The organism is Candidatus Accumulibacter contiguus (assembly GCF_036625285.1).
GTDB lineage: Bacteria > Pseudomonadota > Gammaproteobacteria > Burkholderiales > Rhodocyclaceae > Accumulibacter > Accumulibacter contiguus.
Genome location: NZ_JAZKUC010000001.1, coordinates 2,735,093 through 2,850,435 on the forward strand (window position 1 = coordinate 2,735,093; position 115,343 = coordinate 2,850,435).

95 protein-coding genes and 1 pseudogene (2 of these 96 running past the window's edge) are annotated in these 115,343 nt (G+C 61.5%); 50 read left to right on the plus strand and 46 right to left on the minus strand.

All coding sequences use genetic code 11. The features are described from left to right. Together V5B59_RS13355 and V5B59_RS13360 are read right to left on the minus strand one after the other, a co-directional pair. Nucleotides 1-1,109, minus strand: the 5' portion of a protein-coding gene (locus tag V5B59_RS13355; protein WP_034916193.1) for an SAM-dependent methyltransferase. The gene continues 73 nt to the left of window position 1, outside the view; the window shows 1,109 of its 1,182 coding nt (coding positions 1-1,109); it begins with the start codon at nucleotides 1,107-1,109; the stop codon falls past the left edge of the window. Continuing rightward, on the minus strand, nucleotides 1,106-1,867 hold the full coding sequence (locus V5B59_RS13360; RefSeq protein WP_034916195.1) for a DUF1365 domain-containing protein: 762 nt from the start codon (nucleotides 1,865-1,867) through the stop codon (nucleotides 1,106-1,108). The genes V5B59_RS13355 and V5B59_RS13360 overlap by 4 nt, the downstream gene beginning before the upstream one ends. 319 nt (nucleotides 1,868-2,186) lie before the next feature. On the opposite strand from V5B59_RS13360, the gene V5B59_RS13365 reads away from it, so the two are divergent. Further along, the gene (locus V5B59_RS13365; RefSeq protein WP_034916197.1) at nucleotides 2,187-3,092 is read left to right on the plus strand and encodes a MerR family transcriptional regulator; all 906 of its coding nucleotides are present in this window, start codon (nucleotides 2,187-2,189) and stop codon (nucleotides 3,090-3,092) included. A 25-nt stretch (nucleotides 3,093-3,117) separates the two neighbouring features. On the opposite strand, the gene V5B59_RS13370 is transcribed toward V5B59_RS13365, so the two are convergent. Then, on the minus strand, nucleotides 3,118-4,167 hold the full coding sequence (locus V5B59_RS13370) for an MBL fold metallo-hydrolase (RefSeq protein ID WP_034916199.1): 1,050 nt from the start codon (nucleotides 4,165-4,167) through the stop codon (nucleotides 3,118-3,120). Nucleotides 4,168-4,336: 169 nt separating this feature from the next. On the opposite strand from V5B59_RS13370, the gene V5B59_RS13375 reads away from it, so the two are divergent. The 13 genes from V5B59_RS13375 (at nucleotide 4,337) to pdxH (ending at nucleotide 21,409) form a co-directional block, all read left to right on the plus strand. Further along, nucleotides 4,337-4,786: a PaaI family thioesterase gene (locus tag V5B59_RS13375; protein ID WP_034916201.1), complete on the plus strand. Its 450-nt coding sequence runs from the start codon at nucleotides 4,337-4,339 to the stop codon at nucleotides 4,784-4,786. 16 nt (nucleotides 4,787-4,802) lie between these two features. After that, entirely contained in the window at nucleotides 4,803-5,966 is a 1,164-nt protein-coding gene (locus V5B59_RS13380) for an isovaleryl-CoA dehydrogenase (RefSeq protein WP_169069158.1), read from the plus strand. Between the two features lie 25 nt (nucleotides 5,967-5,991). Further along, a complete protein-coding gene (gene can, locus V5B59_RS13385) occupies nucleotides 5,992-7,134 on the plus strand; it encodes a carbonate dehydratase (RefSeq protein WP_169069159.1) in 1,143 nt (380 codons plus the stop codon). A 115-nt stretch (nucleotides 7,135-7,249) separates the two neighbouring features. Further along, nucleotides 7,250-8,206, plus strand: coding sequence for a DMT family transporter (locus V5B59_RS13390; protein ID WP_169069160.1), 957 nt, complete (start codon nucleotides 7,250-7,252; stop codon nucleotides 8,204-8,206). Between the two features lie 105 nt (nucleotides 8,207-8,311). Then, nucleotides 8,312-9,448, plus strand: a complete 1,137-nt coding sequence (locus tag V5B59_RS13395) for an acyl-CoA dehydrogenase (protein ID WP_169069161.1) — start codon at nucleotides 8,312-8,314, stop codon at nucleotides 9,446-9,448. A gap of 341 nt (nucleotides 9,449-9,789) precedes the next feature. Then, on the plus strand, nucleotides 9,790-10,695 hold the full coding sequence (locus tag V5B59_RS13400) for a glutamate/aspartate ABC transporter substrate-binding protein (RefSeq protein WP_034918517.1): 906 nt from the start codon (nucleotides 9,790-9,792) through the stop codon (nucleotides 10,693-10,695). A gap of 95 nt (nucleotides 10,696-10,790) precedes the next feature. Next, on the plus strand, nucleotides 10,791-11,825 hold the full coding sequence (locus V5B59_RS13405) for an asparaginase (protein ID WP_248594654.1): 1,035 nt from the start codon (nucleotides 10,791-10,793) through the stop codon (nucleotides 11,823-11,825). Nucleotides 11,826-11,895: 70 nt separating this feature from the next. Continuing rightward, a complete protein-coding gene (locus V5B59_RS13410; RefSeq protein WP_034918512.1) occupies nucleotides 11,896-12,633 on the plus strand; it encodes an amino acid ABC transporter permease in 738 nt (245 codons plus the stop codon). Between the two features lies 1 nt (nucleotide 12,634). After that, nucleotides 12,635-13,315 (plus strand): glutamate/aspartate ABC transporter permease GltK, encoded by a 681-nt coding sequence (gene gltK, locus V5B59_RS13415; RefSeq protein ID WP_169069162.1) that lies wholly within the window; start codon nucleotides 12,635-12,637, stop codon nucleotides 13,313-13,315. Nucleotides 13,316-13,357: 42 nt separating this feature from the next. Continuing rightward, nucleotides 13,358-14,077 carry an amino acid ABC transporter ATP-binding protein gene (locus V5B59_RS13420; protein WP_211203286.1) on the plus strand — a complete coding sequence of 240 codons (720 nt, stop codon included), beginning with the start codon at nucleotides 13,358-13,360 and terminating at the stop codon, nucleotides 14,075-14,077. A gap of 90 nt (nucleotides 14,078-14,167) precedes the next feature. Continuing rightward, nucleotides 14,168-18,841: an NAD-glutamate dehydrogenase gene (locus V5B59_RS13425; RefSeq protein WP_248594638.1), complete on the plus strand. Its 4,674-nt coding sequence runs from the start codon at nucleotides 14,168-14,170 to the stop codon at nucleotides 18,839-18,841. 82 nt (nucleotides 18,842-18,923) lie between these two features. Then, nucleotides 18,924-20,699, plus strand: a complete 1,776-nt coding sequence (locus V5B59_RS13430) for a M61 family metallopeptidase (protein WP_169069163.1) — start codon at nucleotides 18,924-18,926, stop codon at nucleotides 20,697-20,699. Nucleotides 20,700-20,770: 71 nt separating this feature from the next. Beyond that, the gene (gene pdxH, locus V5B59_RS13435; RefSeq protein WP_169069164.1) at nucleotides 20,771-21,409 is read left to right on the plus strand and encodes a pyridoxamine 5'-phosphate oxidase; all 639 of its coding nucleotides are present in this window, start codon (nucleotides 20,771-20,773) and stop codon (nucleotides 21,407-21,409) included. 114 nt (nucleotides 21,410-21,523) lie between these two features. On the opposite strand, the gene tsaA is transcribed toward pdxH, so the two are convergent. From tsaA to V5B59_RS13470, 7 genes are all read right to left on the minus strand, one after another. Next, nucleotides 21,524-22,228: a tRNA (N6-threonylcarbamoyladenosine(37)-N6)-methyltransferase TrmO gene (gene tsaA / locus V5B59_RS13440; protein WP_169069165.1), complete on the minus strand. Its 705-nt coding sequence runs from the start codon at nucleotides 22,226-22,228 to the stop codon at nucleotides 21,524-21,526. Nucleotides 22,229-22,285: 57 nt separating this feature from the next. Then, on the minus strand, nucleotides 22,286-22,660 hold the full coding sequence (locus V5B59_RS13445; RefSeq protein WP_034910907.1) for a sirohydrochlorin chelatase: 375 nt from the start codon (nucleotides 22,658-22,660) through the stop codon (nucleotides 22,286-22,288). Between the two features lie 38 nt (nucleotides 22,661-22,698). Next, nucleotides 22,699-23,355, minus strand: a complete 657-nt coding sequence (locus V5B59_RS13450) for an HAD-IA family hydrolase (protein WP_034910909.1) — start codon at nucleotides 23,353-23,355, stop codon at nucleotides 22,699-22,701. Continuing rightward, nucleotides 23,348-24,046 (minus strand): bifunctional 2-polyprenyl-6-hydroxyphenol methylase/3-demethylubiquinol 3-O-methyltransferase UbiG, encoded by a 699-nt coding sequence (ubiG, locus tag V5B59_RS13455; protein ID WP_034910910.1) that lies wholly within the window; start codon nucleotides 24,044-24,046, stop codon nucleotides 23,348-23,350. The genes V5B59_RS13450 and ubiG overlap by 8 nt, the downstream gene beginning before the upstream one ends. A 65-nt stretch (nucleotides 24,047-24,111) precedes the next feature. Then, nucleotides 24,112-24,798 (minus strand): OmpA family protein, encoded by a 687-nt coding sequence (locus tag V5B59_RS13460; RefSeq protein ID WP_169069166.1) that lies wholly within the window; start codon nucleotides 24,796-24,798, stop codon nucleotides 24,112-24,114. A 76-nt stretch (nucleotides 24,799-24,874) separates the two neighbouring features. Continuing rightward, nucleotides 24,875-26,200, minus strand: a complete 1,326-nt coding sequence (locus V5B59_RS13465; protein WP_248594639.1) for a TRZ/ATZ family hydrolase — start codon at nucleotides 26,198-26,200, stop codon at nucleotides 24,875-24,877. Between the two features lie 69 nt (nucleotides 26,201-26,269). After that, a complete protein-coding gene (locus tag V5B59_RS13470; protein WP_169069167.1) occupies nucleotides 26,270-26,938 on the minus strand; it encodes an OmpA family protein in 669 nt (222 codons plus the stop codon). A gap of 240 nt (nucleotides 26,939-27,178) precedes the next feature. On the opposite strand from V5B59_RS13470, the gene V5B59_RS13475 reads away from it, so the two are divergent. The 3 genes from V5B59_RS13475 (at nucleotide 27,179) to V5B59_RS13485 (ending at nucleotide 32,615) form a co-directional block, all read left to right on the plus strand. Further along, nucleotides 27,179-27,928, plus strand: coding sequence for an SIR2 family NAD-dependent protein deacylase (locus tag V5B59_RS13475; protein WP_034918224.1), 750 nt, complete (start codon nucleotides 27,179-27,181; stop codon nucleotides 27,926-27,928). A 140-nt stretch (nucleotides 27,929-28,068) separates the two neighbouring features. Continuing rightward, nucleotides 28,069-31,545 carry a transcription-repair coupling factor gene (gene mfd / locus V5B59_RS13480; protein ID WP_211203281.1) on the plus strand — a complete coding sequence of 1,159 codons (3,477 nt, stop codon included), beginning with the start codon at nucleotides 28,069-28,071 and terminating at the stop codon, nucleotides 31,543-31,545. Then, nucleotides 31,542-32,615: a 3-deoxy-7-phosphoheptulonate synthase gene (locus V5B59_RS13485; RefSeq protein WP_034917042.1), complete on the plus strand. Its 1,074-nt coding sequence runs from the start codon at nucleotides 31,542-31,544 to the stop codon at nucleotides 32,613-32,615. Before mfd ends, V5B59_RS13485 begins: the two co-directional genes overlap by 4 nt. Before the next feature lie 73 nt (nucleotides 32,616-32,688). Here the strand turns inward: V5B59_RS13485 and V5B59_RS13490 are convergent, their stop codons facing one another. The 3 genes from V5B59_RS13490 to V5B59_RS13500 form a co-directional block, all read right to left on the minus strand. Continuing rightward, nucleotides 32,689-34,416: a SulP family inorganic anion transporter gene (locus tag V5B59_RS13490; RefSeq protein ID WP_034917049.1), complete on the minus strand. Its 1,728-nt coding sequence runs from the start codon at nucleotides 34,414-34,416 to the stop codon at nucleotides 32,689-32,691. Nucleotides 34,417-34,657: 241 nt separating this feature from the next. After that, entirely contained in the window at nucleotides 34,658-36,133 is a 1,476-nt protein-coding gene (locus tag V5B59_RS13495; protein ID WP_169069168.1) for a CYTH and CHAD domain-containing protein, read from the minus strand. 24 nt (nucleotides 36,134-36,157) lie between these two features. Beyond that, nucleotides 36,158-37,204, minus strand: coding sequence for a potassium channel family protein (locus V5B59_RS13500; protein ID WP_169069314.1), 1,047 nt, complete (start codon nucleotides 37,202-37,204; stop codon nucleotides 36,158-36,160). A 266-nt stretch (nucleotides 37,205-37,470) separates the two neighbouring features. Here V5B59_RS13500 and V5B59_RS13505 point away from each other — a divergent pair, with 266 nt between their 5' ends. The 3 genes from V5B59_RS13505 to V5B59_RS13515 all read left to right on the plus strand — a co-directional run bounded on the left by V5B59_RS13505 (nucleotide 37,471) and on the right by V5B59_RS13515 (nucleotide 40,434). Next, entirely contained in the window at nucleotides 37,471-38,142 is a 672-nt protein-coding gene (locus tag V5B59_RS13505; protein ID WP_169069169.1) for a class I SAM-dependent methyltransferase, read from the plus strand. Between the two features lie 75 nt (nucleotides 38,143-38,217). Next, nucleotides 38,218-38,874 (plus strand): EcsC family protein, encoded by a 657-nt coding sequence (locus V5B59_RS13510; RefSeq protein ID WP_169069170.1) that lies wholly within the window; start codon nucleotides 38,218-38,220, stop codon nucleotides 38,872-38,874. Nucleotides 38,875-38,925: 51 nt separating this feature from the next. Next, on the plus strand, nucleotides 38,926-40,434 hold the full coding sequence (locus V5B59_RS13515) for a sensor domain-containing diguanylate cyclase (RefSeq protein WP_169069171.1): 1,509 nt from the start codon (nucleotides 38,926-38,928) through the stop codon (nucleotides 40,432-40,434). Between the two features lie 49 nt (nucleotides 40,435-40,483). Here the strand turns inward: V5B59_RS13515 and V5B59_RS13520 are convergent, their stop codons facing one another. The 7 genes from V5B59_RS13520 to V5B59_RS13550 form a co-directional block, all read right to left on the minus strand. Further along, nucleotides 40,484-41,284: an enoyl-CoA hydratase gene (locus tag V5B59_RS13520; RefSeq protein WP_034917044.1), complete on the minus strand. Its 801-nt coding sequence runs from the start codon at nucleotides 41,282-41,284 to the stop codon at nucleotides 40,484-40,486. A 79-nt stretch (nucleotides 41,285-41,363) separates the two neighbouring features. Continuing rightward, the gene (locus V5B59_RS13525) at nucleotides 41,364-43,001 is read right to left on the minus strand and encodes an acyl-CoA synthetase (RefSeq protein WP_169069172.1); all 1,638 of its coding nucleotides are present in this window, start codon (nucleotides 42,999-43,001) and stop codon (nucleotides 41,364-41,366) included. 23 nt (nucleotides 43,002-43,024) lie between these two features. Further along, nucleotides 43,025-43,651, minus strand: a complete 627-nt coding sequence (locus V5B59_RS13530; RefSeq protein WP_034920322.1) for an ABC-type transport auxiliary lipoprotein family protein — start codon at nucleotides 43,649-43,651, stop codon at nucleotides 43,025-43,027. Next, entirely contained in the window at nucleotides 43,648-44,583 is a 936-nt protein-coding gene (locus V5B59_RS13535; RefSeq protein ID WP_034920319.1) for an MlaD family protein, read from the minus strand. Before V5B59_RS13535 ends, V5B59_RS13530 begins: the two co-directional genes overlap by 4 nt. A gap of 3 nt (nucleotides 44,584-44,586) precedes the next feature. Continuing rightward, nucleotides 44,587-45,396: an ABC transporter ATP-binding protein gene (locus V5B59_RS13540; protein WP_288131617.1), complete on the minus strand. Its 810-nt coding sequence runs from the start codon at nucleotides 45,394-45,396 to the stop codon at nucleotides 44,587-44,589. Continuing rightward, a complete protein-coding gene (locus V5B59_RS13545) occupies nucleotides 45,396-46,508 on the minus strand; it encodes an MlaE family ABC transporter permease (RefSeq protein ID WP_169069173.1) in 1,113 nt (370 codons plus the stop codon). Before V5B59_RS13545 ends, V5B59_RS13540 begins: the two co-directional genes overlap by 1 nt. Nucleotides 46,509-46,525: 17 nt before the next feature. After that, the gene (locus V5B59_RS13550) at nucleotides 46,526-48,049 is read right to left on the minus strand and encodes a Ppx/GppA phosphatase family protein (protein WP_169069174.1); all 1,524 of its coding nucleotides are present in this window, start codon (nucleotides 48,047-48,049) and stop codon (nucleotides 46,526-46,528) included. A gap of 194 nt (nucleotides 48,050-48,243) precedes the next feature. On the opposite strand from V5B59_RS13550, the gene ppk1 reads away from it, so the two are divergent. Next, nucleotides 48,244-50,364: a polyphosphate kinase 1 gene (gene ppk1, locus V5B59_RS13555; RefSeq protein WP_169069175.1), complete on the plus strand. Its 2,121-nt coding sequence runs from the start codon at nucleotides 48,244-48,246 to the stop codon at nucleotides 50,362-50,364. A gap of 41 nt (nucleotides 50,365-50,405) precedes the next feature. On the opposite strand, the gene V5B59_RS13560 is transcribed toward ppk1, so the two are convergent. Continuing rightward, nucleotides 50,406-52,628, minus strand: a complete 2,223-nt coding sequence (locus V5B59_RS13560) for a RelA/SpoT family protein (protein WP_169069315.1) — start codon at nucleotides 52,626-52,628, stop codon at nucleotides 50,406-50,408. 77 nt (nucleotides 52,629-52,705) lie between these two features. Here V5B59_RS13560 and V5B59_RS13565 point away from each other — a divergent pair, with 77 nt between their 5' ends. Both V5B59_RS13565 and V5B59_RS13570 read left to right on the plus strand, forming a co-directional pair. Further along, the gene (locus tag V5B59_RS13565; RefSeq protein WP_034920314.1) at nucleotides 52,706-53,611 is read left to right on the plus strand and encodes a DMT family transporter; all 906 of its coding nucleotides are present in this window, start codon (nucleotides 52,706-52,708) and stop codon (nucleotides 53,609-53,611) included. Further along, the gene (locus tag V5B59_RS13570) at nucleotides 53,608-54,396 is read left to right on the plus strand and encodes a zinc-dependent peptidase (protein ID WP_034920313.1); all 789 of its coding nucleotides are present in this window, start codon (nucleotides 53,608-53,610) and stop codon (nucleotides 54,394-54,396) included. The genes V5B59_RS13565 and V5B59_RS13570 overlap by 4 nt, the downstream gene beginning before the upstream one ends. A gap of 30 nt (nucleotides 54,397-54,426) precedes the next feature. On the opposite strand, the gene V5B59_RS13575 is transcribed toward V5B59_RS13570, so the two are convergent. The 6 genes from V5B59_RS13575 to nirJ all read right to left on the minus strand — a co-directional run bounded on the left by V5B59_RS13575 (nucleotide 54,427) and on the right by nirJ (nucleotide 59,715). After that, nucleotides 54,427-55,200, minus strand: coding sequence for an alpha/beta fold hydrolase (locus V5B59_RS13575; protein WP_169069176.1), 774 nt, complete (start codon nucleotides 55,198-55,200; stop codon nucleotides 54,427-54,429). Between the two features lie 210 nt (nucleotides 55,201-55,410). Further along, the gene (locus tag V5B59_RS13580; protein WP_169069177.1) at nucleotides 55,411-55,989 is read right to left on the minus strand and encodes a chorismate--pyruvate lyase family protein; all 579 of its coding nucleotides are present in this window, start codon (nucleotides 55,987-55,989) and stop codon (nucleotides 55,411-55,413) included. 24 nt (nucleotides 55,990-56,013) lie between these two features. Continuing rightward, nucleotides 56,014-56,457 (minus strand): DUF192 domain-containing protein, encoded by a 444-nt coding sequence (locus tag V5B59_RS13585; protein WP_034920310.1) that lies wholly within the window; start codon nucleotides 56,455-56,457, stop codon nucleotides 56,014-56,016. Nucleotides 56,458-56,539: 82 nt separating this feature from the next. Beyond that, a complete protein-coding gene (locus tag V5B59_RS13590; RefSeq protein ID WP_169069178.1) occupies nucleotides 56,540-56,932 on the minus strand; it encodes a hypothetical protein in 393 nt (130 codons plus the stop codon). Then, nucleotides 56,933-58,522 carry a nitrite reductase gene (locus tag V5B59_RS13595; protein WP_169069316.1) on the minus strand — a complete coding sequence of 530 codons (1,590 nt, stop codon included), beginning with the start codon at nucleotides 58,520-58,522 and terminating at the stop codon, nucleotides 56,933-56,935. Then, entirely contained in the window at nucleotides 58,522-59,715 is a 1,194-nt protein-coding gene (nirJ, locus tag V5B59_RS13600) for a heme d1 biosynthesis radical SAM protein NirJ (RefSeq protein WP_169069179.1), read from the minus strand. The genes V5B59_RS13595 and nirJ overlap by 1 nt, the downstream gene beginning before the upstream one ends. A gap of 297 nt (nucleotides 59,716-60,012) precedes the next feature. On the opposite strand from nirJ, the gene V5B59_RS13605 reads away from it, so the two are divergent. Both V5B59_RS13605 and clsB read left to right on the plus strand, forming a co-directional pair. Beyond that, nucleotides 60,013-60,834 (plus strand): mechanosensitive ion channel family protein, encoded by an 822-nt coding sequence (locus tag V5B59_RS13605; RefSeq protein WP_169069180.1) that lies wholly within the window; start codon nucleotides 60,013-60,015, stop codon nucleotides 60,832-60,834. A 152-nt stretch (nucleotides 60,835-60,986) separates the two neighbouring features. Next, nucleotides 60,987-62,147, plus strand: a complete 1,161-nt coding sequence (gene clsB / locus V5B59_RS13610; protein WP_034912405.1) for a cardiolipin synthase ClsB — start codon at nucleotides 60,987-60,989, stop codon at nucleotides 62,145-62,147. 17 nt (nucleotides 62,148-62,164) lie between these two features. On the opposite strand, the gene gluQRS is transcribed toward clsB, so the two are convergent. Then, nucleotides 62,165-63,097, minus strand: a complete 933-nt coding sequence (gluQRS, locus tag V5B59_RS13615) for a tRNA glutamyl-Q(34) synthetase GluQRS (RefSeq protein ID WP_169069181.1) — start codon at nucleotides 63,095-63,097, stop codon at nucleotides 62,165-62,167. 159 nt (nucleotides 63,098-63,256) lie between these two features. Between gluQRS and argB the strand changes: the two genes are divergently transcribed. From argB to V5B59_RS13635, 4 genes are all read left to right on the plus strand, one after another. Next, on the plus strand, nucleotides 63,257-64,144 hold the full coding sequence (gene argB, locus V5B59_RS13620) for an acetylglutamate kinase (protein WP_034912408.1): 888 nt from the start codon (nucleotides 63,257-63,259) through the stop codon (nucleotides 64,142-64,144). Nucleotides 64,145-64,151: 7 nt separating this feature from the next. Then, nucleotides 64,152-64,820 (plus strand): pyrimidine 5'-nucleotidase, encoded by a 669-nt coding sequence (locus tag V5B59_RS13625; RefSeq protein WP_169069182.1) that lies wholly within the window; start codon nucleotides 64,152-64,154, stop codon nucleotides 64,818-64,820. 80 nt (nucleotides 64,821-64,900) lie between these two features. Continuing rightward, nucleotides 64,901-68,509, plus strand: a complete 3,609-nt coding sequence (locus V5B59_RS13630) for a bifunctional diguanylate cyclase/phosphodiesterase (RefSeq protein ID WP_169069183.1) — start codon at nucleotides 64,901-64,903, stop codon at nucleotides 68,507-68,509. Next, a complete protein-coding gene (locus tag V5B59_RS13635; RefSeq protein ID WP_169069184.1) occupies nucleotides 68,502-69,599 on the plus strand; it encodes an acyltransferase family protein in 1,098 nt (365 codons plus the stop codon). The genes V5B59_RS13630 and V5B59_RS13635 overlap by 8 nt, the downstream gene beginning before the upstream one ends. Here V5B59_RS13635 and hemB read toward each other — a convergent pair. Together hemB and yihA are read right to left on the minus strand one after the other, a co-directional pair. After that, entirely contained in the window at nucleotides 69,583-70,599 is a 1,017-nt protein-coding gene (hemB, locus tag V5B59_RS13640; protein WP_034912414.1) for a porphobilinogen synthase, read from the minus strand. The two genes, V5B59_RS13635 and hemB, sit on opposite strands and share 17 nt — an antisense overlap. 194 nt (nucleotides 70,600-70,793) lie before the next feature. Then, entirely contained in the window at nucleotides 70,794-71,495 is a 702-nt protein-coding gene (yihA, locus tag V5B59_RS13645) for a ribosome biogenesis GTP-binding protein YihA/YsxC (RefSeq protein WP_034912432.1), read from the minus strand. Nucleotides 71,496-71,626: 131 nt separating this feature from the next. On the opposite strand from yihA, the gene V5B59_RS13650 reads away from it, so the two are divergent. The 3 genes from V5B59_RS13650 (at nucleotide 71,627) to V5B59_RS13660 (ending at nucleotide 73,251) form a co-directional block, all read left to right on the plus strand. Next, nucleotides 71,627-72,262, plus strand: coding sequence for a c-type cytochrome (locus V5B59_RS13650; protein WP_034909874.1), 636 nt, complete (start codon nucleotides 71,627-71,629; stop codon nucleotides 72,260-72,262). 103 nt (nucleotides 72,263-72,365) lie between these two features. After that, entirely contained in the window at nucleotides 72,366-72,797 is a 432-nt protein-coding gene (locus V5B59_RS13655) for a CBS domain-containing protein (protein WP_034909872.1), read from the plus strand. Nucleotides 72,798-72,873: 76 nt separating this feature from the next. Continuing rightward, nucleotides 72,874-73,251 carry a COG4315 family predicted lipoprotein gene (locus tag V5B59_RS13660; protein WP_034909870.1) on the plus strand — a complete coding sequence of 126 codons (378 nt, stop codon included), beginning with the start codon at nucleotides 72,874-72,876 and terminating at the stop codon, nucleotides 73,249-73,251. A gap of 23 nt (nucleotides 73,252-73,274) precedes the next feature. Here the strand turns inward: V5B59_RS13660 and V5B59_RS13665 are convergent, their stop codons facing one another. Together V5B59_RS13665 and icmF are read right to left on the minus strand one after the other, a co-directional pair. Next, the gene (locus tag V5B59_RS13665) at nucleotides 73,275-73,925 is read right to left on the minus strand and encodes a histidine phosphatase family protein (protein WP_308240035.1); all 651 of its coding nucleotides are present in this window, start codon (nucleotides 73,923-73,925) and stop codon (nucleotides 73,275-73,277) included. 10 nt (nucleotides 73,926-73,935) lie between these two features. Further along, nucleotides 73,936-77,202, minus strand: coding sequence for a fused isobutyryl-CoA mutase/GTPase IcmF (icmF, locus tag V5B59_RS13670; protein ID WP_332351965.1), 3,267 nt, complete (start codon nucleotides 77,200-77,202; stop codon nucleotides 73,936-73,938). 168 nt (nucleotides 77,203-77,370) lie between these two features. Between icmF and V5B59_RS13675 the strand changes: the two genes are divergently transcribed. After that, a complete protein-coding gene (locus tag V5B59_RS13675; protein ID WP_169069186.1) occupies nucleotides 77,371-78,501 on the plus strand; it encodes an AraC family transcriptional regulator in 1,131 nt (376 codons plus the stop codon). Here V5B59_RS13675 and V5B59_RS13680 read toward each other — a convergent pair. After that, nucleotides 78,485-79,795: an N-acyl amino acid synthase FeeM domain-containing protein gene (locus V5B59_RS13680; RefSeq protein WP_034915397.1), complete on the minus strand. Its 1,311-nt coding sequence runs from the start codon at nucleotides 79,793-79,795 to the stop codon at nucleotides 78,485-78,487. The genes V5B59_RS13675 and V5B59_RS13680 overlap by 17 nt on opposite strands. Nucleotides 79,796-80,078: 283 nt before the next feature. Here V5B59_RS13680 and V5B59_RS13685 point away from each other — a divergent pair, with 283 nt between their 5' ends. After that, nucleotides 80,079-82,256: a bacteriohemerythrin gene (locus V5B59_RS13685; protein ID WP_169069187.1), complete on the plus strand. Its 2,178-nt coding sequence runs from the start codon at nucleotides 80,079-80,081 to the stop codon at nucleotides 82,254-82,256. Between the two features lie 61 nt (nucleotides 82,257-82,317). Next, nucleotides 82,318-83,613 carry an MFS transporter gene (locus tag V5B59_RS13690; RefSeq protein WP_169069188.1) on the plus strand — a complete coding sequence of 432 codons (1,296 nt, stop codon included), beginning with the start codon at nucleotides 82,318-82,320 and terminating at the stop codon, nucleotides 83,611-83,613. 52 nt (nucleotides 83,614-83,665) lie between these two features. Here V5B59_RS13690 and V5B59_RS13695 read toward each other — a convergent pair whose 3' ends face one another. Then, the gene (locus tag V5B59_RS13695) at nucleotides 83,666-84,196 is read right to left on the minus strand and encodes an OmpA family protein (protein ID WP_308240036.1); all 531 of its coding nucleotides are present in this window, start codon (nucleotides 84,194-84,196) and stop codon (nucleotides 83,666-83,668) included. 74 nt (nucleotides 84,197-84,270) lie between these two features. Between V5B59_RS13695 and V5B59_RS13700 the strand changes: the two genes are divergently transcribed. Both V5B59_RS13700 and gstA read left to right on the plus strand, forming a co-directional pair. Continuing rightward, complete coding sequence (locus V5B59_RS13700; RefSeq protein WP_169069190.1) at nucleotides 84,271-84,918, plus strand: LysE family translocator; 648 nt, start codon at nucleotides 84,271-84,273, stop codon at nucleotides 84,916-84,918. Nucleotides 84,919-85,087: 169 nt separating this feature from the next. Continuing rightward, nucleotides 85,088-87,337 (plus strand): glutathione transferase GstA, encoded by a 2,250-nt coding sequence (gene gstA, locus V5B59_RS13705; RefSeq protein ID WP_169069191.1) that lies wholly within the window; start codon nucleotides 85,088-85,090, stop codon nucleotides 87,335-87,337. Between the two features lie 104 nt (nucleotides 87,338-87,441). Here gstA and tkt read toward each other — a convergent pair whose 3' ends face one another. The 3 genes from tkt to V5B59_RS13720 form a co-directional block, all read right to left on the minus strand. After that, on the minus strand, nucleotides 87,442-89,475 hold the full coding sequence (gene tkt / locus V5B59_RS13710) for a transketolase (RefSeq protein ID WP_034915390.1): 2,034 nt from the start codon (nucleotides 89,473-89,475) through the stop codon (nucleotides 87,442-87,444). A gap of 174 nt (nucleotides 89,476-89,649) precedes the next feature. Further along, nucleotides 89,650-90,525: a phosphoribulokinase gene (locus V5B59_RS13715; RefSeq protein ID WP_169069192.1), complete on the minus strand. Its 876-nt coding sequence runs from the start codon at nucleotides 90,523-90,525 to the stop codon at nucleotides 89,650-89,652. A gap of 50 nt (nucleotides 90,526-90,575) precedes the next feature. Further along, on the minus strand, nucleotides 90,576-91,658 hold the full coding sequence (locus V5B59_RS13720) for a class 1 fructose-bisphosphatase (protein WP_332351966.1): 1,083 nt from the start codon (nucleotides 91,656-91,658) through the stop codon (nucleotides 90,576-90,578). Nucleotides 91,659-91,772: 114 nt separating this feature from the next. Between V5B59_RS13720 and V5B59_RS13725 the strand changes: the two genes are divergently transcribed. Beyond that, nucleotides 91,773-92,684, plus strand: coding sequence for a LysR family transcriptional regulator (locus tag V5B59_RS13725; RefSeq protein ID WP_169069193.1), 912 nt, complete (start codon nucleotides 91,773-91,775; stop codon nucleotides 92,682-92,684). 226 nt (nucleotides 92,685-92,910) lie between these two features. Here the strand turns inward: V5B59_RS13725 and V5B59_RS13730 are convergent, their stop codons facing one another. After that, complete coding sequence (locus V5B59_RS13730; protein ID WP_169069194.1) at nucleotides 92,911-93,279, minus strand: NusG domain II-containing protein; 369 nt, start codon at nucleotides 93,277-93,279, stop codon at nucleotides 92,911-92,913. After that, nucleotides 93,279-94,157: an RNase adapter RapZ gene (gene rapZ, locus V5B59_RS13735; protein WP_034914081.1), complete on the minus strand. Its 879-nt coding sequence runs from the start codon at nucleotides 94,155-94,157 to the stop codon at nucleotides 93,279-93,281. Before rapZ ends, V5B59_RS13730 begins: the two co-directional genes overlap by 1 nt. Nucleotides 94,158-94,804: 647 nt before the next feature. Between rapZ and V5B59_RS13740 the strand changes: the two genes are divergently transcribed. The 4 genes from V5B59_RS13740 (at nucleotide 94,805) to V5B59_RS13755 (ending at nucleotide 99,153) form a co-directional block, all read left to right on the plus strand. Beyond that, entirely contained in the window at nucleotides 94,805-95,968 is a 1,164-nt protein-coding gene (locus V5B59_RS13740) for a M20 aminoacylase family protein (protein ID WP_169069195.1), read from the plus strand. Nucleotides 95,969-96,320: 352 nt separating this feature from the next. After that, on the plus strand, nucleotides 96,321-97,001 hold the full coding sequence (locus tag V5B59_RS13745) for a response regulator transcription factor (RefSeq protein ID WP_169069196.1): 681 nt from the start codon (nucleotides 96,321-96,323) through the stop codon (nucleotides 96,999-97,001). Further along, nucleotides 96,970-98,460, plus strand: a complete 1,491-nt coding sequence (locus tag V5B59_RS13750; RefSeq protein WP_248594641.1) for a sensor histidine kinase — start codon at nucleotides 96,970-96,972, stop codon at nucleotides 98,458-98,460. Before V5B59_RS13745 ends, V5B59_RS13750 begins: the two co-directional genes overlap by 32 nt. A gap of 159 nt (nucleotides 98,461-98,619) precedes the next feature. After that, nucleotides 98,620-99,153 (plus strand): hypothetical protein, encoded by a 534-nt coding sequence (locus V5B59_RS13755; protein ID WP_169069197.1) that lies wholly within the window; start codon nucleotides 98,620-98,622, stop codon nucleotides 99,151-99,153. 79 nt (nucleotides 99,154-99,232) lie between these two features. Here V5B59_RS13755 and V5B59_RS13760 read toward each other — a convergent pair whose 3' ends face one another. From V5B59_RS13760 to V5B59_RS13770, 3 genes are all read right to left on the minus strand, one after another. Then, nucleotides 99,233-99,748: a hypothetical protein gene (locus tag V5B59_RS13760; RefSeq protein WP_169069198.1), complete on the minus strand. Its 516-nt coding sequence runs from the start codon at nucleotides 99,746-99,748 to the stop codon at nucleotides 99,233-99,235. After that, complete coding sequence (locus V5B59_RS13765) at nucleotides 99,748-99,975, minus strand: hypothetical protein (RefSeq protein WP_169069199.1); 228 nt, start codon at nucleotides 99,973-99,975, stop codon at nucleotides 99,748-99,750. The genes V5B59_RS13760 and V5B59_RS13765 overlap by 1 nt, the downstream gene beginning before the upstream one ends. Nucleotides 99,976-100,317: 342 nt before the next feature. Then, on the minus strand, nucleotides 100,318-100,995 hold the full coding sequence (locus V5B59_RS13770; RefSeq protein WP_248594642.1) for an Rpn family recombination-promoting nuclease/putative transposase: 678 nt from the start codon (nucleotides 100,993-100,995) through the stop codon (nucleotides 100,318-100,320). 295 nt (nucleotides 100,996-101,290) lie between these two features. Between V5B59_RS13770 and V5B59_RS13775 the strand changes: the two genes are divergently transcribed. The 3 genes from V5B59_RS13775 (at nucleotide 101,291) to V5B59_RS13785 (ending at nucleotide 107,258) form a co-directional block, all read left to right on the plus strand. Next, nucleotides 101,291-101,854: a hypothetical protein gene (locus V5B59_RS13775; RefSeq protein WP_169069200.1), complete on the plus strand. Its 564-nt coding sequence runs from the start codon at nucleotides 101,291-101,293 to the stop codon at nucleotides 101,852-101,854. Nucleotides 101,855-101,978: 124 nt separating this feature from the next. Then, nucleotides 101,979-106,151, plus strand: a complete 4,173-nt coding sequence (locus tag V5B59_RS13780) for an Ig-like domain-containing protein (protein ID WP_332351967.1) — start codon at nucleotides 101,979-101,981, stop codon at nucleotides 106,149-106,151. Further along, nucleotides 106,152-107,258, plus strand: coding sequence for a vanadium-dependent haloperoxidase (locus V5B59_RS13785; RefSeq protein ID WP_169069203.1), 1,107 nt, complete (start codon nucleotides 106,152-106,154; stop codon nucleotides 107,256-107,258). A gap of 13 nt (nucleotides 107,259-107,271) precedes the next feature. Here the strand turns inward: V5B59_RS13785 and V5B59_RS13790 are convergent, their stop codons facing one another. After that, entirely contained in the window at nucleotides 107,272-107,529 is a 258-nt protein-coding gene (locus V5B59_RS13790; protein WP_332351968.1) for a hypothetical protein, read from the minus strand. A gap of 37 nt (nucleotides 107,530-107,566) precedes the next feature. Here V5B59_RS13790 and V5B59_RS13795 point away from each other — a divergent pair, with 37 nt between their 5' ends. From V5B59_RS13795 to V5B59_RS13805, 3 genes are all read left to right on the plus strand, one after another. Then, complete coding sequence (locus V5B59_RS13795) at nucleotides 107,567-108,802, plus strand: hypothetical protein (protein WP_332351969.1); 1,236 nt, start codon at nucleotides 107,567-107,569, stop codon at nucleotides 108,800-108,802. 421 nt (nucleotides 108,803-109,223) lie between these two features. Beyond that, entirely contained in the window at nucleotides 109,224-109,490 is a 267-nt protein-coding gene (locus V5B59_RS13800) for a hypothetical protein (RefSeq protein WP_169069206.1), read from the plus strand. Between the two features lie 409 nt (nucleotides 109,491-109,899). Beyond that, nucleotides 109,900-111,237, plus strand: a complete 1,338-nt coding sequence (locus tag V5B59_RS13805; protein WP_332351919.1) for a transposase — start codon at nucleotides 109,900-109,902, stop codon at nucleotides 111,235-111,237. Between the two features lie 60 nt (nucleotides 111,238-111,297). On the opposite strand, the gene V5B59_RS26250 is transcribed toward V5B59_RS13805, so the two are convergent. From V5B59_RS26250 to V5B59_RS13815, 3 genes are read right to left on the minus strand one after another with little or no spacing between them, the layout of a single operon-like run. Beyond that, nucleotides 111,298-111,480 (minus strand): helix-turn-helix domain-containing protein, encoded by a 183-nt coding sequence (locus tag V5B59_RS26250; protein WP_408612952.1) that lies wholly within the window; start codon nucleotides 111,478-111,480, stop codon nucleotides 111,298-111,300. Beyond that, nucleotides 111,458-112,099, minus strand: coding sequence for an AraC family transcriptional regulator ligand-binding domain-containing protein (locus tag V5B59_RS13810; protein ID WP_332352196.1), 642 nt, complete (start codon nucleotides 112,097-112,099; stop codon nucleotides 111,458-111,460). Before V5B59_RS13810 ends, V5B59_RS26250 begins: the two co-directional genes overlap by 23 nt. Next, the gene (locus V5B59_RS13815; protein WP_332351970.1) at nucleotides 112,032-112,286 is read right to left on the minus strand and encodes a hypothetical protein; all 255 of its coding nucleotides are present in this window, start codon (nucleotides 112,284-112,286) and stop codon (nucleotides 112,032-112,034) included. The genes V5B59_RS13810 and V5B59_RS13815 overlap by 68 nt, the downstream gene beginning before the upstream one ends. A 190-nt stretch (nucleotides 112,287-112,476) precedes the next feature. On the opposite strand from V5B59_RS13815, the pseudogene V5B59_RS13820 reads away from it, so the two are divergent. Further along, nucleotides 112,477-114,977, plus strand: a pseudogene (locus V5B59_RS13820) (arylsulfatase). A gap of 63 nt (nucleotides 114,978-115,040) precedes the next feature. Continuing rightward, nucleotides 115,041-115,343, plus strand: the 5' portion of a protein-coding gene (locus V5B59_RS13825) for a hypothetical protein (protein WP_169071780.1). It continues 24 nt past the right edge of the window; 303 of the gene's 327 nt are visible here — the first part of the coding sequence; it begins with the start codon at nucleotides 115,041-115,043; its stop codon lies off the right edge, out of view.

A 115,343-nucleotide genomic window follows, 5' to 3' on the forward strand; every position in this document is an offset into this window, starting at 1 on the left:
TACAGGCGCCAGAGGCGGCGGAATGGTTCGTCGAAACCCAGCGCCGCAATCCGCGGCCAGTTCCGGTCAAAGGCTTGCCGCCATTCCGCCAGCGTCCGCGCGTAGTCTTCACCGAAGGCATGTTCGCCCTGCACCGCCAGCCCCTGCCGCGCGGCAGCGGCGCGGAAAGCCGACGGCGACGGCAGCATGCCGCCGGGGAAGATGTACTGCTGGATGAAGTCGGTACCCTTGCGGTAGTCGGCAAACAGCTCGTCACCGATGGTGATGCTCTGGATCACCGCGCGGCCGCCCGGTTTCAGCGCCTTGGCGAGGGTCCGGAAATAAGTCGGCCACCAGCGCTCGCCGACGGCTTCGAACATCTCGATCGAAACGATGTGGTCATACTTCTCACGGGTGTCACGATAGTCCTGCAACCGCAGGTCGGCCTCCGGCACGCGCTTGCGAGCCCATTCGAGCTGCGCCGGCGAGAGCGTCAGGCCGGTCACCTGCAGGCCCTGCCGCACGGCCATTTCCGCCAGACCGCCCCAGCCGCAGCCGATTTCCAGAACGCTTTGTCCGGGTTGTGCCTGCAATCGGCTCAGGATGCGACGATACTTGGCGATCTGCGCGGTTTCGAGATCGACCGCGTCCACACCGCCATAGAGCGCGCTGGAGTAACTCATGCCGGAGTCCAGCCAAAGTCTGTAGAACTCGTTACCGAGATCGTAATGGGCCATGATGTTGCGCTTGCTGCCGGCGCGGCTGTTGCCGTTGAGCAGGTGGCGGATACGTGCGGCGAGCAGGTGACGCCAGCGCCCATAGACCGCCAAGCGTAGCGCAGAGCGGTTTTTTGCAAGCAGGGTCAGCAGACCGGTGACATCCGGCGAATTCCAGGCGCCGTCGAGATAGGCGGCGGCCAGGCCGATATCGCCACGGGCAAGCACCTGAGCGAACATCGCCTCGTCGTGCACCTGCAGAGTGACGCCGTGCTCGCCGTCGCCGAACAGGCGGCTTGAACCGTCCGGCAGACGCACTTCGAGAAGACCCCCTTGCAATCGTTCCAGCAAGTCGAAGACCAGACGGGCATCGCGTGCCAGGGGCACTGCCTGGCGCAGGGTCAGGGTATTCATTTGCTCGGTTCCTGTAATGGGAAATCGGTTTTTCTGCCATGAAAAGGCACGCCCTTGAGCCACAATCTGAGCGCCTGCCAGTGAATGCGGGCCATGATTCCCAAAGTCAGTATGGGCATGCGCAGAAGGGCGGAGGCCAAGGCCCGGGTCGACCACGCCTGCGGCTTGCCCGAAATCGCAGTCAACAAGAGTTCGCCCTGGGTATCGTCGTAATCGATGCGCATGCGCGGGCAATGGCGTTGCAGATCGAAGCGGAAGCGATAGCCTCCCTCGACCTCGCAGAACGGCGAGACATGAAACACCTTGCTCGCCTGCAGCACCTCACCGTCCAGCAGGGGCGCGGCGTCTGGGTGATGCAGCAGGTAGCCGTGATGGCCGCCGAAAGTGTTGTTGACTTCGGCAAGCACGGCGATCAGTTCGCCGGCACGGTTGTGACAGAACCAGAAGCTGACCGGGTTGAAGACGTAGCCGAGAACCCGAGGAAAGCATTGCAGGATGATTTCGCCATCGTCGGGCAGACCACGCTCGCGCAGCAGGCTCTGCATCCAGGGCAACAGCGGACTGCCGTCGCGCGGGCCATGGTCCTTCTGGTGAAAACTCAGCAGCTTGCCGCGGTCGACCGCAAAAAGCGGACCACAGGCTGCGGCCAGGTCGGCCAACGGCAGTTGCACGAAGAATACCGGGTAGACGAAGGTATGCACCGCCGGTCGCAGGCGCCGGTGCATCACGTGGCCGATCAGAAGGCGTGGGGCAGTCATCGCGACCTCAGACGCTCGTCAGTTCGCTGGCGACCGGCTTCGACTCGCTCTGCCAAGGTGCCCGCATTCCGATCAGAGCGATTGTGGCCTGCCGTCGAGCAGGCCTGGAAAGCTGTCGTCGAGCAACGCGGGGCAGGCAGCGCCGGGAGCCATGGCAAAGCAAGGAGCAGCAGCCCTGCCAATCCGCTGCAGCGCCAGAGATTCTCAATCATGTCCACCCTTCCGAAATTTTGTCCTAGACAAATTATCCATTTTTAGCTATCCTATCTCTCGGTTTGAAACTTGTCAACGATTTGTCTAATTTTTGTTCAGGACAAAAATGAATATTCCCGATTTTGGCATAGCTGCCGTCGAACGTGACACGGGCCTATCGAAGGACGTTCTGCGCGTCTGGGAACGCCGTTATGGTTTCCCGGCGCCATGCCGCGACGCCAATGGCGAACGCAGCTACCCGGCCGAGCAGGTCGAGCGCTTGCGCCTGATCAAACGCCTGATGGATCAGGGCCACCGGCCGGGGAAACTGATCGCGACAGCCACGGAAGAACTGAGCGGGCTTGCCGGGCGTTCTCTGGTGCCGCGTGCTGCGGGGGAGAATGGGGAAGTCGAGCAACTCGGGGCTTTGCTCGCGCTGATCAAACAGCGCGATGGTGCCGCTTATCAGCAGGCCATGCAGCAGCGCCTTGCCCGACAGGGCCTGCAACGTTTTGTCCAGGACTCGGTGGCGCCGCTGACCCGGCGCGTCGGCGAAGCCTGGGAGGACGGCAGCTTCGAGATATTCGATGAACATCTGTTTACCGAACTCACCAAGCGCCTGTTGCGCCAGGCCATCGCCACGCTTCCCGTCGGCCGGAGCAGGCCGCGCATCCTGCTTACCAGCGTACCGGACGAACAGCACGTGCTCGGCCTGCTGATGGCCGAGGCGCTATTCGCGCTCGAAGGCGCCGATTGCATTCCTCTCGGCGCACAGATGCCCTTGCTCGAAATCGGCCGCGCTGCCAGCGCGCACCGCACCGACATCGTTGCCCTCTCTTTCTCGGTCGCTTTTCCGCAACGCCAGATTGCCGTCCTGCTGCAACAGTTGCGGATGGTTCTGCCACCGGAGGCAGCCCTCTGGGCCGGCGGCGCCGGCATTCAACGGCTGGTAAAACTGGACGGCGTCGATCTCTTGCCGACCTTCGACATGGCACTCGCAGCGCTGGCTGACTGGCGCGCCGCGCACCCCTGAAACATGCTCCTCGGATGTTTCCGGGTCAGGCGGGCGATACCGCTGCTTGTCTCCGGACAAAACGGACCAGCCCATGCGCGTCCTCGACGCGCAGCAGACGTCCGGCATGTTCGAGTCGATTCAGGTGCGCTATCGCTTCGCCCATGGCGAACATCGTCTGATGCGTATCGAGATCCCGCGAGAACAAGGTCATCAATAGCTCGGCAGCGCTGCGTGGAGTGGTGCAGTGCTCTTCAAGAACCTGCAAGCGCTCCTGGTGGTGCGCGTGCAGCGCATTGACCCGGTTCTCGATGCCGTGGAAGGGCAGTCCGTGCGAGGGAAGGACCAGGGTTTCGGCAGGCAGTTCGCGATAGTGATCGATCGACTGCAAGTAGTCGCCGAGCGAGTCAGCCAGGGGCGTGACGGCAAAAACACTGACATTGGTCGAAATCTTTGGCAAGAGCATGTCGCCGGAGATCAACACGCCGAGTTCCGCGCAGTAGAGTGCCGCATGTTCCGGCGAATGGCCGAAACCGATGCGGACTTGCCAGCGATGTCCGCCAATGGCCACCTGGTCGCCACCGAACAGGCGCTGGTAATGCGTCGGCAGGCTCGGTACGCCGCGGTTGTAGCCACCGCTGCGACGTTCCAGTGCCGCGCAGCGGTCGGCATCGAGGCCGTGCGCACGAAACTGCTGCAACATCGGCTGATTGCCGTGGCCGCCCACCTCGTGCCAGACCGCATGCGCTGTCAGATACTCGCCCACCGTCATGCACACCGGCGCACCGGTGCGCTCCTGCAACCAGGCGGCAAGGCCAAGGTGATCGGGGTGGAAATGCGTGACGATGATGCGCACGATTTTCCCGCCGCGTGCCGTCGACACCAGGCGGGACAGGATTTGCTGCCAGCATTCCTTGACCGTATCGAGGGCGAAACCCGTATCGACGATGGTCCACCCGGCATGGTCTTCGAGCAGCCAGAGGTTGATGTGGTTGAGGGCGAAGGGCAGCGGCATCCGCAGCCAGTGGATACCCGGAGAAACCTCGAAGGTCTCGCCAGCGGCGGGTGGGGTGGCAAAGGGATAATCTGGCAGCATCTCGGGGCGGATTGTAAAAAACGCTGAAATCTATACACTGGGCGCGCTCAGAGGCTGACTACCGGCAGCGTCGAGCCTGCACCATTCTACACGTGATTCAGTTCCGTGCCGTCCTGCGCCAAAGCAACTCGGCACAAGCTTCGAGATTACAACCTTACAATTTGCAGCCATGCACAAAGCCCAGGATCCCCACTTTGCCGAACGCGTCCACGCCAGCTTTGCGCGGCAACAGGCCATGAACCTGATCGGTGCCCGCATGGCGGTGGTCGAGGCGGGTTACACCGAGATTCATCTACCGTACAAACCCGAAGTCACGCAGCAGCATGGCTACATTCACGGCGGCATCGTCGGTATGATTGCCGATTCTGCTGCGGGTTACGCCGCCAATACCTTGACGGCGGCCGACACCGGGGTATTGACCGTCGAGTACAAGCTCAACCTGCTGGCCCCGGCCGAAGGACAACTGTTGATTGCCGAGGGATCAGTGGTCCGCTACGGGCGAACGCTGATCATTACCCGCGCCGAAGTGTTTGCCGTAAACCATGGCAGGAAGAACCTGTGCGCGCTGATGCAGCAAACGATCATGGCCGTGCATGCCAAACAACCCGCCAAAACCTGATCAAGGAGCGACAGACATGCAATACCCGAGCCTCAATTTTGCCCATGGCGAGACCATCGACATGCTGCGGGCGACTGTTCAGGCTTTTGCCACTGCCGAAATCAGGCCGCGCGCCGAAGCCATCGATCGTGACAATGTCTTTCCCGCCGATCTTTGGCGGAAGCTGGGCAGCATGGGCCTGCTCGGCATCACCGCCGAGGAGGAGTACGGCGGCAGCGGCCTCGGCTATCTCGCACACATCATCGCCATGGAAGAAATCTCCCGGGCTTCGGCGAGTGTTGCCCTCTCCTACGGCGCGCACTCGAATCTCTGCGTCAATCAGATTCGCCGCAATGGCAATGCCGCGCAGAAAGACCGCTATCTTCCCAGACTGATTTCCGGAGAACACGTCGGGGCGCTCGCCATGTCGGAAGCCAACGCCGGCTCGGACGTGGTCAGCATGAAATTGCGCGCCGAGCGCAAGAGCGACCGCTTCATCCTCAATGGCGGCAAGATGTGGATCACCAACGGCGGGGACGCCGACACGCTGGTGGTCTACGCCAAGACCGACCTCGAAGCCGGATCGAAAGGCATCACCGCTTTCCTTGTGGAAAAGGGAATGCCGGGTTTCTCTTGTGGCGCCAAGCTCGACAAGCTCGGCATGCGCGGATCGAACACCTATCCACTGTTTTTCGATGACTGCGAAGTGCCCGAAGAAAATGTCCTTGGCCAACTGAACGGCGGCGTGCGCGTGCTGATGAGCGGCCTCGACTACGAACGCGCCGTGCTCGCCGGCGGTCCGCTGGGAATCATGGCCGCCGTCATGGATCTGGCCCTGCCCTATATCCATGACCGCCAACAGTTCGGCCAATCGATCGGTGAATTCCAGTTGATGCAGGGCAAGATCGCCGACCTGTACACCACCTTCAACGTCTGCCGTGCTTACGTCTATGCCGTGGGCGCGGCCTGCGATCGTGGCGAAACGACGCGCAAGGACGCCGCCGGGGCCATTCTGTACGCTGCCGAAAAGGCGACCTGGATGGCCGGCGAGGCGATCCAGATCCTCGGCGGCAATGGCTACATCAATGAGTACCCGGCGGGTCGCCTGTGGCGCGATGCCAAGCTCTACGAAATCGGTGCCGGCACCTCGGAAATCCGCCGCATGCTGATCGGCCGGGAGCTTTTTGCCGAAACGCTGTAAAACCCTATAGACTGCCAGGAATATCATGACCTGCACGCTGCGCGCCCTCAGCGCTAACGACACCACCGCCATCGAGCATGTTCGCCAGTTTTTCCGCAATTATGCCGCGTGGCTCGGCGTCGACCTGTGTTTCCAGAATTTCGAAGCGGAAATGGCATCGCTACCTGGCGCCTACGCCCAGCCTGACGGCCGCCTGTTCTATGCCGAACGCGATGGCCGGCCGGCCGGCTGTGTCGGCATCCGACCCTTCTCCGCGGGCCTTTGCGAACTGAAGCGGTTGTATGTCGAGCCCAGCCAGCGCAGTTTCGGCATCGGCCGCGTGCTGACGATGGCGGCGATCAAGGCGGCCAAGGAAATCGGCTACCGCAAGTTGCTGCTCGACACCCTGCCAGCGATGCGCGTCGCGGTCAAGCTCTATCGCGAACTGGGTTTCAAGGAAACGCCGGCCTATTACCAGACGCCACTCGAAGGCACGATGTTTCTCGCCCTCGATCTCGAAAACTGGTCGGAGGAAGAAGTCGTCAACGAGAACCTCTTTCACCTGTTCGACTTCAACCGCGCCTGGTCGAGTCGCATGCAGGAGATCGATCCGGGGTACTTCCTCAAACTGTCGCACTTGCAGACACCGCAATACCTGTGGATCGGCTGCTCGGATTCGCGTGTGCCGGCCAACGAAATCGTCGGTCTGCTGCCGGGCGAGCTTTTCGTCCACCGCAACGTCGCCAACGTCGTCGTACACACCGATCTCAACTGCCTGTCGGTGATCCAGTTTGCCGTCGATGTCCTCAAGGTCAGGCACGTCATGGTCGTCGGCCACTACGGTTGCGGCGGCGTCAAGGCGGCACTCAATCGGGATCGTGCCGGGCTGGTCGACATCTGGCTGCGTCATGTCCGCGACGTGCACGACAAACATCTGGCACTGGTCGATGCACTGCCGCAGGAGCGACAACATGATCGGCTTTGCGAACTCAATGTCCTCGAACAGGTGGCGAACGTCTGCCAGACCTTCGTCATCCAGGACGCCTGGCAGCGCGGTCAGCCGCTCACCGTGCACGGCTGGATCTACGGCCTGCGCGATGGATTGATGCGTGACCTCGGGTTCACGGTGCACCGCCGCGAAGACCTGCTGCCGAACTATGTCGCGGCACTCGCAGGGCTGCAGGTCTGAATCGCAGACGCGACGCGCACATGCAAGAGCCTGCCATGCACCATTCACGGCTACTCCCCTGCACCTGCCGATTCTCCCACCGCCCCGGCAGAGCAGCCGCGACTGCGGAAACTCTTTGAACGCGGCTGCCGAGCGGGCGCTGGCGTCCCCCACGACCTACCTCAAGCTGCTCGCCACCGCCCTGGTCTGGGGGGCAACCTGGATTGCCGGCCGGGTGGCGGTCAGCGAGGCCTCACCGCTGGCAGTGGCCAGTTGGCGCTTTCTGCTCGCGGCGCTGCTCCTCGGCACGCTGGTGGTGATCCATGAAGGCTGGCCGCGCTGGTCGTTCAAGGAGTGGCTGACGCTCGCGGCCCTGGGCGCCAGCGGCATCTTTCTCTACAACCTGTGTTTTCTCTACGGCTTGAAAATGATCGAGGCCGGCCGCGGCGCGCTGGTGGTGGCACTGACGCCGGCGGTGGTCGCGGCCGGTGACTGGCTCCTGTTCAGGGCGCCGATGTCGCCGACGAAAGCTGCCGGCATCGCGCTGGCGATGTTTGGCTGCCTGCTCGTGGTCACCAACGGCGACCCCCGTCTGCTGCTGACTGGCGAGGTCGGTCTCGGCGAATGGCTGATCATCGGCTGCAGCGTGCTGTGGGCGGTTTATACTTTCGTCGGCCGGCGCGGCACGCGCTCGCTGTCGCCGCTGGCGATGACCTTCGGTGCCAGTCTCACCGGCTGGGGGATGCTGACCGTCGCGGCGCTGCTGCAGGGTTCGCTGTTCGTGCTGACGGAAGTCACCTGGCGTGGCTTGAGCGCGATCGTTTTCCTCGGGTTCTTCGGTACGGCCCTCGCTTTCACCTGGTATGCCGAAGCCGTGCAACGCATCGGTGCGACGCGCTCGGCGGCGTTCATCAATCTGGTCCCGGTCAGCGCCGTCATCCTTGGCGCCGTGCTGCTCGACGAGCGGCTCGGGGTCGTGGTTTTGTTCGGTGGCACGCTGGTCATCGCCGGGGTCATCATCACCAATCACGCCGGCGCGCGCCTTGCGGCCGGAGTCGACGGTCATGACTTGGCAAAACAAAGGAAATCATGAAAGTCATGACCGTCTCCCTCTCCCCCGACCCCTCCCCCGCGAAGGGGAGGGGAGATTCGTGAGTCGCTGACGCGACTTTCACATTAACTGCAAGGAGAAAACTGCATGATCCTGACACAGGAACAGGAAATGATCCGCGATTCGCTGCGCGATTTCGCACAGGAGCGCCTGGCACCCTTCGCCGCCGAGTGGGACCGCCATCACACCTTCCCGGCCGATGCGCTGCGCGAACTCGGCGAACTCGGTGCGCTGGGCATGGTCGTTCCCGAGCAATGGGGCGGCGCCGGCATGGACTACCTGTCGCTGGTGCTGGTGATCGAAGAGATCGCCGCCGGCGACGGCGCGACCTCGACGATCGTCAGCGTGCAAAATTCGCTGGCCTGCGGCATCACCATGAAGTACGGCAGCGACGAACAGAAGGAAAACTGGCTCAAACCACTGGCACGCGGCCAGATGCTCGGCTGCTTCTGTCTGACCGAACCGCATACCGGTTCCGATGCAGCGGCGATCACCACCCGCGCCGACCGCGATGGCGATCATTTCGTCCTCAACGGCGTCAAACAGTTCATTACCACCGGCAAGTACGCGCAGGTGGCGATCGTCTTTGCCGTCACCGACAAGGCCGCCGGCAAAAAGGGCATCTCGTGCTTCCTGGTGCCGACCGCGACACCCGGTTACATCGTCGCCCGCATCGAGGAAAAGATGGGCCAGCGCGCTTCGGATACCGCGCAGATCCTCTTCGAGAACTGCCGGGTTCCGGCTTCCTGCCTGCTCGGCAAGGAAGGCGACGGCTACCGGATTGCCCTGTCGAACCTCGAAGCCGGCCGCATCGGCATCGCTGCCCAGTCGGTCGGCATGGCGCGTGCCGCTTTCGAAGCGGCGGTGCAATACGCCAAGGAACGCGAAACCTTCGGCAAGCCGATCATCGAGCATCAGGCGGTGAGCTTCCGCCTCGCCGACATGGCAACGCAGATCGATGCCGCCCGTTTGCTGGTCTGGCGAGCCGCGACTTTCAAGGATGCCGGCAAGCCCTGCCTCAAGGAAGCGTCGATGGCCAAGATGTTTGCCTCTGAAATGGCCGAAAAAGTCTGCTCGGACGCCATCCAGATTCTCGGCGGCTATGGCTACGTCAGCGACTTCCCGGTCGAGCGGATCTATCGTGACGTCCGTGTCTGCCAGATCTACGAAGGTGCCAACGACATCCAGCGCCTGGTGATCGGCCGCGCTGTCGCTGGTGATTAGCAACGCTCGTCAATCAACATTGGGGAAAATGGAGATCATGACCACTTGGCAGCGTCGCCACCGGAATGGTCATGACTCTTCCAGGCACCCCGCTCATCAAAGCCATCAGCGACGGGCCCGGGCGGCGGCCATGCCTCGGTTCTACCCCCTTCATCTGGAGATCCTATGGCAACATCAGTGTCCCGGTTTACGTGGGTAGCCTTCATGACTGAATCATGATGTAATTGGCGCTTGGATCCCTGCGCAAGTCATGCCAGAATCGAAGCATCCGGGAATCGGGGATGGCCTGGTTTCCCTGGATTTCACCCATCAATTACCCGAGAACACATGGAGGAGACACAATGAGCCAACATTGCAGAGGTCTTATGCTGGCAGCAATGCTGTCGGCGAGCCTGCTGTCGGCACCGGTTCTGGCCCAGGAACTGAGCGGCACGCTGAAGAAGATCAAGGAAACCGGAGTCATCACGCTCGGGCATCGCGAGTCGTCGATCCCCTTCTCGTATTATGACGACAAGCAGCAGGTGATCGGTTACTCGCATGAATTGATGCTCAAGGCGGTGGAGGCGATCAAGGCCGAATTGAAGCTCGCCAAGCTCGATGTCAAGCTGATGCCGGTCACCTCGGCGAACCGCATCACGCTGGTCCAGAACGGCTCGGTCGACCTCGAATGTGGGTCGACGACCAACAACACCGAGCGCCAGAAGCAGGTCAGTTTCTCGACCACCATCTTCATCATCGGCACCCGCCTGATGACCAAGACGAATTCCGGGATCAACGATTTTCCGGATCTGGCGGGCAAGAATGTCGTGACCACTGCCGGCACCACCTCCGAGCGTCTGCTGCGCAAGATGAACGAAGAAAAGCAGATGAAGATGAACGTCATCAGCGCGAAGGACCATGGGGAGTCTTTCCTGACCCTGGAAACCGGCCGGGCGGTCGCTTTCATGATGGATGACGCCCTGCTCTACGGCGAAATGGCCAAGGCCAAGAAAGCCAGCGACTGGGTGGTGGTTGGTACGCCGCAGTCGTTTGAAGCCTACGGCTGCATGTTGCGCAAGGATGACCCGGCCTTCAAGAAGGTCGTCGACGGTGCACTGGCCAAGGCCATGACCTCGGGCGAAGCCGAAAAAATCTATGCCAAGTGGTTTCTGCAGCCGATCCCGCCGAAAGGCCTGAACCTCAATTTCCCGCTCTCGGAAGCCGTCAAGAAGCTGTACAAGAATCCCAACGACAAGGCTTTCGAGTAGGTCCCGCGCCAGGGGCCGGGCGGCTCCTGGGCAATGCATCACCCGCAAAGGAGGAAGCCATGTTTAAAAAGGACTTGCGTCGTTGGCTGCTGGCCATGCTCTCGATGCTCGTGGTCGGCAGTGCTGTCGTGGCTGCCGAAAAGCCGAACGTCGTCATCCTCGCGACCGGTGGCACCATCGCCGGCGCCGGTGCCGATGCGACCAACAGCGCCACCTATCAGGCAGCCAAGGTGCCGGTCGACAAGCTCATTGCCGGCATTCCGCAATTGAAGACGATTGCCGAGGTGCGTGGTGAGCAGGTTTTCCAGATTGCCTCGGAGAGCTTCACCAACGATAACCTGGTGACCCTCGGCAAGCGCGTTGCGGCGCTCGTCAAGCAGGGCGACGTGGATGGCGTGGTGATTACGCATGGCACCGATACGCTCGAAGAGACAGCCTACTTCCTCAATCTGGTGGTGCGCACCGACAAACCCATCGTCCTCGTTGGCTCGATGCGGCCGGGAACCGCGATGTCGGCCGACGGCATGCTGAACCTGTACAACGCGGTCAGCGTCGCAGCCAGCAAGGACGCACGCGGCAAGGGCGTGCTGGTGACGATGAACGACGAGATCAACAGCGGTCGCGACGTCTCCAAGATGGTGAACCTGCGGACCGAGGCCTTCAAGAGCCCGTGGGGAGCGCTCGGAATGGTCGTCGAAGGAAAGAACTACTGGTTCCGCCTGCCGGCGAAGCGGCACACGAACAACTCCGAGTTCGACATCGAAAAGATCGACACCCTACCGTCGGTCGAGATTGCCTATGGATCCGGCAATGCCTCGGATACCGCCTATCGCGCCTTCGCGGCGAAAGGCGCAAAGGCGATCATCCATGCCGGTACCGGCAACGGTTCGGTGAGCAGCGCCGTCGTGCCCAGTCTGCAGGAACTGCGCGGTAAAGGGATTCAGATCATCCGTTCATCGCACGTCAATGCCGGCGGCTTTGTCCTGCGCAACGCCGAACAGCCTGACGACAAATACGACTGGGTAGTGGCGCACGACCTCAATCCGCAGAAGGCGCGCATTCTCGCCGCCGTCGCCCTGAGCAAGACCCAGGACAGCAAGGAACTGCAGCGGATTTTCTGGGAATACTGATTCCCCGTTCGTAGACGGAGGCAGGGCGCCTTGACGGGCGGTCGCTGCCTTGCTCCAAGGAGAAGCGCAGATGGGCTACAACTGGAACTGGGGGATTTTTCTGCAGCCGACGGCGACCGGCGATGGCACCTACCTGGGCTGGATGTTCTATGGCTTCAAGGTCACCATCGCCCTGTCGTTGTCGGCCTGGTTCATCGCGCTCGTCCTCGGCGCCGTCGTCGGTATTCTGAGGACGGTTCCGAACAAGTGGCTGTCCGGCTTCGCGACCGCCTACGTCGAAGTCTTTCGCAACATTCCTCTGCTCGTGCAACTGTTTCTCTGGTACTTCGTGATGCCCGAGTTGCTGCCCGAGAACCTGGGCAACGCCTTCAAGCAGAGCAACCCGATCGTCCAGCAGTTTCTCTCTTCGATGGTCTGCCTGGCACTGTTCACCAGCGCACGCGTTGCCGAGCAGGTGCGTTCGGGGATCAACTCGCTGCCGCCCGGGCAGAAGAACGCCGGCCTGGCGATGGGCTTCACCTTGTCGCAGACCTATCGCTATGTGCTGCTGCCGATGGCCGTGCGCCTGATCGTGCCACCGCTGACCTCGGAGTTTCTCAACATCTTCAAGAACTCGGCCGTCTGTTCCACGATCGGCCTGCTGGAACTGGCCGCCCAGGGCCGGCAACTGGTCGATTACACTGCGCAGCCCTACGAGTCGTTCATCGCCGTGACGCTCGCCTATCTGCTGATCAACGTCGTCGTCATGTTCGGCATGCGCTGGGTTGAAGAGCAGGTGCGCGTTCCCGGCTATATCGGAGGCAAGTGAGATGCATGAATTCGACTGGTCTTCGATCCCCAATGCCTTGCCCTTCCTCTGGGACGGGATGAAGATTTCCCTCGAGATCACACTCAGCGCGGTGGTTTTCGGGATCGTCTGGGGAACGCTGCTGGCGCTCATGCGCCTCTCCTCGGTGACGCCCCTGTCATGGTTTGCAGCCGCTTACGTGAACCTCTTCCGGGCCATTCCGCTGGTCATGGTGCTGCTGTGGTTCTTCCTGATCGTGCCGCATCTGCTGGAAAGCCTCTTTGGCTTCCCGCGCGGTTCGGACATGCGCCTTTCCTCGGCGATTGCCGGCTTTGCCCTGTTCGAGGCGGCCTACTACTCGGAGATCATCCGTGCCGGCATCCAGTCGGTTCCGAAAGGGCAGATGGGTGCCGCCAGCGCGCTCGGCATGACCTACGGCCAGGCGATGCGCCTGGTGGTGCTGCCGCAGGCTTTTCGCAACATGGTTCCCTTGCTGCTGACGCAGGGGATCATCCTCTTCCAGGACACCTCGCTGGTCTATGTTTCGGCCCTGGCCGACTTCTTCGGCGCCGCCTACAAGGTGGGTGACCGTGACGGGCGCCTGGTCGAGTTGCTGCTCTTTGCCGGTGCCGTTTATTTCGTGATCTGCTTCACTGCGTCGCGAATCGTTCGCCACTACCAGAACAAGCTCAAGACGGCCTGATGCCACTTGCAGCAATGAATCGAGGAGACTTTCGTGATTACGATGAACAAGGTGAGCAAGCATTACGGTTCCTTCCAGGTCCTCACCGACTGCACGACGCAGGTGCACAAGGGCGAAGTAATCGTCGTCTGTGGCCCGTCTGGTTCGGGAAAGTCGACGCTGATCAAGTGTGTCAATGGCCTCGAACCCTTTCAGAGTGGCGAAATCATCGTCAATGGCGTTTCCGTCGGCGATCCGAAAACCAATCTTTCCAAGCTGCGCTCGACGGTCGGCATGGTCTTCCAGAATTTCGAACTCTTTCCGCACATGAGCATCATCGACAACCTGGCCATCGCCCAGACCAAGGTGCTCGCGCGGACCCAGGAGCAGGCGCGCGAGAAGGGTTTCAAGTTGCTCGATCGGGTCGGCCTGCGCGCGCAGGCAGAGAAATATCCGGGCCAGCTTTCCGGTGGGCAGCAGCAGCGTGTGGCAATTGCCAGGGCGCTGGCCATGGACCCGATCTGCATGCTCTTCGACGAACCGACTTCGGCGCTCGACCCGGAAATGGTCAACGAAGTGCTCGACGTGATGACCGAACTGGCACAGGAGGGGATGACCATGATGTGCGTCACGCACGAGATGGGCTTCGCCAAACGCGTCGCCAGCCGGGTGATCTTCATGGACCAGGGTCGTATCGTCGAGGACGACAGCAAGGAAGCCTTTTTCGATCACGCTCGTTCGGAGCGAGCGCAACAGTTCCTGGCCAAGATTCTGCACCATTGAGTACCGTCTGACTCCGGGCTTGCCTGGAGTGGCGCAGGCGTCTGTGGCCAGAGAGGCAGTACCCGATCGATTCGAGAGAAGGAGAACGGCATGGCACTGGTCAGCGAGTCCACACACAACCTGCGCCGCAACCTGCGCGAAATCGCCGAGCAGCAGCATCTTTCGGCGCGCATCGGCGAATTCCTCGATGGCTACTTCGTCGATGTAGAATTGGGCGGCGCCACGGACGCGAGTCCCGAAGAGCTTCTCGGGGCGGCCGTCCAGCATTTTCGGCTGGGCGAGGTGCGCGCGCCGAAACAAGCCGCAGCCGCTCTCTACACCCCGGATTTTGACCGGCATGGCTGGCACTCTCCGCACACCGTGATCGATGTCGTCACCGACGACATGCCGTTTCTGGTCGATTCGATCACCATGCTGGTGTACCACCATGGACTGGTGATCCATCGTTTGCTGCATCCGCTGCTGGGCGCCGAGCGAAAGGACGATGGCACGCTGCAGGCCACGCGGCCGCGTGGCGCTGCCGGCAGTCAGCCGGAGTCCTGGATCCACCTCGAGATCGATCGCATTGGCGAGGCCGGACTGATCGACACCCTGCATCAGGAAATCCTGGGCGTGCTCGCTGACGTGCGTGCGGCCGTCGAAGATGGCCCGACGATGCACGAGCGCATGCGCGCAGCACACACCGAGATGGCCGCTTCGACGCTTGCCGAGGCCGACGAAGCCGCAGCGTATCTGGCCTGGATCGCTGCCAACAATTTTGTCTTTCTCGGTTATGCGGATTACCAGGCGGCCGTCGGCGACAGCAAGCTCGCGCGCGTTGCCGGCAGCGGACTCGGCATTCTCCGAAACGCCGACCATCCCCGCTTTGGCCGTTGCCTGGCGGGAATCCCCGGCGTCGTCGCGGAACTGGCCAGAGATTCCCTGCCCGTGATTCTGGTCAAGGCAGACGCGCGCTCGACGGTTCATCGCTCGGCCTACCTCGATTTCATTGCAGCCAAGCGTTATGACGCCGATGGCAATTTCGTCGGATTACGTGCTTTCGTCGGCCTCTACACGGCGCATGTCTACCATGTGGCGGCAACCGATGTGCCGCTGCTGCGACGCAAGATTGCCGCCGTACGGCAGGATCTTGGCTTCCTGCCGCGTAGCCATCGCGACAAGACCCTGCTCAACGTACTCGAAACCTATCCGCGTGACGAGTTGATCGAAATCGCTCACCAGGATCTGGTCCGTATCGCCAGCGGCATCGTCTCACTGCATGAGCGCGAGCAGGTACGCATCTTCCTGCGCGACGACGCCTGGGGGCGTTATGTTTCGGCGATCGTCTATATGCCGCGCGACCGTTTCGACACCACCATCCGCGAGCGCATCTCGGCGCTCCTTCATGAAAGCCTCGCCGCCGAGCGCGTCGACTATTTTGTCATGCTCGGCGAGTCGCGGCTGGCGCGTCTGCATTTCATCGCCCGTACGCCGGTCGGTACCGACTACCGCTACGATGCCGACGCGATCGAAAGGCAGGTGGCGCGCATCGTGCGCGGCTGGGCCGAAGAACTGAAACAGAATCTCGTCGGGCACTATGGCGAGGAGCGCGGCAACAGCCTGTTGCGTCGCTATTCGCTGGAACTGCCGCTGTCGTATCAGGAGCGGGTCACACCGGCTTCCGCGGTGTCCGACCTCGAGCGCCTGGAAGCCGCCGAGCAGAGCGGCCGTGTCGAAGTTAAGCTGAGCGCAGCCCAGGGCGACGATGGCTCACACCAGCACCTGAAGCTGTTCCGTCGCGGCAGGCCGCGACCGTTGTCGGCGATTCTGCCGATACTCGAGAACATGGGACTGACGGTACTCTCCGAACAGCCGTTCAGCCTGCCCAGAAGTGACCTGCACATTGCCGACTTCGCAGTGCGCTTGCCGCAGGCTGCGGCACTGGATGACGAGACGACCCGGCGATCCTTCATCGACCTGCTCGAGAACCTGTTCCGCGAGCAGGCCGAGAACGACGGTTTCAACCGCCTGATCCTGCTGGCGGGTCTCGACGGGCGGCAGATCAGCATCCTGCGCGCCTACAGCCGTTACCTGCGGCAGGCCGGTCTGCCGTTCAGCCAGGCCTATGTGCAGCGCTGTCTGGCGACGCATTTCCGGATTACGCGGGCACTGGTCGACCTGTTCGAAGCGCTCTTTTCTCCGGCAGCAGACGAGGCACGCGCCAGGGCGTTTTCCGATGAAGTCAGCACGGCCTTGTTGCAGGTCAGCAATCCCGATGATGATCGCATTCTTTCTGCGCTGCAGACGGTCATTGAGGCAACGCTGCGAACGAACGCCTATCAATCGGGCAGTGACGGCCAGGCCAAGAGTTACCTGTCCTTCAAGTTCTCGTCAAGGGACATCCCCTTCCTGCCCGCGCCGGCGCCGCTCTACGAAATCTTCGTCTATAACGAGCGGGTCGAAGGCGTGCACCTGCGCGGTGCGCGGGTGGCGCGCGGTGGCCTGCGCTGGTCCGACCGCATGGAAGACTTCCGCACCGAGGTGCTCGGTCTGGTCAAGGCGCAGATGGTGAAGAATGCAGTGATCGTTCCGCTGGGGTCGAAAGGGGGCTTCGTCTGCAAACGCCTGCCGGCGGCTGGTGAGCGTGAAGCCTTGCAGGCCGAGGGAATTGCCTGTTATTCGACCTTCATCCGTGGCCTGCTCGACCTCACCGACAACCGAGTCGACGGCCAGGTCGTGCCGCCAAATGGCGTGCGCCGTCGCGACGGCGACGACCCCTATCTGGTCGTCGCTGCCGACAAGGGGACGGCGACCTTCTCGGACATCGCCAACGGCATCGCCATCGAGTATGGCTTCTGGCTCGGCGATGCCTTCGCTTCGGGCGGCTCGGTCGGTTACGACCACAAGAAAATGGCCATCACCGCCAGAGGCGCATGGGAGGCGATCAAGCGGCACTTCCGGGAAATCGGTCTGGATACGCAGACGCAGCCGTTCACCGTCGTCGGGATCGGCGACATGTCCGGCGACGTTTTCGGTAATGGCATGTTGCTCTCTTCCGAAATCCGGCTGCTGGCCGCCTTCGATCACCGGCATATCTTCCTCGACCCGAACCCGGACCCGGCGCGCAGCTTTGCCGAGCGGCAACGCCTCTTTGCGCTGCCGCGGTCTTCGTGGGCGGACTACGATCCGGCGCTGATTTCCGCGGGCGGCGGCGTGTGGTCGCGAACGGCCAAGTCGATCCCGCTGTCACCCGAGCTGCGCGCGTGGCTGGGCAGCACTGCCAGCCAGATGACGCCCCCCGAACTGATCAAGACCCTGCTGCAGGCGCCGGTGGACCTGCTCTACAACGGTGGCATCGGAACCTACGTCAAGGCCAGCTCCCAGAGTCATCAGGAAGCCAATGACCGCGGCAACGACATTCTGCGGGTCGATGCCAGCCAGCTCAAGGCGCGGGTGATCGGCGAAGGTGGCAACCTCGGCTTGACGCAGAAGGGGCGCATCGAGTTCGCTCTCAATGGCGGCCGGATATTCACCGACGCAATCGACAACTCGGCCGGCGTCGATTGCTCCGACCACGAGGTCAACATCAAGATCCTGCTGGCCGGGCTGATCCGGCGTGGCGACATGACCGGCAAGCAGCGTGACGTGCTGCTCGCCTCGATGACCGACGCGGTCGCGTCGCTGGTGCTTGCCGACAACTATCAGCAGACGCAGGCGATTGCCCTCGAAGCGGCAGCCGGAGCGGGCCTGATCGAGGTGCATGGCCGTCTGATTCGCCACCTGGAGGCCCGCGGCGCCCTGCACCGCAGCATCGAATTCCTGCCCGACGACAAGGGCCTCGCCGAACGCGCGCAGCAGAAGCGCGGCCTGACTGCACCGGAGATCGCGGTGCTCCTGGCCTATGCCAAGATCGCGCTCAAGGAAACCCTCCTGGCGTCGAGCCTGCCCGACAGCGAAGATGTACATCAACTGCTGGTGGCCTACTTCCCGGCGCCCCTGCTCGCGCATTGCCGCGAACTGCTGCCGGCGCATCCTTTGAGGCGCGACATCATTGCCACGCAGCTCGTCAATCGTCTGGTGAACCGCATGGGAACGACCTTTGTCATGCAGCTCGGTGATGAAACGGGCGCCTCGGCGGCGCAAGTGGCCGGCGCGTGGTATGCCGCCAGCAGCGTGCTCGACGCCGAAGCGCTGTGGCAGGAAATCGAGTCGCTGGACCTGGTCATCGATGCCACCCGGCAACTGGCGTTGATGACCGGGCTGCGGGCGATGCTGGCGGCGGCGACACCGCTGGTGCTGACGCAGCATCTGCGGGGCACTCGTATTGCTCAGTTGATGACCGAATACGGCAGTGCCGTCGTCGCAACCATCGGCCGCATTCGTCAGGGCAGGAGCGGCGCAGTCGCCATCACCGCGTTGATCGACGAGCGTGCGGCGATCGTGGCAGCGTTCGAGCGGGTGAATCTCGCGCGCGCCTGCGGCTGCCCATTGAACGACGTGACAGAAGCACTCGCCATTCTCGAAGGGCGGATCGATCTGGACTGGTTGGCCGCTGCCGTCTCCCGCCTGCCGGCCGGCAACCGCTGGCAGGCAAGGGCCCGTGCGCAGCTCGGCAGCGAACTTGCCGGTCTGCGGCAGCACCTCCTGCGGCAGGTTCTCGGCGGCAGCCTGCCGGCCACCGCAGAAGCCAGCGTGGTGCTCGATGAACTGAAGGGCAATGAGCCACAGGATCTGGCGATGCTCTCGGCGGGTCTGGCGGAGATCAGGCGGCTGCTCGTTCTCTGAAGCGGCTGACGATTGCGCATGGCAGTGCACGCAAGCCGTACCATTCCGGCAAACACCCTGACCAGACCCACAGAGGCAAGCGATGAGGCCTGCGCATATCTGCTACAGCATCCGTCCGAGCAAGCCTGCAGCGCATCTGCTTGAAGTGCGCTGCACGCTTCCCGCACCCGACCCGGCTGGGCAGCGTTTCGCGCTGCCGGCGTGGATTCCCGGCAGTTACCTGATTCGTGACTTCGCGCGCCACATCGTCGCGATTCGTGCCGAGACTGCTGGCAAAGTGGTACCGCTCAGCAAGATCGACAAACACAGCTGGCAGGCTGCACCGGTCGGCAAGGATATGGCGCTCACCGTCATCTGCGAGGTTTACGCCTGGGATCTCTCGGTACGCGCTGCGCATGTCGACCAGACACACGCTTTTTTCAATGGCAGCAGCGTATTCCTGCGCGCCCTCGGTCACGAACATTCGCCGTGTCTGGTCGATATCCAGCGGCCGATCGGCAGGCACTTCGAAGCGTGGCGTGTCGCCACCGCGCTCACTCCGGCATGCGACCAGACTGCCCGGCAACACACTTTCGGCCTCTACCGAGCCGCCAACTATGACGAACTGATCGATCACCCGGTCGAAATGGGCACCTTTACGCTGGCCACATTCACGGCCTGCGGTGTTCCGCACGAGATCGCCATCAGCGGGCGCCATGACTGCGACCTGGCGCGCCTGACCGCCGACCTGCAGCGCATCTGTGAATGGCAAATCCGCTTCTTCGGCGAACCGGCACCGATGCCGCACTACGTTTTCCTGGTCACTGCCGTCGACGATGCGTATGGCGGACTAGAGCACCGTGCCTCGACGGCGCTGCTCTGCGCCCGCGACGATCTGCCCTACTCTGGCATGCGCGGCACACCGGAGCGCTACCGCAGCTTTCTCGGCCTGTGCAGCCACGAGTATTTCCACGCATGGAACGTCAAGCGCATCCAGCCTGCGGCATTCTCGTCCTACAATCTCGATGCCGAGAACTACACCACCCTGCTCTGGGCCTTCGAGGGTTTCACCTCGTACTACGACGACCTGGCGCTGCTACGCTGCGGATTGATCCAGTTGAAGGACTGGCTGGCGCTGGTCGCCAGGACGATCGACAAGGTCCACAACAACCCCGGTCGGCAGCGGCAGACGCTTGCCGAATCGAGTTTCGACGCCTGGACGAAATACTACCGGCCGGACGAGAACACTCCGAATGCGGTGGTCAGCTACTACACCAAGGGATCGCTGGTGGCGCTGGCACTCGACCTGAAGCTGCGCGCCGAGACGAGCAACCGGATTTCACTGGATGACGTGATGCGCGCGCTCTGGCAACGCCATGGCCAGGGTGAGCAGCGCTGCGGCATTGGCGACGAGGACATCCGGATGCTCGCCGAAGAACTGTCCGGCCTCGACCTCGAGCACTTTTTTGCCGAAGCCGTACATGGCACGACCGATGTGGACCTGGCGCGGCTGCTGCAACCCTTTGGCATCCGGCTGAAGCGTTCGGCAAACTCCACCACCCCGTCGCTCGGCGTGAAAACTGGCAGCGACGGCAGCGAGGTCCGGTTGACGACGGTATACGAAGGCAGCCCGGCGCAGGTCGCCGGATTGTCGGCAGGCGACCTGCTGCTGGCGATCGATGGCTTGCGAGTCACGCCATCGACCCTCGATCGCCTGTTGAGCCGCCGTCAAGCCGGCGAAACGGTCCACATGCACGCCTTTCGACGCGACGAACTGATGGAATTCGCGGTTCAACTCGGCGCGCCGGCCAAGGATCGCCACCAGCTGCAGTTGCAGCGAAAACGCAACTCCCTGCGCAAGGACTGGCTGCAGGGGTAGCGCATCGACGATAATCAGGCACTGCATGTTCCAGCCCTGCCGGCTCCACCTCTTTCATCCTCGTACACAAGATGACCAAGCTCGCCGACCTCCGCAAAAGCTACGAACGCGCCGAACTCAGCGAGGACGCTTCACACGCCGACCCCCTCAGGCAGTTCGAGAAATGGATCAGCGAGGCGATCAGCGCACAAGTCCCCGAACCCAACGCCATGACCCTGGCGACGGTAGACAGCAGCCTGCGCCCGTCCACACGCGTGGTGCTGATCAAGGGCTACGACGAAAATGGCATCACCTGGTTCACCAACTACGACAGTCGCAAGGGTCGCGAACTCGCTGCCAACCCCTGGGCAGCACTGCAGTTTCATTGGGTCGACCTGGAACGGGTCGTGCGCATCGAGGGCTGCGTCGAAAAAGTGAGTGCCGCCGAAAGCGATGCCTACTTCGCCAGCCGACCACTCGATTCCCGCATCGGCGCCTGGGCGAGTCCGCAGAGCCAGGTCATTGCCGGCCGCAGCGTACTCGTCGGCAACGCTGCCCGCTATGGCGCGAAGTTCCTGCTGCAGCCGCCGCGTCCACCTCATTGGGGCGGCTACCGGCTGCGTCCCGATACCTGGGAGTTCTGGCAGGGCAGAAAAAGCCGTCTGCACGACCGTCTGCGCTACCGGCTGAACAGCGATCAGCAATGGATTCGCGAACGCCTGGCGCCGTGACCTGCGTGTTACCGCAACACCAAGGACCTCGACCGCAGTCGTCCCCTGGACGAAAATCGCCCGCCCGCAGGCCTGGTCGTTGACCGGGGCTAGCTTCTCCCACGGGCTTAGCAATCAATCGACAACAGCCGGCACAATTTCTTCAACGACAGCCCTCATCCCCGTGCAACGCCATTTGACTTCCAGATCGTAAAGACGAAAGCCATAACGTCGCAGCGGATCGTTCGCATAGGCGGGACGCGGATCCTGCGCCAGCACCTCGCGAAGCAGTGCAGCAAGGTCTGGCCAGCGAGGCGCATGCAGGCACAGCTGCAGCGCTGCCTGTGCACTGAAATCGACCGCCAGTTGCAACGGAGGACCATCGATAAAACCGCCGCGTGCCGCCGGTTCGCTCTCGACAAAGGGAAGGTACGGCTTGATGTCGAGGACCGGGGTACCGTCAAGCAGGTCTACGCCACCAAAAGTCAGTACGACACCGGCACGCGTATCGATGGACAGCAGTTCGACCAGCGACAGTCCCAGAGGGTTCGGGCGAAAAGGACTGCGGCTGGCGAATACGCCAACGCGTCGATTGCCGCCCAGTCGCGGCGGTCGAACCGTCGGATGCCATGCCCCTTTGCTGTGGTGGAAGACAAAACTGAGCCAGACATGCGAAAAGTCCTCCAGGCCGCGCACCGCTTCCTCCCGATCATAGGGACGCAGCAGGCGCAGCTGACCGCGCGCATGCGGTGCCAGACGTGGCTGACGAGGAATGCCGAAGCGGTCCCGAAACGGTGTCGCCAGATAACCGATCGGCGACAAGCTGATGTCAGGAGGCATCGGCCTCGTCCGAAAATCCGCAAGCTCGTTTGCGCATCACGGCAACGCGCGATCGAGCTAGTCGCTGACGAGCGTCAGTGCATGCCTGGCCATCGCCTGTACGATGGGCTCGGCCTCGCCAATCGCCGCCGCAAGTTCAAAGCATGTTTGCGGATGACGCTGCCGCAGTTCTTCGAGCAGCAGCGGCACATCGCGCTTCAGATGCCCGCCGCGAGCGATAAACATCGGCACGACCAGGATACGTTCGCAGCATTCGGCGATGAGGGATTCGGCACAGCTGCGCAAATCGGGTGGGATGAACTCGAGGAAGGCCAGCTCAACCTGCAGTTCGGGCGCCTGTTCGCGCACCGCCGCACAGACGCGGCGCATCGGTTCGGCCCATTCCGGGTCTCGTGCGCCATGGGCGAAAAGGATCAAGGCTGTTCGTGGCATACGTACACTGTAACGCATCACGACCGCGGCGACACGGATCAGTGGATGCCGGCCAGCGCGGCGATCTCCCGAGCATCATCGACGAGATGATCGGCACCCCAGGCTTCGATCGGGTCGCCATCGCCAAGATAGCCATAGCGCACCGCCACGGTGGCCATGCCGACGGCTCGACCGGCCTGAATGTCCCGCAAGTCATCGCCGACGTAGAGGCAGTGCGCGGGATCCCTGGCAATCAGCGCGCAAGCCAGCTGCATCGGCTGGGCTGCGGGCTTGGCACGCCGCGCAGAGTCGCCACTGACCACGCAGGCTGCACGTTTGGCGTAACCCAATTGGTCCAGCAGCGGCAGGGTGAAGCGTTGTGCCTTGTTGGTGATGATTCCCCACGGCGAGCCGCGGCGCTCAAAGCAGCCAAGCAGTTCGTCAATACCGGGGAAAAGCGTCGTCTCGACGCAGATATCCTGGCTGTAATAGCGCAGGAAGCGATCATGGAACTCCGCATAGATCGGATCACCCGGTTGCATGCCCAGCCCCGCCTTCAGCATGCCCCGGACCCCCTGCGAAGTGAAGGGACGCAATTGGCCCGCCGGAACCGGCGCCAGGTCGAGATCGGAACGCAAGCGGTTGAGTGCTGCTGCCAGATCCGGAGCCGTATCGGCAAAGGTCCCGTCCAGGTCGAACAGGACCGCTTCAAACATTCTTCACGGTGTGCAGCAGGTAATTGACGTCGCTGTCGCGTCCAAGAGCATACCTCCCCGTCAAGGGATTGTAGGTCATCCCGCGAAGGTCAAGCGCATCGAGGCCGACACTTCTGGCCCAGCGCAGGAGTTCCGAGGGTTTGATGAACCTGGCGTAATCGTGAGTACCCCTGGGTAGCATGCGAAGCAGATATTCGGCGCCGATGACCGCCAACAGATAGGCCTTCGGATTGCGGTTGATGGTCGAAAAGAACACGTGTCCACCAGGCTTGGCCAGCGCAGCACAGGCGGCAATCGTACTGGCCGGATCGGGAACGTGTTCGAGCATCTCCATGCAGGTGACGACATCGTAGCGGCCGCCCTCCTGAGCAGCCAGTTCTTCGGCCGCGACCTTGCGATAGTCAACCACCTGCCCGCTTTCGAGCAGGTGCAGGCGGGCCACGCTCAGCGCCCTCTCCGAGAGATCGATGCCGGTCACCTTTGCGCCTCTTTCGCACATCCCTTCGGAAAGCAAGCCACCGCCACAACCGACGTCGAGAACACTCTTGCCGGCGAGTTGGCACTGGTCGTCGATCCAGTTCAGGCGCAGCGGATTGATGTCGTGCAGCGGCTTGAAATCGCTGCCCGGATCCCACCAGCGATGTGCAAGCTGGCTGAATTTCTCGAGTTCGCTCTGGTCGGCGTTGATCATGGTGTCTCGGATATCCATAACGTAAAAGCCCTGCCGAAGCAGGGCTTGCGGTAAACACGAGCAGATTACTTGGTACCGATGAGTTCGATATCTACACGACGGTCAGGCTGCAGGCAGGCGATGGTCTTCTTGCTCTTGGCGCCAGGGCACTGATCAGGCTTGGTGACCGGATTCTTCTTGCCCTTGCCCTCGGTGTAGACACGGTTGGCTTCGATTCCCTTGCTGACCAGATAGGTCTTGACCGCAGCAGCGCGCTTCTCGGACAATTTCTGGTTGTAGGCGTCGGAACCAAAGCGGTCGGTATGGCCGACGGCAATGATCACTTCGAGCTTGATGGCCTTGGACTTGGCGACCACTTCGTCCAGTTTGGCCTTGCCTTCGGGACGCAGCGTCGCCTTGTCGAAGTCGAACAGCGCGTCGGCAGCAACGGTGATCTTGTCGCCTGACGGCTTGGCCACCGCCGCCGCTGCTGCACCAGGTGCGGCCACCGCCACCTTGGGCTCGCAGACTTCCTTCGGCAGCAGATCCTTGTCGCACTTGCAACCGGCCGGATCGTTGGCTGCCGCAGCCGGGGTCCAGAATCCGGTGCGCCAGCATAGGCCGGCGCCACTCATCACGACTTCACCGCGTTGATCGATCACGTACACCCGGTCCAGAGGAATCGAAGTCTGTGCTTGAGCGAGAGAGGCGCCGAAGCCGACAGTGGCAGCGGCAAGCAAGGCCATCATGGAGTGTTTTGCAGTTCTGTTCATCTAGGTATCCCTCGTTAGTTGAGCCTGCGGGATTGGTCCGCATGGCCTGTTTATGCCTCGTTGTTGACGGAACTCATCACGGACGAATTTTATTTTGCCACAAGAGGGCCAGTTTTATCAATTCGGTTTCGTTGTTTTCAATTAGTTGCCCGTTTTCAACACGCATTCGACCGCCCACCCAGACATCGGAAACATGCTCACGGCCTACCGCGTAACTGAGGTGTGAAACCGGATCGTAACAGGGAACCAGGGCGATATCGTCGAGCCGGACGGCACACAAGTCGGCCGCCTTGCCGCGGCTGATCGAGCCAATACACGCGTCGAGACCGAGCGCGCGAGCGCCGCCAAGGGTCGCCATATACAGGACCCGATGGGCATTGATGGCGTCGGCGCGCCCGCCTTGTTCCTTGGCGAGCAGGGCTGCCAGGCGCATCTCCTGAAAGAGGTCGAGGCGGTTGTTGCTCGCCGCACCATCCGTACCCAGACCAATGTTGACGCCTTTGGCAGACAGCTCCGTGATCGGAGCAATGCCGCTGGCAAGCTTCAGATTGGAACTGGGACAGTGCGCTACGGAACACCCGTGCTGCGCCAGTAGTTCGATCTCGTGAGTGTCCAGGTGCACTGCGTGCACGGCGATCAGGGCCGGACTCAGCAGACCGAGGCGGCAGAGACGTTCGATCGGGCGCATCCCGAAGCGTTGCAGACTTCCGTCTATTTCCTGGACAGTTTCATGCAAATGGAGATGGATTGGCAGTTCGATCTGTTCGGCCAGCGTCAGCACCCTGGCAAAGCTCCGTTCGCCGACGGTATAGGGCGCATGCGGGGCAAGGCAGAAAGACAGCAGCGGCTCCCCCAGCAACTGGTCCCGGACGGCCAGCCCTTTGGCAAGATAGTCATCCGCATCCGCTGCATAGTTGCTCGGAAAGTCGACGGTGATCAGGCCGATCGCAGCGCGCATTCCCGAAGCGATCGCCGCCTCGGCAGCAGCCCTCGGGAAAAAATACATATCGTTGAAACAGGTGATGCCGCCACGCAACATCTCGGCACAGGCAAGCAGGGTACCGTCATGGACAAACTGTGCCGAAACATGCTGCGCCTCGGCTGGCCAGACGTGATTCTGCAGCCACTGCATCAGCGGCAGATCGTCGGCGAGACCGCGCAGCAAGCTCATTGCGGCATGGGTATGCAAATTGACGAGTCCCGGAATCAGCACGTGCTGATCCAGGCGCTTGCGCTCGCGTGGCGAAAAGCGCTCCGCCACCTCGATCTGCGGGAGGAGGTCGATGATGCGGCCGTGATTGACGACCACTGCGTGATTTTCGAGAACCAGATCGGCCGGATCAACGGGAACGATCCAGCGCGCCTCGATGGCCAGGTCGACTGGCGGCAAGGGCATGGTCATTGAGCAGGCATTCGCGAAACCTAAAAAAAACCCCGCCAAGGCGGGGTTTTCGGAGGCATTTCGCCTGGATTACTTGTTGCCGATGACTTCGATATCGACACGACGGTCAGGCTGCAGGCAGGCGATGGTCTTCTTGCTCTTCGGACCCGGGCACTGATCGGGCTTGGTGACCGGATTCGTCTTGCCCTTGCCTGCGGTGATCACGAGGTTGGCTGCGATCCCCTTGCTGACCAGGTAGGCCTTGACCGCGGCAGCGCGCTTCTCGGAGAGTTTCTGGTTGTAGGCATCGGAACCGAAGCGGTCGGTATGACCGGTGGCAGTGATCAGCTCCAGCTTGATCGCCTTGGACTTGGCAACCACTTCGTCCAGTTTGGCCTTGCCTTCCGGACGCAAGGTCGCCTTGTCGAAGTCAAACAGCGCATCGGCAGCAACCGTGATCTTGTCGGCCGAGGGCTTGGTAGTCATCGGTGCGGCGCCAGGAGCAGCCTTGACGACCGCCGGCTCGCAGACTTCCTTCGGCAGCAGATCCTTGTCGCACTTGCAGCCGGCCGGGTCCTTGGCGGCCGCAGCCGGGGTCCAGAAGCCGGTGCGCCAGCAAAGGCCGGTACCGCTGACCACGACTTCACCACGTTGGTCGATCACGTAGACGCGATCAAGAGCGGTTTGGGCTTGCACGGAGCCAGCCGCCGCAAAGAGGCCGATAGAGGCCAGCAGGGTAGTAATGATTTTCGATTTCAAGATGTTCCTCCTCGATTAATCTCTGTTAGGTCCGAATGCGTGTAACGCGATGCGATTTTTGCGCAGTCAGGAGATTTAAGCATACAAACTTGATTTGCTTCAAGCATTGGTCTGGCATTGTGTGGCATTTATACAACGAACCAGGCCCGGTGGCGGTGCCAGTCGTGCTTCAGTGGCCGCGATTACGTCGCTCTGCTGAACATGCGACAATCACTGCAAACATTCACGAAGGAGATGATCATGCAGAATCTGGGATCCATCGCTTCGCTCCTGCGCGAGACGAGCGAAGTCGTCGTATTTTCGGGCGCAGGGCTTTCCGCCGATAGTGGCATTCCAACGTTCCGCGATGGGGCAACCGGCCTGTGGAACAACGTCGACCCGGACGAAGTCGCCAGCATTGAAGGATTTCTGCGCAATCCGCAACGTGCCTGGAGCTGGCTGCTGCAACTGCGGAACCTGGTCGATGAACGGCATCCGAATGCCGGCCATCACGCGATCGCCCGTCTGGACGAAATCTGTTCAGCACAGCAATTCACCGTGATTACCCAGAATATCGATGGCTATCACGCACGCGCCGGGAACCAGAACGTCCTGGAAGTGCATGGCACCATCCACCGTGTACGTTGCCACCGGCACTGCGGATTTGTCGCAAGCTGGGATCAAAGCTCCCTGGAACCGTATGCCTGCCCGGTTTGCGGCGCACCGGTTCGACCCGATCTGGTGATGTTCGGTGAAATGCTCGATGAAGCCGTCTTTGCCGCTGCCGAGATCTCCAGTCTCAATGCCGACGTATTTTTCTGTGTCGGCACCTCATTCACCGTGCAACCTGCCGCCCGCCTGCCGCTGTGGGCGAAACAAGCCGGTGCCGTGGTGGTGGAAGTCAATCCGCACCCGACGCCCTTGTCGGACCTTGCCGATTACTCGATTCGCAGTGGCGCGTCGCAGTTCTTCGGTGCGCTCTGCGCGAAACTCGAAGCGCCAGACCTCTGACGCGCGTCAGGCCAAGGCCAGGCGACACCCCACATCCGTGCGCGCCTGGCCACGGCTGCTGCAGACGAGTGCAATAGTCGGTCAACGCTGCCGGAGGGCAGGCCTGATCGACTATAATTCCGCTTTTTCGCTGCTCAGCCTTGGCGTGGGCAGATCAACCCATTTCCGCAGTCGAGTCGCAATCCTTGTCATTTCCGCTTCCCCGATCACCCTTACCCGAAATCGGCGAAAGGCTTCAGTATTCTGCGGGCTCTGCTGACGCCCTCCTGATCGCCCAGGCAGCTTCGGAAGCGAGTACTGGCAGCGAGCGGCGCATGCTGGCGGTGTTCACCGCCAATGCCGGCAACGCGCAGCGCCTGCTGCAGGAAATCCCCTGGTTCGCTGCCAATCTGCGCGTACGCCTGCTGCCGGACTGGGAAACTCTACCCTACGACAGCTTCTCGCCACACCACGATCTGGTTTCCGAACGACTGGCAACGCTCTATGCGGCCCTGCGTGGCGAGTGTGACGTGCTGCTGGTACCCGCCGGTACCGCCATCTACCGCCTCGCACCGCCAGCCTATCTGGCGGCCTATACCTTCTTCCTCAAGCAGGGCGAGAAGCTCGACGCCGGGCAGTTCCGCGCCCAGATGACCCTGGCGGGTTACGCGCATGTCACACAGGTCGTGGCACCGGGCGAGTACTCGATCCGTGGTGGTCTCGTCGATCTCTTCCCGATGGGCTCGCCACTGCCTTTCCGCCTCGATCTCTTCGACAACGAGATCGAAAGCATCAAGACTTTCGACGTCGACAACCAGCGCACCCTCTATCCCGTACCCGAAGTTCGCCTGCTGCCGGCACGCGAGTTTCCGCTCGACGAAACAGCTCGCACCCGTTTCCGCCAGCGCTTTCGGGAGATTTTCGAAGGCGACCCCGGTCGCTCGGGGATCTACAAGGACGTCTCGAATGGCATCGCGGCGGCCGGCATCGAGTACTGGCTACCCCTTTTCTTCGAGGAAACGGCCACCCTTTTCGACTACCTGCCGCGCCACACCGTGCTTTGCCTGTACAGCACGGTGCCGGCAGCGATTCGGGACTTCTGGCACGAGGCACAGTCGCGCTACAGCATGCTTTCGGGCGACCGTAGCCGCCCGCTGCTGCCACCAGCCGATCTTTTCCTGGCCGAAGAACCGTTCTTCGTGGCCGCCAAGGCCTATGCCCGAATCGACTTGAAGGCCGGCCATGAGGGGCCGGCACGCGGCCTGCCTGCGCTGGCCATCGACCGCCGCGCTGACAACCCGCTCGGTCGTCTACAGGCCTTTCTCGCCGCCTTCCCCGGCCGTGTGCTGTTGCTCGCGGAAACCGCAGGGCGCCGTGAAACCTTATCCGGACTGTTCTCGGCATACGGCCTGAAACCACAGGCGAGCGCCGGTTTCAGCGACTTCCTGGCGACCGACAGCCGCTTGTCGCTGGCGGTTGGCCCGCTGCATGACGGCTTCCAGCTCGCCCAACTGGCGATCGTCACCGAAGCCGAACTCTACGCCGACAGTCCGTCGCGGCGCGCTCGCCATGTGGCGCAGCGCAAGGCATCGGTCGACAACTGGCTGCGGGATCTCACCGAACTCAAGGTGGGATCGCCGGTCGTGCATGAGCAACATGGCATCGGACGCTATCAGGGCCTGGTCCACCTCGATCTGGGCGAAGGCGAGATGGAGTTCCTCGAACTGCACTATGCCGAAGATGCCAGGCTCTATGTTCCCGTATCGCAGCTACACGTCATCGCGCGCTACTCGGGATCCGACCCGGACACGGCACCATTGCATGCGCTCGGCTCTCCACAATGGGAAAAAGCCAAACGCCGTGCCGCCTTGCAGGCACGCGACACCGCCGCCGAGCTGCTCGCTCTCTATGCCCTGCGGGCGGCCAGGCAGGGTCACGCTTGCGAGTTCACGACCCATGACTATGACGCTTTCGCTGATGGTTTCGGTTTTGAAGAAACGCCAGATCAGGCCACTGCCATCGCTGCAGTGATCGAAGACATGCAATCCGGTCGGCCGATGGACCGCCTGGTCTGTGGTGACGTCGGCTTCGGCAAGACCGAGGTTGCCTTGCGCGCCGCTTTCTGCGCGGTGGCCGGTGGCCGGCAGGTTGCCGTCCTCTGCCCGACCACCCTGCTCTGCGAACAGCATTTCCAGACTTTCAGCGACCGCTTTGCCGACTGGCCGGTCAGAATCGCCGAACTCTCTCGTTTCAAGACCAGCAAAGAGGCGGCGCAAGCCCTCCAGGAGCTGGCTGACGGCCGGCTCGACATCGTCATCGGAACACATAGGCTGCTGCAGAAAGACGTGCGCTTCAGCCGTCTCGGGCTGGTGATCATCGATGAGGAACACCGCTTTGGCGTCCGCCAGAAGGAAGCGCTGAAAGCGCTGCGCGCCGAGGTCGATGTGCTGACCCTGACCGCGACGCCGATCCCGCGCACGCTCGCGATGTCGCTGGAAGGCCTGCGCGACTTTTCGGTGATCGCCACCGCACCGCAGAAACGCCTGGCGATCAAGACCTTCGTCAGCCGTTTTTCTGACGGGGTCATCCGTGAAGCACTCCTGCGAGAATTCAAGCGCGGTGGTCAGGTCTATTTCCTGCACAACGAAGTCGACACCATCGAGAACATGCGCGACAAGCTCGGCAAGCTGTTGCCCGAAGCACGCATCGTCGTCGGCCACGGCCAGATGAAGGAACGTGAACTGGAAAGGGTGATGCGCGACTTCACGCAACAACGGGTCAACCTGCTGTTGTGCACGACGATCATCGAAACCGGCATCGACAACCCGCACGCCAATACCATCATCATTAACCGGGCCGAGAAATTCGGTCTCGCCCAGTTGCATCAGTTGCGCGGCCGGGTCGGACGCTCGCACCATCAGGCCTACGCCTACCTGCTGACGCACGATGAGGCAGCGCTCAACAAGCAGGCCAGGCAGCGCCTGGAGGCGATCCAGATGATGGACGAACTCGGTGCCGGTTTCTACCTCGCCATGCACGACCTCGAAATCCGTGGTGCCGGCGAAGTGCTCGGCGCCAACCAGTCGGGAGAGATGCAGGAAGTCGGCTTCAACCTGTTCACCGAGATGCTCAAGCGCGCTGTCGCGGCGCTCAAACTGGGCAAGGAGCCGGACCTGATGCAAGCACTGACGATCGCCACCGAGATCAAGCTGCATACGCCCGCCCTGCTCCCCGACGACTATGCTCCCGACGTCCACGAAAGGCTGACGCTGTACAAGCGCCTCGCCGACTGCGAGGCCGCAGACGCTCTGGACGATCTGCAGGAAGAGCTGGTCGATCGCTTCGGAGCGTTGCCGCCGCAGGCTCGTGCCCTGCTCGACAGCCACCGGCTGCGCCTGCTCTGCAAGCCGCTCGGGATCTGCAAGCTCGACGCCAACGCCGAGCAGATCGTCGTGCAGTTTGAAGCCCAGCCGCCGATCGACCCGATGCGCATCATCCATCTGATCCAGAAGGACCGGAACTATCGGCTGGCTGGACAGGACAAACTGATCCTCAAACGCCACTGCGCAAGCCTTGGTGACCGCGTTGCTGCGGTCAAGGACATCATTCACCAACTAAGCACGCAGGCAAAACCATGACTACCCTCGACATCGACAACATCAACGTCAGCGCCTTCGACCCCATGCCTTCGCCGGAGGAAATCCACGCCCAACTGCCGCTCTCGGCCAGCGCCGCCCGCCTGGTCATGCGCGGCCGCGAAGTCTTGCGCAACATCCTCGACCGCAGCGACCCGCGCCTTTTTGTCGTCGTCGGCCCGTGCTCGATCCATGATCCCGTAGCTGGAATCGACTATGCGCAACGCCTGAAGACTCTCGCCGACGAGGTCAGCGAGACGCTCTACCTGGTGATGCGCGTCTATTTCGAAAAGCCGCGCACGACAACCGGCTGGAAAGGCTACATCAATGACCCGGACATGGACGATTCCTTCCATGTCGATCAGGGCATGCAGAAGGCCAGAACCTTTCTGCTCGAGCTTGCCGAACTCGGCCTGCCCGCCGGCACCGAGGCGCTCGACCCGATCGCGCCGCAATATCTAGGCGACCTGATCTCCTGGACGGCAATCGGCGCTCGCACCACCGAATCGCAGACGCATCGGGAAATATCATCAGGTCTGTCCACCCCGGTCGGCTTCAAGAACGGCACCAACGGCGACATCGGCATTGCCGTCAACGCCATCCTCTCGGCGGCACGGCCGCACAGCTTCCTGGGCATCAACGGCCAGGGGCGAACAGCGATCGTTCGCACGCATGGCAACCGTTACGGTCACCTGGTCCTGCGTGGTGGCGACGGGCGACCGAATTACGACACGGTGAGTGTGCAGATCGCCGAGCAGGCGCTGCGCAAGGCGGGTCTGCCCATCAATATCGTGGTCGACTGCTCGCATGCCAACAGCTACAAGAAGCATGAGTGGCAGCCGCTGGTGATGGCCGACGCAGTCAACCAGGTCCGCCTCGGCAACCAGTCGCTGGTCGGGATGATGATCGAATCGAATCTCGTCGCCGGCAATCAGTCGATCCCGGAAGACCTCTCGCAGCTCAAATACGGCTGTTCGGTCACCGACGCCTGCGTGGACTGGGAGACCACCGAGAAGATGATCCGCAGCGCTGCCGGACTGCTGCGCCAGGTGCTGCCCGGTCGAGCCGGCTGAGGCACCTGTTGCCTGGACGCTTCGACCGCGGCCAACTGGCCAGCGAAGCGTCGCACTGTACGTAGCGGCGCGCTTACGAAACAACGTGCGATTTCGTATCCCTGACCGCATAGTACTGGTCGAAGGCCTCGGCAGCCTTCTTGACCGAAACAAAGAAATCCTGCCGGCCAATCTCTTCGGAAAGTCCAACCTTGGCCAGTTCTTCGAGAAATGGCCGCGGCGCATCGGCAATCTTGACGTCCACGCCCTCCTCGGCAAGTTCGCGATGCAATTCCGCAAAGCGCTGCGCTGCGGTGACGTCCATGTCATGCAGTGCCTGGGCGTCGATCACCAGCCACTTTACCGGCGGATCAGCCTCGTCGACCAGCGTCCGGATGCGCGTCATCACATGCCGCGCATTGGCAAAGTTCAACGGTGCGTAGAGCCGATAGACCAGCAGGCCGGGGACGCTCTCCGCCGCTTCATCATCGCGACAATCATGAAACCTGCCGTCGTCGAGGCGCCTGCGAAGGACCGCGTCGCCGGGACGCGAGACTTCCACGAGAACCGAGATCAGCGACAACAGCAGGCCGAGAATGATCCCCGGCACCACCCCGGCGATCAGGATTGCCAGGGTCACACCCATGGCGATGGCGAACTCGACCCGATCGACCTTGTACAGACCCGACAGCGACGCCACTTCCAGCATTCCCATGGCGGTAACGATCAGGATCGCACCCAGCGCCACTTTCGGCAGCAAGGCGATCAAGCCGGTCAGAAAAAGCAGGAACAACAGCAAGCCCAGCGCTACCACCAACTGCGCCACCTGCGACTTGCCACCGGCCGAATCGACGATCGAGGTGCGTGACTGGCTGGCGGAAACCGGGAAACCCTGCCACAAGCCGGCAAGAATGTTTGACGAGCCAAGCGCCACGAGTTCACGATTCGGGCGTATCTCATAACCATTTTTTTCGGCAAAGGTCTGTGCCAGAAGAATGCCGTCTGAAAACGCGAGGAAGGCAATCGCCACTGCCGCAGGGGCCAGAGCCGAGATATCACCCCACTGTAGATGCGGAATCGTCAGGCTCGGCACTCCCGAAGGCACCTCTCCGACCAGCGCCACGCCGTAGCTGCCGAGGTCGAGAACGAAGCTCACCACGATCGCGACTGCACAGACTGCCAGCGCGCCCGGCACGCGCGGCGCCCAGCGAGTCAGGGCAAGCAGGAAGCCAACCAGACAGAGACCGAAGAGGAAAGTCATCAGGTGCGTCTCCGGAAGTTTCCCGATCACGGTGTACACCAGTTCGAAAAACTCCTCTCCCTCGGTCTTGATGCGAAACATCTTCCCAAGCTGCGTGGCGATCAAGACCAGTGACGCGCCGTTCAGATAGCCGATCAGCACCGGGCGCGACAGCAGGTCAGCAATGACGCCCAGTTTCAGGCGCGCCGCGAGCAGCAACACGGCACCCGACAGTATGCTGAGCACAGCCGCCAGGGTGACGATGCGCGACGGATCACCGGCCGCCAGAGGCAGGATTGCTGAACCGGCGAGCAGGCCGATGGCGGCGTCCGGCCCGGCGATGACGTGCCGCGAACTGGCAAACAGGGCGTAGCCGACGGCCGCAGCCAGCGCCGCGTACAGACCGGTAATCGCCGGCAGATGCACCAGTTCGGCATAGGCGATCACCGACGGAATCGACACGATACAGGCGGAAAGCCCGGCGATCGCATCCTTGCTCAGCCAGGCGATCCGGTACTCTCTGAGGGTAGTGATCAGCGGCAAACCCGACTGCAGGTACTTGAAAATAGACGCAGGATTCATGGGCGGGGCTCCGATCCGAAAGACGCAGACCGGCAATATACCATGATCTGCCGAAGAATCGGCAATATTGCACCAAGCGGGCGAGACGGGCATTGCATGCGATCGTCGTTACCGGCGCTGCAATGACGAAGTCTTGAAACATGCCAGGTATCGTCGCACATGCCCCTCGTCGGTGCTTGCGCCCGAAAAGAGTGACGTCAACCAGGCAGCGCGCCGCCTTCCGCAGGCGCCGATGATTCGTTCACAATGCTTTCCACGGCAACGGCTGTTGCTGAAAGTCCTTCAACAGACTGGCCAACTCGGGCAGTAGCGAATCGGTCTGGGCTGCCAGCCAGACTGCAATCCCCTGGTCTTTGCTGCCGGCTTGCGCCTCGGCAACCAGTTGCGAAGCCACCGCCAGGTCGTTGAGACGCCCGAGCAAGTCCTGCAGGCCACTGGCTGACTGGTGGTAGTTCACCAGTACCGGGCCGGCCAGGATCGGGGTAAAGAACTCCACCGCGTAGCGCAGTTGCTTGAACGCTACCCGCAGACTGTGACGAGCCACATCGTCGTCTCCCAGCGCAGCCACGGCGCGCTCCTTGACACGCTTGGCACGCTTGTCGAGGCAACGCGGAACGAAGCCACCGAGTGACCCGGCGGCGTCGTCCGGCAGGGCCAGAACAGCGGCACTGAAGTCGATCAGCAGGCGCGAATAAGCTGTCGATCTGAGTGCGCTTCTACTGGCCTTGCGACTGTTCGCGCCACGTCTCCGGGCATGGCGCAACAGCCGCTCGACCTCGATTCTGCCCGACGGCGCGTCGGCGAGTGCGGGCAAGGTTTCCGCGAGAAAGACATCCCAGTTGCGGGTATCACCCAGTTTGCTCGCCAGATCGTGCCAGAGCGGATCGAAGCGGGCAACGAAAGCCTCTGGCAGCAATGGCTGCCAGAGGCGGATCGCCGAACGCAGCCGGCGAATGGCGACGCGCGCCTGGTGAACGAACTCGGGGTCGTCGCTCCGGCAAACACCGGCTTCGTTGTTTTGCAGGTGGTTCAGACAGGACAGCGCGATCAGGCGGAAGGCCCCGATGCGCGACATTGCGGCTTCGGTCGGTACCGGCAAGGCCTTCACCGCTGTCAGCGGCAGGTCGGCCAACAGACGGTAAGCACGTTCGGATTTGCTGCTGCTCTCCGGGTGCAGCGGCAGGCTGGCCTGCAACTCGGCCACCAGTTCGAACAGATCGCCGACCTCGCCAGCGAGCAGTTCCAGCTCGATCTCACGAATCGTCTGGCGTTGCCCTCGCGCCTCGATCCAGCCGCGGTCTAGCGCCAGCTCGATGCGCACCCCCGCGTGCGGTTCCAGCAGCCAGGTATCGCGCATGAAGTGGGTCGTGAAGGCTGGTTGGAGGTCATCACGCAGCGATTCGAGCAGGTCGCGAACGCCGCCATCGATATGCGAAAAATCGAACTCTCCGGGCCGGCTGGGAACCTCCCACTCGCTACGCTGCGCCAGTCCGGCGGTGAGCATCGGCGCGGTCTTGACGGTCAACAGCCACTGCCGGCCCTTCTGGCGGTGGCGAACGACCATCCGCTCGCGCCGCAGGCGCTTGTCCTGCGTATCGTAATAGGTATTGATCAGCAGTTGCCGCTGTCGCTCGATGTTGCTCAGCATGGCTTGCTTCGCCAAGGCACTCGCGGCACGCGCCGACAGGGACAACTTGATTTCGGTTTCGGTGGCCATCGCAAACCCTCATGCGGTAGGAAACTAGGACATCTTTTCGATCAGATGCGCCTTGAGTTGCGCGCGTCCCGAAGGATTGGCCAGGGCGATGATGATACTGCCGGCCTGAACGAGGTCATCCACTTTGGGATTGAATATCCAGGCGCCATCCTGCTCGCGTACCGCCAGCAAAATATAGTCCGGGCTGCGCAGACGCAGGTCGCCGATACGGGTCTGCGGGAAATTGGCGGGCACCGGCACCTCTTCGACACGCACGTTCTTGTCCGACCGGATCATCTCGTCGAGGAAGCCGACGACGTGCGGTCTGACCATCGCTGATGCCAGTCGAATGCCGCCGGTGAAATCCGGCGAGATCACCGCGTCGGCGCCCGCCTTGCGCATTTTCTCGACATTTCGCAGTTCCTGGGCGCGCGCCACGATGCGCAAGCGGGGATTGAGCTGCCTGGCAGTAATGATGATCATCAGATTGCGCGAATCGTCGCCGGTGACGGCAAACAGGCCGCGGGCATCCTCGATATCTGCCGCTTCCATCAGATCATCGTCGGAGGCATCGCCGTGCAGATAGAGCAGCGCGGGAAACTTGTCGAGGTTTTCCTCGAAACGCGCCTCTTCGATGTCGATGGTGACGAAATGTCGACCGGTATTCTGCAATTCTCGGCCGACGCTGCGGCCGACCCGCCCGAAACCGCAAATGATGAAATGCTGCCGTAGCTTATGAATGCTTTTTTCCATTCGTCGTCTCCGCAGGGAATAATCCAGATCCTTCTCGAGGAAGAACACTGACAGGCTGGTAAACAAAAAGGTCAGTGCGCCCAGGCCAGCAATGGCAATGAAACCAGCAAAAAGGCGATCCTGAAGCGAATGGAGAGGGATAATCTCGCCATAACCCACCGTCGAGATGCTGATCAGGGTCATGTACACCGCATCGGACCAGTTCCCGTTGGCTCCGGCAATCTGATAGAAGCCGAGTATCCCGACAACGGTCAACGCCAACACCGCGATACCCGCCCATACGATACGCAGGACAATGCGCCGCAATTGCGTGGCTACCCCCGCCTCGGATTCCCGCATACGGCGAATGCGGCGAAGGCTCTGGCGAGCCTGCAGCGGGTCGTCATACATGCAAAAAAGAGGTGTCTGATTGGAATCGGATAGTCATTGGCAAAGCTGGCGAAGGCAGAATCAGTCCAGCAGGAATCGGAACCTGATATGCCGAGTGGGCGAGATTGGCACATCCGCAGACGATTTGCAACTCAACATCAAAGATTCGCCAGCAATGGTTTACCATCGCTTCCAGGACAATCCTGCGCAGACCCGTTCAGTGACCGACCACGACCATGCCATTACCCAACACCACTCCAGAACAAATCACTGCCCAGACGCTCGCCCATTACCAGCAACGTGCCGAAGACTTTCGCGAGGGCACGCGCAACCACGACGTGAGTCAGAACATCGCCGCGCTGCTGCGCCACCTCCGTGGCCAGCCGCCCTTCACGATTCTCGACTTCGGCTGTGGCCCCGGCCGGGATCTCAAGGCCTTTACCCGCCTCGGCCATCTGGCCGTAGGGCTGGACGGAGCCGCGAACTTCGTCGAGATGGCACGAAGAGACACTGCCTGCACGGTCTGGGAACAGAATTTCCTGAATCTCGATCTCCCGCCGGAGCATTTCGACGGGATATTTGCCAATGCCTCGCTGTTTCATGTTCCGAGCCGGGAGTTGCTGCGCGTTCTGCGACAACTGCATGCCACCCTCAAGCCGGACGGCGTTCTGTTCTGCTCAAACCCTCGCGGGGATAACCAGGAAGGCTGGAATGACGGACGCTATGGGGTTTTCCACGACCTCGCAGCCTGGCGCCGCTGGCTGCTGGATGCGGGCTTCGTCGAACTCGAGCACTATTACCGCCCAACCGGCCTGCCGCGCGCGCAACAGCCCTGGCTCGCCAGTATCTGGCGCCGGGCGGCCAGGCACGAGGATGACATTCCTGCACCTCCCGACACGCCTCTCTAACGGTCATGGCTCAGGGCAGGATTCGTGAGTCGCTGACGCCACTTTCACATTAACCATAGCCAACACACGCTCACCATGTCAGATAAACGCTTCGCAGGACGCCAATCAAGCCTTCGGGCCAGTCGAAGAATCGCCGAAGCGATTCTGGATTATGTCGGCCAGACGCCGGCCAGCAACGAATGCCGAAGACAGAAACCGGCAGGGCGCGCCCGTGCGATCGCCCGAACGGCCGCCCGACAGGCTGCCGTGACTGCCGGCAGCCTGACGCTGCCGCCTGGCCCACTCGGCTGGCTTACCCTCCTTCCCGAACTTCGTTCGCTGTGGAAACTCCAGACGCAGATGGTCGCGGATATCGCTGCTTGCTATGGGAAAACGGCCGAGTTGAACCGTGAAGAGATGCTCTATTGCCTGTTCCGGCATACCGATCCACAAGCCGTTCGCGATCTGGTCGCCCAGATCGGCAATCGCCATGTCGTCCACCTCGCCTCGCGTCCCGAAACCCAGTCGGTAGCCCTGAAGATCGGCATGCACATCACCCAGCGGGTGATCGGCAAGGGAATTTCGCGCTGGATCCCGGTCATCGGAGCGATTGGCGCCGGCGCGTATGCCTATTACGACACTGACCAGGTCGCCCGCACGGCCATCGAATTATTTACTGGGGTCATTGACGTGCAAGGGGAAGAAACGACATCGGATGATGATCAGAGCGAGCCCTTGCACAAATCACACTGAGCCGATCGCTTGCCGGAGAACTTTTGACTTTGCCACGGATGGCGTCATAACATGCTTGATCAATCGGAAGCGAGACAGGCAGACGGCATGGTGACACAACCCATCAGGCATCTGGAAGCGTGGGCAAACCCGCGGACGGTGGTCGTATTGACGCTGCTCTTGCTCGGCGCACTCTGGACGACGGTCATCGTCTCGGCGGTTTCGGCTCGGGATGCCAGCATCGCCAGCACCGGCGAGCTTCTGCAACGCCTGAACCATGCGCTCGAAGAGGAAACGCGGCAGCAGTTTCGTCTGGCCGATACCTTCCTCGCCACCTGTGAGCACTGGCTGCAAACGAACCCCGCTCGGGATCCGCGCAGCAACGCTGCCTTCCGAAAGTTGGTCGAGGGTTTCCGGAGCAGAACCGCCCAGTCCATCGACATTCTTCTGCTGGCGGCCGATGGCGAGGCATTCGACGTCCTGGAGAGCAGCCGCAGGCCGCTGGAAAATGCCGCTGGCAGCCACTTTTTGAAGGACGCTCTGGCCAGCCCCGGTCTGTTCATCGGCGCTCCCACGCTCAATCCCCTGCGCGGCCATTATGGCTTGCCCATCGCATTAGCGCTGCATCGCCCTGCGCACGGCATCCAGCTATTGCTCGCCGTAATCGATCTGCCAACGCTGACCAGAACCTATGACGAGCAACGCCACCAGCCCGGCGGCGCGATCACTCTGCTCAGGCTCGACGGCACGGTTCTTGCCAGAGCCCCTGACGATACGCCACGCCTGGGCCAGTCCCTTGCCAACAGCAGGCTGTTTACCCAGCACCTGAGGCAGCAGCCTCGTGCTTTCGTGTTGCTTGACGACGGGGCGAACCAGGCGAAGGAATTGGTCAGTTATTCGTCAATGCACGACTTTCCCCTGCTGATCATGGTTTCAGCGGACTACGACGAGGTGCTCACCCCCTGGCTGCGGCAGACGCTGTGGGTCTTTCTGCTGGCCCTGGGGGTGACGGTACCGCTGGCCGTGGTCGCCTACCGATCGCTGCGTCTGCTACAGGCGCTGGCGAATCAGGATGGCCAGTTGCAGCAACTGACGACCACCGACCAGCTTACGGGTATCAGCAGCCGCAAGCACCTCATCGACACGCTCAACCATGAACTCAACCGCGCGCATCGCTATCGGTCGCCGCTGAGCTTTCTGCTGCTGGACATCGATTTCTTCCAGCGGATCAATGATGGTTATGGCCATGTCGTCGGCGATCAGGTCCTGATCGAGTTCGCCCATGCGGCAAAAAAGGACCTGCGTGACATGGACCTCCTGGGCAGACTCGGTGGCGGGGAATTCGCGCTTCTGCTGCCCAATACCGAGGTCAATGAAGCCATCCCGATTGCCGAGCGAGTGCGCGCGGCAATCGCCAGAATATCGATCCCGAGCGACAACGGCACCGTCCAGTTCACCGTCAGCGTCGGGGCGAGCCAGGCCAGTCCCACTGACCGGTCGATTGACGATCTTCTGAAGCGCGCCACCGAGGCGCTGCACAAGGCCAAGGCGGCAGGACACGATCAGCTAGCGATTGTCTGAGCGCCCCGGCGCGACGCCAAGGGCACGCCAGGTGACGCGCCGGGCAGATTTACCGGCCCTTCCACTCGGCCTTGCGCTTGCCGATGAAAGCGTCGATACCTTCCCCGGCATCGTCGGTCATCATGTTGCAGGCCATGACTTCTGAGGCGTACTGGTAGGCGGCGTCCAGCCCCATTTCGAGTTGCTTGTAGAACATCTGCTTGCCCATGCCGATGGCCACCGAAGACTTGGCGGCGATCGATCGGGCGAGTTGATCGATCTCGGCATCGAGCGCATCGACGGCGACCACACGATTCAGCAGGCCTTGCTGCAAGGCTGTCCGGGCATCGATGAAATCGCCGGTGAGCAGCATCTCGAGCGCCTGTTTGCGACCGAGGTTGCGCGACAGTCCCACCCCCGGAGTCGCGCAGAACAGGCCAACATTGATGCCGGAGGTGGCAAAGCGCGCACCATCGACCGCAACCGCCAGGTCGCACATCGACACCAGCTGACAACCGGCGGCCGTGGCGATGCCATGTACGCGCGCGATCACCGGTTGCGGGATCTGCGTCAGGGTCATCATCATCTTGCCGCAGCGCCGGAACAGATCCTGCATGAACGCCTTGTGGTGGTTGGTGCGCATCTCCTTGAGATCGTGTCCGGCACAAAAAGCCTTGCCGGCAGCAGCGATGACCACGACGCGCACCGCAGGATCCTGCGCAATGGCATCCAGGTGTGCCTGCAAGGCAGCAATCATGGCCTGCGACAAGGCGTTGAACTGCTGCGGGCGATTCAGTGTCAGCGTGGCGATGCCATCGTGATCGGTGCGAATGACGTAGGGGTCATCCTGACCTGGTGTTGCGGTGTACATGTTTCTCTCCTTGCCGTGAAAGTCGCGGAAGCCACTCACGAATCTCCCCCTCCCGCGAGCGAGAGAGGGCAGTACCGGTCTACTCGATTGCGGCGGTAGCCTTCGCCTGTTCGCGCAACACGTACTTCTGGATCTTGCCGGTCGAGGTTTTCGGCAGAATACAGAAGATCACCCGCTTGGGAACCTTGAAACGTGCCATGTGCTGGCGACAGAACTCGATCATTTCCTGCTCGCTCGGCTTTGCCCCCTCGCGCAACTCGATGAAGGCGCAGGGCACCTCGCCCCACATGCGGTCAGGCGTGGCCACGACGGCAGCAGCAATCACCGCCGGGTGTCTGTAGAGCACGTCCTCGACTTCGATCGACGAAATGTTTTCACCTCCGGAGATGATCACGTCCTTCGAACGATCCTTGATTTTCACATAGCCATCCGCGTGCATCACCGCCAGGTCGCCGGTGTGGTACCAGCCGCCGGCAAAAGACTCCGCGGTCGCTTTCGGATTCTTGAGATAGCCCTTCATGACGAGATTGCCGCGGAACATGATCTCGCCCATCGTCTCCTTGTCCCAGGGCACCGCCTCCATGCTCGCCGGATCGAGCACCGTGATCGCTTCCTGCGCGTGGTAGCGCACTCCCTGCCGGCCATTCAGCTCAACCTGTTCGGCCACCGGCAGAGCCGCCCAGTTGGCGTGTTTGGCGCAGACCGCCGCCGGCCCGTAGGTTTCGGTCAAACCGTACACATGTGTGAGATCGACGCCGATATTCGCCATCGCCTCGATGACTGCGGCTGGTGGCGGCGCGGCAGCGATCAGGCCGGCCACCTTGTGCGTGATGCCGGCACGCAATTCGGCCGGCGCATTGGCCATCAGGCTGTGCACGATCGGTGCGCCACAGTAGTGGGTCACGCCGTGTGTGCGAATCGCTTCGAAAATCAGTTTCGGATCGACACGACGCAAACAGACGTTGGTGCCAGCATTGGCGGCCATCGTCCAGACGAAGCACCAGCCATTGCAATGGAACATCGGCAGCGTCCACAGATAGACCGAATGCGGCGGCATTCCCCAGCTGACGATGTTGCTCATCGAGTTGAGATAGGCACCGCGATGATGGTAAACGACGCCCTTCGGATTGCCGGTGGTTCCGGAAGTGTAGTTGAGCGAGATGGCATCCCATTCGTCGGCCGGGCTACCCCAGGGAAACTCTGGACTCCCGTCGGCAATGAACTGCTCGTACTCCTGCGTGCCGAGGCGTTCTCCGGGGCCGCTGTACTCGGGATCGTCGACATCGATCACCAGGATCTGGCTGTTCAGAATGGCCAACGCCCTTTTCATGGTAGATGAATACTCCCGGTCGGTAATCAGCACCCTGGCCTCACCGTGCTCGAGCATAAAGGCAATCGTTTCGGCATCCAGACGCGTATTCAGCGTATTCAGCACCGCGCCGGTGACCGGCACGCCGAAGTGGCACTCGACCATCTCCGGAGTGTTGTTGAGCATCACCGCCACGGTGTCGCCCTCGCCGATACCGTGGTCGGTGAGCGCCGACGCGAGACGGCGAGCGCGGGTAAAGGTCTCGAGCCAGGTGTAGCGACGCTGACCGTGAATCACTGCCGTGCGCCCGGGATAGACATAAGCGCTACGGGCAATGAAAGTCAGCGGCGTCAGCGGCGTGTAGTTGGCCGTATTCTTGTCGAGCCCTTCTTGATAAATTGTTGGCATCCCCTGCTTCTCCTCTCAAGTGATCAGTGTGATTGGCTTTCTCCTGCCGTTGACCGACAGTGCTTCAGCCTGCCACGTTTCTCCAGATCATTCAACCACGCAGCGAGTTCTCGCCCGAGTTCTTCACTGGCGGCAACCAGGGCAATGACACCGCCCTGGGCGTCGGCGGTCGCTGCCGGCTGCGCAATGGCCAGCCGTCGCTCGGCGACGAACTGGCGCCCGGCGTCGAGGATGCCGGCCCGACCCTGCAGAATTCCGCGGCTACTTTGCGGGCGATCGAACACCTGCGAGAACTCGAAGAGTTCGAGACGCAGCAGACAGCCGGCCAAGGTCTGCCCGCCGACGCCAAGGAAACCCAGTTGCTGCCGCAAGCGCTGCGACAGCAGTAATCCCGGCGCTGCTGCCCAATGACTGCGCGCGTAGGTTCGCAACTGCAACGGGTTTGCGTAGAGCAGGCGATACTCGATGTCACGCGAGTCGAACCAGTGCGGCGCCCTGATCTCGAGCAACACGTTCGACCAGCGGACATCTTCGGCGACTGGCTCGAGCGGCGGCCCGAAGTCGTACACCTCGGCCAGCGGCGAGTTGCGCATGCTGCCGACGCAGCCCGAGAGCAGGCAAGCGGCAAAAAACATCAGGCACCTGTTCATCGCAGTTCCTCGCGGCTTGGCGGCACGACAAAACCGGGCTCACCGGGTCCCGGAGCCGACGCTGGCGGGCCAAAAACAAGACTCTGCGGCGATTCTTCGAGCATCTGCAGGACGCGATTGAGTTGCCGCGAGTTTGCCGACAGATCGCTGCCGACCTCATTGATGCGGGAAACCAGGGCCGCGATCCCGCCCGACGACGGCTCTCCGACCAGACGATCCAGTTTGTCGCCAAGCGGCTGCAGGCGAACCACCAGCCGACGCGACTCGACCAGCAGCGGTGCCGCCTCGGCCGCCGCCTGCTCGGCACGCACCAGGGTGGCATTGAGCAAGCGCAGATTTTCCGGTGCCAGCAACTGGCGCAACTGACGTGCGACCTCGTTGGCGTTGCCGGTCGCCGCTTCCAGGTTGGCCAGGGTTCTGGCCAGATGCTGCCGGTTCTCGAGGTCGAGCACCAGGTTGGCGTTGGCCAGGAATTCCCGCGCCTGAGCGAGCGCTGCCGCGCCGGTGTCCGAGAGTTCCTCGATCAGCGAGGAGCGCATTTCGATACGCCGTGAATCGTCACCACCAGCCAGGCGCGTCGGGTCGTTACCGCTGTCTTCCAGCAGAATGTGGGCAATACCGGTGACTCCCTGGTAGCCCAGCTTGGCGGTGGTCGCACGGGTGACCGGAACGTTGCTGTCGACACTGATGCGAATCAGGATGTTGTGTGCGTCCTGCGGATCGAGGGCAATCGCCTGCACCTTGCCGACCCGGATACCCCGATAACGCACCTGCCCTTGCAGGCTGAGGCCGCTTACATTGTGTCGAGTGACCACCGTGTACTCGGTGGTCGCCTCATGTTTGCCGCCGAACCACCAGATCGAGAGCGCCACCGCGATACCGAGAAACAGGGTGAACAGCCCCGCCGCCAGGGCATGCGAACGATTCTCCATGGGCTAGATCGCTTCCTGTCCGATGGCTGCCGCAGCACGCCCGGAACTGAAAAAATTGCGAATGAAAGGATGCTCGACAGCCAACACTTCTGCTGCCGTCCCGCAGGCGACCAGTCGCTGATCGGCGAGCACGGCCAGACGCGTCGCCAGCCCAGCCAGTGTCTCGGGATCGTGCGTCACCATCACCACCGTAAAACCAAGTTCCTGCTGCAGCATTCTGAGCAGCTTGACGAAGTTCTCGCTACGATCCGGGTCGAGGCCGGCAGTCGGCTCGTCGAGGACGAGGAGTTCGGGCTCCAGCGACAGCGCCCGCGCCAGAGCTACCCGCTTGACCATACCACCCGACAACTCGGCAGGCATCAGGCGGGCGTGACGCGCTTCCAGCTCGACCATGGCGAGCTTGAGCAGAACCAGATCGGTGATCATCGCCTCGTCGAGCGTGTGCAGCTCGCGCAGCGGAAAAGCGATGTTGTCATGCACGGAGAGAGCCGAAAAGAGCGCCCCCTGCTGAAAAAGCATACCGAAGCGGCGGCGCAGCGCGCGGCGACGCGCCGGATCGGGATCGAGAACTTCCTGGCCGAAGAGCTTGACGCTCCCCTTGCTCGGCGGCAGCAGACCGACAATCTCGCGCAGCAGCGTGGTCTTGCCGCTGCCCGAACCGCCAACCAGGCCGAGCATCTGCCCGGCTTCGATGTCGAGATCGATGTCGCGATGGATCACGACATCGCCGAACTGTGTGCACAGGCCGCGAATCTCGATCGCCGGCAGCCTGCTTCGGCAGGCCTTAGCGGGAAAGTCGCCGAGCACGCTCACTAGGGAATCCCGAGGTTGCGCGTCAGCACCGCAAAGACGGCATCGACGATGATCGCCACGGTAATCGAGGTCACCACCGAAGTGGTCGTGTGCGACGACAGACTTTCGGTATTCGGCTTGACCTGCAGGCCAAAGTGGCAGGCGATGAGGGCAATCAGCACGCCGAAGACCACACCCTTGCCGATGCCGATCCAGACGTTGGCAACCGGCACCACCCTGGGCAGGGTATCGATGAAAAAGCCGTAAGACAAATCCATCTGCAGCTTGGCCGATAACATGCCGCCGATGATCCCGGCGCCCGAGCACCAGATCACCAGCAGCGGCATCGCCACCGCCAGGGCCAGGATCTTCGGCAGGATCAGACGCTGGCTACGCGACACGCCCATGGTGGCCAAAGCATCGATCTCTTCGGTTACCCGCATGACCCCGATCTGGGCGGTCATTGCCGAACCTGAACGTCCGGCCACCAGCACCGCGACCAGCACCGGCCCGAGTTCGCGAACGATGCTGATGCCGAGCAGATTGACGATGAAGACATCGGCGCCGAAGGTTTTCAGTTGCAGAGCTGACAGATACGAAAGAACGATGCCGATCAGAAAACCGATCAGGGCGGTCACCGGCAAGGCCTGAGCTCCACTCTTGTAGAGGTTGGCGGAAAACTCGCGCCACGGAATTTCACCGGGGTGCACGCACAGATAAGCCAGGTCCAGGATCAACTGGCCAAGCAGTGCGAGCATCGCCAGCAGATGCCTGACGGCGACCAACGACCGCTGGCCAAGGGCAAGTAGCCAGGCCAGGGATGGTGTCTGCGGCTCCGGCTCGACATCGACGCGGATTGCCTCGACACGTTCGAGAAGCGCCCGGTGCTGTGGAGAAATCGCCAGCGATTCCGGCCACTGCCGTCCCCAGGCGCGCCACAGCAGGATCGCGCCGGCACTGTCGAGGCGCGCGATCATTCGCAGATCCCAGCCCGGATGGCTCACCACCAGATCGCGCAGACGGCGTTCGAACCCGGCAATCGGCTGCGGCAGGGTCGCCAGAGTCCAGTCACCGGAAAGCACGAGCTGTTCCTGGTCGGCTCGCTGGACGGACTCGATCGCGGCCACCGCCATGGCAACTCAGAATTTCTTCACAGCGCCAGCGGTACTGCAATCTGGCCAGGCACCGTCGGCCGGATTCGCAGCTTGATGCCAATCCGGCGCCAGAGCAGCGCTTCCTCGGATAAGGCGGCGGCAGTCATCGGATTGGCATCCTGCCAGCCGACGGGCAGGTCGAGCTGGAAACCGACCGGATCTTCCCGGACCGACAATTCGGATAGTGGATGATCATCGCGCGCACGATGCAGAAGCACTGCCAGGCGAAGACAGAACACCAGGCGCCAGTTCGGATCGCCGGCCGGCATGGAAGCCAGCTTCTGGAGTTTGCCGCGCTGGCCGAGCACCAGCAGGGCCAGGCGCGCCTGATCGCGTTTCGAAAAGCCCGGCATGTCGGCATGACCCAGGATATAGGCACCATGCTTGTGGGACTCGCTATGCGCCACCGATACGCCAACCTCGTGCAGGGAAATCGCCCAGCGCAGAAAGTGAACATCGTTCTCGTGCTCCGGCGAATCGAGCTTGATCAGTTGTCCAAGAAGCGCCAGGGCGGTTCGCTCGACGCGGCTGACCTGCGCCGTGTCGACCTGATAGCGGCGCAGAAACTGCAGGACCGTTTCGTCACGCGTATCATGATGCTCGAAGCGTCCGAGCAGGTCGTAGAGGACACCCAGCGGTAGCGCGCCATCGGAATAGGTCATGTGTTCGATGCCCAGTTCCGAGAACACCGCCGACATGATCGCTATGGCGCCGGGAAGAATCGCCAAGCGGTCACTGCGCATGCCTTTCAGCCCCAGCGATTCCGCCGAACCGGCGCGGATCAGCAGCTGACGCAGTTTCGCCAGCCCCTCTCGACTGATGCCGCTGACGCCTTCGGGATTCAGATCGTTCATTTCCAGGATCTCGGCGAGTTCCTGAGCTGACCCCGAAGAACCGACGGCTTCCTGCCAACCAAAGCGCTGGTAGTCGGCGGCAATTGCTTCGACCTCGCGCGCCGCCGACACTTCGGCCGTGTAGAAGCGCTTCTTGTCCACCTTGCCTTCCGGAAAGAAACGCTGCCGATAACTGATGCCGCCCATGAACAGGGACTCCATCAGCAAGGGTTCGGTGCGCTCGCCGATGATGAACTCGGTCGAGCCGCCGCCAATGTCGACCACCAGACGCCGGTGAGTGGCTGCTGGCAGGGCATTCGCCGCGCCGATGAAGATCAGGCGCGCTTCCTCGCGACCACCGATGATCTCGATGGGAAAGCCCAGAGCAGCCTCTGCCTGCAGGAGAACCATGCGCGCATTTCTGGCCACCCGCATCGCGTCGGTGGTCACCGCGCGCACGGTTTCCGGATCGAAGCCGCGCAAGCGTTCGCCAAAACACCGCAAGGCTCCGATCGCCCGCTGTTGTGAGGCATGATCGAGCAGCTTCTCGCGGGTCAGACCGGAGCCCAGCCGGACGTTCTCTTTCAGAGTATCCAGCGGGTGGATGCGATCGCCAACGACTCGCCCGATCTGCAGACGAAAGCTGTTGGAACCCAGGTCGACACCGGCAATTAGTTCGTAACTCATGGCTGCACGCCGCAGGTGGTTTCAGGTCGATCATTTTATCACTGCCGGCAAGCACATCATTGCTCCGGGCAAGAACGGCAGCACAGGCCAATCAAGAAAACCGCCAGCCAATCGACCAGCAACAAAGCTATGGTTGTAATATGCTCGTTTTCAGATCCCCTTGCCCGATCCATCTTTTCTGACGGAACGAACCCATGAATATCGTCGCCACGACTACCGAAAACCCTCCCATTCAGGCCGCCACCGGGTTCCCACCGGAATATTTCCAGAATCGCGAGATGAGCCTGCTAGCTTTCAATCGGCGGGTACTCTGGCAAGCCAGAAACCCGCGCACACCACTACTCGAACGCTTGCGCTTCCTGTGCATCGTGAGCAGCAATCTCGACGAGTTTTTCGAGATTCGCGAGGCCGGAATCAAGGAACAGCTCAAGCTGAATTCCGTGGCGATCACCACCGACGGCAAGACCGCCCGTGAAGTCTATCGGCTGGTCAGCGACGAGGTTCATTCCATCGTCAAGGAACAGTATGCGCTGCTCAACGAAGAGATCCTCCCGCAACTTGCCACCGAGGGCATCCGCTTCCTCAAACGTGGGGACTGGAACGACGCGCAGCGCGAATGGATTCGGGATTTCTTCTTTCGGGAAGTGATGCCGGTGATCACCCCGATTGGTCTCGACCCATCGCATCCCTTCCCGCGGGTGCTCAACAAGAGTCTCAATTTCGCCGTCGAACTCGAAGGCCGCGATGCCTTCGGCCGCAGTTCAGGCGCTGCCATCGTACAGGCGCCGCGGGTCCTGCCGCGCGTCATCCGGCTGCCGCGCGAACTCGGCGACAGTGAGTACGCCTTCGTTTTTCTGTCTTCGATTCTGCACGAGTTCGTGCACGAGTTGTTCGCCGGAATGAAAGTACTCGGCTGCTACCAGTTTCGCGTCACGCGCAACAGCAACCTCTTCGTCGACGAGGAAGAGATCACCAATCTGCGCGCCAAGATCCAGGGGGAGTTGCCACAGCGCCATTTCGGCGACGCCGTCCGGCTCGAAGTGGCCAACAGTTGCTCGGAAGCGATGACCCAGTTCCTGCTCGGACAGTTCAACCTCACCGAGAGCGATCTCTATCGTGTCGCCGGTCCGGTCAATCTGGTTCGCTTGATGCAGGTACCCGACTGGGTGCTGCGCAACGATCTCAAGTTTCAGCCCTTCAATCCGGGAACCCCGAAGGCGCTGCAGAAGTGCCACAGTATCTTCGACAGCATCCGCGGCGGCGACATCCTGCTGCACCATCCCTACCAGAGCTTCAATTCGGTGATCGAACTGCTTGAACAGTCCGCGAATGACCCCCAGGTGGTGGCGATCAAGATGACCGTCTACCGCACCGGCACCGACTCGGTATTGATGCAGTCGCTGCTGCGAGCGGCGCAGAACGGCAAGGAAGTCACGGTGGTCGTCGAACTGATGGCACGCTTTGACGAGGAAGCCAACATCGGCTGGGCGACCAAGCTCGAGGAAGTGGGCGCGCATGTCGTCTACGGTGTCGTCGGTTACAAGACGCATGCCAAGATGTTGATGATCGTCCGTCGCGAGGAAGGAAAGGCCGGCAATAGCATCCTGCGTCGCTATGTGCATCTCGGCACCGGCAACTACCATCCCAAAACCGCCCGCCTGTACTCCGATTTCGGCCTCCTGACCTGCAACGAAGAGATCGGTGTCGATACCAACGAAGTCTTCAAGCAGCTCACCGGCCTCGGCCGCGCACAGACCCTGACGCACCTGTGGCAGGCGCCGTTCACGCTGCAGCCGAACGTCGTCACCGCGATTCGTGCCGAAGCCGAAGCAGCACGCGCCGGCAAGCGTTCACGAATCATCGCCAAGATGAACTCGCTGCTCGAACCGGAAACCATCGCCACGCTTTACGAGGCTTCGCAGGCCGGCGTCAAGATCGACCTGATCGTGCGTGGTGTCTGCGGCTTGCGCGCCGGCGTCAAGGATCTGTCGGAAAACATCAGCGTACGCTCGATCATCGGCCGTCAGCTCGAACATCACCGGGTATTCTATTTCTACGCTGGTGGCGAGGAAAAAGTCTACCTGTCGAGCGCCGACTGGATGGAGCGCAATTTCTTCCGACGTATCGAACTGGCGTTTCCGGTGCTCGACCGCAAACTGAAGCGCCGGGTCATCGCCGAAGGCCTGCAGATCTATCTCACGGACAACGTCCTGGCCTGGGAACTCGGGCCCGATGGCACTTACCATCAGCGGCGCGGTTCCCGAACCAGCCCGCATTCGTCGCAAGCCGAGTTGATCGAACTGCTGCAGGCCTGAAATCGGCAGGGGGACGCCCGTCCCTCTGCTCTACGGGAGCTTCAGGCGCGGCGCGCACCGACGACACCCTGCACTGCATGCAACAAAGCCAGGGTGCGATTGAGCTGCGGGATGCTGCCGACTTCAGCAGTGAAGCGCATATGTGCGTTACCCTGCCGGGACTGCGTGTTGACGGCGATGACATTGATTTTTTCGCGCGCGAGAACGTCCGACACATCACGCAGCAGACCCTGCCGGTCGTAGGCGTCAATCACGATATCGACGGCAAAAATGCCATCGGTGCGTCGTCCCCAGCTTGTTTCGATGACCCGCTCGGGATGCCTCGTCTGCATGTTCGAGAAATTGCTGCAATCGGCGCGATGCACCGAGATCCCCTTGCCGCGCGTGACAAAGCCAACGATGGCATCCGGCGGCGCCGGCTTGCAGCAACCCGCAAGTTGCGTCAGCAAGCGATCAACGCCAACGATCAGGATTCCCTTTTCAGCCACATCGCTGTCGCGTTGCCGGCGTACCGGCAGATCGGCAAGCTCGCGCTCGTCCACCGGCGTCTCGCCCCCGCGCACCGCCACCTGCAACTGGCGCATGTTCAGCTTGGCGTGCGCCACCGCAATGAACAGATCGTCGCTACGGGCAAAGCCCAGCCTGGCCGCAAGATCGTCGAGGTTGACGCTGGGTTGTCCCATGCGCTGCAGTTCGCGGAGCACCACCGCACGCCCCTCGGCAAGGGTGTCCTCGATCGCCAGGCTGGCGAACCATTGTCTGACTTTGAGGCGCGAGCGATGCGTAAACAGATAGGCCTGCGCAGGGTTGAGCCAGTCGCGCGACGGTCCACCGTGCTTGGCGAGAATGATTTCGACACGCTGGCCGGTACATAGCTTCGTGTTGAGCGGCACCAGCGCACCGTCCACCTTGGCGCCGCGGCAACGGTGGCCGATGTCGGTGTGCACGCGGTAGGCAAAATCGACCGGGGTCGAGCCCTGCGGCAGATCGATGACGCGGCCCTGCGGTGTCAGGATGTAGACCGTTTCGTCAAAAGCCGCCTGTTTGTAGTGCCTGACCCAGTCCGAGGAATCGGCAACTTCGTCGCGCCAGGTCAATAGCTGCCGCAGCCAGGCGATCTTTTCGTCGTAGCGGTCTTCCGGCGTGCTGCCGCCTTCCTTGTAGCGCCAGTGCGCGGCAACCCCCAGTTCGGCGTGACTGTGCATGTCGCGAGTACGAATCTGCACCTCCAGGGCACGCCCGTCGGGGCAATGTACCGCCGTATGCAGCGATCGGTAATCATTGCCCTTCGGATGCGCAATGTAGTCGTCGAACTCCTTGGCAATCGGCGACCAGATATGGTGCACGATGCCCAGAGCGGTATAGCAGTCCTTCACTTCATCGACGATGACGCGCAGTGCGCGCACGTCGTACACCTCGGCAAACTCGACACCCTTCTTGCGCATCTTGTTCCAGATGCTGTAGATGTGCTTGGGACGGCCGTAGATTTCGGCCTTGCCGACGCCGGCCTTGGACAGCTCATGCCGCAGGCGGTCAACGGCTTCGCTGATGAACTGCTCGCGTTCGGTTCGCTTCTCGTCGAGGTGCTGCGCAATCTCCTTGTAGATTGCAGGATGCAGAAAGCGAAAGGAGAGATCCTCGAGTTCCCACTTCAGTTCCCAGACGCCGAGCCGGTTGGCCAGCGGCGAATAGAGCGCCAGCGTCTCGCGCGCCACCGGCACGCGCAGTTCATCGGGTTCACCGGCAAAGTGACGCAGCGTCTGCGTACGCGAAGCCAGCCGCAGCAGGACCACACGGATGTCCTCGACCATCGCCAGCAGCATTTTGCGCAGTACCTCGATCTGCGTCTTCATCTCCTGCGGATTCTTTTCGCTGCTGTCGACGGAGTGGGCGACAAAGCCCCGCGTGATCGGCCGCATGCGGTTCAGACGCGAAATCCCGCCGACCAGTTGCGCGACGCCCGTTCCAAAATCCCGTTCGATCTGTAGCAGGCCCTGTTCCAGTTGCGCCGGCACCGCGAAGAGCAGCGCGGCCAGTCGTGAATCCACGTCGAGCTTCAAACCGGCAACGATCAGCGCCATTCCCAGGGCATGCCCCCAGACATCCTCGGTGCTGCCGAGCAAGCGATGGCCATAGATCGAGCGGGCAAAGTCGACGGCCCGTCGCAGCCGCTCGAGTTCGGCGGTGGCGAGGCCATCACCGAGAGTCAGCAGGGATTGTTCGAAGTCGCTCTGGGCGGCGACCGAATGTACGACGGAAACCATCAGCTCATTATAAGGGCAGGCTCGGGCTTCATGCATAATGCGCTTTTTCCTCACTCCCGCCCGCCCGCCTGCCGTCGATGCCTGCCCGCCTGCAACACCCTTATCTGCTGCTCGTGCTGACCACCCTGTTCTGGTCCGGCAACATGGTCATCGGGCGCGCCATTCGCGACCAGGTGCCACCGCTCTCGCTGGCCTTCTGGCGCTGGGCGATCGCTCTGACGCTGGTGTTGCCGCTAGCCCTGCCACACCTGCGCACGCAGTGGCCGCTGCTGCGACGCGGCTACAAAGCCGTCGTCATTCTCGGTCTGCTCGGTGTCGGCGGTTACAACACTCTGGCTTACATTGCCCTGCAATACACGCCGGCAACCAACGCCGTCCTGCTCAACTCCTTCATTCCGATCGCCACGATCACTCTGTCGTGGATCTTTCTGAAAAAGCACCTGCGTGCTGTCGAGAGCTTCGGTGTTCTGCTCTCGTTCATCGGGGTCACGACGATTGTCTGCCGTGGCGACGTCGAGACCCTGGCCAGGTTGAGCCTGAACGTCGGCGATCTGTGGATGCTGGCGGCTGTCTTTACCTGGGCCCTGTACACCATCGGACTGCAATGGCGGCCGGCTGGTGTCCACCCGATGCTGCTGCTCGCCGCGTTCACGATGGTCGGCCTGCTCGCCCTGACCCCCGCCTACGCCTGGGAAATCGTGCAGGGCAAGACGATCCATGTCTCGGCCGGCGTGCTGACAGGAATTGCCTACACCGGGGTGTTTCCCGGTTTTCTCGGCTATGTCTTCTACAACCGCGCCGTCGCCGAGGTCGGGGCCAGCAAGGCCAGCCTGTTCATTCATCTGATGCCGGTATTCGGAACCCTTCTCTCGGCGATCTTTCTCGAAGAAGTTCCGCAACTCTATCACTACGCCGGTATCGCCCTGATCTTTGCCGGCATCTACCTGACCACGACGGCGCTGCCGCAAGCGAAAACCGCATGATCGGCAAGCTGCTCGGCTGGTTACGGCATCGCCAGAAGCCGGCAACGGTGCCGGATCCACTCTGGCTCTCGGTCATTTCGGCACTGCCGTTTCTCGCTGCGCTCAGCGAAAGCGAGCAGTTCCGCTTGCGCCGCCTCGCCGAGGGCTTCCTCGCCGAGAAGGAGTTCACCGCTGCGGGCGAACTCGAACTGTCCGACGCGATCTGTGTCTCGATTGCCGCGCAAGGTTGCCTGCCGATCCTCGAACTCGGCCTCGATTATTATCGCGGCTGGATCGGGGTGATCGTCTACGCCGACGAATTCATCATCCCGCGCAGCGTCGAGGACGAATTCGGCGTTGTCCATGAGTATCAGGAACTGGCTTCGGGCGAGGCCTGGGACGGCGGACCGCTGCTGATTTCGTGGCGCGACGCGCAGATGGCCGGCAGCGGCTATAACGTCGTCATCCACGAGTTCGCGCACAAACTGGACATGCTCAATGGTCCGGCGAACGGCATCCCGCCGCTGCCCCCCGAAATGTTCCTCAGCCGCTGGCAAGGAGTACTGGATGCCGCTTACGACGATTTTTGCGCGCGTGTCGACGCAGCGGCAGGCAGCGCTCAGGAAACCTTGTTCGACCCCTATGCCAGCGAGAATCCAGGCGAGTTCTTTGCGGTCATGAGCGAGGCATTCTTTGAGACGCCCACCCTCCTGCACAGCGAGTATCCGGCACTCTACGCACAATTTGCCGGCTTTTACCGGCAGGATCCGGCATCGCGAGTTTTCCGGATGGCCGGCCGGCAATAAGCGGGAGCAGATCGCCTGCGGCTTCTCGGCTCAGCGCGCCGCAATGCGGTCAATGAAACGGACGATTGCGTCGATGACCGATTGCGGCTGATCGCGGTGCGGCGAATGCCGGCAATCGGCCAGCTTCAGCAGCTCGACATCGGCAGCCGCTTCGGCAATGCACTCGATCTGGCGCATCGTCGCGTATTCGTCGTCTTCGCCCTGGATCGCCAGCAGCGGACAGGTGATCGCCGACAGGCAAGCGCGAATGTCCCAGGTACGGAATTCGGGCGCCAGCCAGGTATCGTGCCAGGATCGGAAAACGGCATCCGGATCGCGGTGATAACGACCCAGTTTCTGCGGCCACTCGCTGCTCGCGTAGAAGTCGCCGGCAGCACGGATGCCGGCAAGCGCCTTTTCCTCGACGAACTCGTGCGGTGCCATGAGCACCACGCCACTGAGCCGCTGCGGCCAGGCGGCAGCATAAAGCAGCGCGATCGAGCCGCCGTCGCTATGCCCGACCAGCAGCGGCCGTTCGATGGCCAGCGCAGCAAGCAGGGAGGGCAGGCGCTGCAGCGCCTCTTCATGCAGGTAGGCAGCCGTTCGCGGTGCTCCCAGGGCGGCCGAATGGCCGTGCCCCAGGCGCGACCAGACGAGCGTACGGCAAGCGCTCGCCCGTGCCAGTGCGGCCGGAAAATCACGCCACTGCGTCATGCTGCCAAGACCTTCGTGGAGCAGGACCAGCGTCGGCCGATCGCACCGCTGTGCCGGAATGATCTCGTACTCGAGCAACTGCTCGTCAATGTCGACGAAAGCCCTGCTCACTGGGCCGAAAGTTCAGAAAGCGCGCGCATCCGGCAATTCTCCCTGCAATTTCCAAGGGCATCTCGGGAGTCGGCTGGCCAGCCATTCGCTTCGGCGAGAAGGCTGTGACTGTAGCACACGAAGCATCGGGTGGAACATCAGCAGGCGGTCACCATTTGAAGAAATCGAGATTGATTTCAGGTATGTTTTTTCGCGAGGAATAAGGAGGAATCAAGGATGCGATGTTCCACCACTTCGATCATTGTACTCGTCGAATTGCAGCAGGCGTGGCGAGAAGACTTCGCTGACCAATACCGACTGGCTGCCGAAGCCAAACTGCGAGCGACGCGCCCAGAGCATGCGCGGAACCTGGTCGGCATGTTGCAGCGCAGCCACGGCCGGAGTGAACAGCGCATGCCGGCGATCGATGCGATGGAAAGTCATCGGCCCACGGCGGAATCCGGCGTGCGCGAAGAGTAGCGCACCCAGCGAACGGCTGCCCAGGCGCGCCAGCCAGAGGGTCAGCGGGCCACGCGGCCGGCAAGGCAGGACGGTATGCGCGAAGACCACCCGCTGATCATCACAACTCAGCGCCACTTCCCGTATCCAGGCCTTTTCCCCGCCCATCAGGCCGAGCGCCAGCGCTTCATCGGCGGTCGGTCTGGCCAACCCCTGGCGCAACACCCGCAGTGCGAAACGCCCACGGGCCTGGATGCGAGCTGTCAGCGAAGCACGGTCGCGCAACCAGGGCAGGAAAGCGACATTGTCAACCGTGCGCAGCAAGCTGCTGCGCCAGCGTTGCTCAGGCATTCCTGGAGACCTCGGTGTGCGCGTCTACTGCGGAGCCGGCGCCTTCTCGATGCCGCCAACGCGCGCCCCCGGCTTGATGCCTTTGCTCGAAAACCAGCCGAGATTCATTTCCAGCGCGTAGCGTGCCGCTTTCGTGGAGCAGTGATTCTCCTCGGTCTGTGGCTGCATGTTCTCGATGTTCAGAATGCGGCCGTCTTCGTCGAGAAAGGCCACCGACAGAGGCAAGAACGTATTTCGCATCCACATGCAATGGCGTGCCGCCTGCGGAAAGACGAAGAGCATGCCCTGGTTGGCCGCCATGTTGCGGCGATGCATCAGCCCCTGCATGCGATTCGGATCGTCAGCCGCCACTTCCGCCTCGATGCGGTAAAAGCCGGCCGTCAGCTCGATGCGCGGCATTTCCGCCGCAACCGGGAATACTGCCAGCAGCAGAAAAAGGGTCGCCAGGGAAGCGAGAGACTTGTGCATCGAATACTCCGGCAGGAACTGCTGAAAAGGCGCAATCGGCCTGGCAAGCTCCGGCTTGCCACCGAACCGGCAGTGCCAGCCACTACTTTTTCCCGGCCTTGCCCTTGGCTTGCCCGGAAACTTTCGTGGCTGGCGCCGCCTTGGCAGAGGAACTGGTGCCTTTGGATGCACCCTTGGCAGGCGGTGATTGGCTGCTTGCAGTTGGCTTTCTGGCTGCCGCCTGCCCGCTTGCGGGAAGCCTGGCTCCCTTGGCTTCTGGACGCTTGGCGACCTTGGCTTCGACCGGTTTGGGCGCCTTGGCCGCTGGTGGCGCGGAGTGTTTTGCCGTTGGCTTCGGCGGGGCGCCGGCCTCACCAAAGGTGACCACATCCTCCTCCTGCTCGGCAGCCTTGGGGACCGCCAGAGCCGCCGTGCAGGAAATGCACAGGCCCACCGCCAGAAAGTAGTGCAGCAGACTGTTGATGGTATTTCTCATTCAGTGACTCGTACCCTCCGAACGTGATATTTTATTCCATACGTTATATTTGCCGACCGGTTTCTTCGCCGGGATGCGTTTCACTTCCTTGAGCGTCTGCGCGTCGATCACCAGGAGCGCTCCGTCCATTTCCCACAGGCTGGCCAGCGCGTAGCGCCCATCACGGGTGAACTCGACATGCGCCAGCGTCTGTCCGGGTTCAGCCTGGATCTGCGCCACCACTTCGAGGGTCTCTTTGTCGATCACCTGCAGCGTGTTCTTGTTCTCTTTGCTCATCATCGAGTCTGTGAAGGCATAGCGGCTCATTTCGTGGCTGCGCAGGAAGAAGCCGGGACCAAGGGTCTTGATCTGTTTGATGGTCTGGTAGGTTTTCAGGTCGATGACGGTAACCAGACCGGCGTTGAGATTGGGCGAGGCCATGACCATGCGTTCGCGTCCTGCGGGATCTCGCCACTTCCAGGTGATTCCGGAGCCGAGATGTGGCATTCCCGGCAGATCCAGGCTGGCAATTTTTCGGCGGACGTCCAGTTGAACCACCTGCCCGCTGCTTGCCGAGCGCGACGATCCGAGAATCGTGTCGTAGCTCTGGGTAAAAAAGAAGTCATCGAGGCAGTCTGCGAGCTGCGTCCGCCGCGGAGAAAACATCGCCGGCTTGAAGTGACCCTCCCCATACCGGTAGTCGTGCACCAGCCCATCGGCAAGTGGCTCGGCGGCCGGATCGTAGCTGATCTCCCAGACCTCGGGCAAATCCTTGAGCGCGGCCACGAAACTCTTGCGCGGGGCTGCGTCATAGACCGCCGAGACCCGCGAACTCTTGTCTCCGGCGGCATTTTGCACCGGGATGATCTTCACCAGCGAAAGATCACGGGCATCGAGCACCACCAGGCTGTGCGGCAGGTAGTTGCCGACCAGCACCCACTTGCCGTCGCCGGACACAGCGGCGTTGCGCGTATTGAGACCGGCGCGGATCTCGGCGACCACCACCAGATGGTAGAGGTCATATTTGCTGATCCAGCCGTCGCGCGAGGCGAAATAGACGAAGCGGCCGTCCGGTGAAAACTTCGGTCCACCGTGCAGTGCGTAGCGGCTGGGAAAGCGGTGCAGGCGCTCGAAATGGTCGCCATCGAGGAGTGAAACATGGTGGTCGCCGGTTTCGACGACGACGAACAGATTTAGCGGGTCGGCACCCTTGAGGCCAGGCCCCGGCGTCGCCGGCAGCGCTGCAGCCTTGGCTTCGACCACATGCGAGCCGCGAATCTGTGCTTCCCCCCAAACCGGCGCGGGGGCCACCGGGCTGTAGATCCATTCCGTCAGTTGCTGTGCCTCGTCGGCACTCAGTTTGTCGCCGAAAGCCGGCATCTGCGTCGCCACGCGCCCTTCGCGGATGACCTTGACCGCCTCCGGCCGGCGCAGGCGTTCGAGGCTTTCCGGCAGCAGCGCCGGGCCGATGCCACCAAACCGGGATTCGCCATGACAGGCGACACAGTGTTCGCGATACAGGCTCGGCACATCGGCGGCGCCAGCCTGCAAAGACACGCTGGCCAGGCAGGTGGCCAGGGCAAAGCCGGCAACGCGCAGATGCCCGTTCATCATGCCCTCCGTAGCTTGATGTGAGGAGTGACGGTGAGCCGTTCACGGCCGGGGGTGACGCCGATTTCCTCGTCTTCGAGATAACAGCCGGGATCCTCGGCCCATGCGTCGCCGGTCAGTTGCTGGGCACGCACGCGGGTATTGCCGTTACAGATGTCGAAGTGCCGACATTCGCCGCAGCGTCCTGAAACGCGCCGGGGAAACTGCTTGAGGCCCGCCAGCAGCGGGTCTGAAACGTCCATCCAGATTTCCGAGAAGGGGCGCTGGCGAACGTTGCCGAGCGTGTAATGCCACCACATGGTGTCGGGATGCACGTTGCCGAGGTTGTCGATATTGGCCACATTGACGCCCGATGAATTGCCACCCCACTGCACCAGACGGGCGCGCATTCTCGCCGCCTGCTCGGGGAATCGCTTCTCCACCCAATGCAGAAAGTAGACGCCGTCGGCATCATTGTTGCCACTGGTGAATTCCTTGTGCAAACCACGCTGCTGGTAATCCAGGCAGGTGGCGAAGAGCAGATCCATTGCCCAGCGGGTCAGTTGGTGCTGGGCGTCGTCCTTGCGGTTCTTGTTGCCACGGCCGGCGTAGTTGAGATGCGAAAAATAGAAGCGGTCGATACCTTCGTCCTCGACCAGCCTGAGCAGTGCCGGCAAATCCCGTGCGTTATCCTGCGTCATCGTGAAGCGGACGCCGATTTTCAGACCGAGTTCACGGCACAGGCGAATGCCCCGCAGCGAAGCGTCGAATGCGCCCTGCATCTGGCGAAAATGGTCGTGGGTAGCACCGATGCCGTCGAGCGAGACGCCGACATAGTCGAAATCGCACGCGGCGATGCAATCGATGTTCGACACATCGATCAGGGTGCCGTTCGACGACAGGCCGACGTAGAAGCCCATCGCCTTGGCGCGGCGAGCAATGTCGAAAATGTCCGGACGCAGCAGCGGCTCGCCGCCCGAGAGGATCAACACCGGCACACGAAAACGCTTGAGATCGTCGATCACCGCAAAGATCTCGTCGCTCGTCAGCTCACCGGGGAAATCCCTGTCGGTGGAGATCGAATAGCAGTGCTTGCAGGTGAGATTGCAGCGACGAATGAGATTCCAGATCACCACTGGCGCCGGCGGGTTCTGTCTGGGTCCGGGCTGCCGTGCGGTCGACAGCTCCTGCATGTACTGCGAGATGCGAAACATCGGGCAATCCTCAAATCCGTGTATTAGAAAGCAGGGTCAGAGCAATGGCCTTGACGTGCATCAAGGGCGCTCGTGCATCGGGTCGTGGTTTTGACCAGGCCGTTGCGCCTGGACTTTTCGTCAGCCCGGCAACACGGTATTCTTGCACGAATCGTTCTGGCGGGTGCGTGTCCATGGCTGCTCCCGAGGCTGACGGAGGCGTTACTCCTGATTCGCCAGCTTCCTCCGAGGATATGCTTGCACTGCCCCGAACACAATGCGAAACTGCGCCTACCATTAAGCTCGGAGGGGAAACTCATGAACAAGGAAGACATCTTGCGCTGGCAGGATCTGGCGCTGCAATACGGATCGGAACTCGGCATCAAGGTACTTGCAGCGATCGCATTCTGGATCATCGGTCGCTGGTTGATCCACTGGGTCGGTCGCATGGTCCAGAGCGCGCTGGAGCGCCAGAAGGTCGATGCGACCTTGATGCGCTACCTCGGGACGGTGATCAATGTCACACTGAATATCCTGCTGGTGATCGGCATCCTCGGCTATTTCGGCATTCAGACCACGACTTTTGCCGCTCTCTTCGCTGCTGCCGGTGTCGCCATCGGCCTGGCCTGGTCCGGCTTGCTGGCCAACTTCGCCGGCGGGGTATTCCTGATCATTCTGCGACCGTTGAAGGTGGGCGATTTCGTGACCGTGGGCGGCATTACCGGCACGGTCAAGGAAGTCGGCCTGTTCACTACGGCGCTCAACACGCCGGATAACGTGCTCACGCTGGTAGGCAACAGCAAGATCCTTAGCGACACCATCCAGAACTTCTCGACCAACCCCTATCGTCGGGTAGATCTGAAGGCTCAGCTCTCCGGGGCGGCCGATCATGCGGCGGCGATGGCGCTGCTCAAGGAAAAAATCGCCCGGATTCCCAATGTCCGGCCCGATCCTGCGGTGGATGTCGAGATCCTGGAATTCAATCTCGTCGGCCCCGTCCTCGCGGTGCGTCCGTACTGCCATACCGACCACTACTGGCAGGTCTATTTCGACACCAACCGGACGATTCGTGAAGCCCTCGGAGAGGCCGGCTTTCCGGTTCCGATGCCGGCACAGGTGGTGTTCGTCAATCAGCAGTAGGCCGCAAGGCAGCCACAGCGCGGGAGTCCCGGGCACGGATCAGTTCCCATCGCAGGCCGGAATCTTGCCGCGGCGCCTTACTCCTCCGCGACTTCGCAGCACCGCACCGGAACGCTGCCCGAGGATTTCCCTGCTATCGCTGGTGCGCCGCGATGGCGGTTGAATTTCTGTCGGGTAACCGGCTGACCCTGCTGAACAGCGGCGCCGAGTATTTTCCGGCGCTGATCAAGGCGATCGACAAGGCACAGCATGAAGTTCATCTCGAAAGCTACATCTTCGAGGATGATGCGACCGGCCGTGCCGTCGCGGCAGCAATGGCCAATGCCGCTCGACGCGGCGTCACGGTTCGCGTTCTCGTCGATGGCTTCGGTGCCCCCGAGTTTGCCAGGCAACTGCAGCCGGGGCTGGTCGCGGCCGGGGTGCAGGTCATGGTCTTCCGACCCGAGATCGCACGTTTCCGCCTGCGTCGTCATCGCCTGCGTCGCCTGCACCGCAAGCTGGCGATGGTGGATGGAGAAATCGCCTTCGTTGGCGGCATCAATGTCGTCGATGACAGCGATCGTCCGCTTGAAGTGCCACCGCGCCACGATTACGCGGTGCGCATCGAAGGCCCGCTGCTGCAGCCGATTCAGCGGACGCTGCACCGGCTCTGGGAACTGGTGTTATGGGCGAAGCTCAATCGCCGTTACCGGCTACCGAGGATCCCGCACAAGGAACCGAAAGCACGTGGCGAGCAAACGGCGGCCTTTCTGGTACGCGACAACATCCGTCACCGCCGTGACATCGAGGAAGCCTACCTGGTGGCGATCGCTGCCGCTCGCGAAGAAATCCTCCTGGCCAACGCCTATTTCCTGCCCGGCCGCCGCTTCCGGAGAGCCCTGCACGATGCGGCCAGGCGCGGCGTGCGGGTGATCATCGTGCTGCAGGGGCGTATCGAATACCGCCTCCTGCACTACGCCACGCAGGCGCTTTATGGCAAATTGCTGGGCGCCGGCATCCGCATCTTCGAATATCGGCGTAGCTTCCTGCACGCCAAGGTTGCGGTCATCGACCGATACTGGGCAACCGTCGGATCTTCGAACATCGATCCCTTCAGTCTGCTGCTTGCCAGGGAAGCAAACGTCGTCGTCCGCGACGATGCGTTTGCCAGGGAACTGCGGCAGAGTCTCCAGGCGGCGATGCGGCAGGGCGCCAGCGAGTTGCCGGTCGATAGCTGGAAACGCCTGCCCTGGCATTCTCGCCTGCTGCATCGGGCCAGCTACCATCTGATCCGGATTCTCGTCGGCATTGCCGGTTACGGCGGCAAGCGCTAACGGTCATCACTTGCCCATCATCCGGGAAATACACCACGCTGCGCCGGTACCCGCGCCATCGACCAGGTAGCAATCGCCCAGCGCCAGAAGTCTCGCAAGGATCCGCTGCGGATTTCCGGCGGCACCGGCTGGCCAAGAAAGTTCAGCGCCGCCGCAAGCACCACACAGCCACCCGAAGCATCGACGGCGGTGGCGCGCGTCTGTTTGGAAAGTTTCTCGCCGGCTGCATTGGTCACCACCGGCAGGTGTGCGTAAGTGGGTGTCGGCAGCGCCAGGCGTTGCTGCAGCCAGATCTGGCGTGCCGTCGAGTCGAGCAGATCGACGCCGCGCACCACTGCATTGACCCCCTGCGCCGCGTCGTCGACGACCACCGCCAGCTGGTAGGCATACTGACCATCGGCACGTAGCAGAATGAAGTCACCCACCGCGCGCGCGAGGTTCTGCTGCACCGGTCCCTGTACGCGATCCTCGAATGCGATCTCGCGGTCCGGAACACGCATTCGCCATGCACGCGGCGCGCGTCCGGGGGGCAAACCGGCCCGGCAGATTCCGGGGTAGACCAGGCCGCCGTCGACCGCCGGCACTGGCGAGCAGGCGGCAATCGCGCGCCGCGAGCAGGCACAGGGATACACCTCGCCGTCGAGTCGCAGACGGGTCAAAGCCGCATGATAGCGATCCAGGCGCTGGCTCTGCACTACCACCTCGCCGTCCCACTCAAAAGCGAAGGCCTCGAGCGTGCGCCGAATGCTGTCTGCGGCCCCTGGCAGCGCCCGCGACCGGTCGACATCTTCAATGCGCAGCAGCCATTCACCACCGTGTGCCCGTGCGTCAAGATAGCTGCCGACGGCGGCAACCAGCGAACCAAAATGCAGCGGACCCGTCGGGGAAGGTGCAAAACGGCCACGATAGGCGTGCCCGTGGACCTGCTCGCCGCCTGATTTACCTTGCATCTCGGGGAGAGACTCACGTCGCTCCCCTCGCCCGCAGGCAGGCGATGGGTCGGGGCTAAGGAGTACGGTCATGGCATTGTGGCTTACATCATTTTCTCTTGCCTTGGCGTTTCCGGCAGCGCCGGGTAAAATCCGCTGGTCATTATCAGGATTCGCGCCATGAGCGATCGTTCGATCACCCCCGCCAACGAAGCTGCCATTCTCGCCGAGGCACTTCCCTACATCAAACGTTTCCACGGCAAGACCATCGTCGTCAAGTATGGCGGCAATGCGATGACCGATGACCACCTCAAGCAGTGTTTCGCGCGCGACGTGGTGCTGCTCAAGCTCGTCGGCATGAACGTCGTGGTGGTGCACGGCGGTGGTCCGCAGATCGAGAATCTGCTCAAACGCGTCGGCAAGAAAGGCCGCTTCGTCCAGGGAATGCGCGTCACCGATGCCGAAACCATGGAAATCGTCGAGATGGTGCTCGGCGGCCAGGTCAACAAGGACGTTGTCAACCTGATCAATCAGGCTGGTGGCAAGGCGGTGGGCCTGACCGGCAAGGACGGCAGTTTCATTCGCGCCAAGAAGCTGCTGTTGGCAAACCAGGATAACAACGAGGACCTGATCGACGTTGGCCAGGTCGGAGACATCACGCAGATCGACCCATCCCTGATCGGCCATCTGGAGGCCGGCGGCTTTATCCCGGTGGTGGCACCGATCGGTGTCGGCAAGGGCGGTGAGACCTACAATATCAACGCCGATGTCGTGGCCGGAAAGATCGCCGAAATCCTCAAGGCAGAGAAGCTGGTCCTGCTGACCAATACGCCCGGCGTCCTCGACGAGACGGGCACGCTGATCACCGGCATGACGCCGAAACAGATCGACGACATGGTCACCGATGGAACCTTGTCCGGAGGCATGCTGCCGAAGATCGGCGCAGCCCTCGACGCGGCTCGCAGCGGCGTCAAGAGTGTCCATGTCATCGATGGTCGCGTCGAGCATGCGCTGTTGCTGGAAATCCTGACCGATCATGGCGTCGGCACGATGATCAAGTCACATTGATCGGAGGATGGTTCTGAAGGCGGCGTCACCAGTCTGGCTGTTCGACCTCGACAACACGCTGCACGACGCCAGCCCGCATATCTTCCCGCACCTCAACCGTGCGATGGTCGCTTATATCCGTGATCACCTTGGCGTTGACGAACAGGCAGCGACGCGCATCCGGCAGGACTACTGGCAGCGCTACGGCGCCACACTGCTCGGCCTGATGCGTCATCACGGCACCGATCCGCAGCATTTCCTGTGGCACACGCACCAGTTCCCCGACCTCAAGCACATGCTGGTTCTGGAGCGCGGACTGCGGGCCATGCTGCTGCGCCTGCCGGGACGCAAGATCGTCTTCTCCAACGCGCCGCTTCATTACAGCGAGGCCGTCCTCGAACTCGCCGGTATCGACGCCTGCTTCGATGCGGTCTATTCCATCGAGCGTATCCGCTTCCAACCCAAACCGGCAATTGGCGGCTTCCGCCACCTGCTACGCAGCGAGCGCCTGCCCGCCCATCGCTGCATCATGGTCGAAGACACCCTGGCCAATCTGCAGACGGCCAAACGACTGGGAATGCAAACCGTATGGGTGTGTGGCAGCACACGCCAGCCCTCCTTTGTCGACCTGCGGCTGGTTTCCATTCTCGATCTGCCGCGTGGTTTACAACACTTGTCGATCGGGGAGCTATTGTAGACAGAAGTAGTCTACTTTGATACCGATCAATCCATCAGTCCTGTAGACTTTGTTCCTGGCCCCTCCTTGGAATCCCCTTCTTGAGAGAATCCGCGTCAACACAACAACAGCTTCTTGAATACAAGGCCATCCTCGACCATTCGGGGATCGCGGTGGTATGCACGCGCCAGCGTCGCGTCTACCGCTGCAACCAGCGAGCCGAGGAGCTGTTCAGTTGGCCGGCCGGAACCCTGGTGGGCCAGCCGGCTCTCGTCTTCTACCCGAGCAGCGAAGCCTGCGATGCCCTGCGTCGGCAAGCACGTTCGCAGTTGGGAAGCGGGCAGGTGGTGAATCTCGAAACTCAACTGACACGCCGCGACGGCAGCACTTTCATCGCGCAACTGATCGCCCGCGCCATCGACCCTGCAGAACCCGGTCAGGCCACGGTCTGGATCGTCCGCGACATCACGCAGGAAGTCCACGCCCGCGAGGCCAACGCTCGCCTGCTGCGCGAGCAGCAACTCATTTTCCAGAATGCCGAGACCGGCATCGTGATCCTCCGCGATCGCGTCATTCAGCGCTGTAATCGGCGCTTTACCGAGATCCTGGGTTACGCGCCGGACGAGTTGATCGGCCAATCGACCCGCATCTACTACCCGAGTGAAGAGGCCTGGCTTGCAACCGGCCGCCAGGCCTATGCGGCGATTGCCGAAACCGGCATCTACCATGGCGACACGCTCTTCCATCGACGCGATGGCACAACGCTGTGGTGTCACATCACCGGCAGCATGATCAACCCGGCGAACCCGGACGAAGGGTATGTCTGGCTGTACGAAGATGTCACCGAAAAGCGCCAGGCGAACCGCGTCATGAACGCGCTGCTGCGTGAACAGACACTGATTTTCGAACGTGCGCCGATTGGCATCGTTTTCCTGCGCGATCGCATCATCCAGCGTTGCAACCCGAGCTTCGAGAGAATCTTTGGCTATCCGCAGGGGCAAATGCTTGGTCAGTCCACGCGCATCTGCTTCGCCAGCGAAGCCTCGTGGAGCGAAGCTGGCGAACGTGCTCACAAGAGGATTAATGAAACCGGAAAGTTCGTCGGCGAGATCGAGTACCGCAAGATCGATGGGACCCCGATCTGGTGCCAGGTAACCGGCAGCCTGATTGATCCGGTCCACCCGGACAAGGGTCATGTCTGGCTGTTCGAGGACGTCACCGCGCGTCGAGCGGCTGAAGAGGCCCTGGTGGAAAGCCTCTGGGAACAGCAGCTGATCTTTGACAATGCGATGATCGGAATTTCCTACCAGCGCGAACGCATCTTCCTGCGCTGCAATCGCCGTTGCGAGGAGATTTTCGGCTACCCGCCGGGGGGCCTGCGGGGACACTCGACGCGCATCCTGTTCGCCAGCCAGGAGGCCTGGGAAGAGGTCGGACGCCTGGTCTATGGGAATGGCGCAGTGACGGGAACCTTTGACGGCGAAATCCTCTATTGCCGGCGTGACGGCACACCGATCTGGGTGCATGCGATTGGTCGTACCATTGGCGACCATCAGGAGGGCGAAACCTGGATCTGGACCTTCGAGGATGTGACGGCACACCGGGCTGCAGAGCAAGCGCTACGGCAAAGTCATCTCGAACTCGAGCAGCGGGTGGCCGAACGTACCCTCGAGTTGTCGCAACAGCTTCATTTCATGCGCCAGTTGATCGAGGCGATTCCCGGTCCGGTCTTCTACAAGAACCGGCAAGGGCTGTATCTCGGATGCAATCAGGCCTTTCTCGAGGTCATGGGCAAGTCACGCAGCGAGGTGATCGGCGCCACCGTCTACGACCTTGCCCCCCGCGAACTGGCTGATCGCTACCAGGCTGCCGACGACGAATTGTTCCGGCACGCGGGTTCGCAGGTGTACGAAACCAAAGTCCGGCACGCTGACGGCAGCATGCGTGACGTGGTCTTTCACAAAGCCACCTATGGCAAACCAGGCGAAGCCAACGGCGGTCTGGTCGGCGTGATGCTCGACATCACCGATCGGAAGCGCATGGAGGCGCGCCTGCAACAAGCCGCGACGGTCTTCGACAGCAGCGCCGAAGGCATCACCATCACCGCTCCGGATGGCCAAATCATTGCCGTGAACCGCGCCTTCACCGAGATCACCGGTTACCGCGAGGATGAAGTGATCGGGCGTAACCCGCGCATCCTGCAGTCCGGACTACAGGACGCAGCCTTTTACCGGGAAATGTGGCAGGTTCTCGGCCGTTGCGGGCGCTGGCGGGGCGAACTCTGGAACCGGCGCAAGGACGGCCAGACTTTCCTGGAATCGCTGACGATCAGCGCCGTCCATGACCCCGATGGACAACTCACGCACTATGTCGGCGTGTTCTCCGACATCACCGAGCTGCGGCAAGCTCATGATCAACTCGATCACCAGGCACATCACGATCCGCTGACCGGTCTGCCCAATCGCTTGCTGCTTGGTGACCGATTGCACAAGGCCTTGCAGCGTGCCCACCGCGACGAGAACGGACTGGCGGTCCTGTTCATCGACCTCGATCGTTTCAAGAACATCAACGACACTCTCGGCCACCAGGTCGGCGATCGCGTCCTCTGTGAGGTGGCGTGGCGCCTGAGCAGACTGATGCGTGAAGCGGATACCGTTGGCCGACTCGGTGGTGACGAATTTCTGATCATCATCGAGGACATCTTCGATCCGACCGCCGTCTCGCACATCGCAGAGAAAATCCTCAACGCCCTGCAGGATTCGCCAGTGACCGTAGAACAGGAATTCTACGTGGGCGCCAGCATCGGCATCAGCCTCTTCCCGGATGACGGCGCGGACGCCGATACGCTAATGAAGAATGCCGATGTCGCAATGTACCGCGCCAAGGAGCGTGGCCGCAACGCCTACGAGTTTTTCACCAAGGAACTGACGCAGTCCTCGCTGGCGCGTCTGCAAATGGAGACCGACCTGCGACGAGCCATTGAGCGCGACGAGTTGCGGGTCTACCTGCAACCCCAGTTTTCCCTGAAAACGGGCAGGACACTCGGCGCCGAGGCGCTGGTACGCTGGTTGCGCCCTGAGCACGGACTGGTGATGCCGGGAGAATTCATCAAACTGGCCGAGGAATCCGGACTGATTGTCCCCATCGGAGCCTGGGTTCAAAAGACCGCCTGCTGTCAGTGGGCCGCATGGTGTGCCGCGGGCCGCCAGCCGGGGGTGCTGTCGGTCAACGTTTCCGGAGTCGAATTCGTACGTGGCCGAATCCAGGAGACCGCACACAACACCCTGGATACCTCGCAACTACCGGCACAGTTCCTCGAACTCGAAATCACCGAGAGTGCCATCATGAGCCATGCCGAGAACAGTGCCCAGGCGCTTGACAAACTGCGGACCATGGGCATCAGCCTGGTTATCGACGATTTCGGCACGGGTTACTCTTCGCTCGCTTACCTGAAGCGTTTGCCACTCAACAAGCTCAAGGTCGATCAGAGTTTTGTGCGCGGGCTGCCCGGCGACGCCGAGGACTGCGCCATCGTGCGCGCGGTGATTGCGCTTGCCCACAGCCTGCAATTGACGGTGATTGCCGAGGGCGTCGAGAACGAGGCGCAACAGGAATTCCTGACCCGCGAAGGTTGCGACGAAATGCAGGGCTATCTGCGTGGCCGGCCGATGCCGTTCGACGAGTATGAAAGGAGCTTCCTCAATGGCTGAAGCACGCGCGCCAGGCAAATCCTCGCGACTGGCATTCATCGACGCGCTGAAAGCGCTGTCCTTTCAGCTGATCGTTCTGCATCACCTGGCGTTTTACGGGCCGATGTCCGATCACGCCTACCTGCTGGCACCCGACTTGATCCACTGGTTGAGCCAGGATGCGCGTATGGCCGTCCAGGTCTTCCTGGTGATTGGTGGTTTCCTGGCCGCGCGGAGTCTCGCACCCACCGGGGTGTTGCTGACACCCCATCCGCTCGTGCTGGTGCAGAGACGCTACCTGAAACTCGTCACGCCCTACCTCGCTGCCGTGCTGATCGGCATCGCCTGTGCGGCCATCGCGCGCGAACTGATGGTACATGACTCCATTCCCGGCCGGCCGACGCTGCCGCAGGTTGTCGCGCACGCGCTGCTGTTGCAAAGCATCCTGGGCTACGAGGGCCTGTCGGCCGGCCTCTGGTACATCGCCATCGACTTCCAGCTGTTCATGCTCCTGGTCGGCATGCTGTGGCTGGCACCCACCCTGGCTCGCGGCGATACTGGCGTGCCCACCGTCAGCGCCTTACTGGTAGTCACCCTGGCTCTGGCCTCACTGTACTACTTCAACCGCGATGGAGATTGGGACATCTGGGGGATCTACTTCTTTGCGGCTTATGCTCTGGGAATAGTGACCTACTGGGCAACCCACCGCAGACAGACGCTTGGCTGGCTGCTGCCGATGGTCGGTCTGGTGGTCACCGCGCTGCTGCTCGACTACCGTCCTCGCCTTGCGGTGGCGCTGCTGGTAGCGCTGACGATCGGCCTGGCACGCATCTACGGGTTTCTCGATGACTGGCCCAGGTCACGCCTGATTGCTTACCTCGGACAGATTTCCTACTCGGTCTTTCTCGTCCATTTCCCGATTTGCCTGCTGATCAACGGCATCTTCGCGCGCTTCGCCGCGGCCGACCCCTGGGTCAATCTGACAGGAATGTTCATCGCCTGGCTGGCAAGCATCTCCGCCGGCGCACTCTTCTACCGTTTTGTCGAAAACCCGGCGCAACGCGGCTTTTGGCGTGCGCACTCGCAGCCCAGCTTCAAGCAGATTCCTTGAGCCAGGCTGCGGCAGAGAGCGCAAAGTAACTCAGAATACCGTCAGCACCCGCCCGCTTGCAGGCCAGCAGACTCTCAAGAACACAGGCCCGCTCGTCCAGCCAGCCATGCTGCCCTGCGGCCTTGAGCATTGCATACTCGCCACTGACCTGATAGACGTACGTTGGCACCTGGAACTTCTCTTTGACACGACGGACGATATCGAGGTAAGGCATCCCCGGTTTGACCATCACCATGTCGGCCCCTTCACCGAGGTCCATGGCCACTTCACGCAGGGATTCGTCGCTATTCGCGGGATCCATCTGGTAGCTATACTTGTTGCTCTTGCCCAGATTGCCGGCCGAACCGACGGCATCGCGGAAAGGGCCGTAGAAACTCGATGCGTACTTGGCCGAGTAGGCCAGGATGCGGGTGTGAATCTGTCGGGCGGCGTCAAGCTCGCTGCGAATGCGGCCGACGCGACCGTCCATCATGTCGGAAGGCGCAACGATGTCGGCACCCGCCTGCGCATGCACCAGCGCCTGTCTGGCCAGAAGCACGAGCGTTTCGTCATTCAGCACGTAGCCCAGGGGGTCGTCCACGTCGATCAGACCGTCCTGTCCATGGCTGGTATAGGGATCGAGGGCAACATCGGTGATCACGCCAAGCTCAGGGAACTCCTTCTTCAGCGCCGTGACTACCCGCGGCACCAGACCATCGGGGTTACATGCTTCTTCGGCACCCGCTGTCTTGTAGATCGGTTCGATCACCGGAAACAAGGCCAGAGCCGGGATACCCAGTGCAAGCGCCTGCTCGGCTGTTTTCAACAGCCGATCCAGACTCTGCCGCTCTATTCCCGGCATCGAAGGGATCTGCTCAACGCGCTGCTGGCCTTCGAGCACAAACACCGGGTAAATCAGGTCGTCTACAGTCAGCCGCGATTCACGCATCAGACGGCGCGAGAAATCGTCTCGGCGCATGCGCCGCATACGCGCGGCAGGAAAGTTTGCTTGGTAATCCATGGAGTATAGAGTTCGCTATGGCCAGATAAATATAATTGATGAAAAAAGTACACTGTGGGGGAACTGACGGCGATGGAATTCGTTCTCATTGCGTAGATGGCCATGCCATCTCCCGCTTCACCTCCCTGAGCGGGGTGCCTTATTGATGTAAGGCATACCTTGCCCCCGGCCCCCCCTTGCCGGGGGTTTTTCTTTCAACGCTTGCCGGCATTTCGGGCACCCCAGCCGATGGCACTGCGCTTCTTCGGGCGGGCCACTTTCTCGGTGGCCAGACCAGTCGGTGGCGGTGGCTCCGGCTTGCTCTCCAGATCAAGCCAGCAGCCGAGAATCGCCTCCGCCTCCATCACTCCCGACTTGTTCAAGCTCGAAAAAAGTTGCAGTGTGCAGTTGCCGCCAATCTCGTTCAGCACCTTCTGCACCTCGCGATATGCGAGCGCCTGCTGCTGACGAGAAAGTTTGTCGGCCTTGGAGAGCAACACATGGATGGGTTTGCCGGTTGGTGCAAACCAGCCCAGCATCTGCAGGTCCAGTTCGGTCAGCGGGTGGCGACTATCCATGATCAGGACCAGACCAGACAGCGCTTCGCGGTGCCGCAGATAGGGGGCCAGCAAGCCCTCCCACTGCGAACGAATTTCCTCGGGTGCCTTGGCGAAACCATAGCCAGGCAGGTCGACGAAGTATTTGCCGTCGGCGATCCGAAAATAGTTCAGATGCTGCGTTCGTCCCGGTGTTTTGGAGACAAAAGCCAGCCGCGCATGATTGGCCAGAGTGTTGATCGCCGACGACTTGCCGGAATTCGAGCGTCCTGCGAATGCGACTTCGCATTGCGAGTCGACCGGCAGATCACGCAGATGGGCAATTGTCGTGTGAAAGACCGCCCGCTGGAAGAGAGACATGAATGAACCCAGGATGAGTGTATGGAATGACGCGGGTGCGCGCCCGAGCAGCAAACTGATATAGAATATCAGCTTTATTGCATCGCTTCTCCGGCCTCAGATCAGTCATTGTTGTCAATGGGAGTTTGGACATGATTCGTACAACGGCACTTGCGGTTCTCCTGGCCGCCAGTTTCCCCGCCTTCGCAACAGAACAGGCAAAAGCCAAAGTTGATCTGGCAAAAGCCAAAGAAATCGCCGAAGGCGTTTGTGTTGCCTGTCACGGAGCCGATGGCAACAGCCCGGCAGCGGCCAATCCGATCCTCGCCGGCCAGATTCCCGAGTATCTCTACAAGCAATTGAGCAATTTCAAGGCGGTCGACGGGAAACCGGCGGTACGCAATAACGCGATCATGGGCGGCATGGTTGCGGCGCTGTCAGACGAAGACATGAAGAGCTTGTCAGTGTACTTCTCGCAGCAAAAGATGAAACCTTCGGTGGCCAAGGAAGAAAAACTGTTGGCCGAAGGCAAGACGCTATGGCGCGGGGGGGACTTCGAGAAAGGCATCCCGGCCTGTGCCGGTTGCCACGGTCCGGCCGGCGCTGGTCTGCCGGCGCAATATCCGCGGCTGGCAGGGCAATACGCAGAGTACACCGCCAATCAGTTGAAAATCTTCCGCAGCCACGAGCGAGCCAACGATTCGGAAAAGGTGATGCGGGTGATTGCCGGCAAACTCTCCGATCACCAGATCGATGCAATCGCCGAGTACGCAGCAGGTCTACGCTAGAGCCGCACGCGCCCTCCTGTCGCCAGACGTTCCGCGTACCCCCTTGGCAAGGAGCGGCTGACCCTCTACCATGCTGTGACTCCAAGACCCGAAAGGACGCTTCATGAAGACTCTCAGGCAAATCCTCGCCGACAAAAGCGGACCTCTGATGAGCGTCTCGCCGGACGATCCAGTTTTCTATGCGCTGCAGGTGATGTCCGATGCCAATGTTGGCGCGCTCCTCGTGCTCGATGGGGAGCAACTCGTCGGGATCTTCTCCGAGCGTGATTATGCCCGCAAGGTGATCCTCTTCGGCAAGGCGTCGAAAGACACTCCGGTGCGCGCAATCATGACGGACAAGGTGCTTTATGTGACCCCCGACCGGACGGTCGACGAGTGCATGGCGATCATGACGGACAAACACATCCGCCACCTGCCGGTTCTCGACGACGAGGGCAAGGTTCTCGGGATTGTTTCCATCGGCGATGTGGTCAAGGAAACGATCTGCGAACAACAGTTCATCATCCAGCAAATGGCAAAATACATCACCGGTTGAGCTTGCGTTGCCTGCGCGGAAGACCACGCCCAATCCGGCAGATCATCAACTCCAGCCACCACAAAAGGATCTTTCTGTGAACGCTCTGCCCTTCTCGATTCGCACCCTTGTCCTCGCCTCAGCCCTGTTCGCCACCGTCGCAACTGCCGAAACGGTCGCTCCTGCCCGCAATGAGGGAGGGATGCTGGTCGGCAACAATGGCATGACCCTTTATGTCTTCGACAAGGACAGCGCAGGCAAGAGCGCCTGCAATGGCCCATGTGCAGCCAACTGGCCACCCCTGATGGCTGCCGAAGGCGACCAGGCAAGCGGTAACTGGAGCGTCATCACCCGTGACGACGGCAGCAAACAGTGGGCCTACAAGAGCAAGCCACTGTACTTCTGGGCCAAAGATCAGAAGCCTGGCGACAAGACCGGTGACGGTTTCAACGGTGTCTGGCACCTCGCTCAGTAAGCCAAGGCCGAGAAGGCCCATCGCTACGGCATTTCGTCAAGCCCCACCATGACCAGATGCCCGGTCTCTCCCCAGGTTTCCAGACTCCAGCAGCCGTCACGGACGCTCACCCAGTTGATCCCGGCGTTGGGAATCAGAAAGTCACGCGGATTGCTCAAAGGGTGACCCCGAACCAGGCGGTTGACGATGTCGAGCACGCCGCCATGGGTGACGACGATGACCGTCTGGCCTCGATGGTCGATGGCAATCCGCTGCAGGCCGGCACGAACCCGTTCGTAGAGTTGCTGCAGACTCTCACCGCCCTGCGGAATGACGAAATCCGGCTCGCGTCTTTCAAACGCCAGGTACTCGGCCGGGTACCTGGCACGCGATTCATCGTAGGTCAATCCTTCAAAAATGCCATAGCGCCGCTCACGGAACTCCGACCGCAAGCTTGGGCGCAACTTCAGGCGGGCAGCGAGGCGCTCGGCGGTCTGGCGAGTGCGTAGCAGGTCACTGCTGTACAGCGCTGTCACCGGCTCGCCAGCCAGCCAGACTGCTGCTGCTTCCGCCTGTGACAGACCAGCCGCATTCAGGCCGATGTCGATCTGCCCCTGAATCCGTTTGTCGACGTTCCAGGTCGTCTCGCCATGCCGGACGAGGCAAATTCGCGTTGTTTCTTCCCTGGAAATCACCACATGCCACCTACATGCTGCGACGGTACTGTCCGCCCACCTCATAGAGCGCGCCGGTAATCTGACCGAGCGAGCAGACGCGAACCGCATCCATCAGGACTGCAAAGACATTGTCGTTGTCGATGACGGACTGTTTCAGGCGTTCGAGCATCGCACCAGAAGCCGCCGCGTTGCGTAACTGGAAGTCCTGCAGGCGAGTCAATTGCGACTGCTTTTCGTCTTCCGTCGAACGTGCGAGTTCGATTTCGATCTGTGTGTCGCCCTTCGGGTTACGGAAAGTATTGACGCCGACGATCGGAAATGAACCATCGTGTTTCTTGTGCTCGTAGTAGAGGGATTCCTCCTGGATCTTGCCGCGCTGATATCCGGTTTCCATGGCCCCGAGGACGCCACCACGCCCGGAGATGGCTTCGAACTCCTTCAATACCGCCTCTTCAACCAGATCAGTCAGCTCTTCGATGATGAAAGAGCCCTGATTCGGGTTCTCGTTCATCGCCAGCCCCCACTCGCGGTTGATGATCAGCTGGATGGCCATGGCACGGCGAACCGATTCTTCGGTCGGCGTGGTGATCGCTTCGTCGTAGGCGTTGGTGTGCAGCGAATTACAGTTGTCGTAAATGGCAATCAGCGCCTGCAGCGTGGTGCGAATGTCGTTGAATGCCATCTCCTGGGCGTGCAGTGAGCGACCGGAAGTCTGGATGTGGTATTTCAGTTTCTGGCTGCGCTCGTTGCCACCGTACTTGTTTTTCATCGCCACGGCCCAGATGCGGCGGGCGACACGACCAATGACCGAATACTCGGGGTCCATGCCGTTGCTGAAGAAAAACGACAGATTCGGCGCAAAATCGTCGATATGCATGCCGCGTGCCAGATAGGTCTCGACATAGGTAAAGCCATTGGCCAGCGTGAAAGCCAACTGTGAGATCGGATTGGCGCCGGCTTCGGCAATGTGATAACCGGAAATCGACACCGAATAGAAGTTGCCGATCTGCTGATGGACGAAGAACTCCTGGATGTCGCCCATCATCTTGAGCGCGAATTCGGTCGAAAAGATGCAGGTATTCTGACCCTGGTCCTCCTTCAGGATGTCGGCCTGGACGGTACCTCGGACATTGGCCAGCACCCAGACACGAATCTTCTGCATCTCGTCTTCGGTCGGGTCGCGGTCGTTATCGACGCGGAACTTGTCGACCTGCTGGTCGATCGCGGCGTTGAAGAACATGGACAGGATGATCGGCGCCGGACCGTTGATGGTCAGCGACACCGAGGTGGTCGGTGCGCACAGTTCGAAACCATCAAACAGGACTTTCATGTCGTCGAGCGTGGCGATCGACACGCCGGAGTTTCCGACCTTGCCGTAGATATCCGGCCGGGCATCGGGATCACATCCGTAAAGGGTGACCGAATCGAAAGCGGTCGAAAGCCGCTTCGCGGGCATGCCTTCCGAAACCTTCTTGAAGCGACGGTTGGTACGGAAGGCGTCGCCTTCGCCGGCAAACATGCGCGTCGGATCCTCGTTCTCGCGCTTGAATGCAAAGACACCGGCGGTAAAGGGGAAGGAACCCGGGACATTCTCCTTCATCAGGAAACGCAGCACCTCGCCGTCATCCTTGCTGGCCGGCAGGGATACCTTGCGAATGCGCGTTCCCGAGAGCGAGGTGTTGGTGAGGCGGGTACGGATCTCCTTGTCGCGAATCTTGACCACGTATTCGTCCTGCGCGTAGAGTTCGACGGTCTTGGGCCACATGTCGAGCAGTTTCCTCGCCCGTGCGTCGAGTTGCCCGTCTTTCCAGGAGATCAATTCAGCAAAGTCGCCTGCAGGCTTGCCACAGCTTTCAAACAGGTCTCTGGCGGTTTTCAGGGACTGTCGCTGGCGAGCGATCTCTGCCTGTTCTGCGGTATGGCGATGGTAACTGCGAACGGCTTCGGCAATTTCGGCCAGGTAGCGCACGCGTTGCGCAGGAACGATGGCGCGCTGGTTCGACGATTGACGAACGCTGACCAGCGGCAGCCTGCCCTTTTTCAACTTCAGGCCAAGCGCGTGCAATTTGGACGCGATCGCCTGATAGAGAGAGGTCACCCCGTCGTCGTTGAAGCGTGCCGCCATCGTGCCAAATACCGGCATTTCGTCCGGGCTCTGGCTGAAAGCCTCGTGGTTGCGCTGATATTGCTTGCGCACATCGCGCAGAGCATCCTCGGCACCCTTGCGGTCAAATTTGTTGATGGCCACGAAATCGGCGAAGTCGAGCATGTCGATCTTCTCGAGTTGCGAAGCGGCACCGAACTCGGGGGTCATCACATAGAGCGAGACATCGACCAGGGGCACGATCGCAGCGTTGCCCTGCCCGATGCCTGAGGTCTCGACGATCACGAAATCAAAGCCAGCCAGCTTGCAGGCAGCGATCACCTCGGGCAGTGCGGCAGATACCTCGGAGCCTGTTTCGCGCGTCGCCAGCGAGCGCATGTAGATGTTCGGGTGTTCGATGGCGTTCATGCGGATGCGGTCACCGAGCAGCGCACCCCCCGTGCGCTTGCGCGAGGGATCGATGGAAACGATCGCCAGCTTGATGGTGTCGCCCTGATCGAGCCGGAAGCGACGCACCAGTTCGTCGGTCAGCGAGGACTTGCCGGCACCGCCGGTACCGGTGATGCCGAGCACCGGCACCTTGAGTCCGGCCGCGGCGTGCAGGATTTTCTTGCGCAGCGCTTCTGGATAGGCGCCATTTTCCAGTGCACTGATGATCTGCGCCAGTTTGCGGCGGTTCCCGGCCTTCAGCGCGGCGAGCACTTCGTCCGGTTCCTGCGGGGCCAGCGCAGCAATGTCGACGTCGGACGTCGCCATCAGCTCGTTGATCATTCCCTGCAAGCCCATCGACTGGCCGTCCTGCGGTGAGTAGACACGCGTCACGCCGTAGGCGTGCAGTTCGTCGATCTCGCCCGGAACGATGACCCCGCCGCCGCCACCGAAAACTTTGATATTTTCGCCGCCACCGGCCTTCAACAGATCGATCATGTACTTGAAGAATTCGACGTGCCCCCCCTGGTAGGAGGTGATGGCAATTCCCTGCACATCCTCCTGCAGTGCCGCATTTACAATCTCCTGTACGGAACGGTTGTGGCCTAGATGGATGACCTCGGCGCCCGTCGACTGCAGAATTCGCCGCATGATGTTGATTGATGCGTCATGCCCGTCGAACAAGGAGGCAGCCGTGACAAAGCGCACCTTGTGCTTGGGCTTGTAGGGCAGAAGCTTCTTGGCAATGGAAAGGTCAGTCATGTCGTTCGCGCTCCACAAAGATCAGGAATGTCCTGAATACCGGAAATTGTACAAGGACGCACATGGTAGAAAGTTGACGCCAATAAAGCCATTCCCCAATACGCCGCCAACAATGTATATATTGCCAACTTGAAATATCCCATCAATACACAGCCTTGCGAGAAGCCGATGCCAAACCCTGAGAAGACTGCCAAGGAGATCACCGGCGAGAGGGTCAAGGATGCCACACCAACTGCCACTGCTCCGGCACGCGCGACCGTGGCCATTGCCTTTGTACAGGGAATGCTGGCAGGTCTTCAGCATGCAGGTCGTGATACCGAACCGCTCCTCGAAAGGGCACACATAGCGGTGCAGGTGCTGCACGACCCGAGCGCCCGCATTCCCGTCGACCGCTACGCCGAACTGTACAATCTGATCAATAGCGAACTCGACGATGAAGGATTTGGACTGTTCTCGGTGCCGATACGTACCGGCACCTTCGAGTTCCTCTGTCGCAGCACCATCACCGCGCCGACGCTGGCCGAGGCCATCGATCGCAGCATTCGCTTCCTGCGCTTGCTGCTGCCCGACCTCGGTGTCCGTCTCGATAGCCACCTCGAGCAGGCATGCCTGTGCATCGTGGAAAACCGCCCGCTCACCATCGGACGGATCTTCGCCTTCGAATGGCTACTGCGCCTGCTGCACGGACTTTTTTCCTGGCTGGTGGGACGCAGCATCGTTCTCGATTCGGTTGCTTTCCCTTACCCTCGCCCGCAACACGCACAGGATTATGCGCTGATTTACACTGCGCACTCGACTTTTGATGCCCAGAGGCTCACCGCCTTCTTCGCTGCCAACTTGCTGGACCTGCCGATTCGTCGCGACGAGGCAGCCCTGCAAAGCTTCCTCGAAGGCGCACCCGGCAAGCTGACCACTTTGTACCGTCGTGACCGCGAGATGGTCCTGCGCGTACGCAACACGTTGCGTGACGCGCTGCCGGTGTCGAACTCGCTCGCCGAGGTCGCCCGCACACTGAATATATCGCCACGCACGCTGCATCGCCGGCTGGAGGAAGAGGGATCGAGCTTTCAGGCGATCAAGGATGCCTTGCGCCGCGATCTGGCGATCAACCGACTCGCCAAGACCAGACAGGCACTTGCAGAGGTGGCCGCCGAACTGGGTTTTGCCGACAGTGCGGCCTTCTACCGGGCTTTCGTGAGATGGACCGGTATGGCCCCGGCACATTACCGCCAGCGACTGCAGGCGGCAGGTAACGGGTCCAGTCAGGGGTCCAGTCAGCACCTCACTTTTCGGTCATGAAGCGCGTCGCGTTTTCCAGGTCGGCGTGGGTGCTGCCGCGGTACAGTGCATTGACGAACTTGCGCCAGATCAGGTCCGGCTCACCCAGCTCGAAGTCAAAAACTCCGCTCGCCGACTCCCTCGTCGCCAAAACGTAGATTTGAGATACTTCCGAAGGACCCAGCCGAACAATCGCCTCACCCCAGACATTGAGTGGGACGCCGGCCTGTGCGTACGCCTGAAAACCGTAACGCGACAGTTCGAAGATTTCGAGCCGCAACCGGCATGACATGCCATCGAGCGCCGGTACCGAAAACTTTGCCGGACATCTGACCGAAAAACGCCGGTGGCTCCTGTCCACCGCGACATCCTGACTCTCCTCGGGGAGTGCTGGCAGAATCGAGCGGTACGCCGGCAGGTCGTAGATCGTATGCAGCAGCTTCTTCTTGCGATCGCTGAGCTGCATGAAGACGCTCGTGCGCACATTGAAGAAGTGATCGAGCAACTCGGGAGTCAGCACCGGATCATTGGTGGTATAGAAACGGCGCGGCGGCAGCTTGATGTTGGGCAGCCTGACCTCGGTGAAGAAGGCATAAAGGTTCCGCTTGGGCGGTTTGGAAGAATAGTGTCTTCTGAATACTTCCGGGGCGGTACTGAGGTCCAGTGTTGCGCCAACGGCTGGCGCGCCATTCACGAAATCGTAATTCTCGACCACGTTTTGCGTCAGCCGTTTGAAGAACAGCAAGGATTCGTACATCTCGATATGGCTGGGATTGACCGCGATCACCAGGTGCCGGGTATCAAAGAAGGTAGTGCAGTACTCGTACATGAATTTCATCAGCGGGAACAGAATGCTGCCGCCGGTTCGGCGGAAACGGCGATGTATCGCCAAAGCCGACACCTCGGCAATGTTCCCCTTCTTTTCCCGCAAGGCCGTCAAATCGAAGATGCGCTGCAGGGGAAATCCCAGAACGCTCTCCCTGATCAGGGACAGGGTGCCGACCACCTCTCCGTCATACTTGGCGCACAAGGTCGTGGTCGTCGGCAAGGCATGATATATGGTCACGCGCATCCCGGAGGGATCGGGCTTCATGAACTTGCTGCCCACGTAGGCGTCGTGTAGCAAGGTAAAGCATGCCTCGAGTTCCTCCTGGGTATCCGCGATCTTCAACTCGAGGCTGGCGTTCGGCGCAGGATCGCAATCGACGAAATTACGGTAAACAGCGAAGCGCCTTTCTCGCGGGAGAAAGTTGAACAGCTTTCTCAGCGTCCCGCTCAGCAGCTTTCGTACCGGCAAGACTAATTTTCTGATCATCAACATTCCTCCCGCAGCAACGACTGCCCGAACGGCACGTGGTCCTGCTGCTGAATAATACATCCCCCGGTTTCCCTGGGTAATGTCGGAGCCTGATTGTTACGGTATCCAAATCCGGAAGCGGCGTGGGAATTTCGGCACCGCACTTTCGAGATTCTCATCGTGCATCTTATCAAAAGGGATGGTCTTTACTTGTATTGTTTGATTCCCCGATCCGCCTGCTGTTGCATCTTTCGTTCGATTGGTACAGCATCGCCGATTGGCCGAGAATAGAAAATAGGGGATGGACATGATTGCTGCGTTGTTGCGTCGCCTGAGTCTGATGAATCGACTGACCGTGACCGCCGTTCTGGCCTTGCTGGCCATGCTGCTGATCGTCTGGGAAAGTGTGTGGTCGATGCATCACCTGCTTTACGAGGACCGCCAGGTCAAGACACGGCATCTGGTCGAGGTGGCGATCAGCGTCCTTGATCATTACCACGATCTGCAGAAAGCCGGCACGCTGAGCGAGGACGAAGCCAGACAGCAAGCGATCGCTGCGGTCAAGCGGATGCGTTATGAAAAGACCGAGTACTTCTGGATCAACGACCTCGGCAAGCCGGTGCCGAAAATGGTGATGCACTCGACGGTACCAGCGCTCGATGGCAAGGTGCTCGATGAGAGCCGTTTCAACAAGGCCATCTCCCTGCAGGCCGGGCTGAGCGGCGACAAGATCAAGGCGGATGGCAAGAATCTCTTTGTCAGCTTCAACGAGGTGGTCGACAAGGCAGGCGAAGGCTATGTCGAATACCTCTGGCCCAAGCCTCTCGCAGGCGGCGGGGTGAGCAGCGAACTGTTTACCAAGCTGTCCTACGTCAAGAAGTTCGAACCCTGGGGCTGGGTCGTTGGTTCCGGCATCTACATTGATGATGTCGACCGGATATTCCTGGAAGAGGCGAAGCACAGCGTCTTACTGGCGATTGCTGCTACCTGCATCCTGCTGCTGAGCAGTTGGCTGGTGCGGAAAAGCATCGTCAGCGAGTTCGGTGGCGAACCCCGCCTCGCGTTGGGCGTGTCCAGCAGGATCGCCAGCGGCGACCTGACGCAGGAGGTACCCTTGCAAAGAGATGACCGGGACAGCCTCATGTTCGTTCTCGCGCACATGCAGAGCAGCCTCAAGGAAATGCTGCGCGCCATCTTCATCAACGCCAACAAGGTGCAGGCAAGTATCGAACGCCTTTCCGCCGAGTCCAACGCGATCAACCTGGCGACCCAGGTGCAGGCCGCTGCCGTCAAACACAGCCGTTTGGCGATTACCGACGTTTCGGCAAGCGTCGATGTGGTGAATGGACTGGTACATGCAACCGAAGATGGCGCCAACGAGGTCGCGCGGCGCGCCCATGATGGCGCCAATGTAGCGGCAAAGGTTGCAGTCGAGATGCAGGCCATCGCCGATACGGTCGCGGTCTCGTCGGAGCAGGTTTCCCGGCTGGTGGCCAGTACCAGCGAAATCGGCAACATGGCCAGGGTGATCAGGGAAATTGCCGACCAGACCAATCTGTTGGCACTCAATGCAGCCATCGAGGCTGCCCGCGCCGGCGAACAGGGGCGCGGCTTCGCGGTCGTGGCCGACGAGGTCCGCAAACTCGCTGAGCGAACCAGCAAGGCGACGAGTGAGATCGGGAGCATCCTGCAGGGCATCCGGACCGATACCGAAAGTGCAGTCGAAGGCATGCAGGCGGCGGCACCGGTAATCGCCAGCGGCGTCACGCAGGCCAACTCCGCCGCCGACACCTTGTATGCCATCGAAGAACAGGCGCAGGACACTCTCCAGAAAATGAAGGCGCTTTCGCAGGCGACCCGCGAGCAGACACAGCGCATCGAAGACATCGTCAGCAATGTCGATGAGGTGATGACCGCTTCAGGACAGACCGAGAATGTAATCAAACAGTCGCTGCAATCGGCGGCCGACCTGGAACAGGCGTCCAGCGAGATGTTCTCGATGGTGCAACGCTTCAATATTGGCGAGTTGGACGGCAACGGACGGCAACCGGCGGCTCGTGCTCAGGCTGCGGTCAAGCCGCTGATGGCCTGGTCAAGTGCCTTGGCCGTGGGGCATGCGGAAATCGATCGCCAGCATCAGGTGTTGATCGAAATCGCCAACCGTCTGAACCATGCCATGCTCACCGGAGCAGGCCGGGTGGCCTGCGGATCGATTCTCGACGAACTCGTCAACTATACGGTCAATCATTTCGGCTTCGAAGAGAAGCTGATGGAGAAGCACAGCTACCCAGACCGCGCGGCGCACCTGGCCGCCCATCGCAAGCTGATCGCAGAAGTCTCGAAGTTCAAGCGCCAGTATGAAGACGGAGGGGCAATCTCGGTCGAGCTGATGGGCTTCATCCGCGATTGGCTGGTCAACCACATCCTCAAGGTCGACCGGGCGCTGGTGCGTGATCTGAGCAGCCGGGGGCTGTCGTGAAAGACGCCCCAGGGGCGCCGGCGGCCTCCTGTCTGCCTGGATTACCGGAATCCGCAGCGCGATGAGCGACCTGGCCCGGCAGCAAGGTCGCCGCCGCGCACTGGCCCTGGGGATCGTTATTGCGGCTTACGTCCTGTCGTTTTTTCAGCGCTTTGCGCCTGCCGGCATCGCGCCGGACCTGATCACGGCGTTCAACACCACGGCGTCATCGCTGGGGGTGCTGGCGGCGACCTACTTCTACGTTTACACCGTGATGCAGGTGCCGACCGGCATCCTCGTCGATACCCTCGGACCGCGCCTGATTCTCCTGCTCGGCGGACTGGTCGGCGGCGTCGGGAGCCTGTTGTTCGGCATGGCGCCCAATTTCGATCTGGCCCTGCTGGGGCGTACGCTGATCGGGCTGGGCGTTTCAGTGACTTTCATCGCCATGCTCAAGATCATCGCCCTGTCTTTTGATGAACGCCGCTTTGCCAGCCTGGTTGGCCTGAGCATGCTGATCGGTAACCTGGGATCGGTGCTGGCCGGCGCGCCACTCTCCTGGCTGGCCCAGATCACCGGCTGGCGAAGTATATTCGTCGGCCTGGCGGCTGTTTCGCTGCTACTGGGAACGGCTTGCTGGTACTTGTTGCGCGAGCCTGCAGATGAGAGCCAAAGTCCATCGGCCCCGGCAGGCAAACCTCGCTTCGACCGCACGGTGATATTCTCCGGCCTGCTGTCGGTGCTCGGTAACCGTGACACCTGGCCGGTTGCCGCAGTCAATTTCGGGATCAGCGGCAGTTTCTTTGCTTTTGCGGGCTTGTGGGCAACGCCTTTCCTGACCGAGGTGCATCATCTGGAGCGCGCCGTGGCAGCCAGGCACGTGAGTCTCTATTTCGCTGGTTTCGCGCTGGGCTGTGTATTCGTCGGTACGCTCTCTGATCGCCTGGGCCGGCGCAAGCCGGTGCTGGTGGCGGGTAGCCACCTGTATGCCTTGATCTGGCTGGTCTGGCTTTCCGGCAGCACCCTGCCTGTGAGCTTGAGCTTCGCGCTGTTCGCGCTGATGGGACTGCTCACCGCCAGCTTCACGCTGACCTGGGCCTGCGCCAAGGAGGTCAATCCGCCACTACTCTCGGGTATGTCGACCAGCGTGACCAATATGGGCGGCTTCCTGGCGGCCGCCATCCTGCAGCCGCTGGTCGGCTGGGTCATGGATTGGAGCTGGCAAGGGGGTCTGACAGCAGCCGGGGCACGCCTGTACACGCCAGCGGATTTCCACACCGGCCTGCTCCTGCTGGCCGGAACGGCCAGCTTCGGTGCCCTGGCTTCGTGGCGGATTCGGGAAACCAACTGCCGGAACATCTGGCAAGCACCGGCCTAACGGTCATGGCTTTGTGAGACACCCCGGATGATGAAAGCCCTGACCGTTTCCCTCAGCGCCGCTCATAGACCAGTTCGACTCGCCGCATCGTGCGACGGCAGGCTTCGCTGTCGCATTTCAGTTTGCTGCTTTGCTCGCTGCCGACGGGTTGGCGGCGAATCTGGTTTCTTGCGACGCCAAGCGAGCGCAGCCGGTCGCTCACTGCCTCGATGCGCTTGTCCGCCACCGCAAGGTTGTAAGCGGCACTGCCCAGATTATCGGTATGGCCGACCAGGATCACGATCAGTTGTGGATCCTCTTTGAGTTTCTGAGCGTTCTGGCGAAGCACTGCATCTCCATCACTGTCGATGGTCGCGCCGTCAAAAGAAAAATAGACAGTCCTTCGGGCCTCTTCATCGGCGAAAGGGGTCGGTTTTGCCGTTCCTGGCCGACCGGTATGCGCAGGAGATTGTGCGGCCTGCTCTTGCATCGCACCGTTCTTCCCGGAATCGCCCGACGCAGGTGGTTTTTCAACCGTCGCGCAAGCCGAGAGGAGCAGGAGGATTGTCAGGCAGCAACGGAATGGATGCGGGGAAAACGACATGGACAATGTACCATCAGATGGAAGTGCAAATAGGCGCGTAAGATCCCGAGAGTGTAACAATTTTCTGGGCGCTCATGAGTGAAGCCTTCCTCCACAACCCTGCCCTGCCTGCTTTCCTGCTTGCCAGCCTGGTGCTCGCGGCAACGCCGGGGCCGGGAGTGATCTACATACTGGCTCGCACCCTGGAGCAAGGCAGGCGCGCGGGGCTTTCTTCGGTCGCCGGTGTCGCATCGGGCAACCTGGTCAACGCCATCGGCGCAGCGATCGGACTGGCAGCGCTGTTGACCCTCTCCTCTCTGGCCTTCGCAGTCATCCAGTACGCTGGGGCACTCTACCTCTTCTATCTGGGAGTCAAAACGCTGGCTACTGCCCCTCCCAGCACGCCAGGCGACGCTTTCGGGAAGGCCGCTCTCGCGGCGATCTTCCGCGATGGCTTCATGGTAGCGGTGCTGAATCCGAAAACGGCGTTGTTCTTCGCCGCATTCCTGCCGCAGTTCATCCATCCGGCAGCACCGGCGATGCTTCAGAGCATGCTTTTTGGCGTGCTGTTCGTCTTGATTGCGCTCGTCACCGACAGTATTTATGTACTGACCGCGAGCGCCGCGTCGCCAGCGCTATCCCGCCTGCACAAGGCGCCTCGCTTTGCCCGCTACCTGAGCGCGGCCGTCCTGATCGGCCTCGCCGTTCTGGCCGCCACGAGCGCTTCAAGCAGGAGCAGATAGTTCTTTGTCATTGACGGATGCCGTTTGCGGGTGCGATGTTCACAGCAAAGTGGATCCCAAGGCGATCCTCAAGCAAGCTATGCTTATGGATTCAGAAGAACCCGGCGCGCACCGACGACCTGGATGTCGTGCGACCGTGTCAAGAACGCAGTGACGACGAGGAGGAACGATGAACAAACAGATCGTTGTTTGCATGGATGGCACCTGGAACGATCCCATCGAACAAACCAATGTGTATCGCTTGTTCGAGATGCTGCCCGGCAGGGAACAATTTGTCGAGGAGCAGGGACCGATCCGCTCTCATCTCAGCAAGCGCAATGAGGAACTCGCCGCTTTTTATCTGAAAAGTGTCGGCAACGGCGGGCGAACACAAGGATTGCTGGGCAGCACGCAGGGCATTGGTCTGCACGATTGCATGATCGACGCTTATGTACTGGTCTCACAGATGTATCAGAGCGGTGACAAAATCTGGTTGTTCGGTTTTTCTCGCGGGGCCTGGGCGGCCCGCAGCCTATGCGCCTTCATCGCCCGCACCGGCTTGATCTGGGCAGCCGAAGCCTACGACGACACCGCTGCCGACATGGCCGAAAAAATCTGGCTGGCCTTCAAGGAAGGCCGTGGCAAGAAACGCGGTGGGCGCTTCTGGAAATACCACGACGAAACACCGATCCGCATGATCGGTGTCTGGGATACGGTCGGCGAATTTGGCGTACCGGAGTTCAATGGCCTGCGCATGCTCGACCGCGACGAGCTGCGCTTCCTGAAGTTTGCCGACCGCGAACTGAGCCCCCGCGTCGAGTACGGGCGCCAGGCACTGGCCATAGACGAAGAACGTTCCGACTTCCGGCCGACACTGTGGAACGAGCGCGCGGGGATCAAGCAGGTCTGGTTCCCCGGCGTGCATGCGGATGTCGGTGGCGGTTACGAACACTGCGGACTCTCGGACATCTCCCTCGAATGGATGATGAACGAGGTCAACGACCTCGACGCCAGCCTGCGGCTATTGCCCGCTCAACTCAGCCAGCCCCTGGCGCCCGATCCCCTGGAGGACCGGCACGATGAAACGCACAACCTGGTCTGGCGATCGCGGCCACACGAGGAACGCAAGATTCCCGACGATGCCCAACTGCACCCCTGTGTCCTGTTGCGGCTGCAGGAGCGCTCCGACTATCGCCCCAAGGCACTCGAGGATGTGCCGGCCTGCGCCGCCTTCTACCCGAAAGACGGGCAGCCCCCCGAGGAAGAGCTGCAATCGGAGCGTGAGCCCCTGCCCTTCCGCAAGCTGCCGCTCGATGGCTCGACACGCTTCCCGGCCTACGCGCACAAATGGTGGAACGCCTCCGGCGTCGAAGTCGATGCCGGCGAGAAATACCGTATCGAAGCCAGCGGCGCGTGGACCGACAAGGGAACTCCTTCGGGAGCCGACGGCTACGAATCCAAAGCCTGGTTCCTGCAACTTGCCGAAGGCAGCCGCCGCCTCGAAGAACGCCCGTGGTTTTCCTTGGTCGCCGCCATCCATCCGCGGCCCGATCTGGAAGCCAACAATCCCGACTCGGAGAACCTGTTCACCGGGCTGCTCGAAAGCGCCATCAGCGGCGTCGCGCGCATTGACGACGAGAGCAGCCTGATTGCCGCCCCGAATGGCTGCGAAATCGAGATCAGCGAATCGGGTTTCCTGTACTTCTTCGCCAACGACTCTCCTTATTCTTACGGCAATAACAGCGGCTTCCTCACTGTCGAAGTCACCCGCATCCCCTGGTCGGCGAAAGAACACCAGAAAACCCAGCCCACGCCGCCAGCGCTGCCGGGTAGCCTGGACGTCAAGCTCTACTACACCCCCGGCACCTGCTCGCTGGCAGCGCACATCGCCCTGCGCGAGTGCGGCCTCGACTTCGAGCTGGTGCGCGTCGATATCCGCCAGCGCAAGCTGGCGGACGGCAGCGACTTCAGCGCCATCAACCCGAAGGGCTACGTACCAGTGCTCGAAATCGACGACGGTGTCTGTCTCACCGAAGTTTCGGCTATCGTTCAGTACATTGCCGACCGCCGGCCGGAGAGCGGCCTGGCGCCGCGTCCTTACACGCTAGAACGTTATCAGTTGCAGGAATGGCTGGCCTTCATCAGTTCCGAGCTGCACAAAGCCTTCACGCCGCTATTCAGGCCGGGCACACCGGAGGATTACCGGTTCCGCCTCCAGGAGAACATCGTCGCTCGCCTGGGCTATATCGCCACCCGCCTGTCGGACAGGGATTACCTCCTGGGCGACCAGTTCACCGTCGCCGACGCCTACCTGTTCACCGTCCTCGCCTGGAGCCGTGCAATAGGCATGGAAATCGCGCAGTGGCCGACTCTACTGGCTTTCCAGGAACGCGTCGGGCGCCGCCAAAGCGTCCGCGATGCCCTGGAAGCAGAGGACTGACGGGATCGCCGGCTACGGGGGGGCACGCGACCCACCCCGTGCGAGTCAGGCATCATGGTCTCGGGCAAGCGCCCGCCGGTGCGCCCCGTACTGCCGAGGGGCCGTCACTGGCAGCGGACAATGGGTGCCGATGCGCTCAGACGACGCGCCTGCGCGACGATATTCGCGACATGGATACCGAAGAATTCGTAGAGTTCGGCGGCTGGCGCCGATTCTCCGAAGCGGTCGATACCGATCACGGCACCGTTTGGCCCGACGTACTTCCACCACAGATCGGGATGTCCGGCTTCGACCGCAAGTAACGGGATCGATGGCGGCAGCACCGTCTGGCGGTAAGCCAGGGGTTGCAGATCGAAGCGTTGGGTACAGGGCATGGCGACGACGCGCGCAGCGATTCCTTCCCGAGCGAGAACGGCCTGGGCGTCCAGGGTGAGACTGAGTTCCGAGCCGGTTCCGATCAGCACGACACTCGGCGTTCCGCCATCGGCCTCGCGCAGCACGTAGCCACCCAGCCGGATGCTGGCCATCTGCTCGGCGCTGCGCGGCAGTGCCGGCAGGTTCTGCCTCGACAACAGGAAGCATGAGGGACCATCGTGTCGCTCAAGCGCTGCGCTCCAGGCCACCGCGGTCTCCATGGCATCGGCCGGGCGCCAGACGTCGAGACCCGGAATCAGCCGCAACGCAGCCGCATGCTCGATCGGCTGGTGCGTCGGGCCATCTTCACCAAGACCAATCGAATCATGCGTGTAGACCATCAACTGCCGCAGCTTCATCAGTGCCGCGAGACGGATTGCATTGCGCGCATAATCCGAGAACACCAGGAAAGTTGCCGTGTAGGGAATGAAGCCGCCATGCAGAGCAATGCCGTTGGCGATCGCGGTCATGCCGAATTCGCGTACGCCGTAGTGGATGTAGTTGCCGCCAGCCTCCCGGTTCGCAGGCCGGGTGCCGCTCCAGTTGGTCAGGTTTGATCCGGTCAGGTCGGCCGAACCACCCAGCAGTTCGGGCAGCAGCGGAGAAATCGCTTCGATGGCGTTCTGCGAAGCCTTGCGCGTGGCGACGGCAGTGGTCCGGGTCGTCCATTGGGCGAGCAGCGCGGTCACATGTTCCGGCCAGTCGGCGGGTAGTTCCCCTCGCATCCGGCGTTCGAATTCGGCGGCCAGTTCGGGATAGGCGGCACGATAGGCGGCGAAGTTCGCTTCCCAGGCATATTCCGCGGCTTCTCCCCTGACCCTTGCATTCCAGCCGGCGCGCACGTCGGCTGGCACTTCGAAAGCGGCGAAAGGCCATTCGAGCTGGCGGCGGGTATTGGCGATCTCTTCGGAACCCAGGGGGGCGCCGTGCACATCGTGTGTGCCCCCCTTGTTCGGGGAACCGAAACCGATCATCGTCTTGCAGCAGATCAGCGTCGGCCGACCGGTTGGGGTCCTGGCGATACGGATTGCGGCCTCGATCGAATCGGCGTCATGACCGTCGCAATGGGGTACCACGCGCCAGCCGTAAGCTTCGAAGCGTTTTGGCGTGTCGTCGGCAAACCAGGGCTGTACGTGACCATCGATCGAAATATCGTTGTCGTCGTAAAAAACGATCAGCTTGGACAAGGACAAGCGCCCGGCCAGCGAGCAGGCCTCATGCGAAACGCCTTCCATCAGGCAGCCATCCCCGATAAAGGCGTAGGTGTAGTGGTCGACGATCGTGTGCCCTTCGCGGTTGAAGGTCTCGGCCAGCAGCCTTTCGGCCAGGGCCATGCCCACTGCGTTGGCAAGGCCCTGGCCGAGTGGTCCAGTGGTCGTTTCAATGCCGGGGGTGATGCCGAATTCGGGGTGCCCAGGGGTTTTTGAGTGCAGTTGCCGGAAGCGCTTCAATTCGTCGATCGGCAGATCGTAACCGCTGAGGTGCAGCAAGGCGTAGATCAGCATCGACCCATGTCCGTTCGAGAGCACGAAGCGGTCACGGTCACACCATCGGGGATTGGCCGGGTTGTGTTTGAGGTGATGGCGCCAGAGGACCTCGGCGATGTCTGCCATTCCCATCGGCATCCCGGGGTGACCGGAATTCGCAGCCTGAACAGCGTCAATGGCGAGGAAGCGCAGCGCATTGGCGCAGCGGCGGCGGAATTTTCGGGATTCGGTGGGCAAGACAATCTCCTTTAATCAGAACCAGGTTTACTATGAAAGTCGCGAGCGACTCTCAAATCTCCCCTCCCCCTCGCGGGGGAGGGGTCGGGGGAGAGGGGAAACGGTCATGACTTTCATCATCGGGGGTGTCTTGCAAAGTCATGACCGTTTGGTCAATACGACATGCCGCCGCTTTCAGCGCGAACGGCGTTTCTTGTCCATCAACTGCATGATCATCGGGGTGAAGATGATCTGCATGGCCAGACCCATCTTGCCGCCGGGACAGACAATGATGTTCGGCCGCGACATGAAAGAATCGTGCAGCATGCTCAGCAGATAGGCAAAGTCGATTCCCTTGGGATTGGCGAAACGGATCACCAGCATGCTTTCGTCCTGCGACGGAATATCCTGCGCGATGAAGGGGTTCGAGGTATCGACCGTCGGCACGCGCTGGAAATTGACGTGCGTCCTGGAGAATTGTGGGCAGATGTAATGGATGTAGTCAGGCATCCGCCGCAGGATGGTGTCCATCACCGCTTCGGTCGAGTAACCACGCTGCGCCTTGTCGCGATGCAGTTTCTGGATCCATTCGAGATTGATGATCGGCACGACACCAACACAGAGGTCCACGTGGCGACTGACATCGATGGCATTGGTCTGGGCAGCACCGTGCAGGCCTTCATAGAAGAGCAGATCGGTGCTCTGCGGCAGGTCGGTCCATTCTGTGAAAGTTCCCGGTGGCGAGCCATAAAGCTTTGCCTCGACATCGTCGTGCACGTAGTGGCGACTCTTGCCGCGACCACTCTCGCCATATTCGCGGAACAGTTCTTCAAGTTCTGCCAGGAGATTGGCCTCGGGTCCGAAATGGCTGAAATGGTTGTCGCCGGTGAGGCTTTTCTCGGCCATCGTTGCGCGCATCTCCTCTCGGTCGTAACGATGAAAACTGTCACCCTCGATGATCGCTGCGTTGAGCTTTTCGCGCCGAAAGATGTGTTGGAACGCGCGCGTGACCGAGGTCGTGCCGGCGCCCGAAGAACCGGTGATTGCGATGACTGGATTTTTGATCGACATGGGGTGTGGCTCCGTTGCGTAAAGGGTGTTATTCCGGTTCGCGGCGCTGCTCAATCGTCCCTGAACAGGGTTCGCGTCGAAAAGAGTGGCGACCGGTACGGCTGATCTTCTCCGGTTTCGTGCTCACGGTGGTAGCGTTCGATGCGCTCTACCTCGTCGCGCGAACCGAGAATGACCGGCACCCGCTGGTGCAGGCTGGTCGGCTGCACATCGAGAATGCGTTCCTTGCCGGTCGATGCCAGGCCGCCGGCCTGGCCAACGATCATCGCCATCGGATTGGCTTCGTACATCAGTCGCAATCGCCCCGATTTGGACATGTCCTTGCTATCGCGCGGGTACATGAAAACGCCGCCGCGCATCAGAATCCGATGGACCTCAGCGACCATCGAAGCCACCCAGCGCATGTTGAAGTCCTTGCCACGAATGCCCGTCTTGCCTGCCAGACACTCGCTGACGTAGCGTTGCACCGGCGGCTCCCAGAAACGCTCGTTGGAAGCATTGATCGCAAACTCGCGGGTTTCCGGTGAAATCACGAGATGCGGATGCGTCAGCAGGAACTCGCCGATGTTACGATCGAGTGTGAACCCATACACGCCGCTGCCAACGGTGAGCACCAACATCGTCGATGGACCGTACAGTGCGTAGCCAGCGGCAACCTGGCGACTGCCAGGCTGCAAGAAATCCTCTGCAGTCGGCGCGCCGGAACTACAATTCTCGGGGCAACGCAGCACTGAAAAAATACTGCCGACCGACAGGTTGACGTCGATGTTCGACGAACCATCGAGCGGGTCGAAGACCAGCAGATACTTGCCGCGAGGATGTTCAGCGGGAATCGGGTAGATGTCCTCCATTTCCTCCGACGCCATCGCGGCCAGATGGCCACCCCATTCACAATGGTGAGTGAAAGCCTGGTTGGCCAGCACGTCGAGTTTCTTCTGGGCTTCGCCCTGGACGTTTTCACTGCCCTCATCGCCCAGCACGCCGGCCAGCGCCCCCCGCGAGACGCCCTGTGCAATGGCCTTGCACGAGCGCACGACGTCGCTGATGAGCATCGAAAAATCGCCGACCAGCGCTGGATTACGGCGCTGTTCCTCGATCAGGAATTTGTTAACGTTGGTACGTCCGCATAACATGGCGATACTCCAGGAGAGGAATTCTGTCGGTCTGGGAATTGTCCAGATTCTAGCGGGCTGATACAAAAACGCTAGTTAAACGTATTGTTCATTTTGTTTAGTAAAACATTATCTATGAGAAATGCCACCATCCGTCAGCTTCAAATCTTCTCGGTGGCCGCCAGCCATCTGTCGTTTGCGCGCGCGGCGGAAAAGCTGCACCTGACGCACGCCGCCATCTCACTGCAGATCAAGCAGCTCGAGGAAGTCAGCGGCACCCTGCTGTTCGAACGGATCGGCAAGCGCGTCTTCCTGACCGAGGCTGGCGAAATTCTGCTCAGCCATACGCGTCAGATTCTGCAGTCGCTGAAGGAAGCGGATGAGGCGCTGCTCGCCCTGAAGGGACTGAAGGGCGGACGCATTGCCGTCGCCGTGGCCAGTACTGCCGAATATTTCGCGCCGGGATTGCTGGCCGAGTTTCGCAAGACGCAGGCCGACGTGCGTATCCGGATGCTGATCGACAACCGCGATACCGTCAGTCGCCTGCTCACCGGCAACGAGGTCGACCTGGCCATCATGGGCCGTCCGCCAGCCGAACTCGACGCCGTGGCGGTGGCCTTTGCACCACATCCGCTGGTAATCGTCGCCAGTACTGCACATCCCTTGAGCCGGCTGCCCAGCGTGGCGGTCGAGGAGCTTGCCGACGAAATGCTGATCGTCCGCGAATCGGGATCGGGCACCCGTTCGGCGATGGAGGAGTTCTTTCATGAACATTCGGTCAAGCCGCGCATCGGCATGGAAATGGGCAGCAACGAAGCGATCAAGCAGGCGGTTGTGGCCGGCCTTGGCATCAGCTTCATTTCCCAGCACACCCTCGGCCTCGAACTGAAAGCGGGACGCCTGAGCATTCTCAAGGTCGAAGGAACACCCGTGATGCGTCGCTGGCACATCGTTCGCCACAAGAGCAAACACCTGACCCCAGCACTGGCTGCCTTCTGGGACTTCGTAGTCGAATTTGCCCCCGCCCACCTGCGAAAGCTGGTCTGACTCGACTGCACAAGCTGCAACTCGCCAAGTAGATTTGCATCTTTCCTTGCGTGCTGACGAGATGGTGGACGCGATCAAGACAAACTTGAAGGTGTCGAAAGTCACGATGCTCATCTTCCTCGTCAAGAAGCTGCGGCAGCACTCACCCTATAGTTGTACAGAAAGGCGTGGTGCCATTTGGCGGCAGGATGATGATTCGGTCAAATCGTCTTGCGGGCATGCCTCTTCAGTACGAGAGCGAATCGTAGCTGCCCCCCTGGATCTCGACACTGACCTGATTGGGTGCACAGATGGCGATCTCGCCGGGGCGTGTCAGCCAACCCTGGCGCACGCAGTATTGCCGGGGACCCGGGTCGGCAGCGACGCGCACCCGCCGCTGCTCGACGACAATCGTCGTCATTCCGAGTGGCCCAGGAACTTCAATGCGGCGATTGCGCGCCAGATCGAGTTCAGAGAACACTTCGCCAGCACGCTTGATGATGGCTTTTTCGGCGACACCGGCGCGCCATGCCAAAGGCAGGGATGCGGCGCAGACACACAGACCCAAGATGACCAGCAGCCAATCGCCAGACTTGAACAGCCCGACCCAGAGCATCAGGGGTTTTCGCTGCCAGCCATCGGAGAACGCAACTCACGGTGGCGAATCAAGACGCGTGCACAACGGCGAAACTCGCGCCCCAACCATTCGGCGAAGTAAACCGAGCGATGCTGGCCACCCGTGCAACCGATGCCCACCGTCAGATAATTGCGGCTGTCCTGCACATAGGAAGGCAACCAGGCGCGAATGAAGCCGGTGATATCGTCACGCATGCGCAGCACTTCGGGTTCCGCTTCGAGGAAATCGATGACCGGCGCGTCACGGCCGGTGAGCGGACGCAAGATCGGATCGTAATGCGGATTGGGCAGGCAACGAACGTCAAAAACGAGGTCGGCGTCAAGCGGCATGCCGTGCTTGAACCCGAATGATTCGAACAGCAGCGTCAGTCCCTGGCAGGGGTCTGAGGAAAGACCCCGGGTAACGAACTGACGGACCCACTCGCGTAAGGCGCTGGCCTTGACCCCGCTGGTATCGACATGGTGACCGAGTGCAGTCAACTCGGCAAGGCGAACGCGTTCTTCGGCAATGGCTTCGGTCAGCGTCAGCTGGTCGCTGGCCAGCGGGTGTCGACGCCGGGTTTCAGAGTAGCGCTTGATCAGCGTCGCATCCTGCGCGTCGAGAAACAGGAACTGCAGGTCGAGATCGTTGGCGCGCAGAGCATCCAGCTGCAAGGGAAGCATGGCCACGCTGTCGCCACCGCGAATGTCGATCACGACTCCGACCTGGTCGTAGCCTTGCAGCTCAAGTTGACCAACCAGCGGCTGTAGCAATTGCGAAGGCAGGTTGTCGACGCAGTAGTAGTTGGCATCCTCAAGTACTTTGAGGGCGATCGATTTACCCGAACCGGACAGGCCGCTGATGAGAACGAGATGCATGTCCAGAAGCATAACGGATGCCTGACCCAACAAGCAAGCCACTCTCCAAGAGGTTTTTTAAGTAATTGAATATAAAGTAATTTATATTCCTCCGGAAGGTCTGTGTAGCAAGCTACGACGAGACTCTGTAATGTGAAAGTCGCGTATGCGACGTACGAATCTCCCTTCCTCCCTCGCGGGTGAGGGGTCGGGGGAGAGGGAAACGGCCGTGACTTTCATGATCGGGGGTGCCTGGAAAAGTCATGGCCGTTAGCGTGGATGCGCTGAGCGACACGGCAAGGTGTCGAATCGGTGCGAATTTCCGCCCTCTTCTTGCATTCCGGGAGCGGTCTGCAACGCAGGGAACCAAATGCTCTGTATTAAAGAGATTTGTATACAAATACTATAAAGACTATAGTCACAACAAGTCTGTGGATATCTTTTTATTATTCAACAAGTCAATAGCTTGGATTGATTTTTGCGATGGAAGAAAGGCGGTATGAAGATGTGGACAGAATCGAACAACTTATCCACAGGCGCTTCCTGCCGGCTTTGTTCACGAATACTCCGAGGCTTTTCCACCAACTTTTCCCAGGGCCATCCTAGCTCTTCAGCGCTGGCACGAGATCTGGAATACACTCGACATTCCCCGTGATCCGGTCGAACGTATGACAACTCTGAACATTCCTTTTCTCTTTGAACTCGCGGTGATTCGGCGTGACCTCCACGCTCACCCGGAACTGGCCTTCAATGAGCTGCGAACTTCTGAACTGGTGGCTCGCGAGTTGACCCGCTACGGGCTGGAGGTCGATTGTGGTCTGGCGAGCACCGGTGTCATCGGTATCCTGCGCAAGGGCAACAGTCCCCGTGCCATCGGTTTGAGGGCCGACATGGATGCGCTCCCTTTGCACGAGAAGAACGACTTTCCGCACCGTTCGAGAAACGAAGGACGCATGCATGCCTGTGGTCATGACGGGCATACGACGATTCTGCTTGGTGCCGCACGCTACATGGCCGAGCACCGGGATGATCTCGATTTCGACGGTACCGTTTACTTCATTTTTCAGCCTGCCGAGGAGTCCGAGGGAGGTGCCGAGGTGATGATCGCCGAAGGGCTGTTCGAGAAATTTCCGATGGACGCGGTATTTGGTCTGCACAACTGGCCGGGTATCCCGGTCGGCGAAATGGCGGTGATGCCGGGGCCGGTAATGGCCGGCACCTGTACCTTCGAAATCTCGGTGCGGGGGCAGGGTTGCCATGCTGCGATGCCGCATCAGGGTGTCGACACGCTGGTTGCAAGCAGTCATCTGATGTTGGCGCTGCAAACCGTCGTTGCCCGCAACGTGCATCCCTGCGAGTCCGCGGTGCTCAGTATCACCCAGATGCACGCCGGCGAAGCCTGGAATGTCATCCCCGATGACGCTGTTCTGCGCGGTACGATCCGCAGCTTCAACGTCGAAACCCAGAATCTGGTCGAACGCGCGATTGAGCGGCTGTGTCATGGCATTGCCAGTGCTTTTGGAGCGCAGATTGCGGTGCAATTTGATCATCGCTATCCGCCAACGGTAAACAGTGCTGCGGAAACGGAAGTCTGTCGGCGTGTGGCAAGCGAATTGTTGGGCGCTGATCAGGTGCGCGAGAAGGAACTTCCCTCGATGGGTGCCGAGGATTTTGCCTACATGCTTCGCAAAAAGCCGGGTTGCTACGTATGGCTGGGCAATGGCCCGGGCACCGGGGGTTGCACTCTGCACAATCCACATTACGATTTCAACGACGAGATCCTGCCGTTGGGGGTGAGTTACTGGGTTCGGCTGGTAGAGGCGGTGCTGTGAGCGTACGCTCTGACTGCGGCGTACCCGGCTGCTGATTCGACGCCCGCTGCGTCTGAACGGGCCTCGGAGGCCACAGTCGGATAGGCGCGCATCTCTTGCCGAACGAATCGAAAAGGCGTGTTTTTTGTTACACTCGACGAGTGAACCATGGGTAGCGTCCCCCAGGATCGGCAAGTCTGCCGAGACCCGGCTGCGAAAAAAATGGTGGGGAGTACCCGGTGCAGTATTCAGGCACTCCCCGAGTTCGGGCCGAAACCAGAACTCCCATGACCATAAAAGGAGAACAGCGTGCATAGTCTAAAGCCAGGGACTTACAAACAACTTACGCCTGTCAAACCAAAAGCGGCACGCCGTGCGCATTCTCCTCGCTGAAGACGACCGAATCATTGCCGATGGCCTGTGCCGATCACTGCGCCAGGGAGGCTATGCGATCGACTGCGCCTACAATGGTACGGATGCTGATACAGCCTTGTTGACCAATACCTATGATCTGCTGATTCTCGATCTTGGTCTGCCGAGGCTGCCGGGCTGGGACGTGCTGCGTCGTCTGCGGGCGCGTAACTCGACGACGCCAGTATTGATTCTGACTGCGCTTGACGGTATTGACGATCGGGTCAAAGGGCTCGATCTCGGAGCTGACGACTATATGGCCAAGCCCTTTGAACTGGCTGAACTCGAGGCTCGTGTGCGGGCTCTGAGCCGCCGCTCCTCGGGTACTTCGCGGATGATCCAGTGTGGGTCACTGACTTTCGATCAGACCGACCGCTGCGCACTGGTAAATGGCGAGATGCTCGAACTTTCGGCACGCGAACTGGGCCTGCTCGAAATTCTCCTGTCGCGGGCAAAGCGCCTGGTCAGCAAGGATCAATTGGTGGATCACCTCTGCGGTTGGGGTGAGGAGGTCAGCCATAACGCGATCGAGGTCTATATCCACCGCTTGCGCAAGAAGCTCGAATCCACCGGGGTCAACATCATTACCGTGCGCGGGCTCGGCTACTGTCTTGAGAAACCTGCGGAAGAGAGAAAACCCTGACATCCAGCGCTCGCTGTTTGGCGAGATTCTCGACTGGATGCTGGCCCCACTCCTGTTCGTGTGGCCGATCAGCATCGCGTTTACGCACTACTTTGCCAACAGTGTGGCCAGCTTCCCCTACGATCAGTCCTTGCGCGAACACGTTGCGGCAATCTCGCGCCAGGTCAGCTTTGTCGATGGGCATCCGCAGTTGGCATTACCCAATCTGGCACAGATCTTCCTGCGCTCGGACGAGATCGATAACGTCTATTTTCACATGCTTGACCCCGATGGCCAGTTGATCGTCGGTGATCCGGAACTGCCCGTACCGAAACGGCTCGACACCCTCCTGGTGAATGAGCACAGTGAAGTGCTTTTCCGCGATGACGAGTACCGCGGACAGTCCCTGCGCGTTGCCTACCTGTATCTGTTGGAAGCCGGGGCGCCCCCCGAGCGTGGCGTGCTGATTGAGGTCGGGGAAACGACTGAAAAGCGCTCCCAACTGGCGAACAAGATCATCGCCAGCGTCATCCTGCCGCAGTTCGTGATCATTCCGCTCGCCGTGGTCCTGGTCTGGTTCGGTCTGTCGCAAGGTTTGCGTCCGCTGACACGTTTGCGTGACCGGATTGAAGCCCGCCGCGAAGCAGATCTTTCACCGATTGCCCTGCGCCGCGTCCCGGAAGAATTGCGACCGCTGACCGAGGCTTTCAATTCCATGTTGGCAAGAATGCAACAGAATGTGACCGCTCAACGCCGTTTCATCGCCGATGCCGCGCATCAGATGCGTACCCCGCTGACGGGTTTGAAAACGCAGGCGCAACTGGCGATGCGCGAGACCGACCCGGCAGAGCTTCGGCACGCCCTCAGGCAGATCCTGAACGGTGCTGACCGTGCTTCGCATCTGGTCGATCAGCTACTGGCCCTGGCCCGTGCGGAGGCTAGCGAGCACTCGCAGCAGACCCTGGTGGTCCTCGATCTGAATCACTTGTTACGGGAGGTCGTGGAAACCTGGGTTGTGCAGGCTCTTGAAAAACGCATTGATCTGGGTTACGAGCCTGCGGGTAGCGTACTCATCCTGGGCAATGCCTTTCTGTTGCGCGAGATGATCAACAACCTGCTCGATAATGCCCTGCGCTATACACCCCCTGGAGGGCGGGTGACCGCGCGGGTGGTTGGGCAAGGCGATTTTGCCCTGCTCGAAATCGAGGACAGCGGGCCGGGGATTTCCGATGCCGAATCCCAGAAGGTTTTCGACCGCTTTTACCGTGTGGATGGCACCGATGGTGAGGGCAGTGGCCTGGGATTGGCTATCGTTCGCGAGATTGCCGAAGTCCATCAAGCCGCAGCGAGTCTGCGTCCAATCAACAGGGACATGGAGGCCGACGAACCCGCCGGTTGTGTCGCCAGAATTGTCTTCCCGGTCTATCGCGCAACGTCGCAGGGCTTGATCCAGGAGCCCGTACAGACCGGTTTTGCCTGATGGGCAACAAGTGCGTCAGCTGGATGACAATGAAGGCAGTGCTCGCGGCCGCCAGCGTGGCAAAAAACAAGTAGTCCCATAAGGCGATTTCCGAGAAAGCCTCCCCCTTGCCCCCTTGATGGCAGAATGTAGCCTATCGTGACGATGAGACTTTTCCGCATGAACACGACCTTCACTTCCACAGACAAGCCGCTCCTGAATGTGTCTCCCATTGATGACCTGAAGCAGGCGGCGTCGAAGATGCTGGGAGCGGAGCGTCGGTCGTTCGAAGCGGCGATGGCACTGAAATATTGTCAGGGCAATGCCCGCCAGGCGGAGTTGCTATTTGGCTGGAGTCGCCATTCTGTCGAACTGGGGCTTCCTGAGCGACGCAGCGGTGTCATCTGCCTGGGGGTACAAGCAGCCTTTTGCGGGAACAAGTGGTGGGAGGAAAAACATCTGGGCCTTGATCATCATTCCGGCCAAGGCCGGCTGCTGCGCTTGGTGAAAGTCTTGCGGGAGAGTGGCAGGATCCTCGAAATCTCGTACCCTTGGAAGGGCAAACTCACCGAGGGAGAAGGAAAATGCTCGAAGGTCCTGCCAGGATTGACTATAGCCCAGACACGAGGCCGGTGCCACCGCGCACTGTACGGTCGTCGATGGTTGGTGGGTCGTGAGGCGCCGCTCGCGCCTGGAGCGGGCGGAGCAGCTTGAGACGGTCAACGCGCGCTTGGCGGCGGGACAGCCGCAACGGCAGGTCACCGCCGACCAGCGCTGGCTACCGTGGAAGGCATCACGGTTCATGCCCGTGACCGGCCGCCCTGTCTGGGAAACGCTTTCGGAGCGCCGCCAGCGCCCGCTCCAGGATGATGCGGTCGGCCACGTCCTTGTCCCGCGTCGTCTGTTTTGTCCGCAGCAGTCCCTCGAGATTGATCGTACGGATTGGCAGGCCGTCCAGATCAATCGTCTCGGCAAACGGCTCCAGCGTCTCGTAGGTCTCACCGCAGGCATTGAGCATGACATCCACGACGAAGGCATCAGCCACACGGATGTTCTCCCCTTCCTCGAACCAGGCGGGATCGATGTCCGTCGCCGACTGGTCCGGCAATACCATCAGGGCCTCCTTGATGCGTTCTCCGGCTTGCCGGGTCGCGGGGACCAGCACGTCAATGTCTGTGGTTGCGCGATGGTAGCCATGGGCAAACAGCGCGTAGCCGCCAATCAGGAGGTACTCGGCGCCTTGCCGATTCAGCGAACCGATCAGGGCCTTGAGGTCGGCCAGGGTAGCCGGTCGGCTGTACTCTTCCATCAGCGACGCGCCAGGGCGGCGGCGGCCATGCCTCGGACCAGACAATCCACTTGGTGGCGATTGGCGTCCTCATGGGTCTTGAAGCGGAACACACCCTTCGGGATAAAAGTCGACTTGCCCGTCGGGAGACAGTGGATTTCATCGTTGAAACGAGCCCCCTCAGCCAAGAAGGCGGCGGAAGCCGAGAAGCTGATCGGACGTTCTTTGCGGTGGCCGATGGTGCGCATGTTTCTCTCCTAACGGTCATGGCTTGGTGAGACACCCCGGATGATGAAAGCCCTGACCGTTTCCCTCTCCCCCGACCCCTCCCCCGCAAGTGGGGAGGGGAGATTCGTGAGTCGCATACGCGACTTTCACATTAACCTTCCCCTATCCCCGTTGCGCAGACCCTTGCCGCCTTCGCCACGAGTCCGCCTGCCGGGTGACCGACCGCGTACTGCAGACGCGTAGCGATGTGAGCGGTACCTATGGGCCGGTCCGGAGTGATTGGCCGTGCCACATGGCGGATCGCCGGGCTTGTGGATGCTGAACGAATGGATCGAAACGCTCCTGGGGAGAGACGCGCGGCTTCAGCCTGCGGTGGTTCCAATGATGTCGTCCAGACTCTCGGCATCAAGCACCTGATCGAGCCACGCGTCAATCTGCTCGAGGGAAGCCGCGGAGATCTTCGCCAGGACATCCGACGGGACGGCACCAAAGCGCTTCTTGAGCAGCTTTTGCAGCGCCAGCGCTTCACCCTCGGCCTTGTAGGCATGCGCCCATTCTTCGAGTCGTTCCGCCAACATGACATTCAGCTCCTGTAGATCATCAATCTGAGGCAACACGATACGGTATTCGGCCTTGCGCATCAATGTCGCGCGGATCCAGAGAGCGAACATCCGGCGCAGGTCGGGCCGCTCGGTCAGCCACTCGTCGAGCAGGCTCAGCAATCCACCTATGGCAGCCGGCGACGCCGGGTGTTCGATCCGGAAGACGGCCGCGACGAGGTTCTTGAGCGAGGCCAACTCGCTGTCGGTCCAGGCGTTCTCGTCGATCAACAGGTATTTCAGCCGCGGCTTGAACTGCTCGACCAGCCCCGGTACCGGCGGGATCAGGTCGAACACATCGGTCACCGCCGACCAGCGCTGGCTACCGTTGTAGAGGACGATGGGCAGGACTGGCGGCAGGCGCCCGTCGGCCAGGACCTCACCGCGCTTGACCAGATCCTGATAGAGCAGTCCCCGATAGACCATCATGCGCAGGGCCATGTAATGGTAGCAGGACCAGGACGGTCAGGACATCCGGCCGCCTGCATCGGCCCGCCTCCAGCGCAGAATCATGTCCCCGGACCCCGCCAAGCCTCGAACAACCGTTGCCGGCGCCGAGATCTGCGCCTACCTCGCCCCTCCTGGAGAGGGGCGTCTCGGCTGGCTGAAATCCTACCAACAGTCGCCTTCGCCCAAGCAAAAATCACTCTTTCGGGTGATTCAACAAACCACCTTCAGATGCTATGGTCACCCCCGGAGGCAAGGTCCAAAGCGAACAAACCGGGGGAGAAACAAGATGTTCAAGCGGATGTTCAGGCAAGGTTTCCTGTGGCGCCTGCTGGCCTGGACGGGTCTGCCGCTGGGCGGACCGGTGCAGGCCGTCATCCTGGAGTACGCCGCCAGCAACCTTCCCGACCTCGTTGCCGGGCAGGACCGCTGGTCGTACCAGTACCAGTTGAGCGGCCGCTTCGGTGCCTTCGCTAGCGTCAATCTGCTCTACCCCGCCGACGGCTATGCCGACCTCGCTTTCAGCGCACCTCCGGATCCGGCCGTCTGGGATCCTGCCATCTGGTCCAGCCTGATCACCGCCCCCGACCCCCGCTTCCCCGCCGACGGCCTGCTCGGCCTCACCGCCCTCGTTGCGACCAGCCCGCTTAAGCTGCCCTTCACGCTCGAATTCACCTGGCTGGGGACAGGTAGTCCCGGCGCCCAGGACTTCGAGATCCTCGACGACGGCTTCAACGTCATCGACCGCGGAAGCAGCTCGCCGCTCGCCGCGCCCGGCCTGCCCGAACCCGGCGGCCTGCTGCTCGTCGCCGGCGCGCTGGCCCTGCTCGCCCGGCGCCAGCGCCGCACCTGAAACCGCGGCCGCGGCCGCTCCCGCACCGGCCGCAAGTCTTCTCTCGTCATCGTCCACGCGCGGAGCCCTCCGCGAGATCGCCATCACGCGCTCGCTGCCGGCCGCCACCCAGAGGAGTCACCGCATGAGTCCGCTTCGCAAGACAGTCCACGGCCGGCGGCGCATCAGCGTGCTGCTCTTTTCGCTTCTCCGCCGCCTCGATCGCTGGCTCACCGGCTGGCTGCAGCACCAGCGCGCGCTCTGGGCAAGAAAGCCGGCGCCGCCGGCACCGGGTGCCGGCCTGCACTTCGAACTCCTCGAACCGCGCCTCCTCCTCTCGGCCGACCTCGTCGGCGGCAGCCTCAGCCACGACGCCTTCGCCTCGGCCGTCCCCAGCGACGCCATCAGCGCCCACTTCACCGTCCATCGCCCCGACAGCGAGCCGCTCGTGAACCCGGTGCGCATCCAGTTTTACGCCTCCCCCGACAGCGTCCTCGACGCCGACGACACCCTGGTCGGCCAGACCGACCTTGCCCCCGACAGCCTGAACCCGGGCAGCAACCCCATCACCGTCCGCCTCGACGCGCGCGCCATCGCCCAACCCGGACGCTACACCCTGATCGGCGTCATCGATCCCGACAACGCCATCGCCGAGAGCGACGAAACCAACAACCAGTCGATCGCCAGTTCGCCGCTGACCCTCGACTTCGCCGTCGGCCAACTGCCCGGCCGCGCACCGGTGCCGGCACTCGACCTCACCGACGCCGACGGCACCGACTTGCGCCTGACGATCGCCGGCCCCGGCATCGCCCGCCTGACGCCGAACGGCAGCGGCTACGAGCTGAGTCTCAGCGGCACCGACGCCGGCACGCGCATCGATCTCACCGGCAGCGGCGGCGACGGCCGCATCACGCTGACCGGCCTCAACGCCGACAGCCCGCTCGGCAGTCTCGCCGCGCCGATCGCCAGCCTGACCGGCGTCGCGCGCTTTGCCACCGTGAACACCCTGAACCTCGGCGACATCGCCGCCGGCGCCCGTCTCGAGGGCAACAGTCTCGCCAGCCTCAACGTCAGCCGTGACGCCCTCGGCGATCTGCGCCTGACGGGCAGCGGGGTGAGTGGTTTCGTCCTCGGCTCGGCACAGATCGGCGGCACAATCGGCGGCCTGTGGTCGGTCAACGGCCGCGCCAACAGCATCAGCGGCGAGAGCACGCGTGCCGACTGGCGCGCCAACATCAGCAGTCCGCTGACCCAGCTCGTCATTCGCGGCGACGCTTCCGGCCAGTTCGCCGCCAGCGCGCTGCAGCTCCTGCAGGTCGGCGGCAGCCTCAAGGCGATGAGCGTGCGCATCGGCGCCAACCTCGGCAGCGACGCCGTGATCGGCGGCAGCGGCGACGCCGCCGATCACTTCGGCGCCGGCACCCTCGCCCGCCTGCGCGTCAGCGGCGACATCGACGACAGCCTGATCGTCATCGGCGTCGACCCGCACAATGGCCGCTACCGTGACGGCGACGACCAGCAACTCGGGACGAGCACGAACCGCGTGCAGGAACTGCTGGTCGGCGGCCGGCTCACCGGCGACACCCAGATCAGCGCCCCGGCCTTCCCGGCCAGCGTGCGCATCAACGGTGTCCTGCGCAGCCCGGCAAGCCTCAGCGAGCTGGCGAGCACGCCGCCCGACCGCAGCGCGCCGACGCTCACCGCCGCGCTTGTGAACGACAGCGGCACCTCGACGAGCGACCGCATCACGCGCGACGCGAGCCTCGGTGGCCAGGCCAGCGACGCCGCTGGCGTGACGCGCCTGCTGGCGGCGCTCGACCTCGCCGGCACGCCACCGCTCGGCGACCTCAGCGACCTGAGCAGCGCCCTGCAGCCCGACGGCCGCTTCGTGCTGACGCCAGCGCTGCTCGACGCGCTCGCCGGCGGCACGCTGGCCGACGGCGCGCACCGCGTCCGCCTGGTCGCCGCCGACGCCGCCGGCAACGCCTCGGCCCCCGTCGACCTCGCCTTCACGCTCGACACCGCACCGCCCACACTGGCGAGCTTCACGCTCGACCCCGCGTCCGACACCGGCACGCCCGGCGACCGCGAGACCAGCGCCGACATCGCAACGCTGCTCGGCCAGAGCGAGCCCGGCACCGCCGTCGCTCTCACCGGCAGCGGCCTGTCGACGACCGCCGACGCGACCGGCGCCTTCCGCTTCGCCGACCTGCCGCTGGCCCTTGGCGACAACGCTTTTGCCATCGTCCTCAGCGACCTCGCCGGCAATACCACCGCCGGCGATCTGACCGTCACGCGCGTCAAGCCGCCGGTCGACGACACCACCGCACCGACGCTGGCCGCTGCGCTGCTCGCCGATACCGGCCGCCGTGCCGACGACGGCATCACCCGCGACGCGACGATCACCGGCACGGTCAGCGACGACCGCGGCGTCACGCGCCTGCGCGCCGGCTTCGGCAGCGACCCGGCCGGCTTCGTCAGCATCCTCGACACCGTCCAGGCCGATGGCCACTTCACGCTTTCCGCCGCGCGCCTGACCGAAATCCACGGCGGGGCGCTGCCCGACGGCAGCTACACGCTGCGTCTCGTCGCCGGCGACGCGGCCGGCAACAGCCGCGAGGTCGACCTCGCCTTCACGCTCGATACCACACCGCCTGCACTGGCGAGCTTCACGCTCGACCCCGCCTCCGACACCGGCACGCCCGGCGACCGCGAGACCAGCGCCGACATCGCGACGCTGCTCGGCCAGAGCGAGCCCGGCACCGCCGTCGCTCTCAGCGGCAGCGGCCTGTCGACGACCGCCGACGCGACCGGCGCCTTCCGCTTCGCCGACCTGCCGCTGGCGCTTGGCGACAACGCCTTTGCCCTCGTCCTCAGCGACCTCGCCGGCAATACCACGGCCGGCGATCTGACCGTCACGCGCGTCAAGCCGCCGGTCGAAGACCACACCCCGCCGACGCTGGCCGCCACGCTGCTCGCCGATACCGGCCGCCGTGCCGACGACGGCCTCACCCGTGACGCGACGATCACCGGCACCGCGACCGACGACCACGCGCTCACCGTCCTGCATGCCGGTTTCGGCAGCGACCCGGCCGACCTCGTCAGCATCCTCGATACGCTCCAGGCCGACGGCCACTTCACGCTTTCCGCCGCGCGCCTGACCGAAATCCACGGCGGCGCGCTGCCCGACGGCGACTACACGCTGCACCTCGTGGCCGAGGATGCCGCCGGCAACGCCACGACGACCAGCGTCGCGTTCACGCTCGACACACAGGCCCCGGCAGCGCCGACCTTCGGCCTCTCGCCGGCTTCCGACACCGGCACCCTCGGTGATGGCGACACCGAAGCCGCGCGCGTCACACTCGTCGGCACCGGCGAAGCCAATAGCGACCTGCTGCTCGTCGACAGTGGCACCAGCGGTAGCAGCAGTGTCGTCGTCAATAACCAGGGCAGTTTCTTCCTGCCCGATGTCGCGCTGACGCTCGGCGACAACGCCTTCACGCTGCGCGCGATCGACGCCGCCGGCAACGCGGCCGAGACCAGACTCGTGCTCCACCGCAGCGCCAGCCAGGCGAGCAGCGACGCCGTGCTGCAGTGGGACGCCATCGCACTGTCGGCGATCCGCCTCGACGCCAGCGCGCCGCCGGTCGCGACGCGCGCTCTGGCGATGCTCAGCATCGCCGTGCTCGACACGGTCAACGCCTTCGAGGGCACGCCCGGCTTTTATGTCAGCCGCCGTGCGCCGGCCGGCGCGTCGATCGACGCGGCCATCGCCGCCGCCGCGCAGCGCGTGCTCGCCTACCTCTACCTGGGGCAGCAGGCGAGTTTCGACACCGCGCTCGCCAGCGCGCTGGCCGGCATCGCCGACGGCGCCACAAAGAACGACGGCATCGCGCTCGGCCGCGCGATCGCCGACGACATCATCGCGCTGCGCCGCGGCGACGGCTTCGACGACTTCGTCGACTTCACCGGCTCGACCGCCCCCGGCCAGTGGCAGGAGACCGCGCCGACCTACGCCGTCGCGCTGCTGCCGCAGTGGGCCGACCTGCAGCCTTTTGCGATGAGCAGCCCGAGTGAATTCCGCCCGGCGCCGCCTCCGGCGCTCGATTCGGCGACCTACACGACTGACTTCGCCGAGGTCAAGGCGCTCGGCAGCGCCAGCGGCAGCACGCGCAGCGGCGAGCAGACCGAGATCGCGCGCTTCTGGGCCGACGGCGCCGGCACCGACACGCCGCCCGGTCACTGGAACCGCATCGCCGCGACGCTGGCGACGGCGCAGGGCAACAGCCTGGCCGCCAACGCGCGCCTCTTCGCGTAGTTGAATGTCGCGCTGGCCGACGCCTCGATCGCGGCCTGGGACGCCAAGTACCATTACACCGCTTGGCGGCCGATCACCGCCATCCGCGAAGCCGACAGCGACGGCAACGACGCCACCGCCGCCGACGCCGCGTGGACCTCGCTCCTGATCACGCCGCCCTTCCCCGAATACGTCTCCGGCCACTCGACCTACAGCGGCGCCGCCGAGACGGTGCTCGCCAGCGCTTTCGGCGCGAGCACCGCCTTCACCATCAGCTCGCAGGGACTTCCCGGTGTCGAGCGCAGCTTTGTCAGCGTCCATGACGCCGCCGAGGAAGCCGGCAGGAGCCGCATCTACGGCGGCATTCACTTCGAGTATGCCAACCAGGCCGGGCTGGCTGCCGGTCGCGCGCTCGGGCAGAAGGTCCTCGACACCTTTGCCAGCCGCACCGACACGCAGGCGCCGAAGCTGCTGCTCGATCCCTCCGACGGGCTCGTCACCGGCAGCAACGTCACCGTCGGCGGCCGGGTGCTCGACGCGCTCTCCGGTGTCGCCGCGCTGCAGGGTGCGTTCGACGACGCGATGCCGGCGGCGATCGCCTTCGACGCCGACGGCCGCTTCGGCGTGACGACGACCTTCGCGCTCGACGGCTCGGCCGATGGCGTGCATACGCTGACGCTCAGCGCCAGCGACGCGCGCGGCAACGCCAGCGCGCCGCTCACCTTCAGTTTCATCCTCGATACCCGTGCGCCGACGATCGCGCTGACCAGTCTCGCCGACGGCGACACGCTGAGCACCGCCTCGCGGCTCACGGGAACCGCCGACCCGACCGGGTCGACGCTGGTCAGTCTCGCCTACGCTTTCGACGGCGGCCGGACGAACCCGGTCTCGTTCGATCCCGCGAGCGGGCAGTTCGACAGCGCCCTCGATCTCTCGTCGCTCGGCGTCGGCGCACACACGCTGACCCTCGCGGCGCTCGACGCCGCCGGCCACCGCGCGGTCAGCACGCTGAACCTGACGCTGCCCGAGTCGATCCCGTTGACGATCACCCGCACGACGCCGATGAGGTCGGCGCGACGTTCAAGCCGCAGGTCTTCTTCTCGCGGCCGGTCGATGTCACGACGCTGACCGACAGCACCTTCTACGCCACCGACACCACCGGCGCGAAGCTCGCGGCGACGATCGTTGCGGCCGCCGATGGCCGCTTCGCCTGGCTGTTCCTGAAAGACCCGCTGCCGGGGGCGTCGACGATCACGATCCACGTCGTCGGCGACGGCATTCTGGCCGGCGACGGCCAGGCGCTCGACGCCGACGGCGACGGCGACGGTACCGCCGGCGGCACGCTCACCACCCGCTTCACGACGGTCAGCGTCACGCCGATCGCCGGGACGACGATCACCGGCCGACTGCTCGATCCCGGCGACGACCTGAAGCCGATGACCTTCGACGACATCCGCGCCGGCGCCGACGGGGCGCTGCACACCGCTGATGATGTCTTCCTGCATCCGATCGCCGGCGCGAAGGTCTACATCCTGGGGTTGGAGGGCCACGTCGTCTACACCGACGCCAATGGCTATTTCCACCTCGACCAGTTGCCGGCCGGCGATGTCAAGCTGGCGGTCGACGGGCGCACGGCGACCAACACGCCGGCGGGGAGTTTCTACCCCGAGATGGTGATGGATCTGACGATCGAGGTCGGTTACGACAACACCGTCATGGGCAGCATGGGCACGCATGATGCGATGGCGGCCAACGAGGACCGGCAGGAAGTCTATCTGCCACGCTTGCAGACGGCGATCCTGCAGAGCGTGAGTAACACCGAGAATACCGAGGTCGGCGTCGATGCGGTGTCGGCGCCGAACCTGACCGACGAGCAGCGCGTGCAGTTGAAGCTCGAAGTGCAGCCGGGGACGCTTATCGATGCCGACGGCAACGTGATGACCAGCGGCCAGGTCGGCATCAGCACGGTGCCGCCGGAGCTGGTGAGAGACATGCCGCCGCCGGGAGTGTTGCAGCATACCTTGGATATCACGATCCAGGCGCCGGGAGTGGCGGCGTTCGCGACGCCGCTGGAGATTACGTTCCCGAATGTCTTCGACGCGGCGCCGGGGACGAAGTTGAACTTCCTGAGCTTTGATCACACGACAGGGAAGTTGGTGATCGAGGGGACGGCGACAGTGTCGGCCGATGGGTTGTCGGTGACGACAGATCCGGGGATGGGAATTACCAAGCCGGGGTGGCATGGGGTGACGCCTGCCGGCTTTGTTTACACGCTGGAGTATGGGCAGCCGTGCGTGGACCCAACTGACCGCCTTAAGAACTTGCTTCACGCTGTTCCGCTGGCATTTGGTGCGGTCTTCAGTGTTGCTGCGGATGGATTGAGCGTCGCAAGTGCAGGAGTCAGTTCGCGTGCTCTTTCGGTTGCGTCCGCTATCGCCAGTTGGGCGACAACTTTAGGCACTCATTCGTTCGGCGTTAACCCGGGGACGGCGGGAGCAATATCAGGGCGAAGACACTCGGATATCATGTGGGGAATTTTATATAAGTTACTGATTTGCAAACAAGTTTCCAAATGGCGCACCCTTCTTGGACATCCTTTTCTATTCCGAAATACTGGCAAACAGTATGGAAAGCTGAGTTGTAGATCGCCGGAAAAAACACTAAGTTCATGAAGAATAAGGAACTGCCATGTCAATGCTTATGCATTCCGAGTGTCTAGGCCCTGAAGCGTGGGGATGTGAGTTATTTAAAAGTGCACGCCAGTCACGGCGTACTCTAATCTCTTTGTGGCATCGGATGATCGAGCTGTTTACAAGTTATCTCATCCCTTCTTGGGAGGTGTTGTGGAAGGCAATTGCAAACGGTTACTCGGCCGGTACGCTAGAGATAGACTCGTCGTAGATCTTTGCTCGTTCGTATGGTGTTTTTTTGTACCCAGTTTATTGCTCAGTGTGATTGTTAATATAAATTTTATTTCCGTGAAAAAAGTCGGAAGCATTACTTCTGCAAAAACGTAATCTGCGAATGCAAATTGCATTTTATTTTAGGAGTTATCCGAATTGATTTATTATGCCGGGAACTGCTGCCCCAACGGTGACGCGGCTGCTGGAGGAAATCGATTCCGAGTTGAGGCAAGTCTGGGAGGTTGAACTGCGCCAGCAGGCCGAGCGCGGCATCACAAACAAGGTCGGCGATTTGCTCTGGCGAGAGAAGATCGGATGGGCAATATGCTTGGAGGAGGCTCCATCAAAAGCGGGCCAGGCTGTAAAGGTCCGTCTGCGCGGCAAGGAGAAGGCTGTGATGAATGGCTATTACGTCAATGTTTCCGATCTGGCCGGGATGCGCACCTTGGCAGCCTGATCGAGAACCTTCGCCGCACAGTTTCAGCCACGACCGAAAATCCGGAAAAAGCTGTGACGGTAGCCGATATCCATGCCGATTTGTTCGAGGAATGAAAACAGTAGTGTTGTTCGAGAGAGGCAAGTGCTGGATCTCTGGCTGGTTGGCAGGCCGCCTCCGGCCACTACCAGCCGTAGCAGCCCAGAAAAACGAGTGGTGCGAACGGCAGCTAACTCATCAGAATCAGGTCGTGCAGTTCGGTGACAGTTTATCCTCGCACCCCCAAGAAGACGACTTCTCAGCAGTTCCCGGCATAAATTTCCCCCACTAAAAACAACAAGTTACGAGGCGTTTTCAGCCTCGGTGAAGGGGCTAACTTTGCATTTTAGTAGTATACTTTGACATCTATCTGATTAAGTTTAGCTGCAAGATGAAAAAAACCATTTCTTGGAAAATCACATCAAATTCGGAAGATCTATCGGCTTCGAATTTACTCAAGCAGGCTCGTTCGTCATTTGATGGAATAGTCGATCAGCGCACGAATCGCAAATCAATTCCTTTATCAGATGCTTTGATGTCTGGGCTTGCTATGTTTTCAATGAAGTGCCCGTCGCTACTTCAGTTCGATGAAAAAAGAAAAAACGAGGTCATACGGCACAATCTGATGACGATGTATGGTATTCAGACGACCCCATCGGATACGCAGATGCGAAGCATCTTGGACGAAATTGACTTTCGACAGCTGAGTTCGAGCTTTTGTGCGCTCCATCAAAGTGCAGTGCAGGCCGGAGTGATGGAGCAATACCATTTTATGAATGGTCACGTATTAGTATCCATTGATGGTACCGGGCATTTTAGTTCCGGTGCTACAAGTTGTCCGCAGTGTTGTGTGAAGAAGCACCGGGATGGGAGAGAAGAATATTATCATCAGCTGTTGTGTGCAACGGTGGTTCACCCGGACTACCCAGTGGTTATTCCCCTGATGCCGGAGCCAATCATGAAAGAGGACGGCGATAACAAAAATGACTGTGAGCGTAATGCATCGAAAAGGTTGCTGAAGCACCTGAGCGAGCAATACAAGCACCTGAAGCCGATTATCATAGAGGACAGTTTGTCGGCGAACGGACCACACCTTAAGTTGTTGAAATCATTAGGAATGAGCTACATTATTGGCGTCAAAGAAGGAGATCATTCCCATTTGTTTGATTTGATCCAGAAAAAAATGTGTCAAGGGGAAGCCATTGAATTTGAAAAGATTGACGACGCAGGAATTATTCACGGATTTCGGTTTATTAACGGAGTTCGCCTGAATAAAAGCCATCCGGATTTGCTGGTTAACTTTTTGGAATATTGGCAAATTAAAAAAGGCAAGGAGGTTATTTTTTCGTGGATCACTGATATCGAACTAACGAAAGAGACGGTTTTCAAAGTCATGCAAGGAGGTCGAGCGCGCTGGAAAATAGAAAACGAAACGTTTAACACACTGAAGAATCAAGGTTACAATTTAGAGCACAATTACGGACATGGCGAAAAAAATTTGAGTTCAGTTTTTGGTTGTTTGACGTTCATGGCTTTTTTAATTGATCAGCTCCAAGCGTGGGGATGTGAGCTATTTAAAAGTGCACGCCAGTCACGGCGTACTCTAATCTCTTTGTGGCATCGGATGATCGAGCTGTTTACAAGTTATCTCATCCCTTCTTGGGAGGTGTTGTGGAAGGCAATTGCAAAGGGTTACTCGGCCGGTACGCTAGAGATAGACACGTCGTAGATCTTTGCTCGTTCGTCATCAGAAAACTGCAATTAACAGGGGGTAGAAACATCGCCCCGCTCAAAATTTCATACGCAACGCTCCCGGCGTCGTACCGAACCAGCGGCGACAGGCCCGGCTTAGCGATCGCTGTTCGCTGTAGCCGAGCAGAATTGCCACTTCCGACAAGGGCAGGGCGGGTTGAGCCAGGAACTCGCGCGCCTGGCTCCGTCGAACGCGATCAAGGATTTCGGAGAAGCTGATTTGTTGCTGCCTCTAGACGCCGTTGCAGCGTACGCTCGTTCATTGCCAGTTGCTGGGCGATGCTATCCAGGCTGCAGTCGCCATTGGCCAGTTGGCGTGCGATCAGTTCTTCGATTTGTTGGACAAGATCAAGTGGATTGCGTCGAATCAGGTTAGCCACAAAGCGCTCGACGGCAACGCGAATCTGTGGATTTCCGCTGTCCAGCACCTGTTCGAGGAGTGCTTGGGGAACAATCACGCCATTACCAGACTGCTGGCACGCCACTTCACATTCAAAGAATTCTTGGTAGCGTGAAAGGGATACGCCGGGAGGGTGCTGAAACACCACCTGCCAGTCAGCGCCAATATCCCCGCTAAGCATGCGTAGGGTCTGGATCAGTAACAAACAGCACATTTCCACCGACTGCCGATGCGCTCCGCAAATTTCCGGAGGCAGTTCGTAACGCAGCCATATGAGTTCCTCGGCGGGCCCGGCTTCCATCCGAAGCGAGGTGCGCGCTACGTGGTAAGGCAAATTGCGCGCGATCGCAATCAGAGCACTGCCCACGGTGTCAGCGCGACGGGCGACCATTGCGATGGGGCCGAGAGCCGAATAATCCTGGCGTTGTGCGAGGAGCAGGCCAAAGTCGGGCGGCGAGCTGTGCTGCCGCGTTCTCGAGCAGGCTCACTGTGGCGGACATGCTGATCGTCGCTTCCGGTTGCGCGAGCATTTGTGTAGTCAGCCCAACGTCACGAAGCAATACTTCGGCGTCGCCGCCGAGTTCCTTGACGAGTTCGGTAAAACCGGTGAGCGCACGAGCGCGCACCAACAGGGAGAAGTATTCATGTGCGCATGATTAGTGGAATGTCGTCAAATGTCCAATCGATGTCGTCTATTGTCCTATCCCGAAGACCTATTCCGGAACAGCATTCCACTTGGTAAATTCCACACTACAGTCTATTGTGAACCTTGGGCAAATCCTTCGGTATCACGACATTCGGCTATTGGAGCAAGCGATGAAAAAGCAGTTATTCGGGTTGGCAGTATCCTGTATTGCTTCTCTCGGCCTCATTGGCCTTGCTTCGGCGCAACAGGTCACCGGCGTGCTGGGCTCGCCCAGCGCTACCACGACCATCAGCGGCAAGCAGCTGCCGCCGCCCGACCCGAAGTTCGGCGGGGTGATCAAGGACAGGGCTTCGGAGTCCACAGCATGGTGGCCGCCACGCGTCGTGCCGCCGAAGCGTGCACCCAACGTGCTGCTCATCATGACCGATGACGACGGCTTCGGCTCGCCCAGCACCTTCGGCGGCGTGATCCCGACCCCGGCGCTGGACCGCATCGCGAAGAGCGGCCTGCGTTACACGAACTTCCATTCCACGTCGCTCTGCTCGCCGACGCGCGCGGCGCTGATTACCGGGCGCAACCACCACTCGGTGGGCTTCGGCGTGGTGGGCGAGATCGCGACCGGCTTCCCTGGCTACGACTCGATCATCCCGATCGAGAAGGGCACCATCGGCACGATCCTGAGGGACAACGGCTACGCGACCTCATGGTTCGGCAAGGACCACAACACGCCCTTCTTCGCGAACAGCCAGGCCGGGCCCTTCGAGCAATGGCCGAACGGCATGGGTTTCGAGTACTTCTACGGCTTCGTCGGCGGCGACGCCAGCCAGTGGCAGCCGAACCTGTTCCGCAACACGACGCCGATCTTCCCGTTCCAGGGCAACCCTGGCTGGAACCTGCAAACGGCGATGGCCGACGAGGCGATCCAGTACATGCGACAGTCGAAGGCGCTGGCACCGGAGAAGCCCTTCTTCGTCTACTACGTGCCCGGCGCCACGCACGCGCCGCATCATCCGACGCCGGAGTGGATCGACAAGATCAGCGCGATGCACCTGTTCGACGACGGCTGGGAGAAGCTGCGCGAGACGATCTTTGCCAACCAGAAGCGGCTCGGCATCATGCCGCGCCAACGCTCAGCTGACGCCGTGGCCTGACGGACAGGACATCTACAACGGCGCCAAGCTGCCGCGCTGGGACTCGCTGAGCTGGGAAGAGAAAAAGCTGTTCATCAAGCAGGCGGATGTCTATGCGGCCTATCAGGCCTACGCCGACAACGAGATCGGCCGTGTCATCCAGGCCGTCGAGGACATGGGTCAGCTCGACAACACGCTGATCATCTACATCAGTGGCGACAACGGGGCGAGTGCCGAAGGCATGGTCAACGGTACGCCCAACGAGTTCACGACCTTCAACGGCATCGCGGTGCCGGTCAAGGACCAGTTCCTCTGGTACGAGTTCTGGGGCTCCGACCGACCTTCCCGCACTATTCGGCGGCGTGGGCCTGGGCCTTCGACACGCCGTTCAAATGGATGAAGCAGGTACCGTCGCACTTCGGCGGCACGGCGCAGGGCATGGCGATCTCGTGGCCCGGCCACATCGGCGACCCGGGCGGCATCCGCCGCCAGTTCCACCACGTCATCGACATCGTGCCGACCATCCTCGAAGCCACCGGCATCCCGGCGCCGGAGACGATCAACGGCATCAAGCAGCTGCCGATCGAAGGCACGAGCCTGGCCTACACCTGGAACAAGGCCAACGCCAACGCGCCGACCCGGCACACGACGCAGTACTTCGAGATGCTCGGCAACCGCGCCATCTACCATGACGGCTGGGTTGCGGCGACGACGCCGGTAACGCTGCCGTGGGAGCTCTCCACCAAGCCGCCGCCGGATGTGATCACCGGCTACAGGTGGGAGCTCTACAACGTGATGGACGATCCCACGCAGAACAACGACCTCGCGGCGAAGATGCCTGACAAGCTCAAGCAGATGCAGAACATCTTCTATCTGGAGGCGGCAAAGTACAACGTGCTGCCGCTCGACAACACGACGCTGGCGCGCTGGAACGCGCCGAAGCCGAGCCTGACGGCCGGACGCACGGAGTTCACCTACTCGGGCACGCTGGCCAACGTGCCCGGCAGCACGGCGCCGCACATCCTGAACAAGTCCTACACCATCACCGCCGAGGTCACCATCCCTGCGGGTGGCGCCGAAGGCATGATCGTCACCCAGGGTGGCCGTTTCGGTGGCTACGGGCTGTTCCTGAGCAAAGGCGAACTCGGGATCGGCCGGGGCAAGGTGGTGTTCCTCTACAACCTGCTCGACCTGAAGCGCACATCTGGGAAGGGCCTGAACTGAGCCCGGGCAAGCACACCATCGTCTTCGACTTCAAGTCCGCCGAGCCGGGTCTGGGCAAGGGCGGGACCGGCGTGCTCTACGTGGACGGCAAGGAAGTGGCGCGTAACTCGATGCCCAACTCCACGCCGATCACCTTTGCCGAGGACGAGACCTTCGACGTCGGTCTCGACACGCGCACCGGCGTCGCGATGATCGAGTATCGCTACGATTCCCCGTTCAAGTTCACCGGCACGATCGACAAGCTGACCTTCAAGCTCGAACCGGAGCAGCACGCGGCGGCCGCGTCAGGGACGGCCAAGAATGCGCAAAAACGCTAACGGCTATCGGTCATGCAAACCGGGGCGTCGGGACGAGCGCCAACGTATTATCGCGGCCATGCCATGAAAGGGGCGATGATCTTCGCTGCAGTCGGTGAAGCATCAACTGGCTTGGCGTTGCTGATCGTTCCGGCTCTGGTCGGGCGGCTTTTGCTGGGCGAGGAACTGACCGGCATCGCCATCCCGGTCGCCCGGGTGGCCGGCATCGCGCTGGTCGGGTTGGGGATGGCCTGCTGGCCAGGCACCCCACGCGCCGGCATGTTGACCTACAGCGCAGCCGTCACACTGTATCTCGCCTACCTCGGCTTCACGGGCAGTTCGACCGGCCCGCTGCTGTGGCCGGCGGTCGTCCTGCACATCATCCTG

What these genes read in the sequence shown, in the direction of transcription:
- V5B59_RS13730 (WP_169069194.1), bottom strand. Translation starts at nt 93,279, where the DNA reads ATGCTCTGGGTCGGGCTGTTCAAGTCTGGCGATTGGCTGCTGGTCATC.
- nirJ (WP_169069179.1), bottom strand. Translation starts at nt 59,715, where the DNA reads ATGTTTCGCATCTCGCAGTACATGCAGGAGCTGTCGACCGCACGGCAG.
- V5B59_RS13465 (WP_248594639.1), bottom strand. Translation starts at nt 26,200, where the DNA reads ATGACCATGCCCTTGCCGCCAGTCGACCTGGCCATCGAGGCGCGCTGG.
- V5B59_RS13460 (WP_169069166.1), bottom strand. Translation starts at nt 24,798, where the DNA reads ATGAACAGAACTGCAAAACACTCCATGATGGCCTTGCTTGCCGCTGCC.
- tsaA (WP_169069165.1), bottom strand. Translation starts at nt 22,228, where the DNA reads ATGCCTCCTGACATCAGCTTGTCGCCGATCGGTTATCTGGCGACACCG.
- V5B59_RS13805 (WP_332351919.1), top strand. Translation starts at nt 109,900, where the DNA reads ATGAAAAAAACCATTTCTTGGAAAATCACATCAAATTCGGAAGATCTA.
- V5B59_RS13400 (WP_034918517.1), top strand. Translation starts at nt 9,790, where the DNA reads ATGAGCCAACATTGCAGAGGTCTTATGCTGGCAGCAATGCTGTCGGCG.
- V5B59_RS13425 (WP_248594638.1), top strand. Translation starts at nt 14,168, where the DNA reads ATGGCACTGGTCAGCGAGTCCACACACAACCTGCGCCGCAACCTGCGC.
- V5B59_RS13395 (WP_169069161.1), top strand. Translation starts at nt 8,312, where the DNA reads ATGATCCTGACACAGGAACAGGAAATGATCCGCGATTCGCTGCGCGAT.
- V5B59_RS13405 (WP_248594654.1), top strand. Translation starts at nt 10,791, where the DNA reads ATGCTCTCGATGCTCGTGGTCGGCAGTGCTGTCGTGGCTGCCGAAAAG.
- V5B59_RS13565 (WP_034920314.1), top strand. Translation starts at nt 52,706, where the DNA reads ATGCCTGCCCGCCTGCAACACCCTTATCTGCTGCTCGTGCTGACCACC.
- V5B59_RS13490 (WP_034917049.1), bottom strand. Translation starts at nt 34,416, where the DNA reads ATGAATCCTGCGTCTATTTTCAAGTACCTGCAGTCGGGTTTGCCGCTG.
- V5B59_RS13780 (WP_332351967.1), top strand. Translation starts at nt 101,979, where the DNA reads ATGAGTCCGCTTCGCAAGACAGTCCACGGCCGGCGGCGCATCAGCGTG.
- V5B59_RS13770 (WP_248594642.1), bottom strand. Translation starts at nt 100,995, where the DNA reads ATGGCCCTGCGCATGATGGTCTATCGGGGACTGCTCTATCAGGATCTG.
- can (WP_169069159.1), top strand. Translation starts at nt 5,992, where the DNA reads ATGACCTGCACGCTGCGCGCCCTCAGCGCTAACGACACCACCGCCATC.
- V5B59_RS13585 (WP_034920310.1), bottom strand. Translation starts at nt 56,457, where the DNA reads ATGCACAAGTCTCTCGCTTCCCTGGCGACCCTTTTTCTGCTGCTGGCA.
- V5B59_RS13420 (WP_211203286.1), top strand. Translation starts at nt 13,358, where the DNA reads ATGAACAAGGTGAGCAAGCATTACGGTTCCTTCCAGGTCCTCACCGAC.
- V5B59_RS13685 (WP_169069187.1), top strand. Translation starts at nt 80,079, where the DNA reads ATGGACATGATTGCTGCGTTGTTGCGTCGCCTGAGTCTGATGAATCGA.
- V5B59_RS13375 (WP_034916201.1), top strand. Translation starts at nt 4,337, where the DNA reads ATGCACAAAGCCCAGGATCCCCACTTTGCCGAACGCGTCCACGCCAGC.
- V5B59_RS13690 (WP_169069188.1), top strand. Translation starts at nt 82,318, where the DNA reads ATGAGCGACCTGGCCCGGCAGCAAGGTCGCCGCCGCGCACTGGCCCTG.
- gltK (WP_169069162.1), top strand. Translation starts at nt 12,635, where the DNA reads ATGCATGAATTCGACTGGTCTTCGATCCCCAATGCCTTGCCCTTCCTC.
- V5B59_RS13530 (WP_034920322.1), bottom strand. Translation starts at nt 43,651, where the DNA reads ATGAACAGGTGCCTGATGTTTTTTGCCGCTTGCCTGCTCTCGGGCTGC.
- clsB (WP_034912405.1), top strand. Translation starts at nt 60,987, where the DNA reads ATGGCGGTTGAATTTCTGTCGGGTAACCGGCTGACCCTGCTGAACAGC.
- V5B59_RS13545 (WP_169069173.1), bottom strand. Translation starts at nt 46,508, where the DNA reads ATGGCGGTGGCCGCGATCGAGTCCGTCCAGCGAGCCGACCAGGAACAG.
- V5B59_RS13595 (WP_169069316.1), bottom strand. Translation starts at nt 58,522, where the DNA reads ATGAACGGGCATCTGCGCGTTGCCGGCTTTGCCCTGGCCACCTGCCTG.
- V5B59_RS13505 (WP_169069169.1), top strand. Translation starts at nt 37,471, where the DNA reads ATGCCATTACCCAACACCACTCCAGAACAAATCACTGCCCAGACGCTC.
- V5B59_RS13475 (WP_034918224.1), top strand. Translation starts at nt 27,179, where the DNA reads ATGCAGAATCTGGGATCCATCGCTTCGCTCCTGCGCGAGACGAGCGAA.
- V5B59_RS13650 (WP_034909874.1), top strand. Translation starts at nt 71,627, where the DNA reads ATGATTCGTACAACGGCACTTGCGGTTCTCCTGGCCGCCAGTTTCCCC.
- V5B59_RS13485 (WP_034917042.1), top strand. Translation starts at nt 31,542, where the DNA reads ATGACTACCCTCGACATCGACAACATCAACGTCAGCGCCTTCGACCCC.
- V5B59_RS13675 (WP_169069186.1), top strand. Translation starts at nt 77,371, where the DNA reads ATGCCAAACCCTGAGAAGACTGCCAAGGAGATCACCGGCGAGAGGGTC.
- rapZ (WP_034914081.1), bottom strand. Translation starts at nt 94,157, where the DNA reads ATGCATCTCGTTCTCATCAGCGGCCTGTCCGGTTCGGGTAAATCGATC.
- V5B59_RS13445 (WP_034910907.1), bottom strand. Translation starts at nt 22,660, where the DNA reads ATGCCACGAACAGCCTTGATCCTTTTCGCCCATGGCGCACGAGACCCG.
- argB (WP_034912408.1), top strand. Translation starts at nt 63,257, where the DNA reads ATGAGCGATCGTTCGATCACCCCCGCCAACGAAGCTGCCATTCTCGCC.
- V5B59_RS13635 (WP_169069184.1), top strand. Translation starts at nt 68,502, where the DNA reads ATGGCTGAAGCACGCGCGCCAGGCAAATCCTCGCGACTGGCATTCATC.
- gstA (WP_169069191.1), top strand. Translation starts at nt 85,088, where the DNA reads ATGAACAAACAGATCGTTGTTTGCATGGATGGCACCTGGAACGATCCC.
- V5B59_RS13525 (WP_169069172.1), bottom strand. Translation starts at nt 43,001, where the DNA reads ATGCCAACAATTTATCAAGAAGGGCTCGACAAGAATACGGCCAACTAC.
- V5B59_RS13570 (WP_034920313.1), top strand. Translation starts at nt 53,608, where the DNA reads ATGATCGGCAAGCTGCTCGGCTGGTTACGGCATCGCCAGAAGCCGGCA.
- V5B59_RS13655 (WP_034909872.1), top strand. Translation starts at nt 72,366, where the DNA reads ATGAAGACTCTCAGGCAAATCCTCGCCGACAAAAGCGGACCTCTGATG.
- V5B59_RS13495 (WP_169069168.1), bottom strand. Translation starts at nt 36,133, where the DNA reads ATGGCCACCGAAACCGAAATCAAGTTGTCCCTGTCGGCGCGTGCCGCG.
- V5B59_RS13430 (WP_169069163.1), top strand. Translation starts at nt 18,924, where the DNA reads ATGAGGCCTGCGCATATCTGCTACAGCATCCGTCCGAGCAAGCCTGCA.
- gluQRS (WP_169069181.1), bottom strand. Translation starts at nt 63,097, where the DNA reads ATGCAAGGTAAATCAGGCGGCGAGCAGGTCCACGGGCACGCCTATCGT.
- V5B59_RS13365 (WP_034916197.1), top strand. Translation starts at nt 2,187, where the DNA reads ATGAATATTCCCGATTTTGGCATAGCTGCCGTCGAACGTGACACGGGC.
- V5B59_RS13715 (WP_169069192.1), bottom strand. Translation starts at nt 90,525, where the DNA reads ATGTCGATCAAAAATCCAGTCATCGCAATCACCGGTTCTTCGGGCGCC.
- V5B59_RS13725 (WP_169069193.1), top strand. Translation starts at nt 91,773, where the DNA reads ATGAGAAATGCCACCATCCGTCAGCTTCAAATCTTCTCGGTGGCCGCC.
- ppk1 (WP_169069175.1), top strand. Translation starts at nt 48,244, where the DNA reads ATGAATATCGTCGCCACGACTACCGAAAACCCTCCCATTCAGGCCGCC.
- V5B59_RS13775 (WP_169069200.1), top strand. Translation starts at nt 101,291, where the DNA reads ATGTTCAAGCGGATGTTCAGGCAAGGTTTCCTGTGGCGCCTGCTGGCC.
- V5B59_RS13510 (WP_169069170.1), top strand. Translation starts at nt 38,218, where the DNA reads ATGTCAGATAAACGCTTCGCAGGACGCCAATCAAGCCTTCGGGCCAGT.
- V5B59_RS13370 (WP_034916199.1), bottom strand. Translation starts at nt 4,167, where the DNA reads ATGCTGCCAGATTATCCCTTTGCCACCCCACCCGCCGCTGGCGAGACC.
- V5B59_RS13625 (WP_169069182.1), top strand. Translation starts at nt 64,152, where the DNA reads ATGGTTCTGAAGGCGGCGTCACCAGTCTGGCTGTTCGACCTCGACAAC.
- V5B59_RS13550 (WP_169069174.1), bottom strand. Translation starts at nt 48,049, where the DNA reads ATGAGTTACGAACTAATTGCCGGTGTCGACCTGGGTTCCAACAGCTTT.
- V5B59_RS13410 (WP_034918512.1), top strand. Translation starts at nt 11,896, where the DNA reads ATGGGCTACAACTGGAACTGGGGGATTTTTCTGCAGCCGACGGCGACC.
- V5B59_RS13520 (WP_034917044.1), bottom strand. Translation starts at nt 41,284, where the DNA reads ATGTACACCGCAACACCAGGTCAGGATGACCCCTACGTCATTCGCACC.
- V5B59_RS13590 (WP_169069178.1), bottom strand. Translation starts at nt 56,932, where the DNA reads ATGAGAAATACCATCAACAGTCTGCTGCACTACTTTCTGGCGGTGGGC.
- V5B59_RS13580 (WP_169069177.1), bottom strand. Translation starts at nt 55,989, where the DNA reads ATGCCTGAGCAACGCTGGCGCAGCAGCTTGCTGCGCACGGTTGACAAT.
- V5B59_RS13500 (WP_169069314.1), bottom strand. Translation starts at nt 37,204, where the DNA reads ATGCGGGAATCCGAGGCGGGGGTAGCCACGCAATTGCGGCGCATTGTC.
- V5B59_RS13700 (WP_169069190.1), top strand. Translation starts at nt 84,271, where the DNA reads ATGAGTGAAGCCTTCCTCCACAACCCTGCCCTGCCTGCTTTCCTGCTT.
- hemB (WP_034912414.1), bottom strand. Translation starts at nt 70,599, where the DNA reads ATGGATTACCAAGCAAACTTTCCTGCCGCGCGTATGCGGCGCATGCGC.
- V5B59_RS13755 (WP_169069197.1), top strand. Translation starts at nt 98,620, where the DNA reads ATGAACACGACCTTCACTTCCACAGACAAGCCGCTCCTGAATGTGTCT.
- icmF (WP_332351965.1), bottom strand. Translation starts at nt 77,202, where the DNA reads ATGACTGACCTTTCCATTGCCAAGAAGCTTCTGCCCTACAAGCCCAAG.
- V5B59_RS13795 (WP_332351969.1), top strand. Translation starts at nt 107,567, where the DNA reads ATGACCTTCGACGACATCCGCGCCGGCGCCGACGGGGCGCTGCACACC.
- V5B59_RS13760 (WP_169069198.1), bottom strand. Translation starts at nt 99,748, where the DNA reads ATGGAAGAGTACAGCCGACCGGCTACCCTGGCCGACCTCAAGGCCCTG.
- V5B59_RS13605 (WP_169069180.1), top strand. Translation starts at nt 60,013, where the DNA reads ATGAACAAGGAAGACATCTTGCGCTGGCAGGATCTGGCGCTGCAATAC.
- V5B59_RS13560 (WP_169069315.1), bottom strand. Translation starts at nt 52,628, where the DNA reads ATGGTTTCCGTCGTACATTCGGTCGCCGCCCAGAGCGACTTCGAACAA.
- ubiG (WP_034910910.1), bottom strand. Translation starts at nt 24,046, where the DNA reads ATGATCAACGCCGACCAGAGCGAACTCGAGAAATTCAGCCAGCTTGCA.
- V5B59_RS13680 (WP_034915397.1), bottom strand. Translation starts at nt 79,795, where the DNA reads ATGATCAGAAAATTAGTCTTGCCGGTACGAAAGCTGCTGAGCGGGACG.
- V5B59_RS13535 (WP_034920319.1), bottom strand. Translation starts at nt 44,583, where the DNA reads ATGGAGAATCGTTCGCATGCCCTGGCGGCGGGGCTGTTCACCCTGTTT.
- yihA (WP_034912432.1), bottom strand. Translation starts at nt 71,495, where the DNA reads ATGTCTCTCTTCCAGCGGGCGGTCTTTCACACGACAATTGCCCATCTG.
- V5B59_RS13360 (WP_034916195.1), bottom strand. Translation starts at nt 1,867, where the DNA reads ATGACTGCCCCACGCCTTCTGATCGGCCACGTGATGCACCGGCGCCTG.
- V5B59_RS13515 (WP_169069171.1), top strand. Translation starts at nt 38,926, where the DNA reads ATGCTTGATCAATCGGAAGCGAGACAGGCAGACGGCATGGTGACACAA.
- V5B59_RS13450 (WP_034910909.1), bottom strand. Translation starts at nt 23,355, where the DNA reads ATGTTTGAAGCGGTCCTGTTCGACCTGGACGGGACCTTTGCCGATACG.
- V5B59_RS13695 (WP_308240036.1), bottom strand. Translation starts at nt 84,196, where the DNA reads ATGTCGTTTTCCCCGCATCCATTCCGTTGCTGCCTGACAATCCTCCTG.
- V5B59_RS13765 (WP_169069199.1), bottom strand. Translation starts at nt 99,975, where the DNA reads ATGCGCACCATCGGCCACCGCAAAGAACGTCCGATCAGCTTCTCGGCT.
- V5B59_RS13720 (WP_332351966.1), bottom strand. Translation starts at nt 91,658, where the DNA reads ATGTTATGCGGACGTACCAACGTTAACAAATTCCTGATCGAGGAACAG.
- V5B59_RS13740 (WP_169069195.1), top strand. Translation starts at nt 94,805, where the DNA reads ATGACAACTCTGAACATTCCTTTTCTCTTTGAACTCGCGGTGATTCGG.
- pdxH (WP_169069164.1), top strand. Translation starts at nt 20,771, where the DNA reads ATGACCAAGCTCGCCGACCTCCGCAAAAGCTACGAACGCGCCGAACTC.
- V5B59_RS13380 (WP_169069158.1), top strand. Translation starts at nt 4,803, where the DNA reads ATGCAATACCCGAGCCTCAATTTTGCCCATGGCGAGACCATCGACATG.